This window comes from Polaribacter ponticola (assembly GCF_026191475.2).
In the GTDB taxonomy this organism is placed as follows: domain Bacteria; phylum Bacteroidota; class Bacteroidia; order Flavobacteriales; family Flavobacteriaceae; genus Polaribacter; species Polaribacter ponticola.
Map to the genome: position 1 here is coordinate 775,001 of NZ_JAOSLC020000003.1, position 115,343 is coordinate 890,343.

The 115,343-nt window shown below is 29.1% G+C and carries 105 protein-coding genes, 1 rRNA gene and 6 pseudogenes (2 of these 112 running past the window's edge); 53 read left to right on the forward strand and 59 right to left on the reverse strand.

Annotation, left to right across the window (positions count from 1 at the left end):
- The 6 genes from N5A56_RS08470 to N5A56_RS08495 all read right to left on the reverse strand — a co-directional run.
- Positions 1-1,243: ribosomal RNA gene (locus tag N5A56_RS08470) — 16S ribosomal RNA — on the reverse strand (it extends 275 nt beyond the left edge of the window).
- A gap of 1,005 nt (positions 1,244-2,248) precedes the next feature.
- Positions 2,249-2,992: a DUF4294 domain-containing protein gene (locus N5A56_RS08475; RefSeq protein WP_265725063.1), complete on the reverse strand. Its 744-nt coding sequence runs from the start codon at positions 2,990-2,992 to the stop codon at positions 2,249-2,251.
- 23 nt (positions 2,993-3,015) lie between these two features.
- Positions 3,016-5,013, reverse strand: coding sequence for an NAD-dependent DNA ligase LigA (gene ligA, locus N5A56_RS08480; protein ID WP_265725064.1), 1,998 nt, complete (start codon positions 5,011-5,013; stop codon positions 3,016-3,018).
- 6 nt (positions 5,014-5,019) lie between these two features.
- Positions 5,020-5,586 (reverse strand): hypothetical protein, encoded by a 567-nt coding sequence (locus tag N5A56_RS08485; protein WP_265725065.1) that lies wholly within the window; start codon positions 5,584-5,586, stop codon positions 5,020-5,022.
- A gap of 447 nt (positions 5,587-6,033) precedes the next feature.
- Complete coding sequence (locus tag N5A56_RS08490; protein ID WP_265725066.1) at positions 6,034-7,476, reverse strand: glyceraldehyde-3-phosphate dehydrogenase; 1,443 nt, start codon at positions 7,474-7,476, stop codon at positions 6,034-6,036.
- A gap of 134 nt (positions 7,477-7,610) precedes the next feature.
- Positions 7,611-9,008 (reverse strand): trypsin-like peptidase domain-containing protein, encoded by a 1,398-nt coding sequence (locus N5A56_RS08495; RefSeq protein WP_265725067.1) that lies wholly within the window; start codon positions 9,006-9,008, stop codon positions 7,611-7,613.
- Between the two features lie 130 nt (positions 9,009-9,138).
- Between N5A56_RS08495 and dapF the strand changes: the two genes are divergently transcribed.
- Positions 9,139-9,909, forward strand: a complete 771-nt coding sequence (gene dapF / locus N5A56_RS08500; protein WP_265725068.1) for a diaminopimelate epimerase — start codon at positions 9,139-9,141, stop codon at positions 9,907-9,909.
- A gap of 157 nt (positions 9,910-10,066) precedes the next feature.
- Here the strand turns inward: dapF and N5A56_RS08505 are convergent, their stop codons facing one another.
- Positions 10,067-10,450 carry a DoxX family membrane protein gene (locus N5A56_RS08505; protein WP_265725069.1) on the reverse strand — a complete coding sequence of 128 codons (384 nt, stop codon included), beginning with the start codon at positions 10,448-10,450 and terminating at the stop codon, positions 10,067-10,069.
- Between the two features lie 120 nt (positions 10,451-10,570).
- Here N5A56_RS08505 and N5A56_RS08510 point away from each other — a divergent pair, with 120 nt between their 5' ends.
- Positions 10,571-11,242, forward strand: a complete 672-nt coding sequence (locus N5A56_RS08510) for an RNA polymerase sigma factor (protein ID WP_265725070.1) — start codon at positions 10,571-10,573, stop codon at positions 11,240-11,242.
- Positions 11,243-11,244: 2 nt separating this feature from the next.
- The gene (arsC, locus tag N5A56_RS08515) at positions 11,245-11,589 is read left to right on the forward strand and encodes an arsenate reductase (glutaredoxin) (RefSeq protein WP_420793190.1); all 345 of its coding nucleotides are present in this window, start codon (positions 11,245-11,247) and stop codon (positions 11,587-11,589) included.
- Between the two features lie 48 nt (positions 11,590-11,637).
- Here the strand turns inward: arsC and N5A56_RS08520 are convergent.
- The 4 genes and pseudogenes from N5A56_RS08520 to N5A56_RS08535 form a co-directional block, all read right to left on the reverse strand.
- Positions 11,638-12,609, reverse strand: a pseudogene (locus tag N5A56_RS08520) (IS110 family RNA-guided transposase).
- 363 nt (positions 12,610-12,972) lie between these two features.
- On the reverse strand, positions 12,973-13,965 hold the full coding sequence (locus N5A56_RS08525; RefSeq protein ID WP_265725071.1) for an IS110 family RNA-guided transposase: 993 nt from the start codon (positions 13,963-13,965) through the stop codon (positions 12,973-12,975).
- A 241-nt stretch (positions 13,966-14,206) separates the two neighbouring features.
- A complete protein-coding gene (locus N5A56_RS08530) occupies positions 14,207-14,902 on the reverse strand; it encodes a LytR/AlgR family response regulator transcription factor (RefSeq protein ID WP_265725072.1) in 696 nt (231 codons plus the stop codon).
- Between the two features lie 82 nt (positions 14,903-14,984).
- A complete protein-coding gene (locus tag N5A56_RS08535; protein WP_337994836.1) occupies positions 14,985-15,602 on the reverse strand; it encodes a sensor histidine kinase in 618 nt (205 codons plus the stop codon).
- Positions 15,603-15,923: 321 nt separating this feature from the next.
- On the opposite strand from N5A56_RS08535, the gene N5A56_RS08540 reads away from it, so the two are divergent.
- The 5 genes and pseudogenes from N5A56_RS08540 to N5A56_RS08560 all read left to right on the forward strand — a co-directional run bounded on the left by N5A56_RS08540 (position 15,924) and on the right by N5A56_RS08560 (position 21,134).
- On the forward strand, positions 15,924-17,861 hold the full coding sequence (locus N5A56_RS08540; RefSeq protein ID WP_265725074.1) for an ankyrin repeat domain-containing protein: 1,938 nt from the start codon (positions 15,924-15,926) through the stop codon (positions 17,859-17,861).
- Positions 17,862-17,871: 10 nt separating this feature from the next.
- A complete protein-coding gene (locus N5A56_RS08545; protein WP_265725075.1) occupies positions 17,872-18,552 on the forward strand; it encodes a CPBP family intramembrane glutamic endopeptidase in 681 nt (226 codons plus the stop codon).
- A 233-nt stretch (positions 18,553-18,785) separates the two neighbouring features.
- Positions 18,786-19,306: pseudogene (locus tag N5A56_RS08550) on the forward strand (GNAT family N-acetyltransferase).
- 28 nt (positions 19,307-19,334) lie between these two features.
- Positions 19,335-20,363 (forward strand): endolytic transglycosylase MltG, encoded by a 1,029-nt coding sequence (mltG, locus tag N5A56_RS08555; protein ID WP_265725076.1) that lies wholly within the window; start codon positions 19,335-19,337, stop codon positions 20,361-20,363.
- A gap of 162 nt (positions 20,364-20,525) precedes the next feature.
- Positions 20,526-21,134 (forward strand): peptidoglycan-binding protein LysM, encoded by a 609-nt coding sequence (locus tag N5A56_RS08560; protein WP_265725077.1) that lies wholly within the window; start codon positions 20,526-20,528, stop codon positions 21,132-21,134.
- On the opposite strand, the gene N5A56_RS08565 is transcribed toward N5A56_RS08560, so the two are convergent.
- Genes N5A56_RS08565 through dnaA form a run of 3 tightly spaced genes read right to left on the reverse strand, consistent with a single transcriptional unit; the run spans position 21,135 to position 23,745 of the window.
- Positions 21,135-21,839: an SAM-dependent methyltransferase gene (locus N5A56_RS08565; RefSeq protein WP_265725078.1), complete on the reverse strand. Its 705-nt coding sequence runs from the start codon at positions 21,837-21,839 to the stop codon at positions 21,135-21,137.
- Between the two features lie 2 nt (positions 21,840-21,841).
- Complete coding sequence (locus N5A56_RS08570) at positions 21,842-22,303, reverse strand: low molecular weight protein-tyrosine-phosphatase (protein ID WP_265725079.1); 462 nt, start codon at positions 22,301-22,303, stop codon at positions 21,842-21,844.
- Between the two features lie 14 nt (positions 22,304-22,317).
- A complete protein-coding gene (dnaA, locus tag N5A56_RS08575; RefSeq protein ID WP_265725080.1) occupies positions 22,318-23,745 on the reverse strand; it encodes a chromosomal replication initiator protein DnaA in 1,428 nt (475 codons plus the stop codon).
- Positions 23,746-23,917: 172 nt separating this feature from the next.
- Here dnaA and N5A56_RS08580 point away from each other — a divergent pair.
- Positions 23,918-24,315, forward strand: a pseudogene (locus N5A56_RS08580) (acyl-CoA thioesterase).
- On the opposite strand, the gene N5A56_RS08585 reads toward N5A56_RS08580, so the two are convergent.
- From N5A56_RS08585 to N5A56_RS08605, 5 genes are read right to left on the reverse strand one after another with little or no spacing between them, the layout of a single operon-like run.
- The gene (locus N5A56_RS08585; RefSeq protein WP_265725081.1) at positions 24,304-24,915 is read right to left on the reverse strand and encodes an IMPACT family protein; all 612 of its coding nucleotides are present in this window, start codon (positions 24,913-24,915) and stop codon (positions 24,304-24,306) included. The pseudogene N5A56_RS08580 and the gene N5A56_RS08585 sit on opposite strands and share 12 nt — an antisense overlap.
- Positions 24,915-25,778 carry a GRP family sugar transporter gene (locus N5A56_RS08590; RefSeq protein WP_265725082.1) on the reverse strand — a complete coding sequence of 288 codons (864 nt, stop codon included), beginning with the start codon at positions 25,776-25,778 and terminating at the stop codon, positions 24,915-24,917. Before N5A56_RS08590 ends, N5A56_RS08585 begins: the two co-directional genes overlap by 1 nt.
- Positions 25,775-26,383, reverse strand: coding sequence for an HAD-IA family hydrolase (locus N5A56_RS08595; protein ID WP_265725083.1), 609 nt, complete (start codon positions 26,381-26,383; stop codon positions 25,775-25,777). Before N5A56_RS08595 ends, N5A56_RS08590 begins: the two co-directional genes overlap by 4 nt.
- Positions 26,376-27,431, reverse strand: coding sequence for a bifunctional diaminohydroxyphosphoribosylaminopyrimidine deaminase/5-amino-6-(5-phosphoribosylamino)uracil reductase RibD (gene ribD / locus N5A56_RS08600; RefSeq protein ID WP_337994837.1), 1,056 nt, complete (start codon positions 27,429-27,431; stop codon positions 26,376-26,378). Before ribD ends, N5A56_RS08595 begins: the two co-directional genes overlap by 8 nt.
- 9 nt (positions 27,432-27,440) lie before the next feature.
- Positions 27,441-27,905, reverse strand: coding sequence for an LEA/WHy family protein (locus tag N5A56_RS08605; protein ID WP_265725084.1), 465 nt, complete (start codon positions 27,903-27,905; stop codon positions 27,441-27,443).
- Between the two features lie 52 nt (positions 27,906-27,957).
- Between N5A56_RS08605 and N5A56_RS08610 the strand changes: the two genes are divergently transcribed.
- The 3 genes from N5A56_RS08610 to N5A56_RS08620 all read left to right on the forward strand — a co-directional run bounded on the left by N5A56_RS08610 (position 27,958) and on the right by N5A56_RS08620 (position 30,980).
- Positions 27,958-28,449, forward strand: coding sequence for a GNAT family N-acetyltransferase (locus N5A56_RS08610; RefSeq protein ID WP_265725085.1), 492 nt, complete (start codon positions 27,958-27,960; stop codon positions 28,447-28,449).
- Positions 28,446-29,303, forward strand: a complete 858-nt coding sequence (prmC, locus tag N5A56_RS08615; protein WP_265725086.1) for a peptide chain release factor N(5)-glutamine methyltransferase — start codon at positions 28,446-28,448, stop codon at positions 29,301-29,303. The genes N5A56_RS08610 and prmC overlap by 4 nt, the downstream gene beginning before the upstream one ends.
- 219 nt (positions 29,304-29,522) lie before the next feature.
- Positions 29,523-30,980 carry a LuxR C-terminal-related transcriptional regulator gene (locus N5A56_RS08620; protein ID WP_265725087.1) on the forward strand — a complete coding sequence of 486 codons (1,458 nt, stop codon included), beginning with the start codon at positions 29,523-29,525 and terminating at the stop codon, positions 30,978-30,980.
- A 309-nt stretch (positions 30,981-31,289) separates the two neighbouring features.
- On the opposite strand, the gene N5A56_RS08625 is transcribed toward N5A56_RS08620, so the two are convergent.
- Entirely contained in the window at positions 31,290-31,550 is a 261-nt protein-coding gene (locus tag N5A56_RS08625) for a hypothetical protein (RefSeq protein ID WP_265725088.1), read from the reverse strand.
- Between the two features lie 98 nt (positions 31,551-31,648).
- Between N5A56_RS08625 and N5A56_RS08630 the strand changes: the two genes are divergently transcribed.
- The 3 genes from N5A56_RS08630 to N5A56_RS08640 all read left to right on the forward strand — a co-directional run bounded on the left by N5A56_RS08630 (position 31,649) and on the right by N5A56_RS08640 (position 39,624).
- Positions 31,649-34,030 (forward strand): HYR domain-containing protein, encoded by a 2,382-nt coding sequence (locus tag N5A56_RS08630; RefSeq protein ID WP_265725089.1) that lies wholly within the window; start codon positions 31,649-31,651, stop codon positions 34,028-34,030.
- A gap of 114 nt (positions 34,031-34,144) precedes the next feature.
- Positions 34,145-38,530 carry an HYR domain-containing protein gene (locus N5A56_RS08635; protein WP_265726116.1) on the forward strand — a complete coding sequence of 1,462 codons (4,386 nt, stop codon included), beginning with the start codon at positions 34,145-34,147 and terminating at the stop codon, positions 38,528-38,530.
- Between the two features lie 194 nt (positions 38,531-38,724).
- Positions 38,725-39,624 (forward strand): aminotransferase class V-fold PLP-dependent enzyme, encoded by a 900-nt coding sequence (locus N5A56_RS08640; protein ID WP_265725090.1) that lies wholly within the window; start codon positions 38,725-38,727, stop codon positions 39,622-39,624.
- Positions 39,625-39,872: 248 nt separating this feature from the next.
- On the opposite strand, the gene N5A56_RS08645 is transcribed toward N5A56_RS08640, so the two are convergent.
- Positions 39,873-40,025, reverse strand: coding sequence for a hypothetical protein (locus N5A56_RS08645; RefSeq protein ID WP_265725091.1), 153 nt, complete (start codon positions 40,023-40,025; stop codon positions 39,873-39,875).
- Positions 40,026-40,041: 16 nt separating this feature from the next.
- Here N5A56_RS08645 and N5A56_RS08650 point away from each other — a divergent pair, with 16 nt between their 5' ends.
- Positions 40,042-40,197 carry a hypothetical protein gene (locus tag N5A56_RS08650; protein ID WP_265725092.1) on the forward strand — a complete coding sequence of 52 codons (156 nt, stop codon included), beginning with the start codon at positions 40,042-40,044 and terminating at the stop codon, positions 40,195-40,197.
- A gap of 168 nt (positions 40,198-40,365) precedes the next feature.
- On the opposite strand, the gene N5A56_RS08655 is transcribed toward N5A56_RS08650, so the two are convergent.
- The 9 genes and pseudogenes from N5A56_RS08655 to N5A56_RS08695 form a co-directional block, all read right to left on the reverse strand.
- On the reverse strand, positions 40,366-41,631 hold the full coding sequence (locus tag N5A56_RS08655) for a penicillin acylase family protein (RefSeq protein ID WP_274270339.1): 1,266 nt from the start codon (positions 41,629-41,631) through the stop codon (positions 40,366-40,368).
- Entirely contained in the window at positions 41,592-42,467 is an 876-nt protein-coding gene (locus N5A56_RS08660) for a penicillin acylase family protein (RefSeq protein ID WP_274270340.1), read from the reverse strand. The genes N5A56_RS08655 and N5A56_RS08660 overlap by 40 nt, the downstream gene beginning before the upstream one ends.
- 58 nt (positions 42,468-42,525) lie before the next feature.
- Complete coding sequence (locus N5A56_RS08665; RefSeq protein ID WP_265725094.1) at positions 42,526-43,761, reverse strand: YaiO family outer membrane beta-barrel protein; 1,236 nt, start codon at positions 43,759-43,761, stop codon at positions 42,526-42,528.
- Between the two features lie 31 nt (positions 43,762-43,792).
- Positions 43,793-45,181: pseudogene (locus tag N5A56_RS08670) on the reverse strand (sulfatase-like hydrolase/transferase); the annotation flags it as partial.
- Positions 45,166-45,714, reverse strand: a complete 549-nt coding sequence (locus N5A56_RS08675; protein ID WP_274270341.1) for an LTA synthase family protein — start codon at positions 45,712-45,714, stop codon at positions 45,166-45,168. The gene N5A56_RS08675 and the pseudogene N5A56_RS08670, both read right to left, overlap by 16 nt.
- Positions 45,711-46,223 carry a hypothetical protein gene (locus tag N5A56_RS08680; protein WP_274270342.1) on the reverse strand — a complete coding sequence of 171 codons (513 nt, stop codon included), beginning with the start codon at positions 46,221-46,223 and terminating at the stop codon, positions 45,711-45,713. The genes N5A56_RS08675 and N5A56_RS08680 overlap by 4 nt, the downstream gene beginning before the upstream one ends.
- A gap of 26 nt (positions 46,224-46,249) precedes the next feature.
- Positions 46,250-47,683: a glycosyltransferase family 2 protein gene (locus N5A56_RS08685; protein WP_265725096.1), complete on the reverse strand. Its 1,434-nt coding sequence runs from the start codon at positions 47,681-47,683 to the stop codon at positions 46,250-46,252.
- A complete protein-coding gene (locus N5A56_RS08690) occupies positions 47,673-48,755 on the reverse strand; it encodes a HEAT repeat domain-containing protein (protein ID WP_265725097.1) in 1,083 nt (360 codons plus the stop codon). The genes N5A56_RS08685 and N5A56_RS08690 overlap by 11 nt, the downstream gene beginning before the upstream one ends.
- A 37-nt stretch (positions 48,756-48,792) precedes the next feature.
- Positions 48,793-49,161: a response regulator gene (locus tag N5A56_RS08695; RefSeq protein WP_265725098.1), complete on the reverse strand. Its 369-nt coding sequence runs from the start codon at positions 49,159-49,161 to the stop codon at positions 48,793-48,795.
- A 291-nt stretch (positions 49,162-49,452) separates the two neighbouring features.
- Between N5A56_RS08695 and N5A56_RS08705 the strand changes: the two genes are divergently transcribed.
- The 16 genes and pseudogenes from N5A56_RS08705 to N5A56_RS08780 all read left to right on the forward strand — a co-directional run bounded on the left by N5A56_RS08705 (position 49,453) and on the right by N5A56_RS08780 (position 70,855).
- On the forward strand, positions 49,453-49,680 hold the full coding sequence (locus tag N5A56_RS08705; RefSeq protein WP_337994838.1) for a hypothetical protein: 228 nt from the start codon (positions 49,453-49,455) through the stop codon (positions 49,678-49,680).
- 20 nt (positions 49,681-49,700) lie between these two features.
- Positions 49,701-51,257 carry an NAD(P)/FAD-dependent oxidoreductase gene (locus tag N5A56_RS08710; RefSeq protein ID WP_265725100.1) on the forward strand — a complete coding sequence of 519 codons (1,557 nt, stop codon included), beginning with the start codon at positions 49,701-49,703 and terminating at the stop codon, positions 51,255-51,257.
- A 54-nt stretch (positions 51,258-51,311) separates the two neighbouring features.
- The gene (locus N5A56_RS08715) at positions 51,312-52,508 is read left to right on the forward strand and encodes an alpha/beta hydrolase (RefSeq protein ID WP_265725101.1); all 1,197 of its coding nucleotides are present in this window, start codon (positions 51,312-51,314) and stop codon (positions 52,506-52,508) included.
- A gap of 179 nt (positions 52,509-52,687) precedes the next feature.
- The gene (locus N5A56_RS08720; RefSeq protein WP_265725102.1) at positions 52,688-56,002 is read left to right on the forward strand and encodes a type ISP restriction/modification enzyme; all 3,315 of its coding nucleotides are present in this window, start codon (positions 52,688-52,690) and stop codon (positions 56,000-56,002) included.
- A 168-nt stretch (positions 56,003-56,170) separates the two neighbouring features.
- The gene (gene trmD / locus N5A56_RS08725) at positions 56,171-56,848 is read left to right on the forward strand and encodes a tRNA (guanosine(37)-N1)-methyltransferase TrmD (RefSeq protein WP_265725103.1); all 678 of its coding nucleotides are present in this window, start codon (positions 56,171-56,173) and stop codon (positions 56,846-56,848) included.
- Positions 56,849-56,913: 65 nt separating this feature from the next.
- Positions 56,914-58,392 carry a glycosyltransferase family 39 protein gene (locus N5A56_RS08730; RefSeq protein ID WP_265725104.1) on the forward strand — a complete coding sequence of 493 codons (1,479 nt, stop codon included), beginning with the start codon at positions 56,914-56,916 and terminating at the stop codon, positions 58,390-58,392.
- Between the two features lie 110 nt (positions 58,393-58,502).
- A complete protein-coding gene (rplS, locus tag N5A56_RS08735) occupies positions 58,503-58,853 on the forward strand; it encodes a 50S ribosomal protein L19 (RefSeq protein ID WP_265725105.1) in 351 nt (116 codons plus the stop codon).
- 749 nt (positions 58,854-59,602) lie between these two features.
- Complete coding sequence (locus tag N5A56_RS08740; protein WP_265725106.1) at positions 59,603-61,813, forward strand: NADP-dependent isocitrate dehydrogenase; 2,211 nt, start codon at positions 59,603-59,605, stop codon at positions 61,811-61,813.
- A 94-nt stretch (positions 61,814-61,907) separates the two neighbouring features.
- Positions 61,908-62,090: a hypothetical protein gene (locus N5A56_RS08745; protein ID WP_265725107.1), complete on the forward strand. Its 183-nt coding sequence runs from the start codon at positions 61,908-61,910 to the stop codon at positions 62,088-62,090.
- 197 nt (positions 62,091-62,287) lie between these two features.
- Entirely contained in the window at positions 62,288-63,154 is an 867-nt protein-coding gene (locus N5A56_RS08750; RefSeq protein WP_265725108.1) for an efflux RND transporter periplasmic adaptor subunit, read from the forward strand.
- 7 nt (positions 63,155-63,161) lie between these two features.
- Complete coding sequence (locus tag N5A56_RS08755) at positions 63,162-64,526, forward strand: ABC transporter permease (protein ID WP_265725109.1); 1,365 nt, start codon at positions 63,162-63,164, stop codon at positions 64,524-64,526.
- A gap of 47 nt (positions 64,527-64,573) precedes the next feature.
- Positions 64,574-66,031 carry a TolC family protein gene (locus N5A56_RS08760; RefSeq protein WP_265725110.1) on the forward strand — a complete coding sequence of 486 codons (1,458 nt, stop codon included), beginning with the start codon at positions 64,574-64,576 and terminating at the stop codon, positions 66,029-66,031.
- 507 nt (positions 66,032-66,538) lie between these two features.
- Complete coding sequence (locus N5A56_RS08765; protein WP_265725111.1) at positions 66,539-68,911, forward strand: TonB-dependent receptor; 2,373 nt, start codon at positions 66,539-66,541, stop codon at positions 68,909-68,911.
- A 3-nt stretch (positions 68,912-68,914) separates the two neighbouring features.
- Positions 68,915-69,745, forward strand: coding sequence for a DUF4249 family protein (locus tag N5A56_RS08770; RefSeq protein WP_265725112.1), 831 nt, complete (start codon positions 68,915-68,917; stop codon positions 69,743-69,745).
- A 54-nt stretch (positions 69,746-69,799) separates the two neighbouring features.
- Positions 69,800-70,613 (forward strand): annotated as a pseudogene (murQ, locus tag N5A56_RS08775) (N-acetylmuramic acid 6-phosphate etherase).
- Positions 70,610-70,855, forward strand: a complete 246-nt coding sequence (locus N5A56_RS08780) for a DUF6095 family protein (RefSeq protein WP_265725114.1) — start codon at positions 70,610-70,612, stop codon at positions 70,853-70,855. The pseudogene murQ and the gene N5A56_RS08780 overlap by 4 nt, the downstream one beginning before the upstream one ends.
- Before the next feature lie 102 nt (positions 70,856-70,957).
- Here the strand turns inward: N5A56_RS08780 and N5A56_RS08785 are convergent, their stop codons facing one another.
- Entirely contained in the window at positions 70,958-71,143 is a 186-nt protein-coding gene (locus tag N5A56_RS08785) for a hypothetical protein (protein ID WP_274270343.1), read from the reverse strand.
- Positions 71,144-71,912: 769 nt separating this feature from the next.
- On the opposite strand from N5A56_RS08785, the pseudogene N5A56_RS17820 reads away from it, so the two are divergent.
- Both N5A56_RS17820 and N5A56_RS17825 read left to right on the forward strand, forming a co-directional pair.
- A pseudogene (locus N5A56_RS17820) lies at positions 71,913-72,391 on the forward strand (DUF6695 family protein); the annotation flags it as partial.
- 282 nt (positions 72,392-72,673) lie between these two features.
- A complete protein-coding gene (locus N5A56_RS17825; RefSeq protein ID WP_476445311.1) occupies positions 72,674-72,925 on the forward strand; it encodes a DUF6695 family protein in 252 nt (83 codons plus the stop codon).
- Between the two features lie 9 nt (positions 72,926-72,934).
- Here the strand turns inward: N5A56_RS17825 and N5A56_RS08795 are convergent, their stop codons facing one another.
- Entirely contained in the window at positions 72,935-73,429 is a 495-nt protein-coding gene (locus N5A56_RS08795; protein WP_265725117.1) for a DinB family protein, read from the reverse strand.
- A gap of 232 nt (positions 73,430-73,661) precedes the next feature.
- On the opposite strand from N5A56_RS08795, the gene N5A56_RS08800 reads away from it, so the two are divergent.
- Positions 73,662-74,531, forward strand: a complete 870-nt coding sequence (locus N5A56_RS08800) for a hypothetical protein (protein WP_274270345.1) — start codon at positions 73,662-73,664, stop codon at positions 74,529-74,531.
- Positions 74,532-74,704: 173 nt separating this feature from the next.
- On the opposite strand, the gene ettA is transcribed toward N5A56_RS08800, so the two are convergent.
- From ettA to N5A56_RS08850, 10 genes are all read right to left on the reverse strand, one after another.
- Positions 74,705-76,396 carry an energy-dependent translational throttle protein EttA gene (gene ettA / locus N5A56_RS08805; protein ID WP_265725119.1) on the reverse strand — a complete coding sequence of 564 codons (1,692 nt, stop codon included), beginning with the start codon at positions 76,394-76,396 and terminating at the stop codon, positions 74,705-74,707.
- A gap of 95 nt (positions 76,397-76,491) precedes the next feature.
- A complete protein-coding gene (locus tag N5A56_RS08810; RefSeq protein WP_265726117.1) occupies positions 76,492-76,674 on the reverse strand; it encodes a CAL67264 family membrane protein in 183 nt (60 codons plus the stop codon).
- A 113-nt stretch (positions 76,675-76,787) separates the two neighbouring features.
- On the reverse strand, positions 76,788-78,812 hold the full coding sequence (locus tag N5A56_RS08815; RefSeq protein ID WP_265725120.1) for an NADPH-dependent 2,4-dienoyl-CoA reductase: 2,025 nt from the start codon (positions 78,810-78,812) through the stop codon (positions 76,788-76,790).
- A gap of 119 nt (positions 78,813-78,931) precedes the next feature.
- Entirely contained in the window at positions 78,932-79,639 is a 708-nt protein-coding gene (locus N5A56_RS08820) for a pirin family protein (protein ID WP_265725121.1), read from the reverse strand.
- A 139-nt stretch (positions 79,640-79,778) separates the two neighbouring features.
- A complete protein-coding gene (locus tag N5A56_RS08825; RefSeq protein WP_265725122.1) occupies positions 79,779-80,648 on the reverse strand; it encodes a pirin family protein in 870 nt (289 codons plus the stop codon).
- Positions 80,649-80,848: 200 nt separating this feature from the next.
- Positions 80,849-81,286: a MarR family winged helix-turn-helix transcriptional regulator gene (locus N5A56_RS08830; RefSeq protein WP_265725123.1), complete on the reverse strand. Its 438-nt coding sequence runs from the start codon at positions 81,284-81,286 to the stop codon at positions 80,849-80,851.
- A 223-nt stretch (positions 81,287-81,509) separates the two neighbouring features.
- The gene (locus N5A56_RS08835; protein ID WP_265725124.1) at positions 81,510-81,758 is read right to left on the reverse strand and encodes a glutaredoxin family protein; all 249 of its coding nucleotides are present in this window, start codon (positions 81,756-81,758) and stop codon (positions 81,510-81,512) included.
- A gap of 3 nt (positions 81,759-81,761) precedes the next feature.
- Positions 81,762-82,295 carry an NADPH-dependent FMN reductase gene (locus N5A56_RS08840; RefSeq protein ID WP_265725125.1) on the reverse strand — a complete coding sequence of 178 codons (534 nt, stop codon included), beginning with the start codon at positions 82,293-82,295 and terminating at the stop codon, positions 81,762-81,764.
- A gap of 110 nt (positions 82,296-82,405) precedes the next feature.
- Positions 82,406-82,801, reverse strand: a complete 396-nt coding sequence (locus N5A56_RS08845) for an OsmC family protein (RefSeq protein WP_265725126.1) — start codon at positions 82,799-82,801, stop codon at positions 82,406-82,408.
- Positions 82,788-83,153: a DoxX family protein gene (locus N5A56_RS08850; protein WP_265725127.1), complete on the reverse strand. Its 366-nt coding sequence runs from the start codon at positions 83,151-83,153 to the stop codon at positions 82,788-82,790. Before N5A56_RS08850 ends, N5A56_RS08845 begins: the two co-directional genes overlap by 14 nt.
- A 293-nt stretch (positions 83,154-83,446) precedes the next feature.
- Between N5A56_RS08850 and N5A56_RS08855 the strand changes: the two genes are divergently transcribed.
- Entirely contained in the window at positions 83,447-83,887 is a 441-nt protein-coding gene (locus N5A56_RS08855) for a hypothetical protein (RefSeq protein ID WP_274270346.1), read from the forward strand.
- Between the two features lie 375 nt (positions 83,888-84,262).
- Here the strand turns inward: N5A56_RS08855 and N5A56_RS08860 are convergent, their stop codons facing one another.
- The 15 genes from N5A56_RS08860 to aceB form a co-directional block, all read right to left on the reverse strand.
- Positions 84,263-85,951 carry a hypothetical protein gene (locus N5A56_RS08860; RefSeq protein ID WP_265725129.1) on the reverse strand — a complete coding sequence of 563 codons (1,689 nt, stop codon included), beginning with the start codon at positions 85,949-85,951 and terminating at the stop codon, positions 84,263-84,265.
- A 187-nt stretch (positions 85,952-86,138) separates the two neighbouring features.
- Positions 86,139-86,663 carry a hypothetical protein gene (locus tag N5A56_RS08865; RefSeq protein ID WP_265725130.1) on the reverse strand — a complete coding sequence of 175 codons (525 nt, stop codon included), beginning with the start codon at positions 86,661-86,663 and terminating at the stop codon, positions 86,139-86,141.
- Positions 86,664-86,807: 144 nt separating this feature from the next.
- The gene (locus N5A56_RS08870; RefSeq protein WP_265725131.1) at positions 86,808-87,161 is read right to left on the reverse strand and encodes a four helix bundle protein; all 354 of its coding nucleotides are present in this window, start codon (positions 87,159-87,161) and stop codon (positions 86,808-86,810) included.
- 62 nt (positions 87,162-87,223) lie between these two features.
- On the reverse strand, positions 87,224-88,459 hold the full coding sequence (locus N5A56_RS08875) for a DUF6638 family protein (protein ID WP_265725132.1): 1,236 nt from the start codon (positions 88,457-88,459) through the stop codon (positions 87,224-87,226).
- A gap of 80 nt (positions 88,460-88,539) precedes the next feature.
- Positions 88,540-89,112: an NUDIX domain-containing protein gene (locus tag N5A56_RS08880; protein WP_337994839.1), complete on the reverse strand. Its 573-nt coding sequence runs from the start codon at positions 89,110-89,112 to the stop codon at positions 88,540-88,542.
- A 6-nt stretch (positions 89,113-89,118) separates the two neighbouring features.
- Positions 89,119-91,080, reverse strand: a complete 1,962-nt coding sequence (locus N5A56_RS08885; protein WP_265725133.1) for an AAA family ATPase — start codon at positions 91,078-91,080, stop codon at positions 89,119-89,121.
- Between the two features lie 166 nt (positions 91,081-91,246).
- Complete coding sequence (locus tag N5A56_RS08890; RefSeq protein WP_274270347.1) at positions 91,247-92,104, reverse strand: hypothetical protein; 858 nt, start codon at positions 92,102-92,104, stop codon at positions 91,247-91,249.
- A gap of 20 nt (positions 92,105-92,124) precedes the next feature.
- The gene (locus N5A56_RS08895) at positions 92,125-92,289 is read right to left on the reverse strand and encodes a hypothetical protein (RefSeq protein ID WP_274270348.1); all 165 of its coding nucleotides are present in this window, start codon (positions 92,287-92,289) and stop codon (positions 92,125-92,127) included.
- 2 nt (positions 92,290-92,291) lie between these two features.
- Positions 92,292-92,624, reverse strand: coding sequence for a type II toxin-antitoxin system PemK/MazF family toxin (locus N5A56_RS08900; protein ID WP_265725135.1), 333 nt, complete (start codon positions 92,622-92,624; stop codon positions 92,292-92,294).
- Positions 92,624-92,869: a ribbon-helix-helix domain-containing protein gene (locus tag N5A56_RS08905; protein WP_265725136.1), complete on the reverse strand. Its 246-nt coding sequence runs from the start codon at positions 92,867-92,869 to the stop codon at positions 92,624-92,626. The genes N5A56_RS08900 and N5A56_RS08905 overlap by 1 nt, the downstream gene beginning before the upstream one ends.
- Before the next feature lie 291 nt (positions 92,870-93,160).
- Complete coding sequence (locus tag N5A56_RS08910; RefSeq protein WP_265725137.1) at positions 93,161-94,501, reverse strand: coiled-coil domain-containing protein; 1,341 nt, start codon at positions 94,499-94,501, stop codon at positions 93,161-93,163.
- Between the two features lie 261 nt (positions 94,502-94,762).
- Positions 94,763-94,993: a hypothetical protein gene (locus N5A56_RS08915; RefSeq protein ID WP_265725138.1), complete on the reverse strand. Its 231-nt coding sequence runs from the start codon at positions 94,991-94,993 to the stop codon at positions 94,763-94,765.
- 29 nt (positions 94,994-95,022) lie between these two features.
- Positions 95,023-95,469, reverse strand: coding sequence for a hypothetical protein (locus tag N5A56_RS08920; RefSeq protein WP_274270349.1), 447 nt, complete (start codon positions 95,467-95,469; stop codon positions 95,023-95,025).
- 56 nt (positions 95,470-95,525) lie between these two features.
- Positions 95,526-97,157, reverse strand: a complete 1,632-nt coding sequence (locus N5A56_RS08925) for an isocitrate lyase (protein ID WP_265725140.1) — start codon at positions 97,155-97,157, stop codon at positions 95,526-95,528.
- A 79-nt stretch (positions 97,158-97,236) separates the two neighbouring features.
- Positions 97,237-98,832, reverse strand: a complete 1,596-nt coding sequence (aceB, locus tag N5A56_RS08930) for a malate synthase A (RefSeq protein ID WP_265725141.1) — start codon at positions 98,830-98,832, stop codon at positions 97,237-97,239.
- Positions 98,833-98,960: 128 nt separating this feature from the next.
- Between aceB and N5A56_RS08935 the strand changes: the two genes are divergently transcribed.
- The 8 genes from N5A56_RS08935 to N5A56_RS08970 all read left to right on the forward strand — a co-directional run bounded on the left by N5A56_RS08935 (position 98,961) and on the right by N5A56_RS08970 (position 108,130).
- The gene (locus tag N5A56_RS08935; protein ID WP_265725142.1) at positions 98,961-100,445 is read left to right on the forward strand and encodes a helix-turn-helix domain-containing protein; all 1,485 of its coding nucleotides are present in this window, start codon (positions 98,961-98,963) and stop codon (positions 100,443-100,445) included.
- A 39-nt stretch (positions 100,446-100,484) separates the two neighbouring features.
- On the forward strand, positions 100,485-102,128 hold the full coding sequence (locus N5A56_RS08940; RefSeq protein ID WP_265725143.1) for an acyl-CoA carboxylase subunit beta: 1,644 nt from the start codon (positions 100,485-100,487) through the stop codon (positions 102,126-102,128).
- 297 nt (positions 102,129-102,425) lie between these two features.
- Positions 102,426-102,620: a hypothetical protein gene (locus N5A56_RS08945; protein ID WP_274270350.1), complete on the forward strand. Its 195-nt coding sequence runs from the start codon at positions 102,426-102,428 to the stop codon at positions 102,618-102,620.
- A 171-nt stretch (positions 102,621-102,791) separates the two neighbouring features.
- A complete protein-coding gene (gene pta / locus N5A56_RS08950; RefSeq protein WP_274270351.1) occupies positions 102,792-104,885 on the forward strand; it encodes a phosphate acetyltransferase in 2,094 nt (697 codons plus the stop codon).
- A gap of 2 nt (positions 104,886-104,887) precedes the next feature.
- Positions 104,888-106,072, forward strand: coding sequence for an acetate/propionate family kinase (locus N5A56_RS08955; protein ID WP_265725145.1), 1,185 nt, complete (start codon positions 104,888-104,890; stop codon positions 106,070-106,072).
- Between the two features lie 212 nt (positions 106,073-106,284).
- On the forward strand, positions 106,285-107,004 hold the full coding sequence (locus tag N5A56_RS08960) for a YebC/PmpR family DNA-binding transcriptional regulator (RefSeq protein WP_265725146.1): 720 nt from the start codon (positions 106,285-106,287) through the stop codon (positions 107,002-107,004).
- A gap of 215 nt (positions 107,005-107,219) precedes the next feature.
- Entirely contained in the window at positions 107,220-107,600 is a 381-nt protein-coding gene (locus tag N5A56_RS08965) for a hypothetical protein (RefSeq protein WP_274270352.1), read from the forward strand.
- A 152-nt stretch (positions 107,601-107,752) separates the two neighbouring features.
- Positions 107,753-108,130, forward strand: a complete 378-nt coding sequence (locus N5A56_RS08970; RefSeq protein ID WP_265726119.1) for a M23 family metallopeptidase — start codon at positions 107,753-107,755, stop codon at positions 108,128-108,130.
- Between the two features lie 72 nt (positions 108,131-108,202).
- Here N5A56_RS08970 and N5A56_RS08975 read toward each other — a convergent pair whose 3' ends face one another.
- Complete coding sequence (locus tag N5A56_RS08975) at positions 108,203-109,039, reverse strand: TIGR00266 family protein (RefSeq protein WP_265725148.1); 837 nt, start codon at positions 109,037-109,039, stop codon at positions 108,203-108,205.
- A 180-nt stretch (positions 109,040-109,219) separates the two neighbouring features.
- Here N5A56_RS08975 and N5A56_RS08980 point away from each other — a divergent pair, with 180 nt between their 5' ends.
- On the forward strand, positions 109,220-109,363 hold the full coding sequence (locus N5A56_RS08980; protein ID WP_265725149.1) for a hypothetical protein: 144 nt from the start codon (positions 109,220-109,222) through the stop codon (positions 109,361-109,363).
- A gap of 6 nt (positions 109,364-109,369) precedes the next feature.
- On the opposite strand, the gene N5A56_RS08985 is transcribed toward N5A56_RS08980, so the two are convergent.
- Positions 109,370-109,825, reverse strand: coding sequence for a DUF4442 domain-containing protein (locus N5A56_RS08985; protein ID WP_265725150.1), 456 nt, complete (start codon positions 109,823-109,825; stop codon positions 109,370-109,372).
- Between the two features lie 236 nt (positions 109,826-110,061).
- On the opposite strand from N5A56_RS08985, the gene N5A56_RS08990 reads away from it, so the two are divergent.
- From N5A56_RS08990 to N5A56_RS09025, 8 genes are all read left to right on the forward strand, one after another.
- Entirely contained in the window at positions 110,062-110,496 is a 435-nt protein-coding gene (locus tag N5A56_RS08990) for a DUF4870 domain-containing protein (RefSeq protein WP_265725151.1), read from the forward strand.
- 17 nt (positions 110,497-110,513) lie between these two features.
- Positions 110,514-110,858, forward strand: a complete 345-nt coding sequence (locus N5A56_RS08995) for a PadR family transcriptional regulator (protein WP_265725152.1) — start codon at positions 110,514-110,516, stop codon at positions 110,856-110,858.
- Positions 110,851-111,546 (forward strand): PspC domain-containing protein, encoded by a 696-nt coding sequence (locus tag N5A56_RS09000; protein ID WP_274270353.1) that lies wholly within the window; start codon positions 110,851-110,853, stop codon positions 111,544-111,546. The genes N5A56_RS08995 and N5A56_RS09000 overlap by 8 nt, the downstream gene beginning before the upstream one ends.
- Before the next feature lie 34 nt (positions 111,547-111,580).
- Positions 111,581-112,579, forward strand: coding sequence for a hypothetical protein (locus N5A56_RS09005; RefSeq protein WP_420793203.1), 999 nt, complete (start codon positions 111,581-111,583; stop codon positions 112,577-112,579).
- A 97-nt stretch (positions 112,580-112,676) separates the two neighbouring features.
- A complete protein-coding gene (locus N5A56_RS09010; RefSeq protein ID WP_265725154.1) occupies positions 112,677-113,402 on the forward strand; it encodes a head GIN domain-containing protein in 726 nt (241 codons plus the stop codon).
- 28 nt (positions 113,403-113,430) lie between these two features.
- Entirely contained in the window at positions 113,431-113,955 is a 525-nt protein-coding gene (locus tag N5A56_RS09015) for a nuclear transport factor 2 family protein (protein ID WP_265725155.1), read from the forward strand.
- 268 nt (positions 113,956-114,223) lie between these two features.
- Entirely contained in the window at positions 114,224-114,895 is a 672-nt protein-coding gene (locus N5A56_RS09020; protein ID WP_265725156.1) for a M15 family metallopeptidase, read from the forward strand.
- Positions 114,896-114,972: 77 nt separating this feature from the next.
- A protein-coding gene (locus N5A56_RS09025) for a hypothetical protein (protein ID WP_274270355.1) crosses the window boundary here: on the forward strand, positions 114,973-115,343 show its 5' portion. It continues 301 nt past the right edge of the window; 371 of the gene's 672 nt are visible here — the first part of the coding sequence; it begins with the start codon at positions 114,973-114,975; its stop codon lies beyond the right edge, outside the window.

A 115,343-nucleotide genomic window follows, 5' to 3' on the forward strand; every position in this document is an offset into this window, starting at 1 on the left:
CTGCTCATTGTCCATACCATTGTAGCACGTGTGTGGCCCAGGACGTAAGGGCCGTGATGATTTGACGTCATCCCCACCTTCCTCTCTACTTGCGTAGGCAGTCTCGTTAGAGTCCCCAACTTTACTTGATGGCAACTAACGACAGGGGTTGCGCTCGTTATAGGACTTAACCTGACACCTCACGGCACGAGCTGACGACAACCATGCAGCACCTTGTAATCTGTCCGAAGAAAACTCTATCTCTAAAGCTGTCAGACTACATTTAAGCCCTGGTAAGGTTCCTCGCGTATCATCGAATTAAACCACATGCTCCACCGCTTGTGCGGGCCCCCGTCAATTCCTTTGAGTTTCAGTCTTGCGACCGTACTCCCCAGGTGGGATACTTATCACTTTCGCTTAGTCACTGAGCTAACGCCCAACAACTAGTATCCATCGTTTACGGCGTGGACTACCAGGGTATCTAATCCTGTTCGCTCCCCACGCTTTCGTCCCTCAGCGTCAGTATATACGTAGTAGACTGCCTTCGCAATCGGTATTCTGTGTAATCTCTATGCATTTCACCGCTACACTACACATTCTATCTACTTCCATATAACTCAAGTCAACCAGTATCAAAGGCAGTTCCATAGTTGAGCTATGGTATTTCACCTCTGACTTAATTGACCGCCTGCGGACCCTTTAAACCCAATGATTCCGGATAACGCTCGGACCCTCCGTATTACCGCGGCTGCTGGCACGGAGTTAGCCGGTCCTTATTCTTACAGTACCGTCAAGCTAGTACACGTACTAGTGTTTCTTCCTGTATAAAAGCAGTTTACAACCCATAGGGCAGTCTTCCTGCACGCGGCATGGCTGGGTCAGAGTTGCCTCCATTGCCCAATATTCCTCACTGCTGCCTCCCGTAGGAGTCTGGTCCGTGTCTCAGTACCAGTGTGGGGGATCTCCCTCTCAGGACCCCTACCTATCGTAGCCATGGTAAGCCGTTACCTTACCATCTAGCTAATAGGACGCATAGCCATCTTTTACCGATAAATCTTTAATTACAACTCGATGCCAAGTCGCAATACTATGAGGTATTAATCTTCATTTCTAAAGGCTATCCCTCTGTAAAAGGTAGGTTCTATACGCGTTACGCACCCGTGCGCCGGTCGTCATCTGTGCAAGCACAATGTTACCCCTCGACTTGCATGTGTTAAGCCTGCCGCTAGCGTTCATCCTGAGCCAGGATCAAACTCTTCATTGTATATTTTAAATAATATGTAATGAATAAGTTTCAAAAGAATTTTGTTTAATAAATTAAACATGGTTATTCTACTCTTTAATTACGCTGTCAATTTCAATATTTTCAATGAACTTTTAAGATATCTCACTCATGGTTTTAAACACTTATGTAAATCCTAATCTGTAGAAATGATAGACTCGAACTACCTAATCTTTTTATCGATTATTCCAAATTTTCTCTGATCGTTTTTGCTGTATTTCTTAGCGGCTGCAAACATACAAACTATTTCTAATCCGACAATAAAAAAATAACTTTTTTTTATTTTATTTTTTAACCTTAAAAATCTGAACATTTTTGCCGAAAATTTCGGACTGCAAACATACAAACTCTTTACCTTATCAACCTAATTAAATCTGAAATAATTTTAACTTTATTTTTAACCTAAAAACAAAACTAAAAAACTCAAATCCTCTAGCTAACAAAGAAGAAAATCAACAATTTCAAGGAACTAAACCAACAACATATTGCCGTTAGCGGATGCAAAACTACAACACATTTTTAATCTAACAATGACTTTTTTAATGTTTTTTTGAAAAATATTAATAGAAATTCTTAACCGCAAGAAAACGAGTATCTTACAATCTAAAAAAAATGAAACTTTTTTACAAGTAGTTTAATAAAATCTCTATAATCCTATAAAACGAGTTAAAGCAATCTATAATTAAGGTGAAAATTCTTTTTAAGAATATATTATTAAAGTGTTTCCTTTATACTTTTATCTTCTTATTAGGGAAATAATTACTTATTCAAACTATAAAATCATCATAAATCTATTTAAAAGAGTCAAAAAAAACTTTTAAAATAAGCTTGAATCAAAAAAGACGACGTAAATAAATGCTATTTAAACAATTATTTATACCTGTTGTAGTCGTAAAATACTTTTAATAAATATTAATACTTCATTTCTACTAATATTAATATCTTTTATTTTACTTACTATTACATAATAATGAGAGGTTAAAAGCTCTAACTTTTCTTTTTACTTTTTTTGCTTCTCTTCTTCTTTCTAATTTTAGCAAACATTTTCTTATATTCTTCTACATTAATTTCTGCTTTTCTTATTCTGATGATTTCATTAAAATCGAAATTTAGTTTACTTTTTTGGGCTTTTAACGTATCTTCAATAAAAGCTCGTTGCAGAATGTCTTCAATTAAAAAATCTTCGTTTTCAATTTCTGGATGATATTCGTCTTTTAATGAAAGCTTAAAAAGGTTTGCTGTTGTATTATACCAAAATGCTTTCCAACCACTTCTTAGCCCTTTTATATTATTAAAAGCAGTTTCTCCAGTTTGCCTATGAATTAGTTTGATAAGAATACGACCTTCAGTTTTGGTCATCTTTCTTATTTGGTCTGTAAACTCACCTTCTATATACTTTTGGATTTTCTTAGTATAAGATTTACGTTTACTTTTAGATTTAATTTTTAATAGTCTACTATTTAATGTATCTAATCGATCTGAAGCTAATTTAGCATAAGGATACACTTTAAATACTTTTTTACGAAACCAGAAATAATATCGAACATCTATTCTTGATTTAAATCTTTGTTTTGGAAAAATTGAAAATTCATTAAGGTTAACAACTAATGTGTCTCCTGGTTTTACAAAAACGTACTCATCCAATTCTTTGGGCAAAGAATCTATTTCTCTCTTTTGAGAAAAAGAAAAAAATGAAATAAAAACTATATATATGTATAAGAGTTTTTTCAATTTATAATTATTAAAAAATAAGATTAATTAATCTTATCTATAAAATCTTGTTCAGAAATTATTGAAATACCTAAATCTTCTGCTTTTGCTAATTTACTTGGCCCCATATTATCGCCAGCAACTATAAAATTGGTTTTCTTAGAGATTGATGAACTTACTTTACCTCCATTGTCTTCAATTGCTTTTTTAAGTTCGTTTCTAGACATTTGATAAAAAACACCGGAAACAACAAAAACTTGTCCTTGTAATATATCTGTTTGATTTTCTAAACTCTCTTCAGAAACTTCTAACTGCAATCCATAAGACTTTAACCTATTAATTAATTGAATATTCTCTAAATCTGATGAAAATTCTAGAATACTTTGTGCAATTCTATCGCCAATTTCATCTGCTTTTATAAGTTCTTCAAAAGTTGCAGTCATTAAATTATCTATAGATTTAAAATGTTTTGCTAACTTTTTAGCTACTGTTTCTCCTACAAAACGTATACCAAGAGCAAATAATACTTTTTCAAATGGAATATCTTTTGATTTTTTAATTCCGGCAACCATATTTTGGGCAGATTTTTCTGCCATTCGTTCTAGAGGGATAACTTGTTCAGCTGTTAAATCATATAGGTCAGCATAATTTTGAATTAACCCTTCTTTACGTAACAAATCTACGGTTTCACCTCCTAACCCATCAATATCCATGGCTTTTCGCGAAATAAAATGCTGAATTCTCCCTGTAATTTGTGGTGCACATCCAAATTCGTTTGGACAATAATGTTTTGCATCACCTTCTGTTCTTACCAATTCGGTATTACATTCTGGACAATTTGTTGCGTACATTGTTGGTTGAGAATCCTTAGGGCGTTTTGCTAAATCTACTGCAATTATCTTTGGAATAATTTCTCCTCCTTTTTCAACAAAAACTGTATCGTTAATTCTAATATCTAACTTTTCTATTTGATCTGCATTATGCAAAGAAGCACGTTTTACTGTTGTACCTGCTAACTGAACAGGTTCTAAATTTGCAACAGGTGTAATTGCACCAGTTCTACCTACTTGATATGTAATCTCATGCAAAATAGTTGAAACTTGTTCTGCTTTAAATTTATAAGCAATTGCCCATCTTGGTGCTTTTGCAGTGTACCCTAGCTCTTCTTGTTGCTGTAAATTATTGACTTTAATTACAACTCCGTCTGTTTCGTAAGGTAAATTATGACGTTTTAGATCCCAATTATTTACAAAATCGAAAACTTCCTCTATCGATTTTACTAAAGCAATTGTTTCTGGAACTTTAAAACCAATTTTTCTAGCCGCTTCTAAACTCTCGAAATGTGTTTTATATTTTCTTTCTGAAGTTACAACTTGATATAATAAACAATCTAAAGGACGTTTTGCAACTTCTGCACTGTCTTGTAATTTTAAACTCCCACTTGCAGTGTTTCTAGGATTTCTGTATTCCTCTTCTCCGTTTAAAACACGCTCTTCATTCATTTTATTAAAACCCTCTATTGGTAAAATAATTTCACCTCGCATTTCAAAATTAGTAACAAAGTCTTGTCTTATATATAATGGAATTGATTTTATAGTACGAATGTTTGGAGAAACATCATCGCCTTGAAAACCATCTCCTCGTGTTACTGCTTTTACGAACTGACCGTTTTCGTATGTTAAATTAATAGATGCTCCATCAAATTTTAACTCGCAAGTATAATCTAACTCTGTTGTACCTAAAACTTTTTGAACTCTCTTTTCCCAATCCAATAAATCTTCTTTAGAGTAAGAATTATCTAAAGAATACATTCTATTTTTATGTGTAACGGTTTCAAAGTTTTTAGTGATAGCGCCTCCTACTCTTTGTGTTGGAGAGTTTGCATCAAAAAAAGCTGGATTTTCTACTTCTAACTTTTCTAATTCTTTTAACTTTTTATCGAAATCGAAATCTGAAATTGTAGTATTATCTAAAACATAATAATTATAATTATGGTTATTTAACTCATCTCTTAAAGATAGTATCAATTGTTGAATTGTCATTATATATTATTCTTTTACAGTTCCAGAAAAATGATTTATTTTAGAACTTATTGGATTACCAGAAGATCTTCTAAAACTTGCTACTTGACCTGTATGCCAAATTGCATCTGCAATTGGCCCATTAATTAAATTAAAAAAAGGGATGCTAACTTTTCCATCTTTTTTTGATGAAAATTCTGATAAGTCTTTATTCTTCTTTATTTTTTTACTTAACGCTTCTAAATTTAATAATGTTTGTTTTCTCATTTCGGAAAACAACATTTCTGATTTACCTTTAACTTGTATAAAATTGGTATTTGTTAAACGTAACATCATATTAGATAAATCGTATAAATGAATTACCGTTTGCTGGCAATTTCTACCATCACCTTTTGGCTGATATGCTAAATCCTCTGCCCGCAAACCCTGTGTAGACCAAAAATATCTGAACCCCAAACCATCTATCATTCTTGCAACAGTGTTTGGTGCTGAATAATTTTCTTGCATCTTTGGGATTTCATAACAAGGTAATTTCTCTTGAGAATTCATTGTGAAAAAAATTATTAAAGCTATTAAAAAAATGAAGTTTTTCATTTATATAATTTTTGATAAAAATAGTAAAAACAAAAGTTGAAACAAAGGTTTGTTTTAGATTCATCTATTTTTTAAATTTTAAAGAAATAAAATTACTTTCATAGAAAAAATCAAGTAGTTGGCAAATAAATTTAGCCCTGATTAACTTTGCTATTATATTTTTATTGAATCGTTGAATACTTCACATTTGAAATGGTATCCTTTTTTTAAACCTTTATAGAATTATATCATTGCGAGGAACGAAGCAATCTGTTTTTAATTATGAGATTGCTTCGTAAACTCGCAATGACGATTCTTTTAAAAAAAGATATAATGAAAAGCAGGAAATAGCTTCTAAAAAAGAAACCCAAAACAAAATAATGTTTTGGGTTATATAATTTTAAGATTCTGAATTAAAATCAGAATTAATTCAACTTTAAATTTTAAAAAAATTAAAATTTAGTTTCATTAATAATAAGTAAATCTTCTAACTTTTGCTATGTGTTTTGCAAGACGCATTACTTGATGAGAATATCCGTATTCATTATCATACCAAACATAAATTACAATAGTTTCACCGTCTGTTATAGTTGCTTTACTATCGAAAATTGATGGTGCTGTTGTACCAACAATATCAGACGATACTAATTCTGCATCTAAAGAATATTTTATTTGCTCTACTAAGTCACCTTCTAATGCATTTTGTTTCATAATTGCATTTAATGCTTCTGTAGTTACAGGAGATCTTAACTGTAAATTTAATATAGCTAAAGATCCGTTTGGCACAGGAACTCTAATTGCATTTGAAGTTAATTTCCCTTCTAAAGCTGGTATTGCTTTTGCAACAGCCTTACCTGCTCCTGTTTCTGTAATTACCATGTTTAAAGCTGCTGCTCTACCACGTCTATTTTTGCTATGCATATTATCTACCAAATTTTGGTCGTTTGTATATGCATGTATCGTTTCTAAATGTCCTTTTTTAATTCCGAAATTATCTTCTAAAACTTTTAGAACCGGTGAAATTGCATTCGTAGTACAAGATGCAGCAGAAAAAATATCTACATTATCTGGATTATGCTCTAAGTGATTAACACCATGAACAATATTAGGTATTCCTTTACCTGGTGCAGTTAATAAAACTTTGCTTGCGCCTTTTGCTTTTAAATGTCTTGCTAATGCTACATCATCTCTAAAAGCTCCTGTATTATCTATAATTAAAGCATCGTTTATACCATAAGCAGTATAATCTACATCTTCTGGTTGTTTTGCAGAAATCATATGAACAGTTGTTCCGTTAATAATTAACGCATTATTTTCTACATCAGTTTGTACTGTTCCTAAAAAATCTCCATGAACAGAATCTATGCTTAATAAAGAGGCTCTTTTTTCTAATACAGTTTGATTAATTTCTCCACGAGTTACAACAGCTCTTAATCTTAATTGAGAACCTTTACCCATTTTTGTCATTAATTCTCTGGCTAATAAACGACCTATTCTTCCAAAACCATATAATACTACATCTTTAGGTTGAATGTTTTTAGCTTCGGTTGCATTTTTTAATTGTTTTTTTACAAAAGCAACTTTATCTTCACAACCTTTTGGGTTTAAGTAACACTCGTAAGCTAATTTACCTATATCTAATTTAGATGATGGCAAATCTATTTGCTGAATAGCTTTTGCAATACTTAAAGCATCATGAATTGTAATTGGTTTGTTTACAAATTCTTTAGCGTAATCAATTAAATTTAAAACTTCACTAGCTCTTTTATCTACTAATGGGTTTCTAAACATTACTAATTCTATAGATTTATCATACCATAAATCGTGTACAATGTTTATAAATTCTATAGTAGCTCTTCTTGTTTGTGCTTGTAAAGCAACTTCTTTTTCGTAATCTAGATGTGATGACATAGTTGTGTAACTAATTTAAAATTTTTGCAAAAGTATTCCTTTTTTTGAAAATACGAAATCGATTTCGTAAAAAATTTTACAAAAAAATCCTGAAACAATATCAGGATTTTAAATTAAATATTAAAATATGTTTTTTACCTAAAAGCATAACGTTCTCTTTCGCCATCTAAATTTATAACTTCAATATATATAGGATTTCCTTTTCCACTATAAGTATCTAAAGCTTTAGCGGCATCTGAAGCATTTGAAAATATTTGTTTATTAATTGCAGTAATAATATACCCTTCTTTTACACCGTAATAAACTAGGCTTTTATTAGCATTTCTTAAAATTTTAGCACCGCCTTTTATTCCGTATTTTTTTCTTTCTTTATTTGTTAAATCTTTTAAAATAATATTAAAGCTTCTAGAAACAAAAGAATCTTTCTTACTTAATTTAACTTTTTTAGTAATAAATTCACCATTTCTATCCACTGTAATATCTACATATTCTCCTGGTCTTTTTGCTGTTAACTGTCCTCTAAGTTCAGAAAATTTAGAAATTTTAACATTATTAACTTTCATTATAATATCTCCAGATTTTAAACCAGATTGTTCCGCCCCACTTCCTTCAGATAACTTACCAATTTTAACACCCTGAATATTCACATCAGAATTATCTATATTAATCCCTAAAATAGCTTCTTGTACACTACCAAATTCTAATAAATCGTCTACAATTTTTTTTGCAATATTAGAAGGTACAGCAAAAGAATACCCAACAAAAGAACCTGTTTTAGATGAAATTGCTGTATTAATCCCTACTAACTCTCCTCTTGTATTTACTAAAGCCCCACCACTGTTTCCTGGGTTTACTGCAGCATCTGTTTGTATAAATGAGTCTATTGCAGAGTTTCCTTCTAAATCTCTGCCTTTTGCACTTACAATACCTGCTGTTACAGTAGATGTTAAATTGTAAGGATTACCAACTGCCAAAACCCATTCGCCCACTTTTATATAATCTGAATCTGCAAAAGGTACATATGGCAAATCCATATCAACATCAATTTTTAATAACGCAATGTCATTATCTTTATCTGTACCAATTAATTCTGCTTTGTATTTTTTCTTATCATTTAAAGTAATTTCAATTTCGTTTGCCTTATCAATTACATGATTATTGGTAACAATATAACCATCCGAAGAAATTATAACACCGCTTCCTGTACCAACTTGTTCATACCTTTTTGTTCCTCTTCCGTTTCCAAATAAATATTCAGCATAAGGATTTGTTTGCGTTCTTATTGCTGTGTTTTTAACATGTACAACAGCATTTAACGTTTTTTCTGCAGCTACTGTAAAATCTATTGTTGAAGCATCTATTGCTGCAGATTTATTGTTATATGCAGGATTAAAACTTGTTTTTACCGTTTGCATTTCATCTGCAGATGTAGTATTTATAACCACCTGCTCATTAAATAACATTTTATAACCTCCTAAAGTAAGTGTGCCACCTAAAATAGCCATTCCTACAAATCCAAAAAATTTCTTCATAATTCTAAATTTTTAATCAATCAAATATACAATTTTAACATTTTAAAAAAATCTGTTTAACTTGCTTTTAACGGACTTTAACCACTTTTTAACAGACTCTTATTGTTGATGAAATCATTATCTTTGTACTATGGATTTGACTTTTTATAAATACCAAGGAACTGGTAATGATTTTGTAATGATAGATAACAGAGCAAAAAAATTTCCAAAAGAAAATGTTTCTATGATTTCTTATTTAGCAGACAGACATTTTGGTGTTGGTGCAGATGGGATTATTCTAATTGAAAATGACGACCAATTCGATTTTAAAATGATTTATTTTAATGCTGATGGTAGTCAGACTTTTTGTGGTAATGGTGCAAGATGTGCTGTTGCTTTTGCTAAACAATTAGAAATCATAAAAGATAAGACTACTTTTTGGGCTGTTGATGGTGAGCATTTTGCAGAAATTAAAAACAATCTTATTTCTTTACAAATGATAAATGTTGATGATATTAAAGTGAATGAAAATTCAGTTTTTATGTATACAGGAACACAGCATCATGTTGAATTAGTTGATGAATTAAACGAATATCCTGTTTTTGAAAACGGTAAAAAAATTAGATACTCTTATAATGATCCTGGTAGTAATGTAAATTTTGTACAACAAATAAACAACAACACTTTTAGAGTTAGAACTTATGAAAAAGGTGTAGAAAATGAAACTTTAGCATGTGGTACCGGTGTTACCGCTGTTGCCATTGCAATGCATAAAATGAACAGAACAAATAGCAATCATGTTTCTTTACCTGTAGAAGGCGGAAATTTAGAGGTTTCTTTTACAGAAAACAATGGTATTTACACCAATGTGTTTTTAAAAGGGCCTGCTAAATTTGTTTTTAAAGGTTCTATTTCTCTTTAATTCAGTTTGTTTCTAAACTCCTTTTCTTATAAATTCGCTAACGTTGAATATAAGTCATTAAAACGACACATATTCGGTGTCACATTAGGCACAATAAAAAAATCACGTAACGATTAAACATTACGTGATTTTTTTTAAATTATAGTTTATTAGCTAATTAATTTTTGGCTATAGTCTGATTATCTTCATATAGTTTTGCTAAAGAAAAAGCAGCAATTGCCATCACCAAATCTCTTACAGCAACATCTACATAACTCCAGCTAAAAATTAAAGTCAATGCAATACCTACTAACCAAGCAGAAACTACATAAGCACCGATTTTTGTTTTTGTTAAAACAAGTACACCAGCAATAACTTCTATAACACCAACTATCATCATAAATGTGGTAGGTTCAAAAGGAAGCATTCCTGCAAAACCTTCGGAAATATATTGAGACCAATCTGTTAAAATGTTTGTAAATTTGTCTAATCCTGCAACTATTGGCACCAAACCAAAAGTGTACTTTAAAATGTTTTTTACTAATTGTACGTTTGAGTTCATAATTTTAATTTTTAGTTATTTTAAATTTGTTACACTCTTTTGATAGCGGATTTCAAAAAAGGATACAAAATTTTGTAACTTTTTTTAAGAATTATCATCTAAAGTAAAAGACACAATAAAATGGAAGCAGTAAACATCAATGATTTTAACAATCATAAAATAAAAGAGAACGAAGTCATAAAACGTATTTTAAGTGGCGAAAAGGAGCTTTATGAAATTTTAGTAAGACGTAATAATCAAAAATTATATCGAGTAATTAGGAGCTACATAAAAGATGATACTGAAATTGAAGATATAATGCAAGACAGTTATATTAAAGCCTTCACTAAATTATATCAGTTTAAATTGGAATCTTCCTTTTCTACTTGGCTTATTCGCATAGGAATAAATGAATCTTTGGCTCGATTAAAAGAAAAAGGAAAACTGTATCACTTAAACGAACAATCGGATAATTTAAGGAGCAACACAATTTTAGAAATTCCAGATAACAGACAATTAAATCCACAGGACAAGATGGTACGGAATGAAACAAAGCAAATATTGGAAAATGCAATTGATAGTTTAGACATAAAATATAAATCTGTATATATTATGAAAGAAGTGGAGGAAATGAGCCTAAAAGAAATTGCCATTGCTTTAGATTTAACTGTAGCCAATGTAAAAGTACGTTTGCATAGGTCAAAAGAAATGCTAAAAGAGAAGCTCTATGAAGTAACCAATAATAGCAATGTATTTGAATTTGGATTTAGTAGATGTGACAGAATAACAGAATATGTAATGAAATCGATTTAATTATGAAGATATACCACAATAAAATGTGTTCAAAAAGCAGATGTAGCTATGACCTTTTAAAAGATAAAGGTGTAGAATTTGAGACAATAGAATACTTAAAAAAACCTTTAACTAAAGCAGAATTAACTGAATTACTATCTAAATTAAACATTCCCGCAGAAGATTTAATAAGAACAAGTGAATCGGATTATATCCAAAATTTTAAAGGAAAAAACCTTTCCGAATTAGAATGGATTAATGCAATGATTAAATATCCAAAATTGATAGAACGACCAATAGTTGTTAAAGGGAATAAAGCTGTAATCGGAAGACCGATTGAAAAAGTGATTGAATTACTATCTGAATAAAAGCCAGCAGGTAACAAAGTACTGTGGTAAAAAACAAGTAAAAACTCATTAATTTTGCACTAAAGTACTTTTATAGTTGTTATCATATATTAATCCTGATTTTGCAATTGCAAAAGCCTGTTTTAGTAACTTATTACATACTGCTATTAATGCTAGTTTTTTACTCTTTCCTTTGGCAACAATTCGATCATAAAGTGCCTTACAAGCTTTGTTATATTTACAAGCATTAAAACTGCACATAAATAATAAATTTCGCAGCTTTTGGTTGCCTATTTTACTAATTCTCGGACGTCCTTTTACGCTACTTCCACTTTGCCTAATAATGGGAGTTAAGCCTGCATAACTACACAACTCTTTTGCACTTGTAAAACGATCAAATCCATCTGTTAAAACAACTAACATTAGTGCTGTCTTATCTCCTATTCCTGGTATACTTTTTAAGCTTATTAAAACTTCTTGATGCTCTTGTTTTACTAAAATTAATAATTTATCCTCTAAACTTTTCATCTGTTTTTCAAGATATTTTAAACTTTGTTTTAAAGAACTTACAACTGCTTTACTTGGTGTACCTAAAACCAATTCGCCATGAATCTTGTTTTTTAGCATTGTGCTCTGTTTTGTATAGGTAGAAAGGAGTCTAGTCATTTATAAACATTCTAATTGATGCTTTGAATTACCTTTCCATAATTTTAATTCTACTTGTTTTGCATACTCACAAATTAATCTCGAATCACTCTTATCTGTCTTAATCTTTGACAATTTCATCTGAATAAATCTTTTTACAGATAATGGATTTTCTACTGATAATTGAAAACCAGATTCTTGTAAATAATAAGCCAATTGATAATGATAATAACCCGTGGCTTCCATTACACAATGACTATCAGAACCTAAGAGTTTTACAAGCTTTTTAAAACCTGTAATACTGTTTTTAAATTGGTAATAATTACCTCCTGAATCTGTAACATCAAAAACTAAATGACTGACGTCAATCCCAAAATATTTTGTGTCTTTAATCATAAGAAAGTGTTTTGTGAAAGGACAATCTACGCGAGTTTCAACGACTTAAAATCGAGGTCTAAATAGCCTCATAGAACTGTACGAAATCTGTGTAGAAAAGAGAGGGGATTTTCAATGTTGACGAAGTCTTGGCTTCTGCGTGTATAATAACCTTATTCCTCTCTTTTGTGCTTTCTGTTTATAAATCTAATTTAATGTTTTACAAACTTAAGACGTGTATAATTAATGGCTGGTTATCGCCTACTTACGAAAATCCTCGCGGATTTTCTATTCGGTTTTTATTTACTAAATTTAGTGCTTAAACCACGCAACAAACCATATACGTATTCCAAGATCAAATCCTAATAAAATTTAGTTTTTGTTTTAAGCAGCATAATTTTGAAGAACAACATACGGTGTTCCTCTTTTAACTACTGCAAAAGCTCTCGCTATTAGTTTGTTTCTAACATTATTTATTGCTAACATTTTATCTTTTCCTTCTGCTAACTTTTTTTGATAATACAATTTTAGTTCGCTATCATGTTGTATTGCAGAAACACTTGCCATACTTAGTAAACTTTTCATCTTTCTATCTCCTAAATAATGACATTGTTTTCGTCTATGAATACTTGTACCAGAGCGATGCTCAAAAGGTGCAGTTCCACAATAACTGGAGAAAGCACGACAACTTTTAAAACGTGTAAAGTTACCTGTATGATAAATTAATTGACAAGCAACCACAAGACCAATCCCTTTCATACTTTTTAATAATTCGTAGTTTTTACTCATAGAAATATCATCAAAAATTATTTCTTCAATTCTAATTTCTATTGCCTTTACTTGCTTGGTTAGATAATCAATACTACGTTTTAAACTGATACAACCTAAATCTGTTGTAGAACTTAGTAAAAGTACTTTCATTTCTTTTAAAGTGCCTTTTAAACCTGCATTATTTCTAACTAACTGGTCTCTTAAAGCTAACAGTCTACCAAGCTCTAAATGAGAACTACTCTTTACAGTACTTGGTATTAATTCTTCCCTGTAAAGCCAACCATACCTTGCAATTACTTGCGCATCTAGCTTATCTGTCTTCTCTTTTACAATCCCAGAAGAACGCTTAATTTTTAACGGACTCTCCTCCACAAAAACAACTTTCTTACTATGTAAATAAAGTGCCAACTTTAAGGAATAATAACCTGTATTCTCAAAACAATAAAAAACAGCACTTTCTTTTGTTGCTTGTAAAACCCATTTTAAGAGGCTTTTGTAACCAACTAAATCGTTCTTAAACTCTTTATGAACTTGGGCATGATAACAATAAGCATCAATCGTCTTTTTTGATACATCAATTCCTACTACTTCTCTGTAATTTTTCATATTTTTACAATTAGAGTGAATAAATATGTTGCAAAAACTACTTCCTTTATCGGGATTTTTTAAACCTGGTATTCCAAATGGTTCTTTGCAACTTTATAACAACAGAGGACTCGTACGTGTAAGGGAACTACAATTCTAAAACACGTTATAGTTCTCCTCTGTTATTACATAAAGATATTTATTACAAACTAAAGAAACACGTTAGCGAATCTTCTCAAATTTACTTTTAAGGCTAAAAAAATTATTTCAGTAATTTAATAATATTTGTTTTGTATAACTTACCTATTGGAATAATATAATCTTCTATAAATATTCTATTACCTTCAATGCTTTTTATATGCTTTGGAGCAACTGCAAATGATTTGTGAACTTGTAAAAAAATTTCTTTTGGTAACAATTCTAAAACTGAAGATAATTTTTCTCTAATAGTAATTGTTTCATTTTTAGAAATTACTTTTACATAATTCCCTGATGCTTCAACGTATAAAATAGCATCAATTTCTAATTGAATATGTTTTTTATTACTCTTTAAAAAAATACGATTCGTAACCGTATCTTCTTGAGCTACTATTGTACGTTCTGGTAAAGAAGTACTAAATGTTTTATTAATTGCTTTTAAGAAACGATCAAACCCAAATGGTTTTAATAAATAATCAGATATATTAAGCTCATAACCTTCTAAAGCAAATTCTTTATAGGCTGTTGTTACAATAACTTTTGGTGGATTTTTAAGTGTTTTAAGAAAATCAAAACCTTTTAATTTTGGCATATTTAAATCTAGAAATATTAAATCTACTTCATTTTTATTTAAATACTCAAATGCTTCTAATCCATCGTAGCAATTCTTTTCTAACTGCATATTTTGCAATAAATCACAATAACCTTTTATAATTTCATGCGCAATATGCTCATCGTCAATTATTAAATATTTAATCATAACTTGTTTAAAATTAATGTTGCTTTATATATATTTCCTTCAACAGAAAACGATAATTTATGCTTATTAGAATACACCAATTCTAGTCTTCTTTTAAATTTGTTAAACCAATTCCGACTTTTTCGTTAACTTCAGAAGTATCAAAATTATTTTCTATATCAAACTGAATTTTATTTTCAAAAGTAAAAACATTTATGTTTACAAATGCATCTTTCCTTAAATTCTCTACGCCATGTTTAAAAGCATTCTCTAGAAGAATGATAAATAACAAAGGCATAACTTGGAAAGTTTCATCTATTTGATCTTTAAAATCAATGCTGATTTCTTTATGATAACGCATTTTATGAAGCTCAATATAATTCTTTAAATAATCTACTTCATCTTTAAGTAAAACAATTTCTTTTTCTCCTTCATAAATACTATAACGCATCATGTCTGATAGTTTTAGTATTAACTCTTGTGCTTTTTTAGGATTTACAGCTACTAAACCATAAAGGTTATTTAGTGTATTAAAAAAGAAATGGGGGTTAACTTGATTTTTTAAATGCAGTAATTCTGCTTTTGAGGTTTCATTTTTAAGTTTAAAAAATGTAATTACCTGTTTTGTAAACCAATATATACCTAAAATTATAAGAACTGCATAATAAAAAAAGCTATGACTACTATTGAAGCAGGATAATTTTCTAAAAAAACTACAGATTCTTTGCTTGTAGTAATCAGTTCAAAAAAAGCAATTGCGAATGGAAATAATGCTATAAAAATTGCAAATCCAATAATTATTGATCGTTTTCTATTGTTTAAATTTAATATCATACTGTAAAATTAAGATGAATTATCCTCAAATCAAAAGAAGTTGACAAACAACCTATTAAGCGCAATAAACTTAATACAAAGTGGGGTGAAATAACCTTACATATCATCACTAATTTTGTACCCCTTTTTACTATGCGTTTATCCCTATTGTTTTAATTAGAAAGGATTTGAAATTAGTTTTGCTTCAAATATTAAAAAAAATAAAATCATGAATCATTTAAAACCTATAAAAATGTTACAACATATTAAGTTTTTGTGTTTACTTATAACGCTCATTAATTCTAGCATAAATTTTTCTGCTCAGGAGATAGATAAAAAAAATAATATTTCTATTGAAGGAAAATGGGAAGGAAACATTGTTATAAATGAACAAAAATCTGTAGGAATATTATGGAATTTTAAAACAACTAAAGAAGGGCAGTTAAACGGTTATATGGGACCAGCATCTAAAGGAGTTGCAACAATACCAATGCAAGAATTATCTATTAACAAAAATAAAATTAGTTTTACAATTCAATCTCAAGGAAGTTTTGCTGGTTTAATATCAAAAACAAGAATAAAAGGTATTTGGAGCTCGGTAAGTGGAAATAAATTGACGCTTTATATGGTAAGAGAGCTCACAAAAGAACAAGTAAGTGAACGATTTTCAAAACCATCTAGCAGCGGAAAAATTGATATTCAACAAGAGATTGCTCTTGGGAATATTGAAGCAGTTAAAGATTTTTTATCAAAAGGAAATAAAATAAACTCATTATACGGCAAAGGTTCAACATTACTGTTTACAGCTATAAAAAAAGACAGAACTTTTAAAATTGCAAAATACCTTTTAGAAAACGGCGCAAATCCTAATCAAGTAACAGACGGATTAACACCATTAATGTATGCTGTTGCTTATCAAAACTCTAAAATAGCTAAAGAACTTATTGCTCATAAAGCAGATGTAAACTTTATAAGTAAAGAGCAACAATCTGCACTAGTATTTGCCATTAAGAGTAGAAATGCTGAAATATTAAAATTATTAATAAACAATGGTGCAGACCCAAATAAAAAAATTAAAAATAATTATTCTGCTATTGATTTAGCTAAAGAAGAGAATATAAAAGAAGTTCTTGATGTTCTAAATATATCTTTTGAAGGTGTTAGCGACGGACCTTATGTAACAAAATCTAAGACTGGATACACTGCTACTTGGATCAATAAAGGAGAAATACATACTGAAAAAATTAATTCTAAAGATTCTAAAACTATAGAATACAAAGGTTTAAAAGCTAATATTTCTAATAAAGTTTCTAAAGAAGTTAAAAAACTAACCTACAATGGTAATTTTAAAATTGGTGCTGTTAGTGATATACATGGGCAATATGACACATTTATAAAACTGTTAAAAAACAATGGTGTTATTGATAAAAAAGGTGCTTGGAATTTTGGAAATGGACATTTTGTAGTTGCAGGAGATATGTTTGATAGAGGTCCGCAGGTTACTGAAGTATTATGGTTTTTATATGATTTAGAAAAACAAGCAACAAAACAAGGCGGAAAACTACATGTTCTACTAGGTAACCATGATGTTATGGTACTTAATGGAAATTTACGTTCAGTTCACCCAAAATACACAGAAATTGCAAAAACATTAGACGTTCCTTTTAATACTCTTTTTAATACTGGGACAGTTCTTGGTGATTGGTTAAGAACACGTCCTGTATTAGTAAAATTAAACGGTATTCTATTTACACATGGTGGTTTGCACCCAGATTTAGTAACAAAAGGGTTGTCTATTAAAAAAATTAATAAAGAATTTAAAAAACAATTAATAATGAGCGAGTTACCTGAAAAACGTAATGATCTTGGTAACTTTCTTCATAGAGCTCATGGGCCAATTTACTACAGAGGTTACTTTCAAGGAGAATTAGCTACCAATAAACAAATTAACGAATTATTAAAACATTTTAAAATTTCAAATATTGTTGTTGGTCATACTACACATAGACAGATTGAAATGCACTATGACGGAAAAGTAATAGTAATAGATGCCAATATGAAAAGTGGTACAATGGGAGAAATGCTTTTATGGCAAAATGGTGAATTTGAACGTAAGAATCTTTTAGGAGAAAAATTACCTTTAAATAAAATAGAAAATAATAAATAAAACAAAAAAGATGAAAACTAAATTATATAATTATTTAAACAAACCCTATGCAGTAATCTTAATAATGCTTATTGCGCCATTATTTGGATTTATAGATCGAAACTTTACCTTTTTCTTTGGACTTGGTGTTATTTTTCTAATTTTAAAAGGCAGTAAATATAATTGGGCAAGATTTGGAATAGGGCAAAAAATCACAAGTAAAACTATCCTAAAGAGCTTATTATTAGCAACAATCATTTTTATTGTATTTACATTTTTAATAGACCCTTTACTTATAAAGTGGTTAGGTGAATACGATCTTTCATCTATAGATGACATTAGAGGAAATTTACTTGGTTACATTATTTTAATGTTTGTTGTATGGATATTTGCCGCTTTTGGAGAAGAAATTCTCTTTCGTGGTTATTACATGAAAGCACTAGCAGAGTTATTAGGAAATAATAAAACAGCATGGATCTCATCTGCATTTATAGTTTCTTTATATTTTGGAATTTCACATGCTTACCAAGGAGTAATTGGTGTTGTATCTGTGTTTTTATGGTCTTTTGTTATTTCTTTAATCTTTAGTAAAAATAAAAACAATTTACTTTTATTGGTATTGATTCATGGTATTTACGATACAATAGGAATTACTCTTATTTATTTAAACAAAGATCACATTATTACAGAATGGGTACAACAACTTCTTTAAAAAATTAAGTTTTACATTAAATAAAATAACAGCTTTAAAATTAATATAAAAGAGAAAAGAAAGCGATTTGGTTTTATACCAAATCGCTTTTAAAGTTTTATTAACTTAAAATAAATTAATGGAATTATCTGGTTATAAACTTTGATGTATTAGACAGATTGTTTTTTATTTGTTAAATTAGATGTTTAACTTAAAAAGTTAATTACATACAATTTTAATTTTAAAGTTTTAAAGTGACATTGACAGATAAGAAAATAAAATTAAGAGCTTTAGAGCCAGAAGATTTAGAGTTTTTATACCAAATAGAAAACAACGAATCTTTTTGGGAAGTAAGTCATACTCAAAAACCATTTTCAAAATTCATATTAAGGCAATATTTAGAAAATGCCCATTTAGACATTTACGAAAGCAAACAATTGCGTTTATTAATTGAAGAAGAATCTACTAAGAAACAAATTGGTATGATCGATTTGTTTGATTTTAATCCGCAACATAAAAGAGCAGGAATAGGTATTTTAATTCATCCAGATTTTCAAAAAAAGGATACGCTACAGAAGCTTTAACCCTTCTAATAAAATATACATTCTCTCATTTACAAGTACACCAATTGTATGCAAATATTACATCAGACAATTCTAAAAGTTTGTCATTATTTAAAAAACATAACTTTAAAAAAATTGGCATAAAGAAAGATTGGATCTTATCCGAAGGAAAATTTAAAGATGAAGTTTTATTTCAGTTGATAAAAGAGTAATTTTGCAATTCTTAAAAAATTAAAAAAATTGAGTAAAAAATTTATATACGCAGTTATTGCAACCATTCTTTTTGTTGGCGGAGTTATAGGTTATAATTATTATCAAAAAATATTTGGAAAAGCAATTACAAAAGATAGCGTTCTTTTTGTAAGTTCTAGTGATAGTTTAACGGATGTAAAGGATAAACTATCTGAGTTTTCTAAAAATCCGAATACTTTTCTTCTAGTAGCTGCAAAGAAAAATTTTTCGAAACCAAAATCTGGAAGATATGTTTTAACCGAAGGTATGTCTAATAACGATATTATTAACATGCTTAGAATTGGTAATCAAACACCTTTAAAAGTGTCTTTTAACAATCAAGATACATTAGAAAAGTTTGCCGAAAGAATTGCAGAACAATTAGAAATAGACTCTATTTCTGTATTGAATTCCTTTTATGACAAAGAGTTTTTATCTAAAAATAAATTAACAAAAAAATCTGTATTACAAATTTGTATACCTAACAGTTATGAGTTTTATTGGAATATTTCTGCCAATGGTTTTAGAAATAAAATGCTAAAAGAATACAATCGTTTTTGGAATACAAGTAGATTAAAAAAAGCACAAGCTTTAAAAATGACTCAAGTAGAAGTAATTGCTTTGGCTTCTATTGTACAGAAAGAAACGGCAAAAATAGTTGAACGACCTATTGTAGCTGGTTTATATTTAAATAGATTAAGAAAAGGTTGGCCACTACAAGCAGACCCAACAATTATTTACTGCATTAGAGAAGTTAAAGGACAAGATTATGTTGTAAAAAGAGTTTTAACGGCAGATTTAGAATTAAAATCGCCATATAACACTTATAAAAACAAAGGAGTTCCTCCTACGTTAATTGCAATGCCAGATATTTCTAGTATCGATGCTGTACTAAATTCTAAACAACACAAATACATGTATATGTGCGCAAGCGTTGATAAAATAGGCTATCATACTTTTGCTAGAACACTAAGTCAGCATAATAGAAATGCCGCTAAATATCATATTTGGTTAAATAAACAAGGAGTAAATAGATAAAAATCATTTCCTTAAAAAATAGCGGTTTCAATTATTTATATGATAAAAGGTAGCTATATAGTTGTTCAAAATCATCAAAAAAAGACGCTTAAACGAGTAATTATACAATTTCGACGAAAATAACGCACTGACTATCAATAGATTTATAATTATGTTCTAAATTTGCAACCGCAAAACAGAAAGATTTATATTATCAAAAAGTTTTTATTTTTAACAGGTATTTTTTTACTATTTGTAAACGCAACTTCTTCTAATAAAGAATTAGAGATTAACACACCAATACCTTACCCAAAGTTTGTAGATTATAATATTCCTTATTTACAAAATAACTTTGTAGCTTTTAAACAAGCTTTAGCTTTTAAAGAATCTCAAGGAAAATATACCGTTGTTAACACATTAGGTTATTTAGGTAAATATCAATTTGGAAAAACAACCTTAGAGCGTTTTAACATTTACAACACTAAAGAGTTTTTAAAAAACCCTGAATTACAAGAAAAAGCTTTTATCGCTTTATGTAAAGTAAATAAATGGATTTTAAGAAAAGACATTAAACGTTCTGTTGGTAAAACTATTAATGGAATTAAAATTACAGAATCTGGAATTTTAGCAGCTGCTCATTTAAGTGGAGCAGGAAACGTTAAAAAATTTTTACGAAGCAACGGTGCAAAAAATTTCTCTGACGCTTATGGCGCTTCTATAAAATTGTATTTGAGAAAATTTGCAGATTATGATGTATCAAATATAGTTGCAAACAGAAAAGCTAAAGCCTAATTATTTCTGAATAATAAAAATAGCTGGTTTTTTATGTAAATCTGGTTGTTGATGTTTCCAATCTTTTACTGTCATTGTTTTTATATATTCTGATGGTAAAGTAATATCTGCAGCAATACACAAATTAGTAGTTGGTGATAAAGCTGCTTTTAAATCGGCAAACATTTTCTCGTTTCTATAAGGAGTTTCAATAAAAATTTGAGATTGGTTTTTATCTTGTGATAATTTTTCCAAATCCTTTAAAGCTCTTTTTCTATCGCCTTTATCAATTGGTAAATAGCCATTAAATGCAAAGTTTTGACCATTCATGCCAGAGCTCATCATTGCCATTAAAATAGACGAAGGCCCAACTAATGGAACCACTTTTATATTTTTTTGATGTGCTAATTTAACAATAGTTGCTCCTGGATCTGCAACTGCAGGTACACCAGCTTCAGATAATAAACCAACATTAATACCTTGTTGGCAAATATCTAAATATTTACTAGTTTCTAACTCTTCTGCATATTTATCTAACAACATAATATGTAAAGAAGGTTGTTGTTTTTTTGGAGTTATTTTTTTTATAAATCTTCTCGCAGACTTTTCGTTTTCTACAATATAGTAATCTATTTCTTCTACCACTTTTTTTACAGACAAAGGCATTACTTCTAAAGGTTCAGTTTCACCTAAAGTTGTAGGAATTAAATAGAGTTTACCAATCATTTTTATCGTCTTAAAGTCAATTTATTTACTATTACCTCGCAAGCTTCATCCAACATTAAATATACGTTTTCAAAACCTTGATTACCTCCATAATAAGGATCTGGCACAGATAAGTTTTTATTAGGATGTGTTTCATTTAAAATCATCTTAACTTTATCCTTATCAAATTTATCTCTTGCTAAGATTAAAATATTTTGATAATTACTTTCATCCATAGCATAAATATAATCAAAAGCATCAAAATCTTTAACTGTAAATTTTCTAGCTCTTTGGTTGGTTATATCTATTTTATATTTTCTAGCAACCTCAATAGAGCGCTCATCTGGAAGATTACCAACATGATATGCAGCTGTACCAGCAGAATCTACAAATACATTTTGAGAATTAATTTTTGATTGTAAAATACCTTCTGCTAATGGCGAACGGCAAATGTTCCCCAAGCAAACCATTAGTACTTTTACCATTATAAAATATTTTTTTAGAACGTTAACTTCTTAGTTAAATCGTCTACATATTTTCTAAATTGCTTATCAGTTTCGGTAAGATTGTCTACTGTTTTACAAGCATGTAAAACGGTTGCATGATCTCTTTGTCCAATTTGATTTCCAATACTTGCTAAAGATGTTTTTGTTAATCTTTTAGCAAAATACATAGCTAATTGTCGCGCCTGAACAATATGTCTTTTTCTAGTCTTAGATTGTAAAGTAGCTACATCCATATCAAAATACTTAGAAACTTCTTTCTGAATATAATCGATTGAAACTTCTTTCTTGGTATTCTTTACAAACTTATCTACAATCTGTTTTGCCAATTCAATAGAAAATTCTCTTCTATTAAATGATGCTTGTGCAATCATAGAAATTACAACACCTTCTAATTCTCTAACATTAGACTTAATGTTCTTAGCAATATATTCTACAATTTCTTCTGGCATTTCTACACCATCTCTATACAATTTATTTTGTAAAATAGAAATTCTAGTTTCGTAATCTGGTGCTTGTAATTCTGCAGATAACCCCCATTTAAAACGAGATAATAAACGCTGCTCTATATCTTGCATATCTACAGGAGCTTTATCAGACGTTAAAATTACTTGCTTTCCGTTTTGATGTAAGTGATTAAAAATATGAAAGAATACATCTTGCGTACCTGCTTTACCAGATAAGAATTGTACATCATCTATAATTAAAACATCTATCATTTGGTAGAAATGAATAAAATCATTTCTAGTATTCGATTTTACAGAATCTATAAATTGTTGTGTAAATTTCTCAGAAGAAATATACAAAACAGTTTTGTCTGGATATTTATCTTTAATATCTACACCTATAGCATGACCTAAATGAGTTTTACCTAAACCAACGCCACCATAAATTAATAATGGGTTAAAAGAAGTTCCTCCTGGTTTATTTGCAACTGCCATACCTGCAGAACGAGCCAACCTGTTAGAATCACCTTCAATAAAATTTGCAAAACTATAATTTGCATTTAATTGAGATTCTATTTTAACTTTTTGTAAACCTGGAATTATAAATGGGTTTCTTAATTCCCTTTTACTAGAATCTTTAGGTACAGTAACTTTTTGAGGTTTTAATGGATCTCTATTTGAACTAGGTATTTTTACAACTTGTGGTCTATTACTACTGTAAGTATTTTCCATTTTCACATCATAAATCAATTTAGCATCGCTACCTAATTGTTTTATTAATGCAACTCGCATTAATTTAATGTAATGCTCTTCTAACCATTCGTAAAAAAATTTACTAGGTACTTGAATCGTTAACGCTTCTCCGGAAAGTTTTACAGGTTTAATTGGTTCAAACCAAGTTTTATAAGCTTGTGGTTTAAGATTGTCTTTTATAAAAGATAGACAATCAGCCCAAACGGATTCAGCAGTATGATTCATTTATTTACTAGGTAATTTTTTTGGTTGTAATTTAGGTAAAAAACCTATTTTTTAACTCCTTTTCTAAAGCCATACAAAAGTGTGAATAAAATTCAGTATAAAAAAATCAATTCGCTATTGATTATTAACTATTTTTAACGTACACTAGCTAAATCAAAAACGTTTAAAACTATTGAAAAAATCATCAACAAAAACTAGAGTTCGGTATTCAGAAACCGATCAAATGGGAGTGGTTTACCATGGAAACTACGCACAATACTTCGAACTCGGAAGAACCGAATAGCTTCGTAATCTGAATGTTACATACAAAGATATGGAAATTAGTGGGATAATGCTTCCTGTTATTTCTCTAAGTTGTAATTTTATAAAATCGGCTAAATATGACGACATGCTAACTATAGAAACTTTTCTAAAAAAAAGCCAATGGTTAAAATTGAATTTGATTATAAAATAACCAACCAAAATGACGAATTAATATGTACTGGGAGTTCTGTTTTAGCATTTATGAACATGAAAACAGGAAAACCTACAAGATGCCCTGATTATTTATTAAATAGCTTAGGCTTCTAATTTCTTAATGTTAACTTTGTATAAATTATCAAAAATTTCGAAAATCATTTGAGCATCTTTTTTTCTAATAGAAATTACATATTCGCAATCCATTTCTAATTTTTGTGAAACAATCTTTAAGTTTTTCTCTTTAACAACTCTCATCACCTTGTTCATTAAATCGTATTGAAAGTTAAGCTTAAAAAAGACATCAACTGTTTTTTCTATAATTTCAGATACTTGTAAAGTAATTTCTGCTGATGTTTTATATGCGTTTATTAAACCTCCAACACCTAATTTTGTGCCGCCAAAATAACGAACAGAAACAATTAAAACATTGGTTACTTCAAAAGATTGAATTTGACCATAAATAGGCATTCCTGCAGAGTTATTAGGCTCACCATCATCATTAGCTCTAAATTTTATTTGCTCTACTCCTATTTGATATGCATAACAAAAATGGCGTGCAGAATGATGTTTCTTTTTTAAAAGATCTAAACTACGCCTAACATCATCTTCATTATTTACAGGAAAAGCATAACCAAAAAACTTACTATTTCTGTCTTTAAACAGTGTTTCTTCAGATGCTTTTGTTATTGTTTTATAGCTATCTTTTTCCATTAAGCCAAAGCTACAATTACAATTCCTACAATTGCCAAGGCAACACCAATTTTATTTTTAGTACTAAATTGTTCTTTAAATAATAGAATACCAACTATAGTAGAAACAACAACGATACCCACATTATTAATTGTAAACAAAGTAGAACTTTCAAAACCTTTTGTTTGAAGTGCTTTTATTAAAAATACAATCGAAAAATAATTAGGAATTCCTAAAACAATACCAGCTATAATATTTTTAACACCAAAAGGTTCTCTCTTTTTTATTGATTTAATTAGCAATATAATCAACCCGAAGAAAGCAGCAATTCCAAATAAACTTCCTGAAAAAATGGAAACCTCATTTTCTGGTACATACATAACCTCAACATACTTTAAAGTAGTATCTATAACTCCAGATCCTAAAAAAAGTAAAATAGGAAACAAAAGTCCAGCTTTTTTATTTTCTGATTTCTCTTCTTTTACAGATGCTAAATAAACCGCGACTAGCGCAATTATAATACCTACAAATTTTAAAACTGTAACAGACTCATTATACAAAAAAATTCCAAAAAAAACAGGTATAACTACAGACATTTTACCTGCAACAGAAGTAACAGAAACCCCGTTTCTTTGTGCTGTCATAGCCATTACAAAAAAAATAGAAACAAATAATGCTCCTAAAAAAACAGCTCCTAAAAACCAAGGCTTATTCGGTATTTCTACTATAGAAAAGCTATTTTCTGCAAACGCAAAACCCATTGTAAAAGCTACAATATAATTAACAAAAATTGCTTTTAAAACGTCTACTTTAAAAATACCAAAGTATTTAAAAATAACAAATAATCCGGTTGAAAAAAGAATACTTAAAAGTAAGTGAATCAATTTATTTTGTTTTTAATGAATAATTCTGTTACATCATCTTTTCCTGGAATTAAATTCCAAACATGAATACCAAGTTCGTTTGCAGCATCTGTATTTTCTTTTAAATCATCTACAAAAAAAGTTTCTTCAGCAATTAAATTATTTTCATTTAAAACAAACTCATAAATTTCTGAATCTGGTTTTCTAAAATTAATTTCGTGCGATAAATAAAACTGCTCAAAACTGTTTTTAAACTCGTTATAAAAAACTTCTCCTAATGAGTTTTTAATCCATTTAATATGTAAATCATTTGTATTACTTAATAAAAATAATCTGTACTTTTCACTAGAAGATAATTCTTTTAAAAAATCTAATCGTGTTACAGGAAAATCTAATAAAACAGCGTTCCAAGCATTTATTAGATCATTTTTAGGAATTTCAAATTTTTTGTAAAAAAACTCAATGAATTTTTCTGTATTCAGTAACCCTTTTTCATAGTTATGATACACTTTAATCATTTCATCAGAAATCTTTGTAACACCTAAAGATGCCATTGCTTTATAAGTTCCTTGTTTATCTAAATTGATAAAAATATCTCCAAAATCGAAGATGATGTTTTTAATCATTTCTGTATATTTTTAAAACGTCTTTTTTAATTTTTGATTCTGAATAAGTGTCCGCTTTAAATAATGGTGCTCTTATTCCTTTTTCAAACAAAGTTTCTCCTACAAAAACCTTAGCTTCATCCCATAAATTAGCATCAATAAAAGTTTGAAGAGTCTTTGCCCCTCCTTCTACAATAACAGATTGTATTTGATGTTTATGCAGCACTTTACAAATTTCACTTGCAATATTATTTGAAAAGTCAATTGTTTCAAAAAACAAATTTTTATGCAAAGTGTTGTTTGAGTTTTTCTGCTTAGTAATAATTATTGTTTTTACACTTTTATCAAATATATTTACATCTTTACGTATTCTCAAACTTTTATCTAAAACTACTCTTACTGGATTATTACCTGTCCAACTTCTTACATTAAGTTTAGGATTATCTGCAAAAACTGTATTTGTACCCACCAAAATAGCATGCTCTTCACTTCTAAATTTATGCACTAATTGTTGTGAAATTGAGTTTGAAATCCATATTGGTTTTTGCTCATCTTTAACTAAAGGAGCTATAAATCCATCGCTCGTTTCTGCCCATTTTAATACAATATATGGTCTTTTCTTTTCTTGTACAGTAAAAAAACGTCTATGATGCTTTCTACATTCTTCTTCTAAAACACCCACATAAACATTAATGCCAGCTTTTTTTAAAATTTTAACCCCTTTACCAGCTACCAAATTATTAGAATCTAAACAACCAATTACTACATTTTTAATTTGATGTTTTACAATTAGATTTGCACAAGGTGGAGTTTTTCCAAAATGAGAACAAGGCTCAAGTGTTACATATAATGTAGCATCTTTTAAAATAGTTTTATCTTTTACAGAATTTATAGCATTAACTTCTGCATGATTTTCACCATAATTTGACGTATAACCTTCTCCTACAATTTTATTATTATAAACCACTACCGCTCCAACACTGGGATTAGGACGTGTTGTTCCTATACCATTATTTGCTATTTGTAAGCATCTTTTTATGTATAATTCTTGTTTAATAACCTTAGTAATTTAGATAAATTAGAATTTTATTTTTAAATCTTCTGTTTTATTAATTAAAAACTCTTTTTTTAAGCCAAAAACTGCATACTTTAAATTCCCTTTAAATTGAATTCTCACTTTTTTTGTTAAAATAGAATTTAATAAACCTCCCAAAACACCATTCTTATTACTCTCAAAAATACGCTTAGCCGGAATAACTACTTTTAAAGGTATTGAGAATTCATCTCTTGCTGGCACTTTAAATTCATCAGATGAAACTTGTGCTATTTCTGTTCCATTAACTATCACTTTTATTTCATCTGTAGAAATACTACCTCCAACATCATTTGGGTTTTTAAAAAAAGCTTTCGCTTCTAACCGAATAGTATCAGATGCAAAACTAATAACCTTAACATCATCAACCTTTAAAAATACTGGAGGTTTCTTTACAGAACAAGTAAAAAAAATTAAAGTTAAGGCTAGAAAATAGAATCCTTTTTTCATAAAAAATATTTAAAAAATTAGGTAACTTGCTCCTGCAAAAATACAGTAATAAATGACAAGTAAAGATTTTATCATTAGAGAAATTAAAGAAGAAGATAATCTACAAATTGCGAAAGTAATAAGAGAAGTTTTAGTAGAGTTTGGCGCTCCAAAAGTTGGAACTGCGTATGAAGACAAAGCTACTGATGAAATGTTCGAAAACTTCAATAAAACCTCTTCCATCTACTATGTTATTGAACATAATAACTTAATTGTTGGTGGAGCTGGAATAGCTCAGTTAGATAATTTTGATGGCAAAATTTGTGAACTTCAAAAAATGTATTTTTTACCAATTACAAGAGGTAAAGGATTAGGATCTAAATTAATAAATACATGTTTAAACAAAGCTAAAGAATTAGGTTTTACAGACTGTTATTTAGAAACTATGCCTTATATGAATGCTGCTAGAGCTTTATATAAAAAAAATGGTTTTGTGAGCTTAGAAAAACCAATTGGAAACACAGGTCATTATTCTTGTAATGTTTTTATGCTTAAAAAATTATGATTTTAAAAAACTTTAAAGAACTTCTTAAATGCTCATTAGAAAGCATTTATCCAGAAACTGAAACTGATTCTTTTTTCTTTTTATTGATAGATGAATATCTAGACTTACAAAGGATTGATTTTACTTTAAATCCAGATTTTTTAATAACTAAAAGCAAACTACAAATCTTAAATAATGCTTTAGAAAAATTAAAAAATGAAGAACCAATACAATATATTATTGGGAAGACAGAATTTTATGGATACCCATTTTTAGTTGATAACAATACTTTAATTCCTAGACCAGAAACAGAGGAATTAGTAGAATGGGTAATTTTTGAAGCAACAAAATTTAGCTCTAAAAATTCTTTAAAAATTCTTGATATTGGTACAGGAACTGGTTGCATACCAATTTCTATAGCCAAGAAACTTCCAAATGCTTCAATTACTTCAATTGATGTTTCTCCTCATGCATTAAAAATTGCTAAAAAAAATGCTGAGTTAAATAATGTGAAAATAAATTTTATTGAAGCTGATATATTAAAAACTGTAACATTACCAGAAAAATTTGATATCATTGTTTCAAACCCTCCTTATGTTAGAGAGCTAGAGAAAAAAGAAATTCAAAATAACGTTCTACAAAACGAACCTCATTTAGCCTTGTTTGTCTCAAATGAAAACCCATTAATTTTTTATGAGAAAATTGCAGATTTAGCAACTCAACATTTATCTAAAAACGGACTTCTTTTCTTTGAAATTAACCAATATTTAGGAAAAGAAACTCAACATTTACTAGAAAAAAAACAGTTTATTAATATTGAATTAAAGAAAGACTTATTTAAAAATTATAGAATGATAAAATCATCACGAAGTTAATTATCTTGAAATCAATACACTACATAAAAGGGTTAGAAAAACAACCCCTTAAATATCTGGTTAAAGAAATAGAATTAAAAAAAAATCTATTTTTACTTAACCAAACTAACTATGAAATGAGAACTATTTTAAAAAAGAAAAAGAATTCTCCCCCTAATTTATTTAATAATTTAATTTTAGATTACCTGTAGTTTTTTACTAAACCAAACTTAAAAAACTATGTTAATCAAACAATTAAAAGCATTATTGCTTTTTATTGGTTTTTGTATAACTTCTCCCTATCAATGCATTTCCCAGAATACAATAAAAAGTAATTCGGAAGCATTTTCTTTAACATATTTTAAAGAAGATATTAGCCTCTCTAGAAACGAAATAACTTCTAAGAGATTTACTACTATGCCCAAAAGTTCTAGTTTTGGTGTAAAAAATGGAACTTATTGGTTTAAATTAACGATAAAAAAAACAGAATATTCTACTAATTTAATCTCTTATATCCCAACTCATAACATTGGTTTTATAGAAGTTTATCAATTAGAAAATCAAAATTTAAAATACATAACCTCAACGGGAAATAATGTTGCTAGAAATAATTTACCTTTAGATTATAAATTCCCCTCCTTTAAAGTTAATTCAAAGAAATTAAATGACAATACCTACTTCTTAAAAGTCTTATTCCCAAAAGAAGCAAACTTTCCATTAAAAATTAAATCCGAAAAGAAATTTTTAAGCTATTTATTAGAAAAGAAAACTATTAACAGTTTATACTACGGAACTTGTATAATTATACTTTTAATGAATATTTTTTTCTTTATTAAATTTAAAGATAAAACATATTTGTATTATACATTGTTCCTTTCTTCTTTGGGTATTAATTTCTTACTATATGATGGATCTTTGATACATCTTTTTAGAGGAAATAGTTTTTATTACAAATTAGAACTCATTATACATTTAACTAACGAAATTTGGTTTATTCTTTTCTCTATAAGTTTTTTAAACCTAAATATTAGAATTCCAAAAATTACCAAATCCTTTTTTATCTTCCCAATAATAGTTATTTTACTATATAGCTGTTATTTAATAACAAACAATTTTTATTTTATAGGAATAGCGGATACTATAGGAATTTCACTTTTTCCTATCTTATGGTTTTTTGGACTTCTTTATTACAAAAAAATACCTTATGCCAAATTTTATGTTTTAGGCTATCTATTAATAATTCCCTTTGCAGTTTTCTTTATAATTGGTTATCCATCTGGATTTTGGGAAGTTCACGGAGATATGCTTATTGTAAAGATTGCAAGTTGGTTAGATATCATTGTTTTTACTTACGCTATAAGCTATAGATTAAAAACAAAGTTTGAAAATAACAATTTAAATATTAAGCAACTTAAGATTGATATTGAAGTTGCAAAAAACAAACTAGCTTCAAAAAACAATTCGATAAATCCTTACTTAGTATTACTTAACGAGAATGAACTTACAAGTAAGCCACTTACTTTGAGAGAAATTGATATTTTAAAACATCTTAATGAAGGTTTTAATAATAAAGAAATAAGTGAAAAATTATTCATATCTCCAAATACTGTAAAACATCATATTAGAAACATTTACATCAAAATTAATGTTAACAGTAGAACTAGTTTAAAAGAAAAAACATTTAAGCTAGTTTATTGATTACTAACTAAATACACCAAGGTATTAGAAAAACTACCCGCTATTTTTTTGATTTTCTTTTTATTTTTCTTCAAATTTACTAGATAAAAGCTAACTGCTTTTTTTAACCTAACTAACTTAAACTTTAAAAAAATGAAAAAAAATCTACTACTATTAATGTACCTATTATGCTCAATTAATATGATTGGGCACGAAAAAGAAAGTGTAGAATATCTTTCTAAAAAAAATAACACCTAACTATTCAATAACAAAAATTAAAGACGCCCAATGGATAAAAAGTACTACAGTTAACAATGTTGATTTTTATCATCAAATAGTTACTTGTGGTAATAAAAAAGCTGTTTTACTAAGATTCGAAAATAAAAATAATTTTAATGTAGAAGTTTCTTGGAAAGAGTTAATTACAATAGAAGAACAATTTACCTCGGATAGTAAACTAGAAACCAAAACCCTAATTATTAACCCAGGAATTACAGAACCATCTAGCTGTTCTGACAATAGTAAAAGTTTACTTATAATTTTAGCTACAGAAGTTAACCCAACATTTGTAGCTAGTATAAATGGTTTCAACTTTGAAGATATAAAAATTAAAGAATTAAACTAATAAAATCAAGAAAATGAAATATTCAAAATTAATTATATTCAAAAAAATCTTGATTACTTTTTCAATGATTTTTTTAACAGGGTTTGCATTTCAAACAAATGCGCAGTCTGGAAAAGACAGTAAAGGAAAAGATTTTTGGCTTACATTTCCAGAAAACTTGGGAGGGGAAGCTAAACTTTATATCTCAAGCGAAGTTAATACAAATGGAAACATTTCCATTTCTGGTATTAATTATAATCAAAATTTTACAGTAACTGTAGGTAATATTACTACAATTAATTTACCGGCAAACGTATTCTTAACCAACTCCACAAGTATTGAAAACAAAGGTATTCATGTTACCTCTAATGATGAAATAACCGTTTACGGCATGAATATAAGAAGTGCTACTTCAGATGCATACTTAGGTTTACCTACAGATGCACTTGGAAAAGAATATTCTGTTATGACTTATACTGGCTTAAGCAGTTACGGAAGTCAAATAGCAATTATTGGAACCGAAAACGCTACCTCTGTAAGTTTTAAATTAAAAACTACTGTTGGTAGTTATGCGGCTGGTACTAATTACACAATAAATTTAAATAGTGGTCAAACTTTTTATTTAAAAGCTAGCGCAAATACAGACTTAACTGGTTCTGAAATTAGTTCTACAAAACCTATAGCTGTTTTTTCTGGTAATCAATGTGCAAATGTACCAACAACATCTTATGCTTGTGATCATTTAGTAGAACAAATGCCTCCTAAAGATGGATGGGGAAAAAACTTTATTAGCGTTCCTTTAAAAACTAGAAGTGGAGATACTTTTAGATTTTTAGCAGGAACAAACGGAACTACAGTCTCTGTAAACGGTAGCACAGTTGCTACCCTAAATAAAGGAGATTTTTATGAAAACATTTATACAACTTCTTTAAACATTACAGCTTCAGAACCTATTTTAGTAGCACAATTTGCAAATGGAAGCTCATATGATGGCGCAAACTCAGACCCAATGATGATGCTTATTCCTCCTTTTGAACAGTTTTTAGGCGCATACACAGTTAACACACCTTCAAATGGATTTGCTTTTAATTTTGTAAATATTGTTGCATCTAATTCTACAGTTGGAACAATCAAATTAGATGGAAACACAATAAACCCAGCACTTTTTACTCCAATTGGGTCTACAGGTTTTTCCGGAGCTCAAGTTAACTTAACAATAGGAACTCATAATTTAACAAGTAATGGATTACCTTTCGGTGCATTCGTATATGGTTTTAACAACTACGATTCTTATGGTTATCCTGCAGGAGCTTCATTCTCACCTATAGCAACAGTTAACAGCATCTCTATTTCACCTAAAACAGGTAACGAAACCGTTGATATAAGCACCTGCTTTCTAGCTAAAGTACTAGATCAATATGGAGATCCTGTAATTGGGGTAAGAGTAGATTTCTCCATTTCTGGAGTTAACCCAACTCAATCTGGGTTTGCTAATACAGACAATAATGGGGTAGCTACTTTTTGTTATGGTGGAGATAATTTTGGGAATGACACTATTGAAGCTTCGGTTGGAACTCTTTCAGATTCCGCTACTTTTGTTTGGAATCAATTACTAGTTGCACCAAATGTTAATTGCCCAGAAAACATCATCGTTTCTAGTACCCCTGGAGAAGCAGGTTCTATTGTTACATTCTTAGCTACAGAAACAATTGGTGTGCCAGAATCTACAATCTCATATTCACAAAATTCTGGAACATTTTTTCCTATTGGAGAAACAGAAATTACAGTAACGGCTTTAAACTCAGTGGATACTTCTAATTGCACCTTTACAATTACTGTTTTAGATAATGAAACTCCTACCATAAATTACCCAACTAATATTGTAGTTGATAGCGACTATGGTATTTGTGGAGCAATTGTAAATTTTGAAGCTATAGCAACAGATAATTCTGGAAACGCAACTATTTCATACAACTTACAACCTGGAAGCACTTTCGGATTTGGAGAAACTATTGTTACTGCAACCGCTACAGATAGCGCTGGAAATTCTACAGACTGTAGTTTTAGCATTACAGTTACAGACACTCAAGAACCAAGTATAACAAGTCCTTTTGATATAACAACAAATGTAGATTCCAATATTTGTGGTGCAATTGTAAATTATAATACCCCTACAGCCAATGATAATTGCGGTACAGGTTCTCCTCCTACTTCTTTAGCAAATCATACTTATAAAGGATCTTTAAACGGGCATACATATTTTTTATCAAATATTCCAACTACCCCAGAAGTTGCACATGCTAATGCAATTGCTGCTGGAGGTCATCTAGTTACAATTTCAAATGCTGCAGAAAATTTATTTGTATCACAATTTAACTCAGGAAGAATATGGATTGGTCATACAGATAGGGATACCGAAGGACAATGGAAATGGATAAACAACGAACCTGTTAGCTATACAAATTAGGCAAATGGAGAGCCTAATAATTATGGAGGCGAAGAAGATTGGGCTGTTATAAATTGGAGTGGAAATAATCCGGATTGGAATGATTGGTACTTTAACTCTACAGCGTATTATGCTATAGAATTCGATGGAGGTACTTTACCAACCTCTTTAACTTCTGGCCCTGCATCAGGTGAGGTGTTTCCTGTAGGAACAACAACCGTTACCTACGAAGCCGTAGATCCTGCAGGTAATAGAGTTGAAACTTCTTTTGATGTTACAGTTATAGACAACATAAAACCCACAGTTATTACACAAGACATATCAATTGATCTTGATGCAAACGGAAACGCATTTTTAACTAGCGACATGATAAATAATGGGTCAAATGATGAATGTGGTATTGCGACTTTAGAAATAAATAAAACTGAATTTAATTGTTCTAATGTTGGCTTAAACCAAGTAATATTAACAGTAACAGACATTAACAACAATACAGCTTCTTCAACAGCTAATGTGATGATTAATGACAATACTATACCAACTATCATTACACAAGATATAATTGTACAATTAGATGAAAATGGATTAGCTACAATTACAACTGATATGGTTGATAATGGTTCTAGTGATATTTGTGGTATTGCCAGTTTAGCATTAAATAACACTAATTTCACTTGTGCAGATATAGGTATAAACGAAGTTATATTAACAGCTACTGATAATAACGGAAATACAAGTTCTTTATCTGCAAATGTTACAGTAAATGACAATACATTACCAACAATTACAACTCAAAACATTTCTATTGATCTAAATGCAAACGGAATTGCATCAATTACAACAGACATGATAGATAATGGTTCAAATGATAATTGTGGTATTGCGGATTTAGCTTTAAATATTTCAAGCTTTTCTTGTGATAATATAGGTTTAAATCAAGTAATCTTAACAGGAACTGATAATAATGGAAACACGAACTCATCAACTGCGAATGTTACAATTAATGATGCAACAAATCCAACTGTAATAACTCAAGACATCTCAATTAATTTAGATGATAATGGAGAAGCCATAATCACTGCAGACATGATTAACAAAGGCTCTAATGATGCATGTGGAATTCTATCTTATAATTTAGATACGACTACTTTTAATTGTGCAAATATTGGCAATAATATTGTTACGTTAACAGTTACAGACACTAATAATAATGTAGCTTCCTTAACCGCTAATGTGTTTGTAAACGACACAACAAGTCCAACCGTAATTACACAAAATATTACGGTGGAATTAGTTGAGAATGGTAATGCCTCTATTACACCAGAAATGATAAATAATGGGTCTTTTGATAACTGTGAAATAGCTTCACTAACAACAGATATAAAAAATTTATCTTGTGAAAACATTGGTGAAAACACAGTACATCTTTTTGCTACAGATTCTTCAGGAAACTCAAATTCCGATTCAAGCAGAACTATACCTTCAAATTTAATAGGACATTGGACTTTTAACGAAGGTAGTGAACTTAAAGATTTAACAGGCAATTGGGGAGATTTAATAGTATCTGGAAATGCATCTATTGCTAATGGAGAATTGGATGTAAATAATGGAGGAATGGCAAGAACATCTTCATACTCTGGTCCAGATATTAGAAATAAAACACTTGTGTCATTCCTTACGCTTGATGATATCAATTTAAGATCTGGATCTGCTATTACGTTAGACAACACTATCATAGATGAATTTGACGGTATTATCTTTGGAGAACAACAACCCAATAAATGGATGAATGGAAGTAATAATTTTAGAAGAACACAAGCATTAAACCCCGGTTTTGCAGAAACAGTTGCAAATCAAAAAATAATGGTTGCTATTACTTATGAAAAAGGGAAGAAAGAAGTAATAATTTCGTTTTATAGAAATGGATTATTATACGGTTCGTATAATATTGGTAACTATGCGTCATGGACTGCTAATAATTCAGAAATTTTGTTTGGAGCAAGACATTTTGTAAACAATAGACAAATTGGTTCGTTAGACGCCCATATTGATGAAGCAATGATTTTTAATAAAACATTAACTGCAGAAGAAGTAGAAGCTCTTTATCAAGGAAACAACAATACTGGAACTCCAGCAACCGTAACTGTAGTAGATAACATTGCACCAACTGTTATTACACAAAACATTTCAATTCAGTTAGATGAAAATGGAAATGCTTTTATTACTCCAGAAATGGTAGATAATAATTCTTTTGACAATTGCGCAATTAATACTTACTCTTTAAGTAAAAATAGTTTCGATTGTACTAATGTTGGAGATAACATAATTACTCTAACTGTAGTAGATGTTAACGGAAACACCTCTTCTAAACAAGCAACCGTAACTGTTAGCGACGTAACTGCTCCAATAGCTTTAGCTCAAAATATATCAATTGATTTAGATGAAAATGGAAACGCATCAATTACCCCTCAAATGATAAATAATGGTTCATCAGATGCTTGTCCAATTATTTTAACTCTAGACAACACAACCTTTAGTTGCGCTAATGTTGGCTTAGAAAACATTGTTACTTTAACAGTAACTGATGCAAGTGGAAATACTTCAAGTACAACTGCAATTGTAGATGTAAATGATGTTACTGCACCAACAGTAATTACACAAGATATTACCATTTTTCTAGATGAAAACGGTACAACTTCTATTATTGCAGAAGACATAAACAATAATTCTAATGATGCTTGTGGAATAGAAAGCATAGCAATAGATATTAATAGCTTTGATTGCGAAAATCTTGGAAACAATACAGTAACATTAACAGCTATAGATGTTAACGGTAATTCAGCTTCAAACACTGCAATTGTTAATGTAGTAGATAACATTGCTCCTATTGTTGGCACACAAGACATATCTGTAACTTTAGATGCAAACGGAAATGCTACAATAATACCAGAAGATGTATTAATTCTATCAGAAGATGATGTAGAAAGAGGAGATAGCTGTACCGTTTCGGATGCAGAAGAACATGCAATGTATTTAGATGATTACAAAAAACACGGTCATAACCAACATAAATCTGACTCTAAAAACAATCGTGGAAAACGTTGCCATTCTCATAGCCATAGAGATAAAGATGCTGTCTTTTCTTTTGATGAAAGCCAAGGAACTATGATTAAAAACCTTGATGGCACAGCAACTGTAACTGGAATTCTAGTAAATATAAATGATTCTGATGATAAATGGTCTGTAACAATTAACCTAGAAAACCCTAGAAACTGGAACGAATGGTCTTCATTAAAAAGAAAATGGAGTGGTTCTAAAAGAAAAGTTGGTTACAGCTATAAAGATTGGATGTATTATGAACTTGCCGAAGGCAGTAAATTAACTGGTATTGGGTCTAATACAGGCTTAGAAACTTCATTAAATCAAAAATCTAGTAAATACGGATTTCAACTTGGAGATAAAGCCAATTTAGAAAATGGAAATTACGGATTAAGCGGATCTTTCTATTATAAAAATAGTAGAGGCAAAAAAGAAAAAGGAGAATTTAATTTAGATATTTTAGATTGCAACATCTTACCTGTACCAGAAGGAACAATAATTTCTAGCGATAATTGCGCTATAGAAAGCTATTCTTTAAGCACAAGCAGTTTTGGATGTGATAACTTAGGAGAAAACATTGTACAAGTTTCTGTAACAGACCAAAGTGGTAACACTACTACAAAAGATGTTACAATTAATGTTTTAGGAGAAACTCCAACAATTTCAATTCCAGACTTTACATCTGTTAAAGGTCAAAAGGAAAACACAGTTTACTTAGGCTATAAAGAGAGTATACATTTATGCCCAACTGTAAGTGGTGGAACAGGGTTTACTTATGAATGGACAGATGAAAACGGAACAATTTTCTCTACTGAGGCTAATCCAAAAGTAAGTCCAACTATTACAAGTACTTATTCAGTAACCGTTACTAATTCAAATGGTTGTACGGCAACAGATTCTATAGAAGTTTGTGTTATCGATGCTAGATCTAAAGATAGATGGGGAAGATACAATGGTAAAGTAAATATTTGCCATCATGCTAGACATTACCATGGAAATCATTGCTCTAAAAGCGGAAAGCACTCTTCGCATCACGGAAATAAAGATAAATTGATCTCTATAAGTAAATATGCAGTTAAAGCTCATTTATGGCATGGTGATGTATTAGGTGGTTGTGAAGAAACTTGTATTACGGGTGAAGAAGAGGAAGAAGAAGTGTTAACACCAACAGTTTCTATGTATCCGAACCCTTCTAATACGGGTAAATTTGATGTAGAACTTAAAAACTTCACAAATAAAGCTACAATTAAAATTTACAATTTTTATGGAAGATTAATTCAATATAAAAATGTTAATCCACAATCTAACATTGTAAGCATAAAAATGGGAGATTATAGATTAAGAAGTGGTAATTATGTTGTAAAAGTATATTCTCAAGGTAAAATTTACACTAAAGTTATGATTATCAATAAAAGACACTAAAAGTTTTAAAATCAACAATAATCTTACATAAGATTACTTTAATATTTTAGAGAAGTTTTTAGGGAATTTATCTAAGTTAAAAACAGGTTAAGCATATACTTAACCTGTTTTGTTTTATCTAAAAAATAAACTAAAATCATTTGTTAAAATAAATTTAAATTAGCTAAAAATTAATAGTTAAAAAATTTCAAAAAATGGATATTGAAAAAATTCGAGAACTATTCCCTATAACAGAAAAAGGAATTTTCCTAAATAATGCTTCACAAGCACCTTTAAACTTATTAGTTAATAATAGGCTCTTATCATATCTTCAATTAGAATTAAACCCTATTCACAAAAAAGGATTTAACAGAAATAGTATTCGTTTACCATTATCTAAACTTTTAGGTGGTTCTCCAGAAGAATATGCCTTAACTACAAGTACTGGAAATGGTTTAAATATAATTGCTCAAGGTTTAAAATTTAAAAAAGGTGATAACATTATAATTCCCGAACTAGAACATTGGAACAATAGTTTTCCTTGGCTTCAACTACAAGATAAAGGAGTTGAAATTCGATTTATAAAAATAAATGCTGATAAAAGTTTCGACCCCGAAGCAATAAAAAAACTAATCGATAAAAATACACGAGTAGTTGCATTAGCAGCTGTAAGATTTAATAGTGGTTTTAGACCTAATTTGTCTGAGATTGGTAAAATCACACAAAAACATAATGCTCTTTTTATAGTAGATGCTGCCCAAGCTGCAGGAATGATACCTATTAATGTAGAAAAAGATAATATTGATATAATGGCAGGTTGTGGTTTTAAATGGTTACTTGGTTTACATGGAACTGGTTTTTTATATGTAAACAAACGAGTTATAAATTTAATTAAACCTGTTTTACCCGGAATGTATGCTGCAGAAAAAACTTATGACAAACTTACTTTTTTTGAAGATTCTAGAAAGTTTGAAACCGGAACTATTGCTTATGCCCTTTTTGATGCTTGGTCTGCAGGACTTGAACTAATTCTAAAAATTGGAATAGAAAACATTTACTTAAAAGCATTAGAAAATACTGATTTACTTATTAAAGGACTTCTTAAAAAAATATAAAATTATATCTCCAATAAAAAATATAAATGAACGAACAGCAATAATTCATTTTAATACAGGGTCATTAGATACTACAAAAGAATTATATCGTAAACTCATCAAAGAAAACATTCTTATAACACTTCAAGGAGAAAACATAAGAGTTAGCCCTAATTTTTATACAACTAAAGATGAAATTAAGCTTTTTTTAAACTTGATTTAGCTTTAAAAACAATTATAATACACTTACATTCTAAAATAATTCTATATTAGAAACAGCCGTAATTCACCCTACAATAATGGAAGTACTTGGTCGTTCGGAGCCCTTTTGCACAAGCCGTAATTGCAGATGGTAATTTACCTGTTTGAGCAATTACAGTTCTTAACTCTACAACAGTTCCTCTTAACTTTTTACCCAGCATATTAGACGCTATAACTGTGCTAGAGGGAATCTTAGAAGTTTGTTCTGATCATGGAGTTATTGTTATAGAAAAAACCGCAGAAGAAAGTGCAGAAATACATGATTCTTACAAAAAATTGCACGGAGACGAACATAGGACGAAATGGAGAGATAATCATTTTACGGTAAAATAAGAAACCAAAATACCACATTAATTATTCAACCTGGAGAATAACGTGGTTTTGCTAATTTAAGTTTAACAGTTGGAGTTGTAAAAATGGCCGAAGAAAGTAACCTTTAATTTAAAAAACACTTTTTCTACAACTTTGAAATGGATAATTTAAGTTTACACATTAGAAAATTTAGTCTAAAACCTCTAAAGGATGATAGATTTTAACAGCATTTTTTAAAACCTCATCTTTATTTAAACTCATTTTTTTTAACTTCTGATTTGTATACATTTCCATTTGTGAAGTTGCATGAAAATCTCCTAAATTAGAATTTGAACCATAAGAATTAATAGATTCTATTTCTACTCCGTTTTGCCCAAAACGAACTAACTCTATATAAGATTCACCTACATGAGGCCTGTAAGTACCATTTTTTTGTTTCTTAGAATAAATTGCTGCTAAAACATCTGGAGCTCCACCACTTGGTAAATTTACAGAATCTCTTGTATGCCTTTGCAGCTTACCTAATTCAACTTCTAAAGTGCCGAAATTTGCTAATAATTCTTTTTTTGCTTTTGTTATTCCATAAATACAATCCTCTATAGTTATAGTACCATTTCTAACAATTCTACCCTGCTCCTTTCTTATTTCATCAATATACATGTAAGATAAAATAAATAAAGCAGCAGTAGTATTCTCTTTATCAGATTTTCTATTCCATTTTTTTAATAAAAGAATTGCATCTGCAATTTCTAAATATTTATTTTCATCTAAACCCATCATCAATTCTAAATTAATGGCTTTTGGAATCATCATTTTAGAAGGATATTGATTATCGTATTTTATGCGTTTAAAATCTTTATAAGAAATTGAATCATATTGTTTAATTAATTCTAAAAAACGCAAACTTCTATTATTTTCTAAGCCAAAACTTTGATATCCCATAACCTTATTTAAAGAGGTTTCTTTAGGGTTATTAATAGAGTCTGTAGATGAAAAAGGAGTATTATTCGTATTAAAAACCCAACCACTTTCGGGGTTTAAAACCTGCGGTAAACTATCTATAGAAATAATTTCTTTATCACTCCATAATGTTTTTGATGTGTTTCCTGGTAAAACTTTACTCCAGTTGTAATCCTGATTCCTATTAGGAAAACGTCCATTACTTATGTAATAAATATTATCTTCTTTATCTGCATAAACTATATTTAAAGAAGCTAAACCTCTAATATTTAAAGCTTTTTTAAATTCTTTAAAATTTTTAGCTTTATTCATTCTATACCATTGTTCTGCCATTTTTATGGTTTTACCAACCATAAATCTCCATGCAAAAAAACCATCATCAGTTTTAAAAGTAGGTCCGAATTTACTTTTATAAATAGTTCTATTAACTGGAATTTTAAAAATACTAGCAACTTTTAACCAAGAAGTATATTTTTTTCTTCTAATTCTAACCACTCATTATCAAACTTGTAAAAATTTTCTTTAGACGGATGCATTTCAAGCTTATATACATCGGAAAAATCTGCATGATTTACTGTATGTGCCCAACCAAGATTTTCATTTACACCATGAAAAATACATATTCCACCAGCAAAAGTTCCTCCTAAAATATTTAAACCTTCATCAGAAATTAAATGTGCTTCGTACCAAGAATACCAACCTTCTAAAGGTTGATGCGCATTAATAGCTAAATACGTTTTATTATCTGTTGTTTTATTTTTAGAAATAGCAAAAGCATTAGAACCTTTTGGTACATCAGATTTTAGGTCTTTAATTATAGAGCCGTTAAGAATTTTCATTAAATCCTTACCTGCATGTGAAATTTCTAAATTACCTAATAAATAACCCGTAATAATATCAGCCCCTTTAAGTGGAAAAATTTCTTCTAATAAAACTCTATCTGGATTTAGTTTAGCGTAAGCATTTACTCCAGAAACAAAACTTTCTAAATAAACTTTAAAATCGCCATTAACATCAGTAACATACTTAGTTTCAGCAATTTCCTTTAAGCCCATAAATTTAATTCCGAAATCGGCTACTAAACCATCTTTTCCCTTTATTTCCCCTAGTAAACCTTTACACGCAGCCATAAGCTCTTGTAATGTTTTAAAATCATCTTCGCACTGAGTCCAACCTAAACCATAAGCTACTTCTGCATCTGTTTTAGCTATTATATGAGGAACACCATAAGTATCTCTTGCTATTTTTATATTTATTAATTCTTTAGAAAGTGGTTTTTTATTACATGTACAAAAAAACAATAGAATACTAAATAAAGTTACATTACGCATAAAGAACAGAGTTTTTGTAAAGGTAATAAATCTCTATTTTAATTATAGAGTTTGTAAACTACTTAAATTTAACAGCATAAGAAATCCCTACAGAAGTATATAAAAAATACTCTCCTTTTGCAAAAGGTTTTTCTTCCCTAAAAACACTTGCATTAAAACCCCAAGCATTTTTTTTGTTTTTTGTAGAAAAATAATAACCAACAACTAATTTTTGAGAATCTAAATCAAACACTTCTTTACCTGTAAAACCTGGAATAAATCTATCTAAAGCTGGAGATGCTCCTAAACCTGCTTCTACAGTAAAATAGTTTTCTGCATCACTCCTATATTTTCTATAAATTAAAGTTCCGGACTTACTAGTTCCAGGAGAACCAGGAGTTATATATGTTCTAAACGCCCAATAACTGTTTCCTGTATACCAACCTAATGAACCGGTGTAAATAGTAGTTTCTGAAGAAAATTTAAGCCATCTAAAACCCAAAGATGCCTCAAAACTTTTAGGTAAAGACTTAAACAATTCAAATCCATAACGTTGCGAAGGGTTTAATGAACTTTCTGACCAACCTCCACTTACATAAGCGTATAATCCTTTAGTTATTTTTGGGTACAAATCTATTTCTAATTGATAATTATCTGTTTGAAATCTATTTGAATAATTTACTTTCGTATTTATACTACCATATTTTGTTTGTCTTGAATAAGATAGAGTACTATAATACATATTGTCTCTATCATTCTTATCATAAATATCCATCGAATAATTAATACCAATAGTATTAAATTGTAGAGAAGTTTCTAAAGATCTTTTATAATCTAAAACTCCTTGGTTATTTGGATGCAATTTTAAAGCTTCATTTATAGTAGTTAACGCTTCAGTTCTATTACCTCTATTTAGCTCTGATTTTGCTTTTAGTTGCAATAAATCTGGATCTCCTGGAAAAATACTCAATGACTTATTAGATAATTCTAAAGCTTTATAATATTTTTCTGCGTATTGCTCATTTTTTATATAGGCTATCCAATCTGTTTTTCTTTTATTATTACTCTCTAAAACTCTAGAAAACTCTTTCCTAGCTTTTACATAATTTCCGTCCCAAGAATACGTACTTGCTAAAAATGCTCGAATATCTAAATAATTAGGATATTTTGTTAAAATAAACCTTAAAGAATCTTGAGCCTGAGCACGTTTACCATTAAAAGCTAGTTCTCTAGCAACTTTAAAAGCCGTATCTGGATTACCTTCAAAAACTTTATCTTGTGCATTAATTGGGTTAACGGTAAATAATATAACCATCAAAACCGTTATTGTAATTATTTTTTTCTGATCATTTTAATGATTTTTTAAGTTTGATAAAAACTTTGTTATTTGGTTGTTTTTTTAAGATACTATCAATTATTTTTTTTGCTTTTTTATCTTCCTTCATCGTAGCATAAGCTCTAGCCATTTTAAAAGCAACTTCATCATTATTAATATTTCTTTTAATAGCTTTTTCTATTATCACTTTAGATTTTTCATCTTGAGAAGACCACCAATACATATCTAATAAAGCTAAATAAACATCATCATAATATGGAGATCTTTTTAACGCATTTAATAACTCTTTTTCAGACTCTTCATATTTTCCATCCCAGGCTAATGTTCTACCTTTTAAAATTCTAACATCTGCATAGTTAGGAGATTTCCTTAAAATATAGTCGCAAATTAATCTAGCAGTTTCACGTTCACTATTAAAAGCTTTTTCTCTCGCTTTCATAAACATTTGATCTGCAGACAATCCCTCTGTAAGTTCTTGTAACTTAATATTCTGTTCTGGTGTAAACTTAAACTTAGCAGTAATTACTGCGTCAGAATTTTTTGGATAAAACTTATCATTTTCTGTTACATAAGCATTTAAACTTTTAAACTCTTTAAAGTGAGAAGAAATTTCTTCTAGAACTTTTTTATCAGAAATTTTAGAAATATTAAGATCTTCTCTAATCTTAAATAGATTACCATCAGAATACATAATATCTTTATATACAAAATCATTTACTTTTCCTTTATATCGCATTAACGGAATTTTATGAACATTTCGAAAAGTTGCAGAAGTATCTATTCCAGTCCCAACCCAAGCTGTTTCTTTAGGTAATTCAATATCATAGTTATTAGATAGAAAAGACAATAAACTTGGCGCCACATCAAAATGAGATGAAATCGACTTCATTTTTTGAGGCTTATTAATTAACGGACTGTATATAAAAAACGGTACATTAAATCTGCATAATTTATCTTTTTGAGCAATGGGTATTAATCGATGATCTCCAGTAATTATAAAAATTGTGTTTTTAAACTCTGGACGTTTTTTATAAGACTCTAAAAACATTTTTATACTTGCATCCGCATATAATATGCTTGCAAAAATATCTTTATTGTTTTCTACCTTTCTTTTATCAACATTTATTTCACTATTAGAATTTAAAATTTTATCCACCTTAATTAAATATTCGTCTTTTACCGGAAAATCGAACGGTTCATGAATTGTAGTTGTTGCTATTAAATCGAACCTTGGTGTTGGTATTTCATCTAAAGAACTTAGTGTTTTTTTAAATATTTCAAAATCTGAATATCCCCAAGAAAAACCAGTGGAACCATTTACTGATTTAGGATAAGAACTATCATATTTATTTTCATCAATTATATTTTCTACTCCATTATAGTCTAAAAAATTAATTTTTTTATCAAAACTAGATTGGTCTCCTGAGAAAAATGATGTTGAATATCCATTCTTTTTAAAATGCTAAATAAAGAAACATGTGTTGGCGTATCTTCAATTTCTAGAAATCCTTTTTCTCCAAAAGGCAAAGAGCCAATTAAAGATGGTATTGCTCCAAAAGTTCTACCTGTATTACATAAAAAATTATCCCAATAAAGAGATTCTGGAATAATAGAGTTTAAATAAGGCGTAAAACCACTATAATCTCTATCTCCAACAAATTCAGAACCTAAACCTTCTACTACTATAAATACAATATTTGGTTTTTCTTCTTTAACATTAAAAAATGAACCTAAAACATCTGGTGTTGCGTCCGATGGTTTTAAAAATGGATACTCATTATTACCGTCCATTTTAATAGAATTTACTTCACTTTTTTCTATTTGAAGTTCTATTACATCGGTAATAAAATAATAGGTTTTATTCTGATATTCTTCTTTAGAAAAATTAGAAAAAGTAAATTTTAAAACTATTACAACTAAAGTAGTAATCATAAAAATTCTACCAGAATATTTAAAAAAGTTGTTTTCTTTAGAAAAAAGCAACTAACTAAAAATAGTATTGGAAATATTAGAAAAGTAATAAAGTAAAAAACAGAAGTACTTTCTGATGCAGTTACAGTTAAATAAATATCATCAAAAGAATAACCCAATAAATCTGCTCCTAAGTTTAATAATGTTGTTAAACTGTATTTAGTTAAACTAAACTCTATAATAACTAAAATTGTAAAAATTATTTTGATAACTCTTAAAGGTAATTTTTTCTTCTTTTTAGCTAAAAGATAATAAATTGGAAGAAAAATTAAAAATATGAAGAGAATTGTTAAAAAGTGATTTAAGAACTTAAAGCCTATAAACTCAATAATACTTGGTATTTCTTTTCCACTAAAAAGTGTAGAACACATTTCGAAAAGACTAATTAAACAAAAAGTTAATAGCAAAGAGAAACAGGTAAGTATGTATTTTCTTATCTTCTTATTAATATTTATTTTCTTGTATTTCATTTTAATTGGGGGAATTATTTTTAAAACTAATTTTTAGACAAACCTTTTCTTACCATTACTCCCCATTTTTTCTTTTTATTGAAGTAATAATCATAATTTCCTTTCATAGCAGCATAAAGCACTATTGGATGTAAAACTAGTGGTTCTAAAAAAACAGTTAAAAGTAATTTTAATCCTATACCTTTTTTCTTGTATTGATGATATGTAAACTCTTCTGTAAAAATTGCTACAAAAGAAAAAAGTAAAGAAAAAAGATAGGCAAGTAAAAAAAGACCTAAAACAAAACTCCAACTTATTTGTTGGTAAAAAACTAAGAAAAGAAAATAAAGCATGCCTGTTACCTCTATTAAAGGTGCCATTCTTTCAAAAACAAACCAATATGGAAAACTTAATAAACCAAGTAATCTATATTTTGGATTCATATTTATTTCTTTATGCATTTTTAGAGTTTCAATGGTTCCTCTAGTCCATCTATTTCTTTGAGAAATTAAAATTTTTCTATCATCTGGAGCTTCCGTCCAACAAAGAGGATCTGGTATGTAAGCAACTCTATATTTAAGTTTTTGTTCTTCCATATACTTTCTCATCCTTACAATAATTTCCATATCTTCTCCAACTGTATGGGTGTCATAACCACCAACTTCTATGGCAATTTCTTTATCAAATAAACCAAATGCTCCCGATATAACAAGCAACCCGTTTAATCTAGCCCAAGCCATTCGTCCCAATAAAAAAGACCTTAAATACTCTAATATTTGAGCTCTCTCTATCCATTTATCTGGAAAATTTATTTCTAATAATTTACCATTTTCTATCTTACAAGAATTTGCTATTCTAATTACACCTCCAGATGCTATTACTCTACGATCTGTATACTCTAAAAATGGTTTTACCATTCTCTGTAAAGAATCTTCTAACAATAAACAATCTACATCTATACAAGCTAAATATCTACTTTTACTTATGTTAATTCCACAATTTAAGGCATCTGCTTTTCCTCCATTTTCTTTATCAACAACAATTAATTTATCAAATGCAGGGTTTTTAGATTTAAACACACCTTCTCTTAATTCTTTTGTAGGTATTTTTACATCTATTAGATATTCTACTCTTTCTAAATCATAAGCTTTAATTAATTTTTCTAAACTATCATCTTTACTACCATCATTAACAATTATCACATCATAATTTACATAATGGGTAGATAAAAGAGACCTTACATTTTCAACAATATTTAAACTCTCATTGTAGGCAGGTGCAATAACAGAAATTGAAGGTGCTATACTTGAAGAAAGTAAATCTTTGTGATTTACAAAACTATTTTTCTTTAAATAATCTATTGTTTCATTAGATGAAAATACTGCTAAAATCACATAAGAACCCACAATTAAAACCGTAAAAATGAGGAAAAAATAGTGAAACGTGAGTAAAATACTCCTAATAACCTGATCAAATTCCATAGCTAAAATCTAAAAAGTTAATAATTTTATTATAGGATTCATCATTAGAAGTTTTTTCTAACTTATCATACAAACCTTTATCAACAGTTTTTAAAATCTTTAAAGCTTTGTGTTTAAGCTCAAAGTTGTTACTGCTTATATAATCTAAAACAAAAACGCTATCTGCTATAGTAGCTGTTTTTTCTAATAATTCAAAAAGAGCAATTTGTTCTTTTAAACTAAGTTCTAAAATTTTATTTTTTAATATTTCTTTGGCTTCAGCTACCTCAAAATGAGTTAAAATATCAATTGCTTTTATTCGAACCTCAAAGCTAGAATGATTAATTAATTCTAAAAGAATCTCTTTAGTTTCTAATCTATTAAAGAATTTTACTACATTTAAGATTAATATGATTACATATTTGTTTTCAGATCTTAACCACTTAGTAACATCAATTATTTCATGGTTCTCAAATTTCTCAATTTCTCTTAATAACTGAATCTGATCCCATTCTGACAAAGGTGCTTTTAAGTTATCTAAAAAACTTAATCCCTCATAACCAAACAATTCTAAAAAATATAAATGAGCCTCTCTTCTTACTTCTTCTCTTTTATGATTAATAAATTTAGTAATTAAGTTCTGAGTTCTCTTTATTTTAAACTGCCTTAAATCTTTAATTCCTATTGCTATAATATTCCATTTTTTGCTTCTCAATTTTTTAATTGCAAAGTTTAAAAGCCCTAATTCTTCATACAATTTATGCATTGTTAGAATCATGTTACCAGAAATTTCTCTACTTAATTCAAAAAAAGTATTTGATATTATTTGCCTCTTATTTTTACTTGGTACTCCTTTTTTAAATTTTTTAATAATTTTTTTCTGATTATCGCTAAACTTCTCACCTTCTACATCTTCAGAATACAAAAACTCTATTAAAAGTTGTTCTACATTATTTCTATACTTAATTTTTCGAACTTCTGTTAGCCTAATATTACTTCTTAAAGCTTTTAAATAGAAAATTAAAATAAGTATTACAATACTAAGTATTACAACTAAAGTCCATATTACGCTTTCTACTAAAGGGAAATTCATAATGTATTATAAATGATAATTTAAAAATAGAAATAATTTAGAGTAACATTCTTCTCACTCTAATAGAAAGTTCATTAGGGCTTAAGGGTTTGCCCATAAAATCATTTGCACCTAGATTAAATGCGTTTAAAACCATTTCTTCTTGTCCAGAAGAAGAAAAAACCAAAATTGGTGTTTTACTTTTTAAATGATTCCTAACATGACTAATTACTTCCAAACCACTTACATAATCCATCATAACATCAGTTAAAATTAGATCTGGGTTTTCATTTTCTATTAATTCTAATGCTTCTTTTCCGTTTTTTGCGATTAAAAGTTGATAACCGTCTTTTTCTAAACGAAATTTTAAGAGGAGAGATAATACAGAATTATCTTCTGCAAGAACAATTTTCTTTTTTTCACTCATATTAATGGGGGCTTAATGTTAAAAAAATAACTATTGTTAAATCAAATGTAATAATAAAAACCAAACAAAAACTAAATTCAAGTTTTTAATTATCTTTACCAAACTTTAAAAAGTTATAATTATTCCCCTAAATTAAGTAAAAAATATGGATATTCAAAAGATTTTAACTAGTGATGTTGTTGATTTAACTTCTCTAAAAGCTTTTTCTCATCAGACAAAGATTCTTTAATACAACTTATTGGTGTTTATTTATCAGATACAACGCCAAGAGTTACCACATTAGAAGAAAGTATTACAACTGTAGATTATGATGCTGTAAGAAGTATTTGTCACTTTTTAAAATCATCATTAGGCCTTATGGGTGTTGGTTGTTTAGATGAAATTGCCGCACTAGAAAAACAAGCACAAAACAATGAACCAGAAGCAGTTATAAAAGAACGACTAAACTACGTTGTACCTATATGTAAGGCAAGCATTATTGAATACAAATTAATTTTAGATAGATTAGAAGCACTATAATTTTTTACAACTCTTATTAAATGATAAAAGAAATTCAGCTACGTGTAAATTTAGTAGAAGAACGCAAAGAAAATATACTTTTACACAAAGCTTCTAAAAAAATAGGAGTTGCTAAATCAGAAATTACTGGTGTTAAAGTTTTACGTAAATCTATCGATGCACGTAAAAAAGAGATTATCTTTAACTACAAAGTTGCAGTTTATATAAACGAAAAAGTATCTGAAAAGTCCGATTATACTTTTGACTACAAAGATGTTTCTAACGCTAAAGAAGTTCATATAATTGGTTTTGGCCCAGCAGGAATGTATGCTGCCCTACGCTGTATAGAACTGGGATACAAACCCATAGTTTTAGAACGCGGAAAAAATGTACAAGATAGAAGACGAGATTTAAAAGCAATAAATCAAGATCATTTTGTAAATGAAGATTCGAATTATTGTTTTGGAGAAGGTGGTGCTGGTACATATTCTGATGGAAAACTATATACACGTTCTTTAAAACGAGGCGATGTAAGGCGAATTTTTGAAAACTTAGTTTATCATGGAGCAACAGATCAAATTTTAGTTGATGCGCATCCACATATTGGAACCAATAAACTCCCAAAAATAATTGAAAATATTCGTGAGAATATTATAAAATTTGGTGGAGAAATTCATTTTAAAAGTAGAGTTACCGATTTTAAAATAAAGAACAATAAGTTACAAGCCATTCAGCTTCAAAACGGAGCAGAAATGACTGTAAATTCAGTTATTTTGGCAACTGGTCATTCTGCAAGAGATATTTACGAATTGTTGCATAAAAAAGAAATTGCCTTAAAAGCAAAATCTTTTGCAATGGGCGTTCGTGTAGAACATCCTCAAGAAATTATAGATCAAATTCAATATCATTGTAGCGGAGAAAGAGATGAACTTTTACCTGCTGCTGCGTATAGTTTAGTGCACCAAGTAAACGAACGAGGAGTATATTCTTTTTGTATGTGTCCTGGAGGGTTTATTGTACCAGCTGCCACAGCTAATGGTGAAGTGGTTGTAAACGGTATGTCGCCAAGTAGAAGAAATAATAAGTTTGCAAATTCGGGTATTGTTGTAGAACTAGATATTGATAAAGATTTTAAAAAATATGAAAAATTTGGACCTTTAAAAGGTCTAGAATTTCAAAAAGATTTAGAAAAAATAGCTTTTTTTGCTGGTGGAAGAACTCAAACAGCTCCAGCACAAAGATTGGTAGATTTTGTTGATGGAAAGTTATCGCCAGAATTAAATGAGACTTCTTATCAACCAGGATTAAAATCGGCTCCACTACACTCTCTTTTACCAAAAATTATTGGTAGTAGATTGCGAAAAGGTTTTGCTGCTTTTGGTCAAAAAATGCATGGGTATCACACAAATGAAGCGAATATAATTGGGGTTGAGTCTAGAACTTCATCTCCAGTTAACATACCAAGAAAAGAAAGTTTAGAACACCCAGAAATTGAAGGTTTATTTCCTTGTGGAGAAGGTGGTGGTTACGCTGGTGGTATTATTTCTGCTGCTATGGATGGTGAGCGTTGCGCTGAAGCTGCTATTGCAAATTTGTGAAAATTTTTAACATTAAATAACTAAAAGTTTTTTGTATAAAAACTAGACCACACAATGTCAAAAAAAGATTCAGAACTACAAGGTCTTATTCATTTAATTATGGATGCAACTGTTGGTGTAACCGATTTGGTTGAATCCATGCACAAGCAAGTGATTCAACCACCTTTTTTGCCAACAACTACACTACAAAAAGCAATCACTAAAATTGCTGGTATCACTTATAATAATATTCGTTGGAGTACTTTATTTGTAGGTAAAAACTTGCATAAAATAGTTTCGAAACTAACACCCGTAATTGGTAATTTAAAGGCTTCTGATAAAAAAGAAATCATCCTTTCTGTTTTAAATGGTGTTATTGGCGATTATTTAGAGGAAAAAGAAAATCCTTTAAAAATTACAATGCAATTCCGTAATCAAGCAAAAGCGTTTATTATTGATAAAAAAAGTATCGAACAGACCTATTCTAAAATTAATGGTAAAATATTATTAATGGTGCATGGTTCTTGTATGAGCGATATTCAATGGACACACAAAAACCATAATCACGGAAAAACAATTGCTAAAGATTTACAAAAAACCGCTGTTTTCCTTAATTACAACAGCGGAAAACACGTTTCTACCAACGGAAAAGAATTTAGCCAACAATTAGAAAAACTTGTAACAAAATGGCCAGTTCCTATAACAGAATTAACAATTATTGCGCACAGTATGGGCGGTTTAGTTACCAGAAGCGCTATTTATTATGGTGAACAGCAAAAAAATAATTGGACTAAACTCCTTAATAAGGTTGTTTATTTAGGTACTCCTCATCATGGTTCTCATGTAGAACGCACAGGTAATTATTTAGATATTATTTTGGCTGAAACGCCCTATTTAAAGCCTTTTGCAAAATTAGCCAAAATTAGAAGCGCTGGTGTTACAGATTTAAGATACGGTAATTTAGTTGATGAAGATTGGTTGCATAAAGATAGATTTGAACTTAAAAAAGATACAAGACAACACATTCCACTATCTAAAAATATCAATTTTTACAGTATTGCAGCTGTAACAGGTAAAGAAACAGATGCTTTGTCTAAACAAATTTTTGGAGACACTTTAGTTGATGTAAAAAGCGCTTTAGGGCAACATAAAAACCCAAATAAAAATTTAAGCTTTAAAAAAGAAAATTGTTGGATTGCTTACCAAAACAATCATTTAGATTTATTAAACAATCCTAAAATTGTAAACAAATTAAAAGAATGGTTGGCGTAAACTTCTTTACATTTTTTTAAAGTATTTTTAAAGCGGTTTCTTATATTTCTAATCTTAGTTATGCTTGTTTTTTAAGTTATTTTCTGATAAATTTGAAGACTTCAGTATTTTAACTACAAAAATTATGCTGAAAGCTAAAAAGTTATTTTTAGCACATCAAAAAAAATTGAAAAAGAAAAATGACTTTAGAAAGCTATATCGATAATTTAAACCAACGTTATACACTTGGTAACGCCACAGAACATACTTTTAGAGGCGATTTACAACAACTACTAGAAACCATTTTACCAGAAATTAGAGCTACAAACGAGCCTAAAAGACAATCTTGTGGTGCGCCAGATTATATATTAACAAAAAAAGACATTCCGGTTGGGTTTATAGAAGCCAAAGATATTGGCGATAAAGATTTAGTAGGTAAAAAGAAAACAGGTAATAAAGAACAATTTGATAGATACAAAGCCTCTTTAACCAATCTTATTTTTACAGATTACATAGATTTTCACATCTATCAAGATGGCGAGTTTATTACCAAAATTGCCATAGCAGAAATTGTAGACAATCAAATAAAACCTATTGCAGAAAATTTTGACCGTTTTACCAACTTAATTAAAGATTTTACAACACATATTAGCCAAAATATAAAAAGCTCTAAACGTTTGGCAGAAATGATGGCAGGTAAAGCTCGTTTATTGTCCGACGTTATAGAAAATGCTTTAAATAGTGATGAAACGCATCAAGAAAACAGTACTTTAAAAGAGCAAATGTTGGCTTTTAAAGATATTTTAATTCATGATATTACTCCCAAAGGTTTTGCAGATGTATATGCACAAACTATTGCGTATGGTATGTTTGCAGCACGTTTGCACGACCCAACTTTAAATACATTTAGCAGACAAGAAGCTGCGGAATTAATACCAAAATCGAACCCGTTTTTAAGAAAACTGTTTGGTTATATTGCAGGCCCAGATATAGACGATCGTATAAAATGGATTGTAGAAAACCTATCAGAAATATTTTTGGCTTGTAATGTTGAAGAAATCTTAAAAAATTACGGAAAAGCCACAAAAATGGAAGATCCAATCATTCATTTTTACGAAACTTTTTTAGCAGAATACGATCCTAAATTACGAAAAGCAAGAGGTGTTTGGTACACGCCTGCTCCTATTGTTAATTTTATTGTGAGAGCGGTAGACGATATTTTAAAAACCGAATTTAATTTACCACAAGGTCTTGCAGATACAAGCAAAACTACTGTAAAAGTAAAAACAGATATTGCCAATAAAAATTTTAAAAGTGGTTATAAAGAAGTTGATAAAGAAGTACACAAAGTACAAATTTTAGACCCAGCAACAGGTACAGGAACTTTTTTAGCAGAAGTAATAAAACACGTTCATAAAAAATTTAAAGGGCAATCTGGTATTTGGAGCTCTTATGCCGAAAAAGATTTATTACCACGTTTAAATGGTTTTGAGTTGCTAATGGCATCTTATGCAATGGCACATTTACAAATAGATTTACTGCTAAAAGAAACCGGCTATATCCCGTCATTGCGAGGAACGAAGCAATCTACACAACGGACTAAAATTTACCTAACCAATAGTTTAGAAGAATACCACCCAGATACAGGAACACTTTTTGCAAATTGGTTAAGTAGCGAAGCTAATGAAGCCAACCATATTAAAAGAGATACGCCTGTAATGTGTATTATTGGAAACCCGCCTTATGCAGTTAGTAGCACAAATAAAAATGAATGGATTGATAAACTTTTAAAAGATTATAAGAAAGATTTAAATGAGAGGTCATATAACTCACTTTCCGATGATTATGTTAAATTCATTAGATATGGACAACATTATATAGAAAAAAATGAAACCGGAATATTAGCATATATTTCGAATAATAGTTTTATTGATGGAATTGTTTTTCGGCAAATGAGAAAGAATCTTCTACAAAATTTTGATAAAATTTACATTCTTGATTTACATGGAAACGCTAAGAAAAAAGAAGTTACACCTGATGGTTCCACAGACCAAAATGTTTTTGATATTATGCAAGGTGTTTCCATCAACATTTTTGTAAAAACTGGAACTAAAAAGAAAAATGAATTAGGGAAAATATTTCAATATGATTTACAAGGGAAAAGAGAATTTAAGTATGATTTTTTAAAAGATAATAATTTTAAAGACATCACTTTTAATGAAGTTTCATTTAGTAATCCTAATTATTTCTTTGTTCCAAAAGATGAACTTAAAATGGGAGCTTACGAAAAAGGGTTCTCTATCAAAGACTTTTTTAAAATAGGTGCTACAGGTATAATCACAGAACGCGATGCCCTAACTATTCACTTTCAAGAAGAAACCTTAAATACTGTATTAAAAGATATTAAAATATTAGACACAGAAGAGTTTAGAAATCGACATACTCCAAAAAAAGATGGTAGAGATTGGAAAGTTAGTTACGCAAAAAATGATGTCTTAAATAATTCTGGTAAAATAATTGATGTCCTCTATCGTCCATTTGATATTAGAAAAAGTTTTTATACTGGAAAAAGCAAAGGTTTTATGGCTTATCCAAGAAATAAAGTTATGTTCCATATGGTAAATAAAAATAACTTAGGATTATCATTTTCAAGACTTGTAGTTGGAAATATAGATTGGAGAGATGTTTTTGTTACAAACAAAGTTATAGAAAAAGGAATAATGGCAATGAGAGTTAGTAATAACGCTCCTCTTTTCCCTCTCTACTTATATCCAGAAGAAACCAACCAAACATCTACAGAAAAATCATCCGTAGAAAGAATACCAAATTTAAACCCAAAAATTGTTGCATCAATTGCTAAAAAAGTTGGATTGGAGTTTATTGCAGAAAGAGCAGAAGAACTAAATTTAGACAATTATTTAGAAGGTTTTCCTGGAGAATTTAGCCCAATAGATTTGTTAGATTATATCTACGCAGTTTTACATTCGCCAACATACAGAGAAAAATACAAAGAGTTTCTAAAAATCGATTTTCCAAGAGTTTCATATCCAAATAATCCGTATACATTTTGGAGATTAGTTAGTTTAGGTACAAAACTTAGAAAATTACATCTTTTAGAAAGCGAAAAAGTAAACGAATTTATTACCAACTATACAGGAGAAGGCGATAATATCATCCGCAGAAAATTAACCAAAACCGATATTGGTTTTGAGCCAAATGTTATTGCGAATGGAGTGAAGCAATCTGCTGATAAAAATGAGATTGCTTCGTCGCAAACTCCTCGCAAAGACGTTCTAGGTAAAGTCTGGATAAACGACACGCAGTATTTTGATAACGTGCCACTAATTGCTTGGGAGTTTTATATTGGCGGTTATCAGCCAGCACAAAAATGGCTAAAAGATAGAAAAGGACGCGTTTTAGAGTTCGATGATATTTTTCATTATTCTAAAATAATTGTTTCGCTCACAGAAACACATAGAATTATGCAAGAAATAGATGCTATAGAAATTGAGTAGGTTTTATTACAAGAAACTATCAGTTCTAGTGATTTCGAATTTTTAGAAGAAATTGCACTGAATCAAGTTAAGCAGAACTATCGAGAAGTAAAAACATTTTAAACAAATTAATTCGTATTCATTTAATTTAATAATTCATAAACCCAACAAATTACTACATTTGCAAATATGCGAATAGACATTATTTCAGTAGCACCCAATTTATTAGAAAGTCCGTTTAATCATTCTATACTAAAACGTGCGCAAGACAAAGGTTTGGCAGAAATTATTGTGCACGATTTACGTGCTTACGGTTTGGGTAATTACAAACAAATAGACGACACACAATTTGGTGGTGGCGCAGGTATGGTTATGATGATTGAGCCGATTGCAAATTGTATTAAAAAATTGCAAGCAGAAAGAACGTATGATGAAGTTATTTATATGACACCAGATGCAAAAACATTAAATCAATCTACTGCAAATACACTTTCTTTAAAAGAAAACATTCTAATTTTAACAGGACATTATAAAGGTGTAGACCAAAGAATTAGAGACAAATACATTACCAAAGAAATTTCTATTGGCGATTATGTGTTAACTGGTGGCGAATTAGCTGCAGCTGTTTTAGTAGACGCTGTTGTGCGTTTAATACCTGGTGTTATTGGCGATGAACAATCTGCATTAACAGATTCTTTTCAAGATAATTTATTATCGCCTCCCGTTTTTACAAGACCTGCAGAATTCGAAGGCATGAAAGTACCCGATATTTTACTGTCTGGTAATTTTCCTAAAATTGACGATTGGAGAAGCGAACAAGCTTATAAAAGAACCGAAGAAATAAGACCCGATTTACTGGAAGACTAAAAACAAAGTGATCTAACATACTGAACTTGTTTTCAGTATCTTCGCTTAAATTTTACAAAAACAATTTGGATACAATAACTACATTTATAAAAAATAACAAAGCCATTTCTTGGATTTTGGGCTTTCAATTATTTAGATTATTGTTACTCCCATTTATGGGGTTAATGCCACAAGATGCTTACTATTATTTGTACGGTCAGAATTTATCGTTTTGTTACTTCGACCATCCTGGTATGATTGGTTATCTATTAAGGTTCTTTACAGATGTTTTTGGTCAATCTATTTTTGCAATAAAATTTGCCGATTTTGTAATAACATCAATAACGTTACTTAGTTTTTACAAATTAGCATCTTACTTTTTATCAAAAGAAAAATTACAAAGAGCTTTTGTTTTAGTGGCATCTACAATCTTTATTTCCATTTTATCCTTTAACTCAACACCAGATGTACCTTTATTATTATTCTGGACTTTAAGCTTAATCTGTTTATACAAGGCAATTTTCGAAGACAAAAAAATGTTTTGGATACTTGGAGGTATTGCAATGGGATTAGCATTCCACTCTAAATACACCTCTTTATTATTACAAATTGGTTTAATTGCATTTGTAATTTTCTCTAACAAATACAGAAAATTATTACTTTCTCCTTGGTTTTGGTTATCTCTACTAATTTCTGCTGCAGTAACTCTCCCAGTTTGGTATTGGAATTACCAAAACGAGTTTGCTTCTTTTGCTTTCCAAACCTCAGAAAGAACAAGTTCTATTACCGAGTTTAAATTTTCTTCAAAATATTTCTTTGGTGCAATTGGGCATCAAATGTTCTTATTATTACCGGTATTATTTTTAATATTTATCACCTTTACTTTTAAATATTTTAAAAGAGCATTGTTAAGATTTAAAATTCCGCAAGGAAAAACATTGTTTCTTTTAGTATTTTTCATTCCTACTTTTGTTGGTTTCTTTGCCCTTACTCCTATTTATTGGGTAAAATTAAATTGGATGATGCCATCATATATTACAGGTATTATTTTAGCAGGTATGTTTGTAACTAAAAAATTATTGAAAATTCAAATTATCTTTTCAATTGTATTTCATGTACTTTTTAGCATTCAAATTCTATTTTATGTAGCTCCTATTAAAAGTGATGATACTTGGGTTGGATGGAAAGAATTAGCTTTAAAAACAGAAAAATTACAACAAAAAGATATAAATACCTTTGTTTTTTCTGATGATAATTACAAAACGTCTGCTTGCTTAAACTTTTTTATGAAAGAAAAGGTTTACGCACAGAACATCATAGGAAAACCTGCATTACATTTTGATTATTTAGGCGATGATTTATCTATCTTAAAAGGAAAGAATGCAATTTTTATAGACTCAGATAAACGTTTTAAGGACAACGAAAAACTGGGTGAGATAAATCCACTTTTAAAAACGTACTTTAAAGAAGTAATTGAATTAAAGCCAATTATCATTAAAATAAATAAAAATCAAAGTAGAAAATTTTGGGTTTTTTATTGTACTGACTATCAACCTAAAAAATAATTGATTTTAGTTTTATCAACTAAAAAAAGAACTATTTTTGCAACCGCTAAATTAACCTCTGACGAAGAAATCGTGAATGTTGTTTTACAAAACCAATTAAATTAAAAGATATGGAATCTTTAATAAAATTTGTACAAGACGAATTTGTAACAAAAAAAGAATTTGCAGAATTTGCTGCTGGTGATACAATTACTGTGTATTACGAAATTAAGGAAGGAAACAAAACTAGAACTCAGTTTTTTAGAGGTGTAGTAATTCAAAGAAGAGGAGCTGGTCTTTCTGAAACTTTTACAATCAGAAAAATGTCTGGTACTGTAGGTGTAGAAAGAATTTTTCCTGTAAACTTACCTTCTATTCAAAAAATTGAAGTTAACAAAAGAGGTAAAGTTAGAAGAGCAAGAATCTTTTACTTTAGAGGTCTTACTGGTAAAAAAGCTAGAATTACTGAAAAAAGAAGATAATCTCTTTTTACAAAATATAAAAAAAGCGTTGTGAATTTTCACAACGCTTTTTTTAGTTAACAAATGTTGATAACTGTAGTTGATAGATTGTTGATTACTAATTTATTAAAAACTTATTACTTTAAAAAAAGTAATTTATATTTACGTAAGTATTTACTACTAATCGAACTTAACTGTTTTCATAAATTAATAATTATTGATTGTAAATACATAAAGTAACGTTCTTTATACATATTGTTTGTAAGAAAAAATAGATTCTATAGCTATCTTCACATAAAAGTGATTGCTATAACTTAAAACTGTTTTCTATGAGAATAAAAAACTGATTAAAATATCTTTTTTAGTAAGACAGCAATAGAAACATTTCTAAAAATTTTAAAGATGCAAAATGTAGAATTAAAATTTAAAGATGTTTCAAAACTGAAATAATAACCTATAATTTCTTTGTAAGAAGAAATACAAGTATAACAACTTGTTTGGATTGTAGTTAATACAAAACAGTATAAAAATTATTTCAAAGAAGCCATATCAAAGCAAGAAATTGTTTGATATGGCTTTTGTTTTTATACAAAAAGTACGCAAAAGACTTACAATTATTAATTACGCAAAAAAAGCCCTTAATTAATAAGATTTTACTAACATTTTTTTAATCTTAAATTCATAAATTTGTTCCGCTTTAAGCGAAAAGGTTTTCGTACAGAAACTAAATACTTTTTTACTTAAATAATCTAAACAACTTTTTAACACATATGGCTAAAATAATATACACAAAAACAGATGAAGCACCAGCTTTAGCAACACGTTCTTTTCTACCAATAGTAAAGGCTTTTACTAAATCTTCTGATATAGAAATTGAAACTAAAGATATTTCTTTAGCTTCAAGAATTTTAGCAAATTTATCTGATTACTTAACAGATGATCAAAAAGTTGAAGATGCATTAGCAGTATTAGGAGATTTAGCTAAAAAACCAGAAGCAAATATTATTAAGCTACCAAACATTAGTGCTTCTGTACCACAATTAAAAGATGCAATTTCTGAATTACAAAATTTAGGGTATGCTATTCCAGATTACCCAGAAGAAGTAAAAACAGAGGAAGACAAAGCTGTATTAGCTTTATATAACAAAGTAAAAGGTTCTGCTGTAAACCCAGTTTTACGTGAAGGAAACTCAGACAGAAGAGCTCCAAAAGCAATAAAAAACTACGCTCGTAAAAACCCTCATTCTATGGGAACTTGGAACGCAGATTCTAAAACTCATGTTGCAACCATGACAGAAGGTGATTTTGCTCATAACGAGAAATCTGTTACTGTTAATACTGCAACTTCTGTAAATATTGAGTTTACTGGCTCTAACGGAAGTAATTTTTTACTTAAAAAAGGAATTTCTTTATTAGACGGAGAAATTATAGATGCAACAGTAATGAGTAAAAAAGCATTGCTTACTTTTTTAGACAACGAAATTACTGATGCTACAGAAAACAATATATTACTTTCATTACACATGAAAGCAACAATGATGAAGGTTTCTGACCCAATCATTTTTGGACATGCTGTAAAAACATATTTTAAAGAATTATTTGAAAAACATGGAGACACTTTTGATGAAATTGGTGTTGATGTAAATAATGGTTTTGGAAACTTATTAAGTAACCTTGATGAAGTTTCTGCTGAAAAAAAAGCAGAAATTTTAGCTGATATTGATGCTATTCTTACAAAGAATGCAGATTTAGCAATGGTAAATTCTGATAAAGGAATTACAAACCTTCATGTACCTTCTGATGTAATTATTGATGCATCTATGCCTGCAATGATTAGAACATCTGGTCAAATGTGGAATGGAGAAGGAAAGTTACAAGATACAAAAGCAATAATCCCAGATAGTTCTTACGCTGGTATTTATACTGCAACTATAGATTTCTGTAAAAAGCATGGTGCTTTCGACCCAACAACAATGGGAACTGTTCCTAATGTTGGTTTAATGGCTCAAAAAGCAGAAGAATATGGTTCTCATGATAAAACATTTGAAATTGTTGCAGACGGAAAAGTACAAATAATTGATGCAAACGGAACAGTTCTTTTAGAACATACTGTTGAGGCTGGAGATATCTGGAGAATGTGTCAAACCAAAGATTTACCTATTCAAGATTGGGTAAAGTTAGCTGTTACAAGAGCAAGAGCTTCTAAAACACCTGCTGTTTTTTGGTTAGATAAAAACAGAGCTCATGATGCAGAAATTATTAAAAAAGTAAATACATATTTACCAAACCATGATACGTCTGGTTTAGATATTAGAATTTTATCTCCAATAAAAGCCACTGAATTTACTTTAGAAAGAATAATTAAAGGAGAAGACACTATCTCTGTTTCTGGTAACGTTTTACGTGATTATTTAACAGACTTATTTCCTATTTTAGAAGTTGGTACTTCTGCAAAAATGTTATCAATTGTACCGTTAATGAATGGTGGTGGTTTATTTGAAACTGGTGCTGGTGGTTCTGCTCCTAAACACGTGCAACAATTTATTAAAGAAAATCATTTACGTTGGGATTCTTTAGGTGAGTTTTTAGCATTAGCAGTTTCATTAGAGCATTTAGGTAACACTACAAACAACTCAAAAGCCTTAGTTTTAGCTGAAACTTTAGACGATGCAACAGATAAGTTTTTAGATAACGATAAATCTCCTTCTAGAAAGGTTGGCGAATTAGACAATAGAGGTTCTCATTTCTATTTAGCTTTATATTGGGCACAAGGTTTAGCAAATCAAAATAAAAATGAAGCTTTAAAAGCTGAATTTTCTTCTATTGCTAAGTCTTTAAGTGATAATGAAGAAAACATCATTTCTGAGTTAAACAATATTCAAGGAAATTCTTTAAACATAGGTGGTTATTATAATCCTACTGAAGAATTAGCTACAGAATCTATGAGACCTAGTAAAACTTTAAATAGTATTTTAGCTTAATTTTAAGTTAAATATTCTTAAAACATTAACAAAAAAGAGTGCTTTATAGCACTCTTTTTTCATTAGTTTTGGTTTTCAATCAAACTAAAAACTAATGAATAAGAAAAAAATTGCAATTATTTCTGTAATTGCTTTGGTATTAATTTACCTAGCATATAATTATTTTTCTACTTCTAACGAAGATGAAGTCTATTTAACTTCTAAAGTAAAAAAAGGCGATTTCATTAGTGAAGTTATTACTTCTGGTGAAGCGCAATCTACAAGTTTAAAAAAATAAATGGGCCAGATAATCTTAGAAAATTTAGGTTAAACAACCTAAAAATTCAAGATTTAGTATCTGAAGGAACTATAGTTAAAAAAGGAGATTATGTTGGTAGGCTCGACCCTAGTAGTGTAAATGAACAAATTTTAGATGCTCGTTTAAATCTTGAAACTGCACAATCTAAATACACTCAGCAACAATTAGACACTACATTGTCTTTAAAACAAGAAAGAAACTCTATTAAAGATTTAAAATTTACAATGGAGGAAACTAAGTTGGAGTTAAAGCAGTCTATTTATGAGCCACCTGCAACTATAAAAAAGTTAGAAATTAATCTAGAAAAAGCAAATAGGGGGTTAAAAGAAAAATTAGAAAACTATAAAATTAAAAAAAGACAAGCCAATGCTAAAATGGTAGAAGTTGGCACACAAGTTTCTAAAATAAATAAAAAACTTACCGATTTATTAAAATTATTAGAATCGTTTACAATTTTTTCTAACGGAAACGGAATGATTACTTATGATAAAAATTGGGACGGTTCTAAAAAGAAAGTAGGATCATCTATTAGTCCTTGGAATCCAACTATTGCAAGTTTACCAGATTTAACCAAAATGGAATCTAAAACCTACGCAAATGAAGTAGATATTAGAAAAATTAAAAAAGATTTACCTGTAAAAATTGGTTTTGACGCTTTCCCAGATGTACAAATGGAAGGTATTGTTACAGATGTAGCTAATGTTGGAGAAAAGAAAAGAGGTTCTGATATTAAAGTTTTTCAAGTTTTAATAAAATTAAAAGGCTCTAATAAAAACATTAGACCAGGTATGACCACATCTAATAAAATACTAACTTTTGAAAGAAAAGAAGTTTTAAGCATACCTTTAGAAGCTGTTTTTTCTAAAGATACAATTACTTATGTATACGCTAAATCTGGTTTTTCAATCTCAAAAAGACAGGTTAAAATTGGAGATTCAAATAACGATTCAGTTATAATAACCGAAGGACTAACTGAAGATGATGTAGTTTACTTAAATAAACCAGAAGGATACGATGCCACGCAAATATCTAAACTAAATTAGTTTTTATATGATAGACAAAATCTACATAGAAAAACTAAAATCTAATTTTAGTGAAGCAGTACGGGTTATTTTAGCAAATAAAGTTAGAACTTTACTTACTTCTTTAGGAATTATTTTTGGTGTTGCTGCAGTAATTACTATGCTAGCAATTGGAAATGGGGCTGAAAAAGAAATTTTAGCACAATTAGAATTAGTTGGTGTAAATAATATAGTTATTACACCTATTCCTGATGAAAAAGAGAATGAAAACGAAGAAGAATCTGAAGCAGGAGGAATTGTAGCTAAACGTTTTTCTAAAGGTTTAGACATGCTAGATGTTGCTAGTATAGAAAAAAATATTCCTTCAGTTAAAACTGTAAGCCCAGAAATTGTTTTAGAAACCTATGTTATAAAAAAAGGAAGACAAAGCCCTGTTAAATTAATTGGTGTTTCTACAGATTTCTTTTCCACATCTAATATTACCATAGAAAGTGGTAAAAACTTTTCTAGAGCTCAAACCGAAAATTCTTTACCTGTTTGTGTTATAGGAAAAAAGATTGAGAAAAAACTATTTACAGGAGAAAGCGCTTTAGGGAAACAGATAAAAGTTAAAGATGTTTGGCTACAAGTTATTGGTGTTATTGAAGAAAAATTTATTTCGGAAAATGCACAAGAAAACTTAGGAATTAGAGATTTAAACCAAGATGTATACATACCTATTAGAACTTTTTTAGTTCGCTACAAAGACCGTAAAATTATTAGTGACAAACCTTTACCCGAAGGAAATGTTATGATTTTTGGAGATCAACAAGGACCAAAAAAGAAAATCCCTAGAGGAAATTATCATCAAATAGATAAATTAGTTGTTCAAGTTAATAACTCTACTGAGTTAAATGCTACTGCAGATGTTTTAAGTAGAATGTTAAAAAGAAGGCATAATGATATGCTAGATTTTGAAATTTCTATACCCATTCAACTTTTAAAACAACAGCAAAAAACAAAACAGATTTTTAATATTGTACTAAGTATTATAGCAGGAATATCATTACTTATTGGAGGAATTGGTATTATGAATATTATGTTAGCTTCAGTTTTAGAAAGAACTAAAGAAATTGGAATTATTAGAGCCATTGGAGCAACACAAGAGGATGTAATTTTGCAGTTTTTAACCGAATCTGTTTTAGTAAGTATTGGTGGTGGAATTATAGGAATTTTCTTAGGTATATTTGCCTCCTACCTTTTAGAACTTTCTACGGGTATCGAAACAATTTTATCTTTAAACTCAATTTTACTTTCATTTTTTGTAGCAACTTTAATTGGTTTAATTTTTGGTATTGCTCCTGCTAAATCTGCAGCAAGTAAAAGCCCAATTGAAGCTATTAGACATGAATAATTATAAGGTAATTTACATTTAAACATAATCATTTAAGCATAACACAAATGAAAAAGATAATTATTCTGTTTTGTTTTTTCCTAACATTTACAACATATAGTCAAAAACAAATATCACTAAAAGAGGCAATTAGTATTGCTCAAAAAAACTCTCCAGATTATAAAACTTTATTAAATCAAAATCAGGCAAGTTATTGGAGATTTAGAAATTATAAAGCAAGTTTTTTACCTCAATTAAGATTAGATGCTACTTTGCCTCAATATTCTAACTCGGTAAATAGAATTACAAATGATAATGGACAAGATATTTTTGTACGTTCAAATCAATCTAGAATTGATGCTAACTTGTCTTTAAATCAGAATATTGCTTTAACAGGTGGTACAGTATCTTTTAGCACACAAGTAGAAAGAGTGGATGTTTTTGGTGATAACGCTGCTACAGGATTCGCAGTTGTACCCTTCTCTATAAATTACAGACAAAATTCACTTTTTTATAATGAATTTAAATGGAATAAAAAGATTGAACCTTTGCTTTATGAGGAAGCAAAAAGAGAGTTTATAGAAAACATGGAGCAAATTTCTTTAAATACATCAAGAAGGTATTTTGCTTTATTAAAAGCTCAAGTGCAATCTAAAATTGCTAAATCTAATTTATCAAATCAAGATACATTATTCCAAATTTCTAAAGGAAGATTTAAAATGGGAAAAATAGCTGAAAATGATTTACTACAAATTGAGCTTTCTGTTTTAAATTCTAGAAATGGATTAACTACAAATGAAATTAATTTAAAAAGAGCTACTCAAAATTTATCTAGATATTTATCATTAGGCACAGAAAGTATTGAGCTAAATACTCCAAAAAAATTATCCACTTTTACGGTTACTGTAAAAAAAGCGATGGAGGAAGCTAAATCTAATAGAAAAGCAGTAATAGAGTTTAGAAGAAAACGCTTACAAGCAGAAAAAGATGTTGCAGAAGTAAAAGGAAATAATAGATTGCAGTTAAGGTTAAATGCTAATTTTGGAATCTCTCAACAAGGTAATGTTTTTAATGATTTGTTTCAAAATTACAACCAACAACAGAATGTAACTCTATCTTTAGGAATACCAATTTTAGATTGGGGAGTTTCTAAATCTAGACGAAAACTTGTTGAGGCAAACAAAGATTTAATTAATACTAATATTGAACAAAATGAACAAGAGTTTGAACAAGAAATATATTTACATGTTTTAAATTGGCAAAACCAAAGAAGCTTTTTAGAAACAGCAGAAAAGGCTCAGGAAATTGCTATTAAAAGATATGACATCACTAAAAAAAGATTTGTTTTAGGAAAAATAACAATTACAGATTTAAACTTAGCACTTCAAGAAAAAGATAGATCTGTATTACAATACTTAAATTCTTTAGAGAAGTTTTGGGTAGACTATTACACCTTAAGAAGGTTAACTTTATATGATTTTATAGAAAATAAAAAAATTGAAGTTGAAGATATTGTATATAATTAAAGATAGATTAGTTATTTAATCAGATTTTTTTATGAGAAATTAAAATTTAATGTAACAAATTCAACTTTTGGTCACTAATAGGAAAATATAATAACCTATAACTCTAAATCACATAAACAATTAATAAAGTTGATTTAAAAAGACTAGTCAAAATTTAAAAAATATTTATCGTTAGTACAGAAAGTTCTAAACTTAATGCTCTAAAAAAATATCCGATTTTACTGTTTATCTAAAGATCTATTACAAAATTAAAAAAGAATTTTTGAGACAAAATAGAAATTGCAGATTTTAATTTAGCGTTTAAAAAATAAAGACCTACTAAACAATACCTGCTTTTTTAGAATAATTTTTGACGAATTATTAAACTAAGAATTTTAAGTTTATTTCATTTTAGAGAAAACAAAAATTGAAATTAAAAATATCATTTATAATTAATCCATTTTTAAAGTCTATAACTACTAAAAAATCGTAATTTTGTTTACTATTTTAGTATTTTAATTAAACATTATGACAAAGAAATTATTCTTCTTATTTTTTATTTTCTCTTTAGGCGCATTTAGTCAAGAGAAAATAACACTGAGCGGTACAATCTCAGACAAAATTAATAACGAAACTTTGTTTGGAGTTTCAATTTATTTTCCTGACTTAAATGCAGGAACTACGACCAATGAATATGGTTTCTATTCTATTACACTACCAAAAGGTTCACATAATTTTCAAATAAACTATATTGGTTTTACTACAATATCCGAAACAATAAATTTAGTTAAAAAAACTACAAAAAATTTTAAGCTTTCTGAAGAAGCGGAAAGTTTAGATGAAATTATAATTGAAAGTAATATAGAAAAGATAAACGTTAGAACTCCACAAATGAGTGTTAATAAACTTACATCTAAATCTATAAAACAAATTCCTGTAGTTTTAGGAGAAGCAGACATTATTAAATCTTTAATCCTTTTACCTGGTGTTACAAGTGCTGGTGAAGGTGCTTCTGGTTTTAATGTTAGAGGAGGTGCTGCAGATCAAAACTTAATATTATTAGATGAAGCTATTGTTTTTAACTCTTCTCATTTACTAGGTTTTTTCTCAGTTTTTAATCCAGATGTAATAAAAGATGTAAAATTATATAAAGGAGGAATTCCTTCTCGTTTTGGAGGTAGATTATCTTCCGTTTTAGATATTTATCAAAAAGAAGGAAATAGTAAAGACTTTAATTTAACCGGTGGAATTGGCTTAGTCTCTAGTAGGTTGTTAGCAGAAGGTCCTATCGAAAAAGAAAAAAGTTCTTTTGTAGTTGCGGGTAGAGCATCTTATGCACATTTATTTTTACCTCTATTTGACAATGATAACAAAGCTTACTTTTATGATTTAAATAGTAAAGTTAATTATAGATTTAATGAAAACAATAATATTTTCTTATCTACTTATTTTGGAAAAGATGTTTTTGGAATTAATGATAGTTTTGTAAATACCTATGGTAATACTGTAGTAAATTTAAGATGGAACCATTTATTCTCTGATAAAATATTTTCTAATTTATCTTTAATCTATTCTGATTATTTTTACGGAATTATTCTTGATTTTGTTGGCTTTGAGTGGGATTCTGGTATTAGAAACATAAACCTTAAATACGATTTTAAGCACTATATTAACAACAAGTTTAAATTAAGTTATGGTATAAATAACATCTATAGTAAATTTAACCCTGGAGAAATTGCACCTAACAGAGAAGATTCTGGAATTATAGCAGAAAAATTAACAGATAAATATGCTAATGAATTTGCTGCATACTTAGATGCAGAGCATAAAGTTAGCGACAAATTAACTTTACAATATGGTGTGCGTTTTAGTAATTTTACACGTTTGGGGCAAGACGAATTAAACCTTTATACAAAAGACAATCCTGTTGTTTTTAATGAACAGTTTAAAAAATACGAATCTGCAGACGCCATAGGAACTGAGTCTTTTAGTAGAACATCATCTATAGCAAATTTTAATAATTTTGAGCCTAGAGTTTCTTTATCTTATCTATTAAATGATGACGCTTCGTTTAAATTGAGTTATAATAGAATGACGCAATATTTGCACTTAATTTCTAACACCTCTTCTCCTACTCCATTAGATGTTTGGGCGCCTAGTGGAAAATATATAAAGCCACAATTACTAGATCAATTTGCTGTTGGTTATTTTAAATCGATAAAAAATGGCGATTATTCATTAGAAACTGAAGCTTTCTACAAAGACATTAAAAATAGAATTGATTATATAAACGGAGCTAATTTAGTTGCAAATAACGAAATTGAAAGTGTTATTTTAAACGGACAATCTAGAGCTTATGGTTTAGAAATTCTATTTAAGAAAAACGAAGGTAACTTTAAAGGTTGGTTAGCATATACGTTGGCAAAATCTGAACAAAGAACTTTAGGAAGAAATGCTAATGAACCTGGTATAAACCAAGGCGAATGGTATAACACTGCTTATGACAAAACACACGATATTTCTATAAACGGAAGTTATGAGGTTTCTAAAAAATGGTCATTTAATGCAAACTTTCTTTTTCAAACTGGACAACCTACAAACTACCCAGTTGGGCAATATGAAATACAAGGTTTAAACGTTCCTATTTATGATGACAATAGAAGAAATGCAGATAGACTTCCAACATATCATCGATTAGATATTTCTGCTACTTTAACTCCAGAAAAAAATAAAAATAGAAGATGGAAAGGCGAATGGATTTTTGGAATCTATAATTTATATGGCAGAGAAAATGCAGCGTCTATAAACTTTACCCAAAATAGAGAAACCTTAAAAAATGAAGCGATTCAAACTTCAATTTTTGGAATGGTACCTTCAGTAACTTATAACTTTAAATTTTAAGACATGTTTAAAAAATATATTTTTCCCGTTTTATTCTTATTCACAATTATAAGTTGCGAAAAAGTAATTGATGTAGAGGTTCCATCAATTGAACCTAAATTAATAATAGATGCTAATTTCGAAATTTTATTTGATAAAAGTCCTGTTATAGCAAACTCTATCGTTAAACTTAGTTTATCTTCAGATTATTTTGATGATGAAATTCCTTCGGTATCTAATGCAAATGTGTTTTTAACAAACTTATCTAACAATACAATTATCAATTTTATAGATACTAATTCTAATGGTAATTTTGAACCAATAAATTCTTTCATCCCAGAAGATGGTATTATGTATGAACTTACGGTGGTTTATGACAATCAAACCTATAAAGGGAAAGCTTCTAAAGTTAAATCTACTCCGCTAACAAATGTTGTACAAGGAGATGAAACTTTATTTTCTGGAGAAGAAACAGAATTAGAAATTACATTTAAAGACGAACCTATTATAGAAAACTACTACTTATTTAACTTTGATAGAAATTTATTTTTATCAATAGATGACCGTTATTTTAATGGTTCTGATTATAATTTTTCTTTTTTCTATGATGAAGATGATATTGAATTACCAGCAACTGTAACCATTAGAATGTCTGGAATAACAAAAGAGTATTATACATATTTTGAAATATTAATTAACCAAAGTAATCAAAATTCTGGTGGGCCATTTGCCACAGCTCCTTCTTCTTTATTAGGAAACATGATTAATACAACAGATGAAGATAATTTTCCTTTAGGCTATTTTCATATTTCTGAAACAGATACTTATACTTTAGATTTAGTTAAAAAAGATTAAATAACTTGTTTAATTCTTTCTATCAAAACACTAGAAAAACAGTATTTTTGAAAGATGACTTTTACAAAAACTACAGAACAAGATTCTAAATACAATCATTTAGAAAAAATGTCTATCTCTCAATTATTAAATAATATTAATAATGAGGACAAATTGGTACCATTAGCTGTTGAAAAAGCTTTACCACAAATAGAAAAACTAACTAAACAAATAGTTAATAAACTAAAGAATTGGTGGTAGATTATTCTATATTGGAGCTGGTACTTCTGGTCGATTAGGTATTCTAGACGCATCAGAATGCCCGCCAACTTTTGGTGTGCCTCATGAGTTAGTTGTTGGTTTAATTGCTGGTGGAGATTACGCTATAAGAAAAGCTGTTGAATTTGCAGAAGATTCCATAAACCAAGGTTGGCTAGATTTACAAGAACACAATATTTCTGATAAAGATGTTGTAGTTGGTATTGCTGCCTCTGGAACAACACCTTATGTAATTTCTGCGCTAAAAAAATGTAACGATAACAATATTATTACTGGTTCAATTTCATGTAATAAAAATAGTCCTTTGTCTTTAACCTCTAAATTTCCGGTAGATGTAGTTGCCGGGCCAGAATTTGTAACTGGTAGTTCTAGAATGAAAGCAGGAACAGCTCAAAAACTGGTTCTAAATATGTTATCTACTACAACAATGATTCAGCTTGGAAAAATAAAAGGTAACAAAATGGTAGATATGCAGCTATCTAACAACAAATTGGTAGATAGAGGAGAAAAAATGTTAGTAAAAGAATTAAATATCGACCAAGAAACTGCAAGTAAATTATTGCAAGAATTTGGAAATGTAAGAAATGCAATTCAAAATTATACAAAATGAGTACAGATTTAGATTTATTAAGTAAAGGACTAATTAGATTAGGTATTTTGGTTTTTCTATTTATTTTATCACCTGTACTAATTACAATGGGTTTTAAAGGTTTAGATAAATTTAATGAAGCTCCTAAAATTTATTTTGTGTATTTATTAATTTTCATTGGTTTTGCTACTTTAATTTTTACAGTATACTTTGCTTTTAAAACATTTAAAGTGATAGGAAACTCGATTTTTAATAATAAATAGGAAAACTGAAAACGAACAAATTACATAAAGTTTTACATTGGGAATATTGGCCTTCTTCTATGTTTTATGTTCCTAATTTGCCTTATGCTTTCTATTTGGCTGCTAAAGCAAAGCATTCCGCTTTTTTAGCGCAGCAAATCCTTCTATAAAAAGTTCTGGAAACGGAACAGAAAGTAAATACCAAACATTACAATTAATACCTGCAAAATATAAGCCTAAAAGCGTTTTACATACTTGTAATTCTAATTTAGAAAGCACTTTTTTAGCAATTAAAAAAAGGAATAACATATCCTTTAATTGCTAAACCAGACATTGGTTTTAGAGGTTTATTAGTACAAAAAATAAAATCTGAAAAAGAATTAAGAACGTACTTAGAAAAGTATATTATAAATATAATTATACAAGAATATGTTAGTTGTAAGAATGAATGTGGTATTTTTTATCACAGAAACCCGAATGAACAAAAAGGTACAATTTCTTCCATTACTTTAAAAAAATTTCTTTGTGTTACTGGTAATGGTATATCAACTCTAGAACAATTAGTTTTATTAGATGCAAGAGCAAAATTATATAGTCCTTTACTATTAGAAATTCATAAAGAAAAATTAAAAACTATTCCAAAAAACAACGAAATCATACAGCTTTCCGTTATTGGAAACCACTCTAAAGGAACCCAGTTTATTAATGGAAATCATCTAATATCAAAAAAATAGAACAAACTTTTGATGCTTTAAGTCATCAAATACCTGGTTGGTTTTATGGTAGAGTAGATTTAAAATACAATGATTTTTCTGAAGTTGAAAATGGCGATAATTTTAAAATAATAGAAATAAACGGAATTATATCTGAGCCTACTCATATTTATGATGCTCAAAATTCGTCTTATTTTACAGCATTAAAATCGATTAGAACTCATTGGAAATCACTGTATCAAATTTCTAAAACCAACCACGAAGAACATCAAATTCCTTATAAAAGTTCTAAAAAATTTATATCAGAGATGGTTGAACTAAGAGCTTATACTAAAAAAGTGAAATTAGTTTCTAGATTGTAAAAAATGTTAAACAAAAAGGAAATAAATTCTGATGGAATAATAATCATATTATCATACCCTGATACTGTTGTTAGACCTGCTTATTGGGAAACATTAAGTAATTTTTGGCCAAAAATAGGCATAGGAAGTAAACATGCAGTACAAGCAGGACATTCTGCTTTGCTATTAATTAAAAAAACTCACCAGAAATTAAATATTACGATTTTGGTAGATATATTACTTCTTATGGAAATGGACGCGTTAGATCTTACGAAACCGATCCAGAACTTTATATTCCTTTAAAAGCTACTTTTAAGAGTAAATCTTTAACAAATTTAGACGAGATATTGTTATGGCTAGAAAAACATCCTGAAAAAACGCATGGAGAAGGAAGATTAATAGCTAGTGTTAATCATCAAATAAATTATAATAAAGCACTTAACTTTATACATGCTTTAATTGATAAAAAAGAGTTTCCATATGGAGCTTTCTTAAAAAAAGGTAGCAATTGCGCTAGATTTGTAACCGATACTATTATTAATTCGTGTACTAAAAAGAGAATTCAATTAAAACTAAAAAGTTCTTATTTATTAACGCCAAGTCCTATTGGTAATACTATAAAAGGAAAAACTTCGAAAGAAGTTTATACTGTAAAAGACCAAAAGATTAAAGAATATAAAAACAGATCTATATTAAAAGAATACAATGCTTCTTTTTTTAAAAAATTTGATAGGGAGCTTAATTTAATTGGGACCGAACTACCCGACACTAAATCATTTGATTTAATTAACGGAACTTGGTTATCTGGTATTGGTAGCGGAGCTTGGTTTAAAATTGAAGAGAAAATAAACAATTTAGAATATAGAATTTCTAGATACAACACTAATGGAAAAAAAGATTTCGAAAGTGTATTTATTATTGATAACACTTCGTTTAACCTTAATCTAAGTCATCAATTTAAACATCCTTCAAATTGTAAAGAAATATACATCAGGCAAAATGAAGTCAACTTTACGTTTAAATTGTTAAATATATAAACATTTACTTTATCCAACTTCTTGCTTTTTAGGTGTTGTAGGATTAAACCCAAAATCTGCATCTGGCAATTCTATTCCTAATTGATAAATAAGATAACCTACACTTGCGTAATGATGAATTGCATGACTTTGTGCTTGCATTAATGCAGCTTCTAGTGTAGTATTTACCGTTATTTTACCAGAACCCAAATCATCTGAGACTGTTATTTCAGATTTTAAATTATTATTAGATATTGCACAAACTTGATCAATTACTTTATTAAAATAATCAATCCCTACAGTTGTTTTTTGCTCTGCTAATTCATTCCTTTCCCTAATGGTTAAATCTATATTCTCATTCTTAAAACCAGTTAAAACACATGAAAATACGTCTAAAACATGACGCATATGACAACCAATACTAGAATAATATGGCTGAATTGAATTATTTGAGTATTCATCGTCGGATATATTTTTTAATAAATTAATACCTCTTTGTAAATTTTTCTCAATGGCTTCAATCATCTACTATAGTTTTCTTTATAAGTCGTATAAATATAGAAAAATATACATATAAATCCATATTTTTTACAGAAAGAATAATTGAAGTAACTTACTAACTATCAGTACACAAAATTAAATAAAAACATTTTACAAAATTTTAATTTTATTTCTTGGCATGCTATTTGAAAATAAACTACCAAACGCGGAAGTCGAAAAGCTAAACGAGTAGACAAAACCCTTAAAACCATATATTATGAAAAAAGGTATACTTATTTTATTAGGAATGTTCATGATGGTTTCAACTGTTGAAGCCAAAAAAGGCGATAATTTACCAAACAGAATTAGGGTAAATTACTCTTACAATAATGCTGTTAACTTTATTGAACGTGGTGTTGAATTTTATATTTTCACAAATGGAGATTTTGATTTTGATACTAATTTCAACAATCGATATAATAGAAATAATTCGATTAGGATAAATAGAGATTATAGAGGTAGAATTAGAAATGTTGGAAATGTTTTTATTAACTATGATAGAAGAGGAAATGTAACTAGAATTGGTAATGTTTTTATAAAATATTATAGAGGGCAACTTTCTAAAGTTGGAGATCTTAGAGTTAGATATAATAGAAATGGATACCCATTTTTTTATGGTAATGTAAAAGAATATTATTATGATAATGGAATTCGATTTAATATCAATTTCGGAGATGTTTGTGATTTTAATGATCGTTACTTTTATAGAAATGATTTTAGAAATAATTATTCTCAATTTAGAGAAGACAACAATTTTTATTATTACAAGGCAAAACCAAATGCCAAAATAGGAAAAAGAAGTACTATTTTAAAAAGAAGAAAACCAGTTAACAAAACTGATAGAAGAAAAACAATAAAAAGAAATTCTAGCAACTCTTATAGGAAACAAACTACTACTGATAGTAATTTAAGAATTGATACAAGAAGAAATAGTACTTTTAAAAAAACAGATAAGAGAAATAGAATTACTAATAATTCTAAAATTAAAAGAAATAATAGAATTGAAAAAGATACTAAAAAAACTAGAGCTTTAAACACTAAGAAAACCAGTAAGAAAGAGCCAATTAACAGAAAAAGAAGACGTTAAAAATTATAAAAACGAAAAAGCCCTATTTTAAATAGGGCTTTTTTTTATTAAAATTTGGGTGTTTTCCCTGTAGGAAAATAGAAAATCTATTTATATTTTTGGAATTCCCCCATAAACCAAACTTAGTTTTTGTTAACTACTAGTCCTCATTAAAAAATGATGAGGGCTTTTTTTTATCTAATTAGTTTTCTATATTTAATTCTTTTAGGCATTAAATCTCCACCTAAACGTTTCTTTTTATTCTCTTCATATTCAGAAAATCCACCTTCAAAGAAATAGACTTCACTATTTCCTTCAAAAGCTAAAATATGAGTACAAACTCTGTCTAAAAACCATCTATCATGAGAAATAATTACTGCACAACCTGCAAAATTATCTAAACCTTCCTCTAAAGCTCTTAGTGTGTTTACATCTAAATCATTAGTTGGCTCATCTAATAAAAGAACATTTCCTTCTTCTTTTAAAGTCATTGCTAAATGCAACCTATTTCTCTCACCTCCAGAAAGAGTATTTACTTTTTTGTTTTGCTCACTTCCAGAAAAATTAAAACGACTTAGGTAAGCTCTAGAATTTACTTGCTTTCCTCCCATCATTACTAAATCCTGACCATCTGAAAAATTTTCCCAAATTGTTTTTTCTGGATTAATATCTGAGTGTGCTTGATCTACATAAGCTATTTTAGCAGTTTCACCAACACTAAAATTTCCAGCATCTGCTTTTTCTTCTCCCATTATCATTTTAAAAATTGTTGTTTTACCAGCACCATTTGGCCCTATAATTCCAACAATTCCTGCTTGAGGTAAGTTAAATTCTAAATTATCATATAATAATTTTTCACCAAAAGCTTTAGAAACACCAGTAGCTTCAATAACATTCGTACCTAAACGTGGTCCATTTGGTATATATATTTCTAATTTTTCATCAGTTTGTTTCTGATCTTGACTCATTAAATTGTCATAATTCTTCAAACGAGCTTTTTGCTTTGTTTGACGACCTTTGGCACCTTGACGAACCCAATCTAATTCTCTTTCTAAAGTTTTCTGATGTTTAGAAGCTGTTTTACTTTCTTGAGCCATTCTCTTAGATTTTTGATCTAACCACTCAGCATAATTCCCTTTCCAAGGAATTCCTTGTCCTCTATCTAATTCAAGAATCCAGCCAGCAACATTATCTAAAAAGTATCTATCATGCGTTACAGCAATAACAGTTCCTTTATATTGTGCTAAATGGTGCTCTAACCAATGTACAGATTCTGCATCTAAGTGATTGGTAGGCTCATCTAATAATAAAATTTCTGGTTCTTGCAATAATAATCTACATAATGCAACACGTCTTTTCTCTCCACCAGAAAGTACTCCAATTTTTTTATCAGAATCTGGAGTTCTTAAAGCATCCATTGCAATTTCTAATTTGGTATCTAATTCCCAAGCATTAGCAGCATCAATTTTATCTTGTAATTCTGCTTGTTGGTTCATTAGTTTCTCCATCTTATCTGCATCAGAATACACTTCTTCTAAACCAAACATGTCGTTTATTTTGTTGTATTCATCTAAAATTGCAACGGTTTCTGCTACTCCTTCTTTTACAACTTCTAAAACCGTTTTTTCTGGGTCTAATTGTGGCTCTTGTTCTAAGTACCCTACTCTATAACCAGGTGCAAAAGTTACATCACCTTGAAAATTCTTTTCTACTCCTGCAATAATTTTTAATAAAGTTGATTTACCTGATCCATTTAAACCAAGAATACCAATTTTTGCTCCATAAAAGAAGCTTAAGTAAATGTCTTTTAAAACTTGTTTTCCTGTAGATTTATAAGTTTTAGACAACTTATTCATCGAAAAGATTACTTTCTTATCGTCGCTCATTTGTATAATATATTAAATAATTGAAAAATTAAAAGATTTAAAGCAGTTGCTTAAAATCGAAATTTACTATTGTAAACTTATGTTTACTTGTTTTTTTATACTCTACCTTTTAAGGCATTAAATACCCATGCAATACAGAAGAAACCAATACCTACCGTTGCGAAACCCCAACCTGCTACATCTTCATATCTATAAGCACCCATTAAAATTAACACAATACCCATAATTAACATTAAAAAAGTTGCCCAACCAAGGACAGTATTTTTATTCATTCCCATATATCTTAAAATAGTTAGTTTAAACGCAAATATCGACATTTATTTATTCATTTAAAATAAAAAAACCTATGTAAACATAGGTTTTTAATAATTTAATAAAAAAAGAAAGTTAATTATAAAGTTACTGCTAGTCTTGCTCCTTGGTTTATAGCTCTTTTTGCATCTAATTCACTAGCAAAATCTGCACCACCAATTACATGCACATTTTTACCAGCATCTAATAATGGTTGATATAATTCTTTTTTAGGAGTTTGACCTGCACATAGAACTACATTATCTACTTTTAAAACTTTATGTTCTTCATTCTGAATATAATGCAAGCCTTCGTCGTCTATTTTAGTATACTGAACTTCATTAATAAATTGAACTTTTTTCTTTTTTAAAGTAGATCTATGAATCCAACCGGTAGTTTTACCTAGATTTCCTCCAAACTTACCTTTACTTCTTTTAAACATAAAAATTTCTCTTGGTGATGGATGCACATCTGGTTTAACACCTTCTATCCCACTTCTTGCCTCTAAAGTTTTATCGATTCCCCATTCTTTTAACCAAGCATCAATATTTAAAGCAGTAGATTCTCCTTCATGAGCCAAATACTCTGAAACATCAAAGCCAATACCACCCGCGCCTATTACAGCCACACGTTTTCCAACTGGTTTTTTCAGTTTTAAAACATCTATATAACTTAATACTTTTTTGTGCTCTACACCTTCAATTCTAGGAGTTCTAGGTGTAATTCCTGTAGCAATTACAATTTCTTCAAAATCAGATTTTAATAAATCTTCAGTTGAAACTCTTGTGTTTAGTTTTAGAGTTACATTATGTAATTCTATTTGTTTATTAAAGTATCTTATTGTTTCGTAAAACTCTTCTTTACCAGGAATCTGTTTTGCAATATTAAATTGCCCTCCAGTTTCTTTATCTGCATCAAATAATGTTACAAAATGTCCTTTTTGTGCTGCTATTGTAGCTGCTGCTAATCCTGCAGGACCAGCACCAATTACAGCAACTTTTTTCTTATTTGCTGTTATACCGTAATCTAATTCCGTTTCATGACAAGCTCTAGGATTTACCAAACAACTTGCTACTTTACGCTCAAAAACATGATCTAAACAGGCTTGATTACAACCAATACAGGTATTTATCTCATCACTTTTATCGGCTTCTGCTTTATTTACCCATTCCGGATCTGCTAAAAAAGGACGTGCCATAGAAATCATATCTGCATCGCCTTCAGACAATATTTTCTCTGCAGTTTCTGGCATATTTATTCTGTTAGAAGTAATTAAAGGAATTGATAATTCTTCTTTCATTTTTTTAGTAACCCAAGTAAACGCTGCTCTAGGAACCGATGTTGCTATTGTAGGAATTCTTGCTTCGTGCCAACCAATTCCTGTATTAATTATGGTTGCTCCGGCTTTTTCTATTTCTTTTCCTAATTGTACTACTTCTTCCCAACTACTTCCATTCTCCACCAAATCTAGCATCGATAATCTATAGATAATAATAAAATCTTTACCTACAACTTCTCTTGTTTGTTTTACTAACTCAATTGGTAAACGCATTCTATTTTCATATGCGCCTCCGTAATTGTCTGTTCTTTTATTAGTTCTTTTTGCTATAAATTGATTAATTAAATAGCCTTCAGACCCCATAATTTCTACACCATCATAACCTGCTACTTTAGATAATTCTGCACAGTTTACAAAATCTCTAATGGTTCTATTAATACCAGATTGTGTTAATTTAAATGGTTTAAAAGGTGTTATTGGCGATTTTATTTTTGAAGGTGCAACACTAAAAGGATGATAGCCATAACGACCAGCGTGCAATATTTGCATACAAATTTTACCGCCTTCTTTATGCACAGCTTCTGTTATTTTCTGATGATGTTTTGCATGCTTTTTTGTAGACATTCTTGCAGAAAAAGGTCCAGTCCAACCTTGTACATTTGGAGCAATTCCTCCTGTTACGATTAAACCAACTCCTCCTTTCGCTCTTTCTGCATAGTAAGTTGCAATTTTATCTATTCCGTTTTTTTCTTCTTCTAAACCGGTATGCATAGAACCCATTAAAATTCTATTTTTTAACGTTGTAAAACCTAAATCTAAGGGTTCAAAAATGTGCTTATATTTCATAATCTTGGAATTGAATTTATTATGCATGCATAATACTTTGCAAGATATGTTTATTTTTTGAAAGTAAAAAGCCAAAGAAATTGATTCTTTGGCTTTTTAAAAAATTATGAATGTTACAATTAATTCATAGGAACATCTATAATTAATAACTTACTATTTTTATGTGCTTTGATTGATACTTTTTCTACTTCATAAATACCAATTGCATCTCTTTTTTCTAATATTTCATTTGCTACACTAACTGCTCCTTCAATTAAGAAAAAATAAGCTCCATCATATAAATTATATTCGGTTTCAAACCCCTTTTCTAAATCTATCATAGAAATATATCCTTGTTGATTTATAGGCAAAGAACCTTTTACTAATTTGTCTTTTGGAGAAACTAAAACCTGAAATTGATTTTTTCTACCAGCTTTATCAAACATTTTCTGATTGTAATAAGGAGTAACATTTTCTATTTCTGGTAGAATCCAAAGTTGTAAAAAGTTAACTTCGTTGGTTTTACTATCATTAAATTCTGAATGTGTTAAACCTGTTCCTGCACTCATTACTTGAACTTCGCCAATATCTATAGATCGCTTATTATCCATATTATCTTTGTGAGATAATGCACCCGAAATTGGAATAGAAATAATTTCCATATTTTTATGAGGATGTGTTCCAAAACCCATTTTTGGTTGTACAACATCATCATTTAAAACACGTAACATTCCAAAATTCATTCTTTCTAAATTTTGGTAACTAGCAAAACTAAAGGTATGATATGATTTTAACCAACCATGGTTTGCAATTCCTCTTGTTTCTGATTTATGAATTATTTTTTTCATTTTGTTTCTTTTTTTCTAACATAGAGCACCTTATAATTAACGGTTTTTCATTCGCGTTAGTGATTGAAACGGCATCCTTTTTGTTTTTTACAAAAAGATACAGTGAAAAGCACGACCCTTTTCGGGTAACGCCCAAATACTAATACAAATACCCCATTTTTCCTTGGTTAAAATCTCGCATTGCTTCTAAAATTTCTGTCTGCGTATTCATAACATAAGGTCCGTATTGTGTTACTTTCTCTTTAATTGGTGTTCCAGAAATAATTAACAAAGTGCTTTCTTTTTTTGCTTTAAAGTTGATGAAATCTCCATCTTGATTAAAAGTAAGTATTTGATTATCTCCTTTTTTTAAAACTTCAGAATTATTAACCACAATTTCTCCGTCTAATAAATAGATTAAAGATTGATGATTTTCTGGAATCTGAATATCAAGATTTCCTCCTTCATTAGCATTTGCAGTAAAAACATTAACCGGAGTTTGAGTTTTAATTTTTCCTAAAACAGAATTTTGTTCTCCTGCAATAATATTTAATGCTACTTTTTTATCATCAGAAACAATCGTATCAATTTGATTTTCTTCTAAATGCTGATAATTAGGTGTCATCATTTTATCTTTAGCAGGCAAATTTAACCACAATTGAATACCTTCTAAATCACCTCCTTTTTTTACAAACTCTTTTGTAGGTCCTTCTGCATGAATAATACCTCTACCAGCTGTTGTCCATTGTACTCCGCCTGCTTTTACAACCATTTCATTACCTAAAGAATCTCTATGTAATTGCTCTCCTTTAAACAATAAAGTTATGGGTTCGAAACCTCTATGAGGATGCGGACCTAAGTCGAAAGGGTTTGAAAATTCGCTAATTGCATAAGGTCCGTAATGATGTAATAACAAAAAAGGATCTACATTTTCTATTCCTTCTGTTGGTAATGGTTGTCGTAATTTTATAGGTCCCATATTTACTAAAGGACTTGCTACTTTATGTTGAATTGATTTATAGTTTTTCATAATTTTTAGTTTATTAAACTCTGTCAATTCGAGTGAATTTTATGATTGAAATGCATAAAATTTGAATCGAGAATAAGTTTTTTTACTTTAAAAATGTTCTCGATACAATTTCGATAAAAAATCGAAATCACTCGAACTGACATTACAATTTTATTTACACTCCATATATTTTCCAAGGAAAATAAATAAACAAATTTTTTCTATCTAATTTTATCTAACAAATCGCTTAAAACTACTGCTTCTTCTTCCGTTAAATTCTCTAAAAATGATAAGTTCTTATTATCATCTATGGTTGATAATAACGTTAAACCTTGATTCGTTATTTTTACATACACTACTCTTCTATCATGATCGCAACGTTCTCTTTCAATTAGTGTTTTATCGCATAATTTATCCATTAAGCGTGTTGCATTTGGCGCTCTTTCAATCATTCTATCTTTTACAATTTGCACCTTAATTTTATCTTTTGCTCCTCGTAAAATTCTTAAAATATTGTATTGCTGTGGCGAAATACCGTAAGGTTTAAAGAATTCTGTTTCCTTACTACTTAACCAATTTGCAGTATATTTTATATTTATTAAAGCTTTTACTTTATCACTAACAAATTTAGATTGTATGTCTTTAGAAATGTCTCCCATTTTTTTAGTATTCAGTGTTCGGTATTCAGTAATCAGTAATCAGTAATCAGTAATCAGTAATCAGTAATCAGTAATCAGTAATCAGTAATCGAAAATTAAAAAAAAACTGGATAAGTCCATTTTTAACCTTTAAAACTTATTAACTTTTCTTGTTTCTTGTTTCTTGTTTCTTGTTTCTTGTTTCTTGTTTCTAGCTTCTAGCTTCTTGTCTCAAGTTTCAAAACTACGCTCTTAAATTTAAATCTTGCATTATTTTATTAAACTCTTCTGTTGTAGGTGTTAAGTACACTTTATCATCAACAAATAAAGTAAGAAACTTTACAACACCACCATATAATTCTTTGCTATGTTCTCTAGCTGCTGCATCTTTAGAAACATCTTTATAAATATAAGATTCATCTGTCGAATTTAAAAAATTTTTAAATGCAACTGTATATGCGTGTCCTTGTTTACCGTATAAAACTATTTTCATTTTTTACTGATTTACAAAATTCTCAAACTGATTTACCTTCTCTTTTAAAGAACTTAATAATTCTTCACTTACAATTTTATCGTCTTTAAAATTATCATAAAAACTAGGTAAAGAAAAAGAAACCAATTCTTTTGCGCCCATTCTAGAAAAGGTTTGAGAACCTACTTCTAAAACTGTTTGTCCACCTCTTCCTCCAGGAGAAGTTGCCATTAATAATAACGGTTTGTCTCTAAATATTTTAGCTTCTAGCCTAGAACTCCAGTCATAAATATTTTTAAATGCTGCTGTATAAGAACCATTATGTTCTGCTAATGAAACAATAAATCCGTCATAATTATCTAGCAACGAACTAAACTTTTTTGCGTCTTCTGGAAAACCTTTTTGTTCTTCATCTGAACTGTATATTGGTAGCGTAAAATCTCTTAAATCGATAATATCAAAAGTAGTATTTTCTAAATTTTGTGCTGCAAATGTTGCCAATTGTTTATTTATTGATGTTGAGCTTGTGCTACCTGCAAATGCTAATATTTTTTTCATAATTTTAAATTTTATGTGTTCTTTTTAAACTTGTTCTCGATACAATTTTTCGAAAAAAAATCGCTCGAACTAACAAACTGTAAACTGCGACTGCAAAATGCATCCATTTTTTACAGAATACTACTAACTATTCTTGTTTCTCCTTTTACCATTCTTGCAACAGGACATTTACCAGCGAATACTAATAATTTCTTTCTTTGATACTCTGTAATTTCTTTTTCGAAGGATATTTCTTCTGTTAAATATGCGCCACTTTCATCTTTAACTTGTGTAACATTTACGGTAATCTCTCCAATATCCCAACCATTTCTCTCTGCATAAGTTCTTAATGTCATAGAAACACAACCACCAATAGCGGTTAGTAAATATTCTACAGGAGTTGCACCACTATCTCCACCACCTGCAGAAACATCTTGATCCATTGTTAAAAAATGATTTCTTGTAGTTGCTTCTGCTAAATAGTTTTTATTCGTTAAAACTACTTTAGCTTTTTTATTTTCTGCCATTTGAAATTTTCTTACCAGAAATATATGATGTTGCTATAAAAATCATGCCTAAAACAGCAGCCATTTGCTCTCCATCGCCTATCATTACATGAGCGAGAAAAGCTAAAGTAACTCCAAAGAAAAAACCTGCATACGCCCATTCTTTTATTACTGAATCCCCAAGAAACCAAATTGCAATTAAACCTAATATTTTTGCTATAGCATACGGATAAATAATATATGTTGGATATCCGAAATTAGTAAACATACCTGCTACTTCTTCATGAGTAAAGAAATACATTCCTGCAGAAAAAAGCATTAACAGGGTTAATAAACTTGTAGATATGTAATAAATAGTTTTAGCTGTTTTCATCTTAATTGTTTTAAATACTAGGCAAAGTTACATAATATTATTTTACTTACCAAGGAAAATAAATCCAAGGAAATATATTGCGGTGAAATTATTTAAAAAGTATTTTTTTATATTGACATTGTATTATAAAAAAACTAACTTCGCTATTATTTAATACAAATCACTTGTCCTAAAACAATTTAAGAACTAAGAATTTAAATAGACTATTAAATATGAAATGCTCAGTTTGTTCAAATGAAATAAGAGAAAGTTATTGCTCAAATTGTGGCCAATATTTTAAAGACAGTAGGGTTATGAGTATTACAATCCTTAAGGATTTATTTAATAACTTTTTTTCATTAGAAAAATCATTTTTCTTAAATGTAAAAATCGGATTGAGTGAGCCGAAAACAATAGTCTTAAACTACTGGAAAGGATTTCGAAAATATTATTTTAGCCCTTTAAAATTCTTTACAATTGCATCGTTATTTCTTTTAATAAATTACTTTATTTCGAACGACTTTTTAGGGCTTGCAGTAACAAGCAACATTTCTTCTCATTTTGCAATTTTATTATTAAATATTACCATACTTACTATTTTAAGCTTTTTAATTTACTTTAAATTTAAGAAAAACATTTTTGAGCATTTAATTTTAAATATTTATAATGTAAGTTTATGGACTATACTATTTGTTCCGATATCAATAATTTTAAGTTTATCAGCAAAAAATAATGGTATTGCAGAATTTTTTTAATACCATTTCATTTATTGATTATGATTTGGAATTCCAAAGCTTTCGAGTTATCTAAATTAAGTCGTTTCACTTTTGTTACAATAAATTTAGTTTTGCTTTATGGAACTATCTTTGTTTTAAAATATTATGGCGGATTATAAAATAAGGAGAAAAAGTAACGATAGCAGAAAATAGAAAACACTATATTTCTAAAAAACTGCAAAAAAATAACCTTGAATAACTCAAGTTTTCTATATTTTTTTGAATCATTAAAAGCTACACATTTAAAACAGCATCCTTTTATAACTTTTAAAAATAAGCGTCTTTACGAAATGAAGAACGAATAAAGTAATCTCTTTTTCAATTATGGGATTGTATCGTAAACTCGCAATAACGTTACTTATTCGTTTTAATAGAATCTATTTGTCTCTGTAATCGTTGTATTTCTCTTGAGCTTTTTTCTTGCTTAGAAATTAACTTTATAGAATCTAATATTTGTTGATTTTTCTCTAAAATGGTATGCTCTTTCTCGAAATAGATATTTACTTTTTCGCTACTTCTCCAAGCTTCATTTAGTTGTTTATACACTTCCTCATTCCAAGTACTTGGTCTTTTGGCATCAATCCAAACAACATCTCTATATTCACTATCTATTAACGCTAAATCTGGTGTTGCAGAACCATCGAACTGCGCATTTTCTTTTTTTATTGCCGATATTGTACTTAAGAAAAACATACGTTTTCTACCTGCAATATTTTTTATATACGGTCTAAACTCTACCGGTTTATTAAAAGACCAATCGTATTCTTTTCTAGATTCAATTACTTTTAATGGCATTGCAGAAACACCTGCATAACCTTGTTTTTTTGATGCATGATCGTAAAAATACAACGCATCTGTACCATCTGCAGGTATAAAAACACTAAACGTTAAACTAGTTCTTTCTGTACCAACTGGCTCTAAACCAAACCAATGATACAAGCCGCTATAAGCACCCGTTTTTGTATCTGAAAAATCGAAATCGGTTACAAATGGTTGCTGATTTTGGTCGTCTGGTAAATCTGGAATTTTAACAGCCGTTTTCATATTCCAAGGCAAAGGATCAGAAAAACCAGCTAAAAACTTTAAACTTTCAGCTTTTAAACGTGATACTTTTTCAGACAATGTATTTTGTCTTGTTAAATACTCGTAATTTTTCATTTCATCAGGAGAAATATACATTCCTTTTCCGATTAAAACTCTTTCTACATAATCGTTAAAATTATGCTCTCCATTATCTATAACCATTACTCCACCAAAAGTCGGATACGGAAAAAAGAAGCCTTTCCATTTTATTAAACTCACCACCTCAACCCAAGCACCTTTATCATTTTTCATGTAATAAGTGTCACTTGGTTCGTAATTAAACAACATCCAAGGGTTTAAACGTTGCACAACTGCGTTGTATGTATTTCTACTAAATTTTAAAGATTCGCCTATAGAAAAAGTAACCGGAATTCTATTCTCGCTAGAAAAACGAGGAAAAGGTGTTGTACTAGATACAGAAAAAACCTCTTCTGTATTGTCTTTTATTCCTTGCCAAACATATTTTTCGGTTGGCTGTATTGCCATTGTCCATTGGTTTGTACCGTCTACTCTAACCAAATGCGGTAAAGAAACATCTTTGGTTTCTCCAACAGATTCGTTAGCCATAGAAAATATATTTCTTAAGGGTTGTATACGCTCATTCTGTGTTAAAGGCAATTCTGCAATTTCAATTCTGTTTAAATTATTAAAAACATTATAGGTTTTCATATAATCGTACATTTTAAAATGCCAACCAGCAAAATATAAAAGTCCGAAAAAAGCTGATAACAGAAATATGATTCCAATTCTTTTACCTGTACTTGCAGATTTTCTAAATTTTCTCAACCCGAAAAACAACACCGTAAAACATAATAAAATAATGAAAATAAATTTTCTTACAAATAATAAAGCAGGTTGATAATCGTCTCTTAAAAAGAACAACAAACCTAAAATTAGAATCGATAAAATAATAACGTTTCTTTTTTGTTTTCCTCCTTTATTCCAATAATTTTTAATCATAGTTTATGGTTTGAAGTATGAGGTTGAAAGTTTGAAGATTCCAATCATACTTAATATTTATGGTTTGAAGTATAGAGCATTAAATCTCTCACTTTAACTTTTTTCTTTTGTTTAGAGTTTATTTTTTTTGTTTCAAATTGGAATCTTACTTCCAACTTCTCTCTTCCAACTTCTCTCTTCTAGCTTCCTACTTTAAGAATCCTTTATCCTTTAAACGTTCTCTTGCACTTTTCTCTTCTACTTTTGGTGCTTCTTTTTTAACTTCAATTTTTTCTGGCATTTTAGCATCGTTTGCTTTAATATCTTCAATAAAATCTTTTCCTTGTTCTATAACTTCTTGAAATTTTTCTTCTAAAGATTCTGAATGCTCTTCTATTACTTCACTCGATTTAAAAATAAAGTTAGCAATATAAGTTCCTACTAATGTTCCGAAAATCATAGATGCAAATAAGGAAATAGTTGTAATATCTATCGGAATTAAAAAACGTGCTACAACAATAAAAATTAAAAATAAAGCAGTTATAAAAACCAATCTTAATAAAAATGATTGCTGATAAACAAACCCTTTTTTATCGGTTATTTTCATTTGCAATTCTTTAGAATTCATCATTTTATTAAAAAAACGATACATTTTATTTCCTTGAGATTCTCTCCAATAAATTACAACTCCAAATAATATTGAGGCAATAAATATGATGATTTCTAGTGTCATGCTTTTAAGTTTTAAGTTGGGAGCAGGAAGTTTGAAGTTTCTTACTCTTATGTTTTATTTTTTAGAATTGAACTTTTAAAATTCAAAGATTATTTTTTTATTGTAATTTTATTCCTGCATTAGACTTCATCTTCAAACAATTTTTCACTTCAACCTGTTTCTAAACGCTATTGTCATATTCATTAGATTATAACAATCTTTATAATATTTTTCAAAATCTACTTTAGACAAATATTCTCTTCTAATTGCTTTATGCAAACAAGTTACAACTTCTGCTAATGAACGAATTGAATACCCTAAAAATTTTCGATATTCAGCATTTGATTGTAAAATTGAGCCTTCAGAAATATTTAAAGCTACTGAATCCGAGGCTCTTCTTAATTGAGATGATAAATTATAAACTTCCTCTTTTGGAAAACTTTTTGAAAGCACATTCATATTTTCACCCAAATCCATAGATTTTTGCCAAATAATCAAATTTTCAAACTTAAAACTCATCTCTTTTTCTTTTTATAAATATACAATTTTCTACTTCTAGCTTCAATCTCCGAACTTCTAACCTAAAATTTATCCTTTATGGTTTCTATTGCCCAATCTTTGGTAGATTCATCCCAAGTTTTAAAAACTTGATAAAATTGTTCTTTATCATACCAATACAAAAACAACACATCTTTTGGCGCAATATTAACCAGTAAATGCCAAATTAAATCTTGATGATTTGCTCTTAATGAAGAGTGTGGCTTTTGAAGCGAAAAATAAAATTCTTCATCAACAACATCTTTTATTTTAACATCTGCATTTATTTGTTTTTTCTCTAAATAACGCTCTACACTCATCACTTTTTTACGTGATTGTAAATCAATTTTATTTAAATAACTCTTAAATAACATTTTGTCGTTTAAAATATCTTTAATAGGGTGTTGTGTGCTTTTTAAGGATTCAGAAAAAATAAAACTCTTAATTCTAGCATACCTTTCTGTATCTACTTCCTGTGTTAAATTACACTCAATAATTAAATGATCTCTTAATTGTGATATCAATTCTGGTTGAGAAATATGAAACATTAAAACATCGTAAGTTGTATCGTTTATGGCTTCTTTGTAAGCTTCTTTATTTTCGAAAATTAATATAGGAGAAATAAAGTTTCTTAATAAGTAAACGCCTCCAAAAGCTTTTGTGTAAAAAGAATCTGTAGTAAAAGTAACAGACTCTAAAGTAATATCTCTTGTTCTTAAATCGCCATATTTCTTTGCAGATGCTACTATTTTTTGATGTAATTTTTCATCAATAAAATTATGATCTTTATTAAAGATCTCTACTAGTGCTAATTGTTCTTTTTTGGCTTTTTCTAAATTACCAATTATGTGAAAATTGATAACAATATCTCTGTATTTTAAAATATCTAAAGGTTCATAAAAGACATCTATATTTTGATCAAAATCAAGACAAATAGCAGAATCTCTTGTAATATTTTGTATCTTTTTATAATGTGTTTTAAACACTAATTTCATCAATTCTTTATCGAAAGAATGATACGGATTATATATTGGCAATCCTTTTTGCAATGGTGTAATTATTATTGCATGCGGATTCGCTTCTCCGTTATTTAAATAATGAATTACGTTTTTTTCTTCTGCAATCTCAGGACTCCAACCAATACCATCAATAGAAAATGATGTTAATTTGGTTTCTGAGAAACCTAATTTTACTAAACATTTGTTATAATGTTCTACTAATTTTCCGCTTATAGGAATCAGTTCACTTCTGTATAAATTGGCTTCTTTTAGTTTGTTCATTTTTTCTTGTCATTGCGAATGTAATGAAGCAATCTCACTTTTATAGAGAGATTATTTCGTCATTCTTTCTCATAATGACGCTAGTCAATTAATTTATTTATCTTTAAATACTGCAACAGCATAATTGTTCTTGCATCAATAATTTCTTCGTTTTCTATCATTTTTAAAGCCTCAGAAAATTCAGTTTCTAACACCTCAATTTCTTCCCCTTCTGCAATTACTCCTCCTCCGTTTTCAGTTTTATTTTCATCAGAATATTCACCAATAAAAAGGTGCACTTTTTCGTTTACAATTCCTGGTGATAAAAAAACAGTACTGATCCTTTTTACGGCATCAATTTTATAACCTACTTCTTCTTCTGTCTCTCGAATTGCTGCACTCTCAGGAGATTCATTTTTATCTATTGCGCCACCAACAACCTCTATAGAAAATCCTTCTGAAATTCCGTGAACATAAACTGGTGCTCTAAATTGTTTTGATAATATTACTTTATTAGTTGTTGGATTGTAAAGCAAAATAGCAATACCATCACTTTTACCATAAATCTCAAAAGTTAAGTTTTTTGAGACCCCGCTTTCAAACGTATAATCAAAATTAATATCCTCTAATTTTCCCCAATCATTAGATTTAATCTTTGATGAAACATTGCTAATCTTTTTTTAATTTCCATTGTCAAAACTTTTTCTAGCTTGTAAATCAATATTTAATTGATTTACTCTATCATCTACTTTTCTCTTAAAATCTGTATCTGCAATGGTAGCAACATTATCTAAATATCGTACAACTTCTTGTCTTCTTATTTCAGAAAAATCTAAACCTTTCATATTGCTTTTCATCAATTCTTGCAACATATTAAATTTGGTTTTATAATCCTTTTTAAAATATGCTTCAGGGTTTTGAAACCAATCTAATTCTAAATCAAAATCTGTTAATCGTAATGAAATTGCAGACTGAATATTTCTAACATCTCTTGATGAAAAGAATGGAAATATTTTTTGAATTTCTTTATACAAACTTGCAAAAAACAAATGTTCGTTTGCATTATGCATTTTAGATGCTTTATCATAAGCTTCTAGAACTCTTTCTTCGGATGGTTTTTCTACAGCATTTAAAATTTCTCCCATGCTTTTTGTTAATCCTTGATCTTTTAGAAAATCATAGTTTTTAGGATTTTGCATATTCACAAAATCTGGAATTGTTTTTTCAAATTTCTTCCACCAAATATAATCTTGATCTAAAAAGTCGTGCTCAGTTCTTGCTCCATCTATTTTAAATCGTCCTTGTATTCTAGAAATTACGGCTTTATCTAACATTTCTGGTAAGTTGGTAAACAAACCTACAGAAGAGTTACCATAATTAACTGCATACGCACCTTCTGTATAACGTAAGAAAACACCAATAACTTCTTTAACACCTGCAGAAACTCCTTGTGCAGTTCTTTCTTGTAAATTATTTTCTGCATCGTCAATTGGCGCAAAAATAATTTTTGTTGGGTCTTGCATTGGCTTCATCCATTCTACCATTTTTTCTGCACTTCCTCCTTGAAAAGTAGAAATTAAAGTATCTGGCATTGGGTGAAATAAAAACGGAATGTCTAAGTTGTCACAATGTTCTTTTAAACGAGTTGCAATTGCAGCAATTAACATACTTTTTCCTGTTCCTGGAATTCCGTAACCCATAAAAACGGGCATAAATCCGCCTAATTCTTGAAAAGGATTTTTCTGAGCCTCAAAATCGTAACTCAACATTCTTTCTGTTAATCTACGTGCAAAATGTTTCGCATCTTTATTACCAACAATTTGCTCAAACTGAATTTTATTAAACTCAATACTTTTTGCTGTTCCTGCAAATGCGTTTTCCCAACCAGAAACCGCAAAGTCTGAATTTTCTAGTTTATAAGTTCTATCTACAATGGTTTCTGTGTATTCTAAACTGCTTTTACGTAACTGAATTTCATCAATTAAAGCTTCAAAATAAACAACTGTAAAATCGACAACATCTTTATCTGATTTTACAATCTCTGGATGTCCTAAATATTTATCATAATAAAAAAGTGAACAAGCAATTCCTTTTAAAGGTGATAAAAATGACACTTCTGGTATACCTGCAAACTTCTGCTTCATCACAGATAAATCGTCACTTGCAAAAGGTTTTAAATCATATAAAATTTTATAAGATGTTGCAAATAATTGAAATGCTGCTGCAGTTTGTAATTTACTTTCATACTCTCTTTTTCCTGATGAATCTAATGCCGATTTACGCTCGTTTAAATACGATAAACCAGATGCATCATAATAAGAGTCTTTAATCCAAATACCTAAAGTTAAGCCTTCTTGAACTGCAAATAATGTCTGATTTAAATGAACAGGAATTGCAATTGAATCTGGTAATAATCGTTTTTTAAGCGCTAAAATTGTTTTTGAAACTGATGTAATTTCTACATCACTACCATTATTTGCCCTAGATAAATACAATAAAATTGAATCGTCTTTAGCATCTTTATCTCTACTTTTTGCTTTATTACCTTGCTCCCATCGAATCGATTTTATATAATCTGTAGCTTCATCTCGAAGCATATCTAATTCGTTTTGTTTTATAGGAAAAGTTGAATTGTGTTCCATATTTTAGTTGGCAGTTTTACAGTTGGCAGTCTTCAGTCATCATCTAACTTTCTTACTCAACTCTATTTTCTTTTTCTTATTATTTCAATTTCTATTAAGCAATATTATTTTAAATTAATTTTTTGACAGCAAACTGTTGACCGCTTACAGCCAACTGAAAAACGGACTACTTAACTTTCAAATCTGCCATTTGAATTGGCTCTTTTGCTAGTTTATGTAAAACCTCTGGTGTTCTATTGTGTAATAATTGTATAATTCTATGCGGTGCAAAAACATATTTATTCGGAATAACATCACTCCATTTTTGCATTGTTTGTTTAGAGAAAAAACCTCCTTCTGTAAAAGTATCTCCAGAAAATACCTCATCAATTTTTAATGATAAAGCATAAGACTCAATAGGTATTTCTTTTTTAGCAATAGAACTTAAAATTACATGGGTAATTTCGTTTTCATCTTTAGCAAATACATTATGTAAAGGTCCTAAATCAATTCTTTTTATATGCTTTGGTTGTATCTCTGGCAATTTCCTATCAATTGTATAAGCCATTGTGTTTAATGCCATTTCTCTATCTGCACTTTCTTTTAAAACTTGATAAATTTTATCTTTGTCTTTTTCTATACTTTTTCCTTCATAATTAAAATACAAAAAACACACAAAAGGTCTGTTGTGGCTTACATCAAAAAAACTCCAACTTGTTAAATACTGATAATTAGATCCTTTAGGCGCTTCTAATATTTTACCTTGTACAAACCGATTAAAAATAAACTTTCTCTCTACTGATGTATAATAGATTACAGAAGAAGCTTTAAATAAATCCGTTTTTTTAATGAGTTGTTTTTTACGTAAAAGTGTATCTAAAAAAGATTTTTTTAGCGTTTCTGTATCCACTAATTTATCTGCATATTCTTTTCTAAGCTCTAAATCGTTATACAAATACCTAAATTCTAAATAATTAGGAAAACCAGATTCTGTTAAATCAATTTTCATATTATCTTCTTCATCGTACATATACTTTATACGCATTGCTTCGATAGAATACAATATTAAATCTGAATACTGTTTAAAAAAATTAACTCTTGATAGGTACAAAGCTGTTGCTGCTGAATGCTAACAATAAGTTCTTTCAGTACAAAATCTACCATTTTATGATAAAAAGTGTATTGCTCTTTCGAATTTAAAACAGCAGAATCTAAAGGAGTTGTTATCATAGTTAATACTTCAAAATATCGTTCAAGGTTTTTTTGATGATTTCTACATCTTTTAGAGGAATTTTACCTAATTTTTTATCAAATCTAGTTTTAGAAACTGACCGAACATGAAAAGTTAATACTTCTGATGTTTTAATTAAACCATTATTTTCATTAGGTTTTATAATAAGATTTCCTTTATAGTTTTTGATACTCGTTGTTAACGGACAAACAATTACAACTTGTAAATACTTGTTTAACATATCTCCGCTAATAATTACAGCAGGTCTTCTTCCACTTTGCTCACTACCTTTAGTTGGGTTTAAATATAATTCCCAAATTTCTCCTTGCTTCATTATTTAGAATCTGCATCGTTAACTGCGTTAAAATAATCTTGCATACCTTCTTCTGCAACCATTAAAATATCTTCATCTGTTGCAGCTTGTTTATAAGACTTTATATAACTCGCTTTTTCTATTTGCTCTAAATACAACTCTAAAGCATTTTCTATTAACCTATTTTTAGGAAGCTTAAGTTCTTTTGCCAATACTGATAATTTCTCTAAAAGACTATCTGGTAAAGAAGATGTGAATGTTGCCATTTTATATTTATTTTTTACAAATATAAATAATATTTATTAATTACATTTACAATTAGCATTGTAGCAAAACACCACAACATAATTAACACTCTAAAATATAATAAGTAAGATAACGTTAAAGATTATTCACGCATTTATATTATTATTGAATTCAAGAATGTTATCTATTTGAAATAGCTTCCTTTTTTCGTTTTCTGAAAAAAGATTTACCCCAATTTTTTATCAGGACAACTCCAAAATTATAATTCACTCTAAAAACAACATGTTTCGTTAATTTTACAAACAAAGAAACTAACTTAACATATCGTCGTTAGAAGTATCAACTTTTGGTTTTTCTGCAGGAGTTGAAGTTTCTTTAGGAGCATTTGCATCTGCTTTATAGTAATCTTCAAAAATTTCTTTCATGTCAATACCATATCTATTCGCAAAGTTCTTTTGAATATCTGTGTCTTTTTCTCTAATTTCATGCAAAGCTTCTGCATAAGAACTATACACACCTTTCATTACTTTTTCATGAACAGGAATATTATCCATCATTTCTTGTCGAGCTCTTGCACTTGCAGAATGCATAGACGCTAAAGTTTCTCCAATATGCTCATCTGTTTTAACACCTAAATGCTCTAAAATTGCAGCAAATTCTTGATCTGTTCTTGCTTTTAAAGCAACTACATAGCCATCGTAGTATTTTAACCTTTCTTCTGTATCCGACTTTAATTTTGCTCTATGCGTTTGCAAATTAGAACGTAAAGAAGTTAATACTTTAATGGTTAAATTATGTTTATGAACAAAACTATCTTTAGAGGCAGCAAGAGTTGTGTATGCGTTTTTAAGCCCTTCTAACTCTTCTACTTTTTGCTCAATAATTGTTACCTTACCTATTGCTTCCGAATATTCAGTAGATTGTTTATCAGCAATTTCATCTAATTCCTGACGAGATTGTTTTAATAATACATATTGCTCTTCTAATTTATCTTCTACTTCTTTCTTTTTCTCTAAGGCTTTTGTATGATTTTTCGAAGCCTCTACAATAGCAGTTTTTAACTTCTCTTCTACTTCTTTAATTTCTACTTCTCTATTTTTTAAACGCGTAACTGCAGCTTGAGACTTATATGAAAGCTCTCCCAATAAAGATTCGATATCTGCACTCTCTATACGCTGCTGAAACATTGCCTTAGCTTTATTATCTGCTCCAGAACGTAATTTTTCTGCTTCTTTAAACTCTTCTTGCTCTTTCTTTATCTTACTTTTTCTTCCCCAAAGATTATTCCACCAAGTATCTGCTTTATTCTCTGCGTCTTCTAATTCGATTCTAGCTCTTTCTAATCCTTTTTGCGCATCATCAATTACTTTTTGTTCTGTAGCATTTAATGCAGAGAATTTCTCGAACATAATACCAACTTCATCTTGGTAATCTGTTAAATCTTTAATAGCATCTAACAAAGTTGTTCTATCTTTTTCTGCCATATGAACAACATCATCAAGAGTAGCATTCAATATTTTTTGACGCGATTGTGGATCATCTTCTTGTGCTAATTTAGATTTCATTGTATCTATAGCTTTCCCCCAGTTTACATCAACTTTTTCAGTTTTCTCATTAGAATTAGTTTCTAGCAAATCAAAATCATTAGACATATTTTTTATAGTTTTTTAGAGTTGAACAATTTTTAGACAAGCAATTTCGTTATTTTTTTTAAATAAATAAACCAATACCTTAAATATATGTAGATAAAAACAACCTTTTGTTACAAAAAAAAACAAATGAAATAAAATTATTTAACATAAAAGCAATTAAACTTAGTACAAAAAAACCTCTTCGATAAAAAATCAAAGAGGCATAACTACTAAATAAAGTAAAAACTAAACAACTAAAAGTTTTTACCAACAAAGTTTACTTTAAACCGCATTAGAATAAATTTCATCAGAATTAAATTCAATTCTATCTGCTGTATTATTTAATAAAAACTTATACCCCATACCTACAAGTCTATCTTTTACCTTATCAACATCAAAAGAACCTCCAACTAATAACGGACAACTGAATGCTAAATTCTTTTCTGGGCATTTAGATTTAAACTCTTTAGCAAAAGTTCTTGCTTTCTCTAAATCTAAAACTGATGATTCCAAACAGATAACATCTGCATAAGGAGCAATCCTTAAACTTCTTTTAATTTTTTCTTTAAATCATTACTTCCATTTAAAAAATTGTTAGAAACCTTATCTCTAATACTAAATTTAGTATTAGCATAAATTTTTGCGATAATTATTGATGAATTATCATTAACATCGGCAGTAAACCTAGCGTCTATTAAATTATTGATAATCTCTTTTTTAGAATTAGTATCATCTTTAACAATAATTCGATGACAACCCGACTCAATCAATAATTCTACTGATTTATAATCTGTAAAAGCACTAAATTTTTCTGTATAATTTTGATTATAAAATTTAACTAAACTGTTAATTGATTTTCTTTTCTCAATTACATTTAAATCTTGAAATTTCACAACTTCTTCAGCTGTATATGGTCTCTTTACTCCTTTCCATCTTGGATTTGTCATCCAATCTGTTATTAGTTTTTGAATTTTTTCATTTGTTTTCATAATTTATAGCTTTTAGTATTAATTTAAGACTATTAAAGTCTAATGCTTAAAAACAACTAAGCAACACTACTCATTTTTTCTTTTTCCTCTTTAGATGATGACTCAGAAGAAAACTGATTAGAAGTATTATTTTCTCCACCAGCTTTTAACGCTTTATCTCCCGCAAAGAAAGATTTATGATCATCCCCCAAATCTGAACCTGCCATTCTTTGATGCTTAACACAAGAAACCCCTTTTCTAATCTCTTGTCTCTGCACTCCTTTTACATATGCTAACATTCCTTCTTCCCCAAAATAACCTTCTGTTAAATCATTCATATGCAAAGCAGTTGTATGATATGTTGGCAAAGTAATTAGATGATGAAAAATACCCGCTTCTCTAGCTCCATCCATTTGAAAAGTTTTAATTTTTTCATCTGCTCGTTTACACAAACTAGATCCATCATATTTTGCATCCATTAAATTATTTCTATCATAACCAACAACATCAATTCCTGCTTCTAGCATTTCATCATACGCCTGATTACGGAAATTTAATGTCCAGTTAAAAGAAGGAGAATTGTTATAAACTAATTTTGCATTTGGCACAACCTCTCTTACTCTATTTACCATGTGTGCTATTTGCTTTACATTTGGCGTAGGTGTTTCAATCCATAACAAATCTGCACCATTTTGTAAACTTGTAACACAATCTAATACAACTCTATCGATATTAGTACCTTCTTTAAACTTATACAAACCGTTTAGTAATCTAACCGGACGAACTAATTTACCATCTCTTTTTAATAAAACATCGTCTTCTCTTGCTTGATCAATTGCAATTTCTTCTGCCTCTACAAACGCTAAATATTGCGACGCTAAATCTCCTAGCTCTTGACTAACTGGTAATTTTTGAGTTAAACCCGCACCTTCAGAATCCGTTCTAGCAACAATTACTCCATCATCTACACCTAATTCTAAAAACGCATATCTAATAGCATTTAATTTTGCAACAAAATCTTCATGCGGCACAGTAACTTTTCCATCTTGATGACCACATTGTTTTGCATCTGAAACCTGATTTTCTATCTGAATAGCACAAGCACCAGCTTCAATCATCTTTTTAGTTAACAAATAAGTTGCTTCTTCGTTACCAAAACCAGCATCGATATCTGCAATAATTGGAACAATATGCGTTTCAAAATTATCTATTTGATCTTGCACATCTTCTCCGCTTTCTTTTCTTCGGAATAAATCATTTAATTCAATTGCATCTGCCTGACGTAAAAAGTCATAAATCTCAGCAATTAAACTTGGTACTGCTGTTTTTTCGTGCATAGATTGATCTGGTAATGGTCCAAATTCCGAACGTAATGCCGCAACCATCCAACCCGATAAATACAAGTAACTTTTATTTGTTGTTTTATGATGTTTCTTTACAGCAATCATTTTCTGCTGAGCAACAAACCCATGCCAGCAACCTAAAGATTGTGTATAGTTAGATGAATCTGCATCATATTCTGCCATGTCTTTTCTCATAATAGCCGCAGTATATTTAGCAATATCTAAACCCGTTTTAAATCGATTTTGACTTGCCATTCTTGCAGCGCTTTCAGAATTTATTGCATTCCAAGAATTACCATATTTTGCCTTTAAACTTCTTACTGTTTCTAACGCTGAACTATACTTGTTTTGTGATAAATTATTCATAATTTTGTTTTTTTATTAAGATTTTCTAGATTTTGATAATACTGTCTCGTAAACTATTGCCGTAGTTGCGAGGCTTTTTTTAAATATAATCGTAAGCCGATAATGTTAAAAACTCTTTATACTCTTTAGACAAAACCAACTCATCAAAGAGCTGAATTGCTAATTCAAATTTCCCTTCCCTAAAACCATCTTCTCCTACTAATAGTTTAATTTTCTCTAATTCTTCTCGTTTTAATAATTGATACATAGCGTGATTAAAATTTCTACCATCTTGAATTTGAACACTATTATGCAACCATAACCAAACTTGTGTTCTAGAAATTTCTGCAGTTGCAGCATCTTCCATTAAATTATACAATGCCGCAGCACCATTACCTCTTAACCAGCTTTCTATATATAAAATTCCAACATTAATATTCTTTCTTATACCCGACTCAGAAATATGACCCTTTGGCATTTCTACCAAATCAGACTCAGAAACTTCTACATCATTTCTTTTAATATGAATTTGATTTTTTGTAATCATATTTTCATTAAAAACATTCATTGCTACCTCTACTAAACCAGGATGCGCAACCCAAGTACCATCGTGCCCATTTTTAACTTCTTGCTCTTTATCTGCATATACTTTTGCAAATGCTGCTTCATTTGCAACATCATCATTTTTAATTGGAATCTGAGCAGCCATTCCTCCCATTGCATGTACATTTCTTTTATGACATTTCTTTATTACTAACAATGAATACGATCTCATAAACGGAGAACTCATAGTTACTTGATCTCTGTTTGGCACCATAAAACCAGTATGATTTCTAAATTTTTTGATGTAAGAAAAAATGTAATCCCAACGACCACAGTTTAAACCAGCCATATGATTTCTTAGCTCATAAATAATTTCATCTAACTGAAAACTAGCAGTAATAGTTTCTACCAAAACAGTTGCTTTAATTGTATTTTGAGCAATATTTAAATACTCTTGCGCAAATACAAAAACATCATTCCAAAAACGTGCTTCTAAATAGTGCTCTAATTTTGGTAAGTAAAAATAAGTAGCAGACCCTTTTTCTTGTAATGTTTTAATATTATGAAAAAAGTACAATCCGAAATCTACTAATGAACCAGACATTTGCTCTCCTTCTACAGTAAAATGCTTTTCATTTAAATGCAAACCTCTAGGACGAACCAACAAAGTTGCTGTCTCATTATTTAATTGATATGATTTATCTTTTTTCTCATTATAAAACGATATTGTTTTATTATTTGCATCCCTTAAATTTATTTGACCCTCTAAATTATTATAGATACTTGGAGAATTACTATCCTCAAAATCTGCCATAAAAGTCTTAGCACCAGAATTTAAAGCATTAATAACCATTTTTCTATCCACTGGCCCAGTAATCTCTACTCTTCTATCCAATAAATCTTCTGGCAACGGAGCACAAACCCAATTAGATTCACGTATGCTTTTTGTTTCCGCAGGAAAAGAAGGAAAATTCCCAGCATCAAAATACGCTTGCTCAACTTCCCTTTCAGAAAGCAAAGACAATCTTCCTGCATTAAATTTATCATGTAATTCCAATAAAAACAATTGTGCATCATTTGTTAAAATTTCCTGAAAACCATCAACCTTAAAACCTTTAAAATCAATTTGTTTAGCTATAATATTTTCTTCCATAATTAGAATTATTTAATTTCTACTCTGCAATGATATAAATTAATCTTGAACTCCACAAGCGAACGTTCGCTAAATTTTAAAAAAACTTTATTTTTATTCATTCGCTATTTATACTTATCTTTGAATATATGATGATAGAAGACGAATACATCCGTTTAATTTTTGGCCTAAAACTCAAGCAAATAAGAACAGAAAAGAACCTTTCTCTATTTGGTTTAGCTAAATTATCTGGCTTATCTAAGTCATATTTAAACGAAATTGAAAAAGGAAAAAAATATCCTAAAACTGATAAAATATTATTACTTGCAGAAAGTTTAGAGATACCTTATGATCATATGGTGTCTTTAAAACTAGATAAAAACTTAGCACCAATTGGCGATATATTACAATCTAAAATATTAAAAGAAATTCCGTTAGAACTTTTTGGAATTAAAGAAAATAACTTAATTGATATTGTTGCAAATGCACCTGCAAAAGTGAATGCGTTTATAAGTACAATTATAAAAATTTCTCAAAATTACAACTTAACAAGAGAAAGTTTCTTTTTAGCCTCTTTACGTTCTTACCAAGAAGCACACAATAATTATTTTGAAGACATCGAAAATAGTGTAGAAAAATTCGCTAAATCTTATCATTTAGATTTATCAAAAAAAATATCATCTAATGATTTAGAAGAAATTTTAATTGAAGAGTTTGGCTACACAATAAACACAGATGAACTAGAAAAACATGATGATTTAGACGGCTTAAGAAATATTTTTATTCCAGAAAAGAAAATATTATTAATAGATAAAGAAATTACTGAAGCACAGAAAACTTTTATTTACGCTAAAGAAATAGCATACCATTTCCTGGAAATAAAAGATAGATTATACACTTTTCCTTGGATAAAATTTGAAAGTTTTGACCAGGTTTTAAATAATTTTATTGCTTCTTATTTTGCTGGATCTTTAATAATACCAAGAAAAAGCTTAACTAACAGTCTAACAAAATTCTTCGAACAAGAAGATTGGAAACCATTAGATTTACTTAATATTATTAATCACTTTAATTGTTCTCACGAAACTTTCTACCAGCGTTTAACAAATATTTTACCAAAATATTTTAATATAAAAAATTTATTTTTCTTACGCTTTACACACAAAAAAGACTCACCAGAATTTAGGTTAAATAAAGAACTACATATTACACAACAACAAGCTCCACATGCAAATAGAAAAAACGAACACTACTGCAGAAGATGGATCTCTATAAAAACAATTCAACAATTAGAAAATTCGAAAAGTTTAAAACCTACTTTTGATGTGCAAATTTCATCTTATGTAAATCAGAAAAATGAATATTTAGTACTATCCTCAGCCACTTCAGATCCATTTAAAAAAGATATTAGCAGAAGTGTTAGTCTCGGAATGCTACTTTCTCCTCACCTAAAAAAGAAACTTCATTTCTTTAATGAGAATACATTTACAAAAAAAACAGTAGGTGTAACTTGCGAAACATGCGCTGTAAAAAACTGCAGCGAAAGAGTAGCAAAACCAACTAGATTAGAAAAAGAAAATAAATATAATAATATAGCTAGTACCGTTGAAAGTATAATAAAGTCTTATACTTAAAATACATTATTTTAGCACAAAAAAATACAATCATTTTTTATGGATATCAACTTCAATAAAAACGAAGATTACAATAAGCTTTTAGCTTCAGATTTAAAAAGGCGTTTTGCCAAAGTAAAATTAGGTGGTGGTCAAAAAAGAATAGACAAACATCATGAAAAAGGCAAAATGACTGCAAGAGAAAGGGTGGATTATTTATTAGATAACGACTCCAAATCTATAGAAATTGGTGCTTTTGCTGGTGAAGACATGTACAAAGATCATGACGGATGCCCTTCCGGTGGTGTTGTTGTAAAAATAGGATACATTAAAGGAAAACAGTGTATTGTTGTTGCTAATGATGCAACCGTAAAAGCTGGTGCTTGGTTTCCTATTACAGGAAAAAAGAACTTACGTGCTCAAGAAATATCTATAGAAAATAAGTTACCTATAATCTATTTAGTAGATTCAGCTGGTGTTTATTTACCAATGCAAGATGAAATTTTCCCAGACAAAGAACATTTTGGGCGTATTTTTAGAAATAACGCTGTAATGAGTAGTATGGGAATTACACAAATATCAGCTGTTATGGGTAGCTGTGTAGCTGGTGGTGCTTATTTACCTATTATGAGTGATGAAGCTTTAATTGTTGATAAAACTGCAAGTATTTTTCTTGCTGGAAGTTATTTAGTAAAAGCAGCAATTGGAGAATCTATAGACAATGAAACTCTTGGAGGCGCAACTACACATTGTGAAATCTCTGGTGTTACAGATTACAAAGCAAAAGACGATAAAGATGCTTTAGATAAAATAAAATTTATTGTAGATAAAATTGGGGATTATGACAAAGCTGGTTTTAGTAAAACTGAATCCTTTCCTCCAAAAGAGAATCAAGATGATATTTTTGGGATTCTACCAAAAGAAAGAAACGCACAATATGATATGTTAGAAATCATAAAACGTTTGGTAGATAAATCTGAATTTGAACAATATAAAGAAGGTTACGGTAAAACCATTTTAACCGGTTATGCTAGAATTGATGGTTGGGCAGTTGGTATTGTTGCTAATCAGAGAAAATTAGTGAAAACTACCGGAGCAAAAACAAAACCAACAGAAATGCAATTTGGTGGTGTTATCTATAACGATTCTGCAGATAAAGCAACACGTTTTATTGCTAATTGTAATCAGAAAAAAATCCCTTTGGTCTTTTTACAAGATGTTACAGGATTTATGGTTGGTAGTAAATCTGAACATGGAGGTATTATTAAAGATGGTGCAAAAATGGTAAATGCCTTAAGTAATTCTGTTGTTCCTAAATTTACTATTGTAATTGGTAATTCTTACGGTGCAGGAAATTATGCTATGTGTGGTAAAGCTTTCGATCCGAGATTAATAGTTGCGTGGCCAAGTGCTGAGTTAGCAGTTATGAGTGGAAATTCTGCAGCTAAAGTCTTATTACAAATAGAAACTGCTTCTCTTAAAAAACGAGGTGAAGAAATTACTCCAGAAAAAGAAGCAGAATTATTTGACAAGATAAAATCTAAATACGATAACCAAGTATCTCCTTATTATGCAGCTGCTAGAATTTGGACCGATGCAATTATCAATCCTTTAGAGACAAGAACTTGGGTTTCTATGGGAATAGAAGCTGCAAACCATGCACCTATAGAAAAACAATTTAACATGGGAATTTTACAAGTATAACTAAATGAAAAGTGTTTTATCTATTTTAACTTTATTTATTGTTGTTAATCTTTATTCTCAACAAAACGCTACTCTTTACTTTAGAAATGGTGATTCTATAAAAGTAATTTCACATATTACAGCTGGAAATTCCAAAATAAGATATCGTAAAAATAAAGATGGAAAAAAATTACTGTAGATTACAAAAAAATAAAAAAAGCTACTCAACACTATAAAACGCATAATGCATTTTATACTTTTAAAATAAAACAAGGTCATACTGTTCCTGTTTTACTACAACTTGTTAAATCTGGAAAAATGTATTTATATAAAATAGATTTTACCCGAAATTCTAATTTTGGCGGCGGTATGTCTATGTCTTCTAATCATTCTGAATATTATGTTTGTAAAAACGATAAAGATGTTGTTACAACATTTAATGCAAGCGGGCTTTTTATAGAAGACGGTTTTAGAAAAAAAGTAGAATTCTCTTTAAAGATTGCCCTTTATTAATAGAGAAAATAAATAATAAAACTTGGAAAATGAAAAATATTCCTAAAATAATTGACTTTTATAACAAAAGTTGCCATACAAATTAAATTTTCTTAATTTTAAAAATGACTAATATCACTATTAGTCATTTTTTTATGCCTTATTTTTGATTCATAATTCTCACAAAAGCAAATGAGCAAATCTATATACATTACCACAATAGAACCCAATAGCGGTAAATCTTTAGTTTCTTTAGGTATTTTAAGAATGATGCTAAATCAATCTTCTAAAGTTGGGTATTTTAGACCAATAATTAATAAAACTAAAAATAATTTTTACGATGATCATACAAATACAGCAATCAATTTTTTTAACTTAGATCTAAAGTATGAAGATTGCTATGCTTTTGAACAAAGTGAAGTTGTAGAATTATTAAGTGAAGGAAAAACCGACTTAGTTATACATAACATTATAAAAAAGTATAAACAACTAGAAAAAAAATATGATTATGTTTTAGTTGAAGGAACCGATTTTTCTGGAGAAGGAGGTTTTACAGAATTAGATGTAAATCTTATGGTTGCTAAAAATCTTGGCATACCTGTACTTATTATAGGAGCTGGAAACGATAAAAAGAAAAAAGATTTTATTAATACTATGCAACTCTCCTACACTTCTTTTATTCAGAAAGAAGTTGATGTTATTGGTGTAATTGCAAATAAAATTGAATTAGATGAAATTGATTTTATAGAAAAGGAGTTAAAAAAAGCAATTCCTTCTGAAGTACATATAGATGTAGTACCGAAAATAGATTTTCTAGCATACCCAACTATAAAAGAAGTTGCAGAAACTTTAAACGGAAAAATACTTTTTGGCGAGCAATTTTTAGACAACTCTATAGGCAGCTATAGCACTGGAGCAATGCAACTTCGCAATTATTTAACTAGAATTAAAGACAATGCATTAGTTATAACACCTGGAGATAGAGCAGATATTATATTAGGAGCATTACAAGCAAACGCTTCTAGTAATTACCCTAAAATTGCAGGTATTATTTTAACCGGTGGTTTAACTCCAGAAGATGCTATTATAAAATTAATTGAAGGAGTACAATCTACAGTTCCTATTATTTCTGTTGAAGGTGGAACTTTTAGTATTTCCAATAAAATTGGCGCTGTAAAACCCAAAATTTATGCTACTAACAACAAAAAAATACTATTAGCTTTAAATACTTTTGATACTTATATTAATGTAAAAAGACTTAACACAATATTATCAAAATTTAGTTCGGATAAATTGACACCTAGTATGTTTCAGTACAATTTATTGCAAAAAGCTAGAGTTAACAGAAAACACATTGTTTTACCAGAAGGAAATGATGACAGAATAATAAAAGCAGCTGCTAGATTACAGTTATTAAATATTGTTGATTTAACTTTATTAGGTGAAAGAAATGAGATTCAACAAAAAGCAGATCAATTAGGATTACAAATAGATTTAGATAAAATAAATATTCTAAACCCAGAAGATTCTATTCATAATAATAGTTTTTCTAAAACATTATACGAAGCCCGTAAACACAAAGGTTTAACAGAAACAACTGCCAAAGATTTAACTAGAGATGTTTCATATTTTGGTACTTTAATGATTTTAACTGGTTTAGCAGATGGTATGGTTTCTGGAGCAGTACATACTACCATGCATACTATAAAGCCTGCATTGCAAATTATTAAAACAAAACCTGGAGTTTCTGTGGTTTCTTCTGTATTTTTCATGTGTTTATCAGATAGAGTTTCTGTTATGGGAGATTGTGCAGTTAACCCAAACCCGAATGCAGAACAACTAGCAGAAATTGCAATTTCTTCTGCGCAATCTGCAGAAGCATTTGGAATTAAAGCAAAAGTAGCTATGTTATCTTATTCTTCTGGCAGCTCTGGTAAAGGAGAGGAAGTAGAAAAAGTTAGAAAAGCTACCGAAATAGCTAAAAAAATAAATCCGGAATTATTAATTGAAGGACCTATACAATACGATGCAGCTGTAGACATTTCTGTTGCTAAAACTAAAATGCCCAATTCTAAAGTTGCAGGTCAGGCATCAGTTTTAATCTTTCCTGATTTAAATACAGGAAACAATACATACAAAGCAATACAAAGAGAAACTGGTGCATTAGCAATTGGGCCAATGCTACAAGGATTAAACAAACCTGTAAACGATTTAAGCAGAGGTTGTACTGTAGATGATATTTTTAACACTGTTTTATTAACAGCTATTCAAGCAAATCAAAAATAAATATGAATATTTTAGTTTTAAATGCAGGTTCATCTTCCTTAAAATACCAAGTAATAGAAATGCCTGCACAAATTGTAAAATGTGTTGGTTTAGTGGAAAGAATTGGTTTTGATGATGCTATTTTTACACACGAAAATGACACACAAGAATATTTAGAAGTTTTACCAATTTTAAATCATGAAATTGGTTTACAAAAGATTGCAAAAACTTTATTAGATTCAAAAATTGGAGTTATAAATTCTGTAGATGAAATTGAAGCTGTTGGCCATAGAGTCGTTCATGGAGGTAGTAAATTTAGTAAAACAACAATTGTAGATAAAGAAGTTAAAGATAGTATTCGAGAATTATTTGATTTAGCTCCACTTCATAATCCTGCAAATTTAACTGGTATAGAAATTGCAGAAACAATTTTTACATCAGCAAAACAAATTGCAATTTTTGATACTGCCTTTCATCAAACTATGCCAAAAGAAGCATACCAATATGCTATTCCAAATTCATATTTAGAAGAACATAAAATTAGATCGTATGGCTTTCATGGAACAAGTCATAAATATGTTTCTGAAAAAGCTGTAGAATATTTAGGCGAAAAGTCTAAAAACATAATTACAATTCATTTAGGCAACGGCTGTAGCATTTCTGCTATAAAAAATGGTAAAAGCATCGAAAACTCTCTAGGTTTTGGTCCAATGAATGGCTTAATCATGGGAACTCGTTCTGGTGATATAGACCAATCTGTTATTTTCTTTTTGATGAAAAAATTAAATAAATCTATAGAAGAAGTTAACAATTTATTGCAAAAAGAATCTGGAATGCTTGGTTTAACAGGTTTTTCCGATTTACGTGAAATAGAAGATGCTGCAGAAAAAGGAGATAAAAAATGTAGTAATGCTTTACATATAGCAGCGTATAGAATTAAAAAATATATTGGCGCTTATGCCACAATATTAAACGGTTTAGACGCTATTATTTTTACTGCTGGCATTGGAGAAAACTCCTCTTTAATGAGAAAATTAACTTGTGATAACCTAAACTTTTTAGAAATAGAAATTGATGAACAGAAGAACAAGACTCGTTCTAAAGAAATAAGAGAAATTCAATCGAAAGCATCAAAAGTAAAAGTTTTGATTGTACCTACAAATGAAGAGATTGAAATTGCAAAACAGTCTTACAATCTTTTAAAATAAAAGTGCTTCTGAGTATAAAATACTCAAAAACACTTTAAGGTTGGGGAACCATTTACCTTATACAATGTAATTTTTAAAGTTAGTATTATATATTAAATTATAAAATACCTAGTATTAGGTATTTTTGCTTTTTAAATTATTTATTTATAATTGTAAAAGAGCATACTAATATTTACATTTGTAAGTATTATAAATTAAACAATCATTTAGAAATGGGTAGAGCATTTGAGTTCAGGAAAGCAAGAAAGATGAAACGTTGGTCGGCAATGGCAAAAACTTTTACCAGAATTGGTAAAGATATTGTTATGGCTGTTAAAGAAGGTGGGCCAAATCCTGATACTAATTCGAGATTAAGAGCAGTTATGCAAAATGCTAAAGCTGCTAACATGCCTAAGGATAATGTAGAAAGAGCTATAAAAAAAGCAACCGATAAAGACACTGCAAATTATAAGGAAACTCTTTTTGAAGGTTATGCACCTCATGGAATTGCTGTAGTTGTAGAGACTGCTACAGATAATAACAATAGAACTGTAGCAAATGTAAGGGCTGTTTTTAATAAATGTGACGGAAATTTAGGAACTTCTGGCTCTGTAGTCTTTATGTTTGACCATACATGTAACTTTACTGTAAAAAAAGAAGACATTTCTATAGACATGGAAGAGCTAGAGTTAGAATTAATAGATTTTGAAGTAGAAGAAGTATTTGATGATGAAGAAGGAGTTATCATTTACGCTCCTTTTGAACAATTTGGAGCTATACAATCTTTCTTTGAAGAAAACAATGTAGAAATTTTATCTTCTGGTTTTGAAAGAATTCCAACAACAACAACATCTACTTTAACTGAAAATCAAAAGGCTGATGTAGAAAAACTTTTAGAAAAACTTGAAGAAGATGATGATGTACAAAACGTATATCATTCTATGGAAAATTAATAGCTTTACTTTTTAGAAACAAAACCATTTATTGATAAAAAATATAATTTATGAGAAACATAATTCTATTCCTATTTTTTTTCAGTTCCATAAATTCTTTTTCGCAAACAAAAAAAGAAACAATTGAAGACATGGTTGATCTTTTTAAAGATCAATTTAATGAATTCGAGTACAGTAGCATTTTCGATACTTTTTCTACAAGTTTTAAAAAAGTAATGCCCTTAGAAAAACTCTCTCCTTTATTAAAATCAATACAAGAAGAAAAAGGTGATATTTTAGAAACAAAATTTCATAAATACCAATTTGGATGGGCAAGTTTTAAAACTTACTTTGAGAAAGACAGCTCTCTTCTTAGATTGGAAGTTGACAGAAGCTTCAATATTTCTGGTTTAAAATTTTCTGATTTGGCAAATAAATCATCAACCAAAAAAGAGGAAAAAAGTTTCCTTGAAATTAAAGATACAATTTCAACAGTTAATTTACCTAAACCTAATACAATCTCCGAAACTGTAAATAGCATAACAGTTAAAACAAATACTTCTGTATTGAAAAAAAGTCTAATCTTAGACTACCTTTTAAAGGAGAATGGACTCTAGCTTCTGGTGTTGGTATTACAAGTAACAATATTAACTTTAAAAATATTGCACAAAAAAATGCGTTTGATTTTGTTATAACAGATACTAATGGAAAAACATTTAAAACAGAAGGAAAAACAAATCCTGACTATTATGCTTTTGGAAAAGAAATTATAGCTCCTGTAAATGCTAAAGTAATTATGGTTGTAGACGGTATACCAGATAATGATCCAGGAGTTTTAAACCCTATTTTTATTCCGGGAAATACTATTATTTTACAAGCTGAAAATAAAGATTTTTTATTTCTATCTCATTTTAAACAAAATAGTATTAGCGTTAAAGTGGGTGAATCTGTTATAAAAAATCAATTATTAGGTTTATCTGGCAACTCTGGAAATTCATCAGAACCTCACCTACATTTTCATATTCAAAATAGAGCAGATATGATTAAAGGTGTTGGAATTAAAGCTTTTTTTAAAGACATTATTGTGAATGGAACTTTGAAAAACAATTACTCTCCATTAAAAGGAGAAATCGTTAAAAATAACTAATAAAATATTTCATTCAAAAAAATCCCAAACCGTTAAAAAGGCTTGGGATTTTTTTATTAAATACTAGTTCAACTAAAATCGATTATCTCCATCCAATAAATCACCTATTCCACCTAAAATACTACCTTCTCCTTTTGTTCCGTTTCCTGTTCTAGGCGCCATCGCTAAAACTCTACCTGCTAATCTACTAAATGGCAAAGATTGTATATAAACTGTTCCAGGTCCCTTTAAAGTAGCAAAAAACATTCCTTCACCACCAAAAACTGTGTTTCTTATTCCGCCAACAAACTCAATATCATAATTAACATCTTGTGTAAAACCAACAATACAACCTGTATCTACCTTTAAGACCTCTGCAGGTTCTAATACTTTTTTAGCCATTGTACCACCAGCATGGATAAAACCTAAACCATCACCTTCCATTTTTTGCATGATAAAACCTTCGCCACCAAATAAACCTCTACCTAATTTTTTAGAAAACTCGATTCCTATAGAAACTCCTTTTGCTGCACATAAAAAAGCATCTTTTTGGCAAATAAATTTACCACCAAATTCTGTTAAATCTATAGGTATAATTTTACCTGGATAAGGTGAAGCAAATGAGATTTGTTTTTTACCAACTCCATCATTTGTAAAAACAGTCATAAACAAACTTTCTCCAGTAAGAATTCTTTTACCTGCAGAAAATATTTTTCCCAATAAACCTTTATCTTGATTAGATCCATCACCTAAAATGGTATTCATTTTAATATTGTCATCCATCATCATAAAAGTTCCTGCTTCTGCAACAACACCTTCTTGAGGATCTAACTCAATTTCTACAAATTGCATTTCTTCTCCAAAAATCTTATAATCTATTTCGTGAGCATTTCTATTTGATGACCTTTGTGGTATTCTATCTTGATACATAATTTCTTTTTAAGGCTTATAATTATTAGATGATGAATTTATTAAAATGTTACAATAAAAAATATCTTAGTTTTAAAGTTACTAAAAAATTGGAATTGAAAATGATTTCTAACAATTATTTAACTTTTACTTAGTACTGTGTTATAAAATGTTATTTACTTTTGATATAAGATTATAATTATGAAATATTTATCTCCAGAAATAGAAGCTTTATCAAAGCGATTTGAAGTTACAAAATCTTTAGCACGCACAAATGTATCTTGTGGTATTTTTCAAGATTGCGATTACAATGAAAAAAGACCAACATTATATAAAAAAGAATAACCAACTTTAGTTTTTTACTCTAATACTCCAATGAAATTGAAAATTAGAGACCTTTACTCCATCTTTATTTTTACCTTCTGAAGTTAATACAATTAGCTGCCCTTCTCCTGTTTTTATAGATCTTTGTATTGCATCTCTTATTTCTTCGCCACCAGTACAGGTAAAAGTAATTCTACCCGTTGCTTTTTTAAAAAATTGCGCTTCTTGATGTGTTACTAACATAGAAACTTTTCTTTTAGAATCGTCAATTGCTTTCATTACCAAAATACCAGTTGGCATTTCTGCTGCCATACCTTGAGCTGCCCAAAACATACTTTTAAATGGGTTTTGATTCATCCATCTATGCTTTATAGTTACAACTACCTCATTATCTGTAATAGACCTTACTCTTACGCCTCCAAAAAAGGCTAATGGAAGTTTAATTAAATTAAAAAAATTGACTTTAACAGGTGTAAATTTCATTTATATTTTTTAAAAAAAGTTAATTATTTATTTTTAATTGAATTAAAAATAAATTTGACCACAAGATAGTGTTTTTCTATAAAACCTAACAACAACAAGACTTATAAGCTTTTAAACACATATGAAACCTCATTTACAAATGTTAAAGAAATGTTAATTATAGTACTATGTATTGCATAATACCTTATTTAAAACATATATTTGCATAGGATAGTATTATAATTATTTTAGAAAACATGAAAACAAATAACGAAAACACAAATGCTTTTTTAATTCATATATCTGCTTTTGCTGGTTTTATATTTCCTTTTGGTCATATAATTACACCATTAATTGCGTGGCAAACATTAAAAGAAAGAAGTACTTTTTTAGATGAACAAGGTAAAGAAGCTGTAAATTTTAATATTAGTTATACACTTTATGTTTTTCTCTTAACCATAACATTTATTCCTTTTGCTTTTGGTTCTTTTTTTAGAAACCATAACAATTTCTTTAACAACAACCATATTAATTTCGATTTAGACTTTACTAATATGTTTGGATTTATAGGTTATGGATCTATTACAGGTATTATTTATTTAATAGGAATTGCATTAGTAATTATTGCCTCAAAAAAAGCAAGAGATGGAGAAAATTACAAATATCCATTTACAATAAAATTTATAAAATAAAAATTTAAACCACAAATATGAAGATTGAAAACACAAAAGCGCAAATGCGAAAAGGTGTTTTAGAATTTTGCATTTTATCTATCTTAAAAAATGGAGATGCTTATACTTCTGAAATACTTAAAACGCTAAAAAGTGCAGAAATGATTGTGGTTGAAGGAACCATTTATCCGTTACTAACTCGTTTAAAAAATGCAGGTTTATTAACTTACAGATGGGAAGAATCAACCTCAGGACCACCAAGAAAATATTACGTTTTAACAGAAAACGGAGGCATGTTTTTAAAAGAATTAGATAAAACATGGAACAATTTAGTAAATGCAGTACACCAAGTAACTAGTAAAAAATCGACTACAAATGAATAAGACTATCAACATAAATTTAGGCGGATTTTTCTTCCATATAGATGAAGTTGCCTATCAGAAATTACGAAGATATCTCGAATCGATTTCTAAATCGCTAAGTGATGATCCTCAAGGAAAAAATGAAATTATAGCAGATATAGAAGCTAGAATTAGTGAGCTTTTATCTGAAAAAATAACAGATGCAAGACAGGTTGTTAACGAAAGCGATATAGACGATATTATTGTTATTATGGGCCAACCAGAAGATTATGCTGAGGCTGAGCAAGAATATAATGATGCTAGTTATTCATATAAAAGAAATAGTGCGTCTGGAAAAAAATTATTTAGAGATGGTGATGATAAATTTTTAGGAGGTGTAGCATCCGGAATTGCACATTATTTTGATTTAGATACTATTTGGGTTCGTTTAGCATTACTTGCTTTATTCATTTTTGGAGGCTTTGGTGTTTTACTATATATTATTCTTTGGATTTTATTGCCAGAAGCTAAAACAACTGCAGAAAAACTGCAAATGGAAGGCGAACCTGTAAATATTGATAATATAGAGAAAAAGATACGAGAAGAGTTTAACAATGTTTCAGAAAATGTATCGGTTTTTGCAAATCAAGCATCAGATAAAATTAAAGAAGGTGCAAGTGAGTTTTCAGACAAAATGAGCAAAACTTTTTCAGCAAAGACAAAAAAATAACGGAGTAAGCGATTTTGTTGATACGCTTGGTAAAATTATTCTTGCAATTTTTAAAGTAATTGGTAAGTTTATTGGTATCATTATCATCTTTGTTTCTGCTGCTGTTATTTTATCTCTAATTATTGGAGGGTTTTCTGTAGGAAGTTTAGAATGGTTAAATGTTGATGGAGAGTTTTTACATTATCCACCATTTTTTATAGATTCTATAATACCAAAATGGTTACTTACATTATCTGCCTTTTTGCTGATAGGTATTCCGTTCTTAATCCTATTTATTTTAGGTTTACGAATCTTATCTAGCAATGTTAAAAAACTAAGCAAACCAACATCTTTAACATTATTAGGTATCTGGATAGTTGCTTTATTAGCAATGATTTTTACAGGCTTAGATTTTGGAACATCGCACTCAACTTATGGTCAATCAACAGAAAAAAATATTTTAAATATCGCTAAAAACGATACGCTTAATATAAAAATGGTAAATGATGATGATATTTATTACCGTCATAACTTAAGAAGAAGTTACCGAAGAGAAGAAGTTGAAATTAATGGTAAAAAAATGACCTATTCTAATTACGTTAAAGTTGATGTAAAAAAGAGTAATTCTAGTAACAACTATGTAATTATTCAAAAAGAATCTAAAGGTAAAAACAAAAGTAGCGCAAATTCTAATGCTAAAAAGATTAGCTATGAATACGAAATTGAAGGTAATACAATAATGCTAGATGCTTTTTATTTATCAGACTTTAAAAATATTTGGAAAGACGAAGAGATAAAAATCACTTTCTATGTTAAAGAAAATGTAACAGTTTATTTTGATAATTCTACTAAAACTTTTTTAGACGATGTTAAAAATGAAACTGACATTTATGATAAAGACATGGCAAATCATTATTTTAAAATGACAGACCAAACACTTACATGTACCAATTGTGATAATGAAATTGAAGAAGATGTTGAAGTAGAAACGAAAGTTACGCCTTCTAAAAAAGTAATTAAAAAGTCTAAAGAACTTGAAGAAGAAATAATTTAAAATACAACTCAGCCAAATAAAACAACAATTCGGGAACCAAAATTTCTTTTTAAACGTCTTGTATAAGACATTTGAATCGTAAATAAAATAAGTCATTATGAAAACACCAATCACAAAAATTATAACACTACTATTTGTAGTAACATTATTTAGCTCTTGTGCTGTAGATATGTTTAATAAAATTAGCGGAAACAGAAATGTAGTTACAGAAAACAGAAATACTAAAGAAGATTTTACAAAAATTAAAGTTAGTACAGGTTTAGATTTGTACCTAACACAAGGTTCTAAAAATAAAATTTCTGTAGAAGCAGATGAGAATTTACAAGACATTATTATTACAGAAGTAAAAGAAGGTGTTTTAAAAATTTATGCTGAAAAAAATATTTGGAGAGCAAAGGCTAGAAAAGTATATGTAACTATAGAAACTTTAGAAGCAATATCTGCAACCAGTGGTTCTGATGTGTATACAAAAGAAACTATAAAAGTAAATGATGTAAAAATTAGTGCTACTAGCGGTGCAGATATTAATATGTCTGTTAATGCTAATTATGTAGAAACAAGTGCTACAAGTGGTTCTGATATTGAGATTTCTGGTTCTAGTATACATCATATATCTAAAGCAACAAGTGGTGCTTCTATAGATGCTTACCAATTACACAGTAAAAACGTAACCGCAAAAGTAACAAGTGGCGCAGATATTAATGTATATGCTTCAGAAAGTATAAACGCAAGAGCAACAAGTGGTGGCGATATAGATTATAGAGGAAACCCTAAAAACGTTGATAAAAAAGAGTCTTCTGGCGGAGATATTTCTGCTAAATAAGTTAACAAGCAATTTAAAAAAACGAACCATGAATTCACTTTTAACACCTTTTAAAGAATCGTACTTAATTAAAATTTGCATTGCAATTGTACTTTTCTTTTATAGTTTAATGGGTTTTGGACAGGTTGATAAAAATTCAGATTTATATAAAACACTTAAATCTAAAGATAGTATTGTTTTTGAAAGAGCTTTTAACAAGTGCGAGGTTCAGAAATTAGAATCGATTATTGCAAAAGATATTGAGTTTTACCACGATATTTCTGGAGTGCAAAACAGAGAAGAATTTATTAATGCAATTAAAATAAATCTTTGCTCTAAACCAGGGGTTTTTACAAGAAAACTTATAGAAAGTAGTTTAGAAGTGCATCAGCTAAAAAGTAATGGTAACGTTTATGGAGCTATACAAAATGGCAAACACGATTTCTTTATCAAAGAAAATAACAAAATAAGAAAAACAGGAACAGCACAATTTACACACCTTTGGGTTTTAAAAAACAAAACTTGGAAACTAAAAAGAGTTTTAAGTTTTGATCATAAAGCTGCAAAAGAATAAAAATTTATTAGAAAGCTAACTTCTAATATTAGTACTAATACTTGGTTTTATTAGTTTACTTGGTAAGTCGTCGTTTTTCACAAAACGACGCTTACTTTTTAATTTTCTAAATTACTTATCTAAACTCTTATTATCAGTGATAAAAAATATAGATATCAAGTTTATAAACAAATCAGTAAATGCAATTAAAGTAGGTGAATTTTAACTCTATTACCATAATAAAAAATACAAGTAAAATTGATAAAATCATTTTCTGTATTTTTGAGAGATGAAAAACCTTTTTTTCTTTTTTACATGTATAATTAATTTTTCTGTTTTTAGTCAGAATTTACCTAATGGTTTCGTCTATTTATCTGAAATTGATAATAGTATTAAAACTGAGTTACGTTATTTGGGTGATAACAATTTTATAGGAAAACCAATTAATGGTTATTATAACAATTGTGTTATAGTTACCAAAGAAACTGCAGATGCTTTACACAAAATACAAACTGTTTTAGCTAAAAAGGGATTAAGCCTTAAGGTTTTTGATGCTTACAGACCACAGCAAGCAGTAAATCATTTTGTAAAATGGGCTAAAGTTTTAAATGACACTTTAATGAAAAGTGAATATTACCCCAAAGTACCAAAATCAGAATTATTTAAAAGAGGTTATATCGCTTCTAAATCTGGTCATACAAGAGGCAGCACAGTAGATTTAACAATTGTAAATTTAAAAACAGGTAAAGAGTTAGATATGGGAAGTCCTTATGATTTTTTCGGAATTGAGTCCCATCCTTTTTATCAAAATGTCGAGAAAAGTCAAAAAGAAAACAGAATGCAATTACGAACTATTATGCTTGCTAATGGTTTTAAACCTTATGATAACGAATGGTGGCATTTTACATTAAAAAACGAACCTTTTCCAAAAACATATTTTAATTTTCCTATTAAAAGTTAAGTTTTAACAATTTGTGTAGAGCCTTGGATAAAATCGGCATTATATTTGTTTAATAATTGTTATAAATCTTATAATAAATGAAACCTTTTTTTAAATTTTTAATTGTTTTTAGCTGTACATGTCTTTCTACAAACTTTTTTGCCCAATTAGACAACAATAAAAGTAGCAAAGAAAAAGGTAAAATAAAAGGCATTATTTTAAACAATTCTAAAGAAGTTGTAAAACCAAAATCTTTAGAATTAGACGGCAAAGAAGGTTTTAAGAATGCTTTTGACAAAGAGAAAGAAAAGTTAAAAAAACAAAAAAAGGAAGATGATTTAAAAAACAAAGGCATACTTACAAAAGCAAAAATAAGTGAAGAACGTTTTTTAAAATCTTTTAAAAAAATTAACGGTCAATATATTTACCCTAAAATAGATCAAGATTTAGGCAGTTTCAGAACTGGTTC

Bases quoted from the DNA above. Each gene is read 5' to 3' on its own strand.
- ligA (WP_265725064.1), bottom strand. From the start codon at position 5,013: ATGACAATTCAACAATTGATACTATCTTTAAGAGATGAGTTAAATAAC.
- N5A56_RS08485 (WP_265725065.1), bottom strand. From the start codon at position 5,586: ATGAAAAACTTCATTTTTTTAATAGCTTTAATAATTTTTTTCACAATG.
- N5A56_RS08490 (WP_265725066.1), bottom strand. From the start codon at position 7,476: ATGTCATCACATCTAGATTACGAAAAAGAAGTTGCTTTACAAGCACAA.
- N5A56_RS08495 (WP_265725067.1), bottom strand. From the start codon at position 9,008: ATGAAGAAATTTTTTGGATTTGTAGGAATGGCTATTTTAGGTGGCACA.
- dapF (WP_265725068.1), top strand. From the start codon at position 9,139: ATGGATTTGACTTTTTATAAATACCAAGGAACTGGTAATGATTTTGTA.
- N5A56_RS08505 (WP_265725069.1), bottom strand. From the start codon at position 10,450: ATGAACTCAAACGTACAATTAGTAAAAAACATTTTAAAGTACACTTTT.
- N5A56_RS08510 (WP_265725070.1), top strand. From the start codon at position 10,571: ATGGAAGCAGTAAACATCAATGATTTTAACAATCATAAAATAAAAGAG.
- arsC (WP_420793190.1), top strand. From the start codon at position 11,245: ATGAAGATATACCACAATAAAATGTGTTCAAAAAGCAGATGTAGCTAT.
- N5A56_RS08525 (WP_265725071.1), bottom strand. From the start codon at position 13,965: ATGAAAAATTACAGAGAAGTAGTAGGAATTGATGTATCAAAAAAGACG.
- N5A56_RS08530 (WP_265725072.1), bottom strand. From the start codon at position 14,902: ATGATTAAATATTTAATAATTGACGATGAGCATATTGCGCATGAAATT.
- N5A56_RS08540 (WP_265725074.1), top strand. From the start codon at position 15,924: ATGAATCATTTAAAACCTATAAAAATGTTACAACATATTAAGTTTTTG.
- N5A56_RS08545 (WP_265725075.1), top strand. From the start codon at position 17,872: ATGAAAACTAAATTATATAATTATTTAAACAAACCCTATGCAGTAATC.
- N5A56_RS08565 (WP_265725078.1), bottom strand. From the start codon at position 21,839: ATGATTGGTAAACTCTATTTAATTCCTACAACTTTAGGTGAAACTGAA.
- N5A56_RS08570 (WP_265725079.1), bottom strand. From the start codon at position 22,303: ATGGTAAAAGTACTAATGGTTTGCTTGGGGAACATTTGCCGTTCGCCA.
- dnaA (WP_265725080.1), bottom strand. From the start codon at position 23,745: ATGAATCATACTGCTGAATCCGTTTGGGCTGATTGTCTATCTTTTATA.
- N5A56_RS08585 (WP_265725081.1), bottom strand. From the start codon at position 24,915: ATGGAAAAAGATAGCTATAAAACAATAACAAAAGCATCTGAAGAAACA.
- N5A56_RS08595 (WP_265725083.1), bottom strand. From the start codon at position 26,383: ATGATTAAAAACATCATCTTCGATTTTGGAGATATTTTTATCAATTTA.
- N5A56_RS08605 (WP_265725084.1), bottom strand. From the start codon at position 27,905: ATGAAAAAAGGATTCTATTTTCTAGCCTTAACTTTAATTTTTTTTACT.
- N5A56_RS08610 (WP_265725085.1), top strand. From the start codon at position 27,958: ATGACAAGTAAAGATTTTATCATTAGAGAAATTAAAGAAGAAGATAAT.
- prmC (WP_265725086.1), top strand. From the start codon at position 28,446: ATGATTTTAAAAAACTTTAAAGAACTTCTTAAATGCTCATTAGAAAGC.
- N5A56_RS08620 (WP_265725087.1), top strand. From the start codon at position 29,523: ATGTTAATCAAACAATTAAAAGCATTATTGCTTTTTATTGGTTTTTGT.
- N5A56_RS08630 (WP_265725089.1), top strand. From the start codon at position 31,649: ATGATTTTTTTAACAGGGTTTGCATTTCAAACAAATGCGCAGTCTGGA.
- N5A56_RS08640 (WP_265725090.1), top strand. From the start codon at position 38,725: ATGGATATTGAAAAAATTCGAGAACTATTCCCTATAACAGAAAAAGGA.
- N5A56_RS08645 (WP_265725091.1), bottom strand. From the start codon at position 40,025: ATGCTGGGTAAAAAGTTAAGAGGAACTGTTGTAGAGTTAAGAACTGTA.
- N5A56_RS08660 (WP_274270340.1), bottom strand. From the start codon at position 42,467: ATGCGTAATGTAACTTTATTTAGTATTCTATTGTTTTTTTGTACATGT.
- N5A56_RS08665 (WP_265725094.1), bottom strand. From the start codon at position 43,761: ATGGTTATATTATTTACCGTTAACCCAATTAATGCACAAGATAAAGTT.
- N5A56_RS08675 (WP_274270341.1), bottom strand. From the start codon at position 45,714: ATGATTACTACTTTAGTTGTAATAGTTTTAAAATTTACTTTTTCTAAT.
- N5A56_RS08680 (WP_274270342.1), bottom strand. From the start codon at position 46,223: ATGAAATACAAGAAAATAAATATTAATAAGAAGATAAGAAAATACATA.
- N5A56_RS08685 (WP_265725096.1), bottom strand. From the start codon at position 47,683: ATGGAATTTGATCAGGTTATTAGGAGTATTTTACTCACGTTTCACTAT.
- N5A56_RS08690 (WP_265725097.1), bottom strand. From the start codon at position 48,755: ATGAATTTCCCTTTAGTAGAAAGCGTAATATGGACTTTAGTTGTAATA.
- N5A56_RS08695 (WP_265725098.1), bottom strand. From the start codon at position 49,161: ATGAGTGAAAAAAAGAAAATTGTTCTTGCAGAAGATAATTCTGTATTA.
- N5A56_RS08710 (WP_265725100.1), top strand. From the start codon at position 49,701: ATGATAAAAGAAATTCAGCTACGTGTAAATTTAGTAGAAGAACGCAAA.
- N5A56_RS08715 (WP_265725101.1), top strand. From the start codon at position 51,312: ATGTCAAAAAAAGATTCAGAACTACAAGGTCTTATTCATTTAATTATG.
- N5A56_RS08720 (WP_265725102.1), top strand. From the start codon at position 52,688: ATGACTTTAGAAAGCTATATCGATAATTTAAACCAACGTTATACACTT.
- trmD (WP_265725103.1), top strand. From the start codon at position 56,171: ATGCGAATAGACATTATTTCAGTAGCACCCAATTTATTAGAAAGTCCG.
- rplS (WP_265725105.1), top strand. From the start codon at position 58,503: ATGGAATCTTTAATAAAATTTGTACAAGACGAATTTGTAACAAAAAAA.
- N5A56_RS08740 (WP_265725106.1), top strand. From the start codon at position 59,603: ATGGCTAAAATAATATACACAAAAACAGATGAAGCACCAGCTTTAGCA.
- N5A56_RS08745 (WP_265725107.1), top strand. From the start codon at position 61,908: ATGAATAAGAAAAAAATTGCAATTATTTCTGTAATTGCTTTGGTATTA.
- N5A56_RS08755 (WP_265725109.1), top strand. From the start codon at position 63,162: ATGATAGACAAAATCTACATAGAAAAACTAAAATCTAATTTTAGTGAA.
- N5A56_RS08760 (WP_265725110.1), top strand. From the start codon at position 64,574: ATGAAAAAGATAATTATTCTGTTTTGTTTTTTCCTAACATTTACAACA.
- N5A56_RS08765 (WP_265725111.1), top strand. From the start codon at position 66,539: ATGACAAAGAAATTATTCTTCTTATTTTTTATTTTCTCTTTAGGCGCA.
- N5A56_RS08770 (WP_265725112.1), top strand. From the start codon at position 68,915: ATGTTTAAAAAATATATTTTTCCCGTTTTATTCTTATTCACAATTATA.
- N5A56_RS08780 (WP_265725114.1), top strand. From the start codon at position 70,610: ATGAGTACAGATTTAGATTTATTAAGTAAAGGACTAATTAGATTAGGT.
- N5A56_RS08785 (WP_274270343.1), bottom strand. From the start codon at position 71,143: ATGTTATTCCTTTTTTTAATTGCTAAAAAAGTGCTTTCTAAATTAGAA.
- N5A56_RS08795 (WP_265725117.1), bottom strand. From the start codon at position 73,429: ATGATTGAAGCCATTGAGAAAAATTTACAAAGAGGTATTAATTTATTA.
- N5A56_RS08800 (WP_274270345.1), top strand. From the start codon at position 73,662: ATGAAAAAAGGTATACTTATTTTATTAGGAATGTTCATGATGGTTTCA.
- ettA (WP_265725119.1), bottom strand. From the start codon at position 76,396: ATGAGCGACGATAAGAAAGTAATCTTTTCGATGAATAAGTTGTCTAAA.
- N5A56_RS08810 (WP_265726117.1), bottom strand. From the start codon at position 76,674: ATGGGAATGAATAAAAATACTGTCCTTGGTTGGGCAACTTTTTTAATG.
- N5A56_RS08815 (WP_265725120.1), bottom strand. From the start codon at position 78,812: ATGAAATATAAGCACATTTTTGAACCCTTAGATTTAGGTTTTACAACG.
- N5A56_RS08820 (WP_265725121.1), bottom strand. From the start codon at position 79,639: ATGAAAAAAATAATTCATAAATCAGAAACAAGAGGAATTGCAAACCAT.
- N5A56_RS08825 (WP_265725122.1), bottom strand. From the start codon at position 80,648: ATGAAAAACTATAAATCAATTCAACATAAAGTAGCAAGTCCTTTAGTA.
- N5A56_RS08830 (WP_265725123.1), bottom strand. From the start codon at position 81,286: ATGGGAGACATTTCTAAAGACATACAATCTAAATTTGTTAGTGATAAA.
- N5A56_RS08835 (WP_265725124.1), bottom strand. From the start codon at position 81,758: ATGAAAATAGTTTTATACGGTAAACAAGGACACGCATATACAGTTGCA.
- N5A56_RS08840 (WP_265725125.1), bottom strand. From the start codon at position 82,295: ATGAAAAAAATATTAGCATTTGCAGGTAGCACAAGCTCAACATCAATA.
- N5A56_RS08845 (WP_265725126.1), bottom strand. From the start codon at position 82,801: ATGGCAGAAAATAAAAAAGCTAAAGTAGTTTTAACGAATAAAAACTAT.
- N5A56_RS08850 (WP_265725127.1), bottom strand. From the start codon at position 83,153: ATGAAAACAGCTAAAACTATTTATTACATATCTACAAGTTTATTAACC.
- N5A56_RS08855 (WP_274270346.1), top strand. From the start codon at position 83,447: ATGAGTATTACAATCCTTAAGGATTTATTTAATAACTTTTTTTCATTA.
- N5A56_RS08860 (WP_265725129.1), bottom strand. From the start codon at position 85,951: ATGATTAAAAATTATTGGAATAAAGGAGGAAAACAAAAAAGAAACGTT.
- N5A56_RS08865 (WP_265725130.1), bottom strand. From the start codon at position 86,663: ATGACACTAGAAATCATCATATTTATTGCCTCAATATTATTTGGAGTT.
- N5A56_RS08870 (WP_265725131.1), bottom strand. From the start codon at position 87,161: ATGAGTTTTAAGTTTGAAAATTTGATTATTTGGCAAAAATCTATGGAT.
- N5A56_RS08875 (WP_265725132.1), bottom strand. From the start codon at position 88,459: ATGAACAAACTAAAAGAAGCCAATTTATACAGAAGTGAACTGATTCCT.
- N5A56_RS08885 (WP_265725133.1), bottom strand. From the start codon at position 91,080: ATGGAACACAATTCAACTTTTCCTATAAAACAAAACGAATTAGATATG.
- N5A56_RS08890 (WP_274270347.1), bottom strand. From the start codon at position 92,104: ATGCGTATAAAGTATATGTACGATGAAGAAGATAATATGAAAATTGAT.
- N5A56_RS08895 (WP_274270348.1), bottom strand. From the start codon at position 92,289: ATGATAACAACTCCTTTAGATTCTGCTGTTTTAAATTCGAAAGAGCAA.
- N5A56_RS08900 (WP_265725135.1), bottom strand. From the start codon at position 92,624: ATGAAGCAAGGAGAAATTTGGGAATTATATTTAAACCCAACTAAAGGT.
- N5A56_RS08905 (WP_265725136.1), bottom strand. From the start codon at position 92,869: ATGGCAACATTCACATCTTCTTTACCAGATAGTCTTTTAGAGAAATTA.
- N5A56_RS08910 (WP_265725137.1), bottom strand. From the start codon at position 94,501: ATGTCTAATGATTTTGATTTGCTAGAAACTAATTCTAATGAGAAAACT.
- N5A56_RS08920 (WP_274270349.1), bottom strand. From the start codon at position 95,469: ATGAAAACAAATGAAAAAATTCAAAAACTAATAACAGATTGGATGACA.
- N5A56_RS08925 (WP_265725140.1), bottom strand. From the start codon at position 97,157: ATGAATAATTTATCACAAAACAAGTATAGTTCAGCGTTAGAAACAGTA.
- aceB (WP_265725141.1), bottom strand. From the start codon at position 98,832: ATGGAAGAAAATATTATAGCTAAACAAATTGATTTTAAAGGTTTTAAG.
- N5A56_RS08935 (WP_265725142.1), top strand. From the start codon at position 98,961: ATGATGATAGAAGACGAATACATCCGTTTAATTTTTGGCCTAAAACTC.
- N5A56_RS08940 (WP_265725143.1), top strand. From the start codon at position 100,485: ATGGATATCAACTTCAATAAAAACGAAGATTACAATAAGCTTTTAGCT.
- N5A56_RS08945 (WP_274270350.1), top strand. From the start codon at position 102,426: ATGTATTTATATAAAATAGATTTTACCCGAAATTCTAATTTTGGCGGC.
- pta (WP_274270351.1), top strand. From the start codon at position 102,792: ATGAGCAAATCTATATACATTACCACAATAGAACCCAATAGCGGTAAA.
- N5A56_RS08955 (WP_265725145.1), top strand. From the start codon at position 104,888: ATGAATATTTTAGTTTTAAATGCAGGTTCATCTTCCTTAAAATACCAA.
- N5A56_RS08960 (WP_265725146.1), top strand. From the start codon at position 106,285: ATGGGTAGAGCATTTGAGTTCAGGAAAGCAAGAAAGATGAAACGTTGG.
- N5A56_RS08965 (WP_274270352.1), top strand. From the start codon at position 107,220: ATGCCCTTAGAAAAACTCTCTCCTTTATTAAAATCAATACAAGAAGAA.
- N5A56_RS08975 (WP_265725148.1), bottom strand. From the start codon at position 109,039: ATGTATCAAGATAGAATACCACAAAGGTCATCAAATAGAAATGCTCAC.
- N5A56_RS08980 (WP_265725149.1), top strand. From the start codon at position 109,220: ATGAAATATTTATCTCCAGAAATAGAAGCTTTATCAAAGCGATTTGAA.
- N5A56_RS08985 (WP_265725150.1), bottom strand. From the start codon at position 109,825: ATGAAATTTACACCTGTTAAAGTCAATTTTTTTAATTTAATTAAACTT.
- N5A56_RS08990 (WP_265725151.1), top strand. From the start codon at position 110,062: ATGAAAACAAATAACGAAAACACAAATGCTTTTTTAATTCATATATCT.
- N5A56_RS08995 (WP_265725152.1), top strand. From the start codon at position 110,514: ATGAAGATTGAAAACACAAAAGCGCAAATGCGAAAAGGTGTTTTAGAA.
- N5A56_RS09000 (WP_274270353.1), top strand. From the start codon at position 110,851: ATGAATAAGACTATCAACATAAATTTAGGCGGATTTTTCTTCCATATA.
- N5A56_RS09010 (WP_265725154.1), top strand. From the start codon at position 112,677: ATGAAAACACCAATCACAAAAATTATAACACTACTATTTGTAGTAACA.
- N5A56_RS09015 (WP_265725155.1), top strand. From the start codon at position 113,431: ATGAATTCACTTTTAACACCTTTTAAAGAATCGTACTTAATTAAAATT.
- N5A56_RS09020 (WP_265725156.1), top strand. From the start codon at position 114,224: ATGAAAAACCTTTTTTTCTTTTTTACATGTATAATTAATTTTTCTGTT.